General features: G+C 74.6%; 106 protein-coding genes and 2 pseudogenes (1 of these 108 running past the window's edge). 63 read left to right on the forward strand and 45 right to left on the reverse strand.

The genetic code is table 11. The annotated features are described in order from the left end of the window. The 3 genes and pseudogenes from AC2A1K_RS16290 to AC2A1K_RS16300 all read right to left on the reverse strand — a co-directional run. Positions 1-1,856 (reverse strand): annotated as a pseudogene (locus AC2A1K_RS16290) (hypothetical protein); the annotation flags it as partial. 107 nt (positions 1,857-1,963) lie between these two features. Continuing rightward, positions 1,964-2,690 (reverse strand): annotated as a pseudogene (locus AC2A1K_RS16295) (transposase family protein); the annotation flags it as partial. 103 nt (positions 2,691-2,793) lie between these two features. Then, the gene (locus tag AC2A1K_RS16300; RefSeq protein ID WP_483897352.1) at positions 2,794-3,411 is read right to left on the reverse strand and encodes a TetR/AcrR family transcriptional regulator; all 618 of its coding nucleotides are present in this window, start codon (positions 3,409-3,411) and stop codon (positions 2,794-2,796) included. Positions 3,412-3,456: 45 nt separating this feature from the next. Between AC2A1K_RS16300 and AC2A1K_RS16305 the strand changes: the two genes are divergently transcribed. Next, on the forward strand, positions 3,457-4,671 hold the full coding sequence (locus AC2A1K_RS16305) for an oxygenase MpaB family protein (RefSeq protein ID WP_483897353.1): 1,215 nt from the start codon (positions 3,457-3,459) through the stop codon (positions 4,669-4,671). Between the two features lie 85 nt (positions 4,672-4,756). After that, positions 4,757-5,632 (forward strand): alpha/beta fold hydrolase, encoded by an 876-nt coding sequence (locus tag AC2A1K_RS16310; RefSeq protein WP_483897354.1) that lies wholly within the window; start codon positions 4,757-4,759, stop codon positions 5,630-5,632. On the opposite strand, the gene AC2A1K_RS16315 is transcribed toward AC2A1K_RS16310, so the two are convergent. Then, a complete protein-coding gene (locus AC2A1K_RS16315; protein ID WP_483897355.1) occupies positions 5,629-6,075 on the reverse strand; it encodes a hypothetical protein in 447 nt (148 codons plus the stop codon). The genes AC2A1K_RS16310 and AC2A1K_RS16315 overlap by 4 nt on opposite strands. Before the next feature lie 127 nt (positions 6,076-6,202). On the opposite strand from AC2A1K_RS16315, the gene manB reads away from it, so the two are divergent. Continuing rightward, entirely contained in the window at positions 6,203-7,309 is a 1,107-nt protein-coding gene (manB, locus tag AC2A1K_RS16320) for a mannose-1-phosphate guanylyltransferase (protein ID WP_483897356.1), read from the forward strand. A gap of 67 nt (positions 7,310-7,376) precedes the next feature. After that, positions 7,377-8,261, forward strand: coding sequence for a DNA-3-methyladenine glycosylase family protein (locus AC2A1K_RS16325; protein WP_483897465.1), 885 nt, complete (start codon positions 7,377-7,379; stop codon positions 8,259-8,261). A 32-nt stretch (positions 8,262-8,293) separates the two neighbouring features. On the opposite strand, the gene AC2A1K_RS16330 is transcribed toward AC2A1K_RS16325, so the two are convergent. From AC2A1K_RS16330 to AC2A1K_RS16345, 4 genes are all read right to left on the reverse strand, one after another. Then, positions 8,294-8,857 (reverse strand): NUDIX hydrolase, encoded by a 564-nt coding sequence (locus AC2A1K_RS16330; RefSeq protein ID WP_483897357.1) that lies wholly within the window; start codon positions 8,855-8,857, stop codon positions 8,294-8,296. Then, positions 8,854-10,272, reverse strand: coding sequence for a coenzyme F420-0:L-glutamate ligase (locus tag AC2A1K_RS16335; protein ID WP_483897466.1), 1,419 nt, complete (start codon positions 10,270-10,272; stop codon positions 8,854-8,856). The genes AC2A1K_RS16330 and AC2A1K_RS16335 overlap by 4 nt, the downstream gene beginning before the upstream one ends. A gap of 1 nt (position 10,273) precedes the next feature. Continuing rightward, entirely contained in the window at positions 10,274-11,230 is a 957-nt protein-coding gene (gene cofD, locus AC2A1K_RS16340; RefSeq protein ID WP_483897358.1) for a 2-phospho-L-lactate transferase, read from the reverse strand. Between the two features lie 78 nt (positions 11,231-11,308). Then, a complete protein-coding gene (locus AC2A1K_RS16345; protein WP_483897359.1) occupies positions 11,309-12,073 on the reverse strand; it encodes a site-2 protease family protein in 765 nt (254 codons plus the stop codon). 377 nt (positions 12,074-12,450) lie between these two features. On the opposite strand from AC2A1K_RS16345, the gene AC2A1K_RS16350 reads away from it, so the two are divergent. The 3 genes from AC2A1K_RS16350 (at position 12,451) to AC2A1K_RS16360 (ending at position 16,807) form a co-directional block, all read left to right on the forward strand. Beyond that, positions 12,451-12,684: a WhiB family transcriptional regulator gene (locus AC2A1K_RS16350; RefSeq protein ID WP_274198973.1), complete on the forward strand. Its 234-nt coding sequence runs from the start codon at positions 12,451-12,453 to the stop codon at positions 12,682-12,684. Positions 12,685-12,782: 98 nt separating this feature from the next. Continuing rightward, the gene (locus AC2A1K_RS16355) at positions 12,783-16,364 is read left to right on the forward strand and encodes a glycosyltransferase (protein ID WP_483897360.1); all 3,582 of its coding nucleotides are present in this window, start codon (positions 12,783-12,785) and stop codon (positions 16,362-16,364) included. A gap of 56 nt (positions 16,365-16,420) precedes the next feature. Further along, the gene (locus tag AC2A1K_RS16360; RefSeq protein ID WP_483897361.1) at positions 16,421-16,807 is read left to right on the forward strand and encodes a VOC family protein; all 387 of its coding nucleotides are present in this window, start codon (positions 16,421-16,423) and stop codon (positions 16,805-16,807) included. A 29-nt stretch (positions 16,808-16,836) separates the two neighbouring features. Here AC2A1K_RS16360 and AC2A1K_RS16365 read toward each other — a convergent pair whose 3' ends face one another. Beyond that, the gene (locus tag AC2A1K_RS16365) at positions 16,837-17,241 is read right to left on the reverse strand and encodes a metallopeptidase family protein (protein ID WP_483897467.1); all 405 of its coding nucleotides are present in this window, start codon (positions 17,239-17,241) and stop codon (positions 16,837-16,839) included. A 183-nt stretch (positions 17,242-17,424) separates the two neighbouring features. On the opposite strand from AC2A1K_RS16365, the gene AC2A1K_RS16370 reads away from it, so the two are divergent. From AC2A1K_RS16370 to AC2A1K_RS16400, 7 genes are all read left to right on the forward strand, one after another. Further along, positions 17,425-17,868, forward strand: a complete 444-nt coding sequence (locus AC2A1K_RS16370; protein WP_483897362.1) for a DUF3499 domain-containing protein — start codon at positions 17,425-17,427, stop codon at positions 17,866-17,868. A gap of 178 nt (positions 17,869-18,046) precedes the next feature. Further along, positions 18,047-19,459 (forward strand): phosphomannomutase/phosphoglucomutase, encoded by a 1,413-nt coding sequence (locus AC2A1K_RS16375; RefSeq protein WP_483897468.1) that lies wholly within the window; start codon positions 18,047-18,049, stop codon positions 19,457-19,459. A gap of 24 nt (positions 19,460-19,483) precedes the next feature. Further along, positions 19,484-19,756 carry a Trm112 family protein gene (locus AC2A1K_RS16380; RefSeq protein WP_483897363.1) on the forward strand — a complete coding sequence of 91 codons (273 nt, stop codon included), beginning with the start codon at positions 19,484-19,486 and terminating at the stop codon, positions 19,754-19,756. Positions 19,757-19,762: 6 nt separating this feature from the next. After that, positions 19,763-20,887: a hypothetical protein gene (locus tag AC2A1K_RS16385; protein ID WP_483897364.1), complete on the forward strand. Its 1,125-nt coding sequence runs from the start codon at positions 19,763-19,765 to the stop codon at positions 20,885-20,887. 24 nt (positions 20,888-20,911) lie between these two features. Beyond that, the gene (gene manA, locus AC2A1K_RS16390; protein WP_483897365.1) at positions 20,912-22,168 is read left to right on the forward strand and encodes a mannose-6-phosphate isomerase, class I; all 1,257 of its coding nucleotides are present in this window, start codon (positions 20,912-20,914) and stop codon (positions 22,166-22,168) included. Positions 22,169-22,235: 67 nt separating this feature from the next. Continuing rightward, positions 22,236-23,186 (forward strand): cation diffusion facilitator family transporter, encoded by a 951-nt coding sequence (locus tag AC2A1K_RS16395; protein WP_483897366.1) that lies wholly within the window; start codon positions 22,236-22,238, stop codon positions 23,184-23,186. A 158-nt stretch (positions 23,187-23,344) separates the two neighbouring features. Next, the gene (locus tag AC2A1K_RS16400) at positions 23,345-24,898 is read left to right on the forward strand and encodes an amino acid permease (protein WP_483897367.1); all 1,554 of its coding nucleotides are present in this window, start codon (positions 23,345-23,347) and stop codon (positions 24,896-24,898) included. 76 nt (positions 24,899-24,974) lie between these two features. On the opposite strand, the gene AC2A1K_RS16405 is transcribed toward AC2A1K_RS16400, so the two are convergent. Further along, positions 24,975-26,612: a long-chain fatty acid--CoA ligase gene (locus AC2A1K_RS16405; protein WP_483897368.1), complete on the reverse strand. Its 1,638-nt coding sequence runs from the start codon at positions 26,610-26,612 to the stop codon at positions 24,975-24,977. Between the two features lie 565 nt (positions 26,613-27,177). Here AC2A1K_RS16405 and ahcY point away from each other — a divergent pair. The 8 genes from ahcY (at position 27,178) to secA (ending at position 39,028) form a co-directional block, all read left to right on the forward strand. Beyond that, positions 27,178-28,662: an adenosylhomocysteinase gene (gene ahcY / locus AC2A1K_RS16410; RefSeq protein ID WP_483897369.1), complete on the forward strand. Its 1,485-nt coding sequence runs from the start codon at positions 27,178-27,180 to the stop codon at positions 28,660-28,662. A 149-nt stretch (positions 28,663-28,811) separates the two neighbouring features. After that, positions 28,812-29,543 (forward strand): dTMP kinase, encoded by a 732-nt coding sequence (locus AC2A1K_RS16415; protein WP_483897370.1) that lies wholly within the window; start codon positions 28,812-28,814, stop codon positions 29,541-29,543. Further along, positions 29,540-30,217: an MtrAB system response regulator MtrA gene (mtrA, locus tag AC2A1K_RS16420; protein ID WP_483897371.1), complete on the forward strand. Its 678-nt coding sequence runs from the start codon at positions 29,540-29,542 to the stop codon at positions 30,215-30,217. The genes AC2A1K_RS16415 and mtrA overlap by 4 nt, the downstream gene beginning before the upstream one ends. Positions 30,218-30,233: 16 nt before the next feature. Next, positions 30,234-32,081, forward strand: a complete 1,848-nt coding sequence (gene mtrB / locus AC2A1K_RS16425) for an MtrAB system histidine kinase MtrB (protein WP_483897372.1) — start codon at positions 30,234-30,236, stop codon at positions 32,079-32,081. Further along, positions 32,078-33,946 carry an LpqB family beta-propeller domain-containing protein gene (locus tag AC2A1K_RS16430; RefSeq protein WP_483897373.1) on the forward strand — a complete coding sequence of 623 codons (1,869 nt, stop codon included), beginning with the start codon at positions 32,078-32,080 and terminating at the stop codon, positions 33,944-33,946. The genes mtrB and AC2A1K_RS16430 overlap by 4 nt, the downstream gene beginning before the upstream one ends. Positions 33,947-34,040: 94 nt before the next feature. Next, positions 34,041-34,862 (forward strand): ComF family protein, encoded by an 822-nt coding sequence (locus AC2A1K_RS16435; protein ID WP_483897374.1) that lies wholly within the window; start codon positions 34,041-34,043, stop codon positions 34,860-34,862. Positions 34,863-35,023: 161 nt separating this feature from the next. Then, entirely contained in the window at positions 35,024-35,713 is a 690-nt protein-coding gene (hpf, locus tag AC2A1K_RS16440) for a ribosome hibernation-promoting factor, HPF/YfiA family (RefSeq protein WP_483897375.1), read from the forward strand. Positions 35,714-35,848: 135 nt separating this feature from the next. Then, the gene (gene secA, locus AC2A1K_RS16445; protein WP_483897376.1) at positions 35,849-39,028 is read left to right on the forward strand and encodes a preprotein translocase subunit SecA; all 3,180 of its coding nucleotides are present in this window, start codon (positions 35,849-35,851) and stop codon (positions 39,026-39,028) included. Between the two features lie 16 nt (positions 39,029-39,044). Here secA and AC2A1K_RS16450 read toward each other — a convergent pair whose 3' ends face one another. After that, the gene (locus tag AC2A1K_RS16450) at positions 39,045-39,587 is read right to left on the reverse strand and encodes an Rv3235 family protein (RefSeq protein WP_483897377.1); all 543 of its coding nucleotides are present in this window, start codon (positions 39,585-39,587) and stop codon (positions 39,045-39,047) included. A 106-nt stretch (positions 39,588-39,693) separates the two neighbouring features. Next, entirely contained in the window at positions 39,694-40,506 is an 813-nt protein-coding gene (locus tag AC2A1K_RS16455; RefSeq protein ID WP_483897378.1) for a TrmH family RNA methyltransferase, read from the reverse strand. Between the two features lie 66 nt (positions 40,507-40,572). Between AC2A1K_RS16455 and AC2A1K_RS16460 the strand changes: the two genes are divergently transcribed. The 6 genes from AC2A1K_RS16460 to AC2A1K_RS16485 all read left to right on the forward strand — a co-directional run bounded on the left by AC2A1K_RS16460 (position 40,573) and on the right by AC2A1K_RS16485 (position 45,925). Further along, positions 40,573-42,012 (forward strand): WS/DGAT/MGAT family O-acyltransferase, encoded by a 1,440-nt coding sequence (locus AC2A1K_RS16460; RefSeq protein WP_483897379.1) that lies wholly within the window; start codon positions 40,573-40,575, stop codon positions 42,010-42,012. A gap of 49 nt (positions 42,013-42,061) precedes the next feature. Continuing rightward, positions 42,062-43,018: a patatin-like phospholipase family protein gene (locus AC2A1K_RS16465; RefSeq protein ID WP_483897380.1), complete on the forward strand. Its 957-nt coding sequence runs from the start codon at positions 42,062-42,064 to the stop codon at positions 43,016-43,018. Further along, positions 43,015-43,518 carry a DUF6912 family protein gene (locus tag AC2A1K_RS16470; RefSeq protein WP_483897381.1) on the forward strand — a complete coding sequence of 168 codons (504 nt, stop codon included), beginning with the start codon at positions 43,015-43,017 and terminating at the stop codon, positions 43,516-43,518. The genes AC2A1K_RS16465 and AC2A1K_RS16470 overlap by 4 nt, the downstream gene beginning before the upstream one ends. Positions 43,519-43,896: 378 nt before the next feature. Then, complete coding sequence (locus AC2A1K_RS16475) at positions 43,897-44,406, forward strand: hypothetical protein (RefSeq protein ID WP_483897382.1); 510 nt, start codon at positions 43,897-43,899, stop codon at positions 44,404-44,406. 232 nt (positions 44,407-44,638) lie between these two features. Beyond that, entirely contained in the window at positions 44,639-44,929 is a 291-nt protein-coding gene (locus AC2A1K_RS16480; protein ID WP_483897383.1) for a hypothetical protein, read from the forward strand. Positions 44,930-45,121: 192 nt separating this feature from the next. Continuing rightward, on the forward strand, positions 45,122-45,925 hold the full coding sequence (locus AC2A1K_RS16485; RefSeq protein ID WP_483897384.1) for an SDR family oxidoreductase: 804 nt from the start codon (positions 45,122-45,124) through the stop codon (positions 45,923-45,925). A 22-nt stretch (positions 45,926-45,947) separates the two neighbouring features. On the opposite strand, the gene AC2A1K_RS16490 is transcribed toward AC2A1K_RS16485, so the two are convergent. Further along, entirely contained in the window at positions 45,948-46,721 is a 774-nt protein-coding gene (locus AC2A1K_RS16490; RefSeq protein WP_483897385.1) for a DUF5710 domain-containing protein, read from the reverse strand. Positions 46,722-46,886: 165 nt separating this feature from the next. On the opposite strand from AC2A1K_RS16490, the gene AC2A1K_RS16495 reads away from it, so the two are divergent. Next, positions 46,887-47,501 carry a nucleoside/nucleotide kinase family protein gene (locus AC2A1K_RS16495; protein WP_483897386.1) on the forward strand — a complete coding sequence of 205 codons (615 nt, stop codon included), beginning with the start codon at positions 46,887-46,889 and terminating at the stop codon, positions 47,499-47,501. A 113-nt stretch (positions 47,502-47,614) separates the two neighbouring features. Here the strand turns inward: AC2A1K_RS16495 and rsgA are convergent, their stop codons facing one another. From rsgA to AC2A1K_RS16510, 3 genes are read right to left on the reverse strand one after another with little or no spacing between them, the layout of a single operon-like run. Continuing rightward, positions 47,615-48,691: a ribosome small subunit-dependent GTPase A gene (gene rsgA / locus AC2A1K_RS16500; RefSeq protein WP_483897387.1), complete on the reverse strand. Its 1,077-nt coding sequence runs from the start codon at positions 48,689-48,691 to the stop codon at positions 47,615-47,617. Beyond that, positions 48,688-50,016, reverse strand: coding sequence for a 3-phosphoshikimate 1-carboxyvinyltransferase (aroA, locus tag AC2A1K_RS16505; RefSeq protein ID WP_483897388.1), 1,329 nt, complete (start codon positions 50,014-50,016; stop codon positions 48,688-48,690). The genes rsgA and aroA overlap by 4 nt, the downstream gene beginning before the upstream one ends. A gap of 27 nt (positions 50,017-50,043) precedes the next feature. Next, on the reverse strand, positions 50,044-50,427 hold the full coding sequence (locus tag AC2A1K_RS16510; protein WP_483897389.1) for a MarR family winged helix-turn-helix transcriptional regulator: 384 nt from the start codon (positions 50,425-50,427) through the stop codon (positions 50,044-50,046). On the opposite strand from AC2A1K_RS16510, the gene AC2A1K_RS16515 reads away from it, so the two are divergent. From AC2A1K_RS16515 to rsrA, 5 genes are all read left to right on the forward strand, one after another. Beyond that, positions 50,420-50,641, forward strand: coding sequence for a hypothetical protein (locus AC2A1K_RS16515; RefSeq protein WP_483897390.1), 222 nt, complete (start codon positions 50,420-50,422; stop codon positions 50,639-50,641). The two genes, AC2A1K_RS16510 and AC2A1K_RS16515, sit on opposite strands and share 8 nt — an antisense overlap. Positions 50,642-50,679: 38 nt before the next feature. Beyond that, positions 50,680-51,462 carry an SOS response-associated peptidase gene (locus tag AC2A1K_RS16520; RefSeq protein WP_483897391.1) on the forward strand — a complete coding sequence of 261 codons (783 nt, stop codon included), beginning with the start codon at positions 50,680-50,682 and terminating at the stop codon, positions 51,460-51,462. 10 nt (positions 51,463-51,472) lie between these two features. After that, positions 51,473-52,129: an alpha/beta hydrolase family protein gene (locus tag AC2A1K_RS16525; RefSeq protein ID WP_483897392.1), complete on the forward strand. Its 657-nt coding sequence runs from the start codon at positions 51,473-51,475 to the stop codon at positions 52,127-52,129. Between the two features lie 145 nt (positions 52,130-52,274). Then, the gene (locus AC2A1K_RS16530) at positions 52,275-53,120 is read left to right on the forward strand and encodes a sigma-70 family RNA polymerase sigma factor (protein ID WP_483897469.1); all 846 of its coding nucleotides are present in this window, start codon (positions 52,275-52,277) and stop codon (positions 53,118-53,120) included. Continuing rightward, positions 53,117-53,455 (forward strand): mycothiol system anti-sigma-R factor, encoded by a 339-nt coding sequence (rsrA, locus tag AC2A1K_RS16535; protein WP_483897393.1) that lies wholly within the window; start codon positions 53,117-53,119, stop codon positions 53,453-53,455. Before AC2A1K_RS16530 ends, rsrA begins: the two co-directional genes overlap by 4 nt. Positions 53,456-53,529: 74 nt before the next feature. On the opposite strand, the gene AC2A1K_RS16540 is transcribed toward rsrA, so the two are convergent. Then, positions 53,530-53,604 carry a 50S ribosomal protein bL37 gene (locus tag AC2A1K_RS16540; protein ID WP_373696271.1) on the reverse strand — a complete coding sequence of 25 codons (75 nt, stop codon included), beginning with the start codon at positions 53,602-53,604 and terminating at the stop codon, positions 53,530-53,532. A gap of 113 nt (positions 53,605-53,717) precedes the next feature. Between AC2A1K_RS16540 and AC2A1K_RS16545 the strand changes: the two genes are divergently transcribed. Then, positions 53,718-55,205, forward strand: a complete 1,488-nt coding sequence (locus AC2A1K_RS16545) for a sensor histidine kinase (RefSeq protein WP_483897470.1) — start codon at positions 53,718-53,720, stop codon at positions 55,203-55,205. 205 nt (positions 55,206-55,410) lie between these two features. On the opposite strand, the gene AC2A1K_RS16550 is transcribed toward AC2A1K_RS16545, so the two are convergent. Together AC2A1K_RS16550 and AC2A1K_RS16555 are read right to left on the reverse strand one after the other, a co-directional pair. After that, a complete protein-coding gene (locus tag AC2A1K_RS16550; RefSeq protein ID WP_133824458.1) occupies positions 55,411-55,665 on the reverse strand; it encodes a WhiB family transcriptional regulator in 255 nt (84 codons plus the stop codon). Positions 55,666-56,144: 479 nt separating this feature from the next. Beyond that, positions 56,145-57,065, reverse strand: a complete 921-nt coding sequence (locus tag AC2A1K_RS16555) for a diacylglycerol/lipid kinase family protein (RefSeq protein ID WP_483897394.1) — start codon at positions 57,063-57,065, stop codon at positions 56,145-56,147. 112 nt (positions 57,066-57,177) lie between these two features. Between AC2A1K_RS16555 and AC2A1K_RS16560 the strand changes: the two genes are divergently transcribed. Together AC2A1K_RS16560 and AC2A1K_RS16565 are read left to right on the forward strand one after the other, a co-directional pair. Continuing rightward, entirely contained in the window at positions 57,178-57,528 is a 351-nt protein-coding gene (locus AC2A1K_RS16560) for a hypothetical protein (RefSeq protein ID WP_483897395.1), read from the forward strand. A gap of 22 nt (positions 57,529-57,550) precedes the next feature. Beyond that, positions 57,551-58,108 carry a class I SAM-dependent methyltransferase gene (locus AC2A1K_RS16565; protein ID WP_483897396.1) on the forward strand — a complete coding sequence of 186 codons (558 nt, stop codon included), beginning with the start codon at positions 57,551-57,553 and terminating at the stop codon, positions 58,106-58,108. 150 nt (positions 58,109-58,258) lie between these two features. On the opposite strand, the gene AC2A1K_RS16570 is transcribed toward AC2A1K_RS16565, so the two are convergent. Together AC2A1K_RS16570 and sodN are read right to left on the reverse strand one after the other, a co-directional pair. Continuing rightward, on the reverse strand, positions 58,259-58,921 hold the full coding sequence (locus tag AC2A1K_RS16570; RefSeq protein ID WP_483897397.1) for a histidine phosphatase family protein: 663 nt from the start codon (positions 58,919-58,921) through the stop codon (positions 58,259-58,261). 94 nt (positions 58,922-59,015) lie between these two features. Beyond that, on the reverse strand, positions 59,016-59,429 hold the full coding sequence (gene sodN / locus AC2A1K_RS16575) for a superoxide dismutase, Ni (protein WP_444876324.1): 414 nt from the start codon (positions 59,427-59,429) through the stop codon (positions 59,016-59,018). A gap of 92 nt (positions 59,430-59,521) precedes the next feature. Here sodN and AC2A1K_RS16580 point away from each other — a divergent pair, with 92 nt between their 5' ends. The 8 genes from AC2A1K_RS16580 (at position 59,522) to AC2A1K_RS16615 (ending at position 69,335) form a co-directional block, all read left to right on the forward strand. Beyond that, the gene (locus tag AC2A1K_RS16580) at positions 59,522-59,863 is read left to right on the forward strand and encodes a S24 family peptidase (RefSeq protein WP_483897398.1); all 342 of its coding nucleotides are present in this window, start codon (positions 59,522-59,524) and stop codon (positions 59,861-59,863) included. A 288-nt stretch (positions 59,864-60,151) separates the two neighbouring features. Further along, positions 60,152-61,348, forward strand: coding sequence for an NAD(P)-dependent malic enzyme (locus AC2A1K_RS16585; protein WP_483897471.1), 1,197 nt, complete (start codon positions 60,152-60,154; stop codon positions 61,346-61,348). 667 nt (positions 61,349-62,015) lie between these two features. Continuing rightward, the gene (locus AC2A1K_RS16590; protein WP_483897399.1) at positions 62,016-64,631 is read left to right on the forward strand and encodes a putative bifunctional diguanylate cyclase/phosphodiesterase; all 2,616 of its coding nucleotides are present in this window, start codon (positions 62,016-62,018) and stop codon (positions 64,629-64,631) included. Positions 64,632-64,814: 183 nt separating this feature from the next. Then, positions 64,815-65,900, forward strand: coding sequence for an ABC transporter ATP-binding protein (locus AC2A1K_RS16595; RefSeq protein ID WP_483897400.1), 1,086 nt, complete (start codon positions 64,815-64,817; stop codon positions 65,898-65,900). Continuing rightward, the gene (locus tag AC2A1K_RS16600) at positions 65,897-66,541 is read left to right on the forward strand and encodes an ABC transporter permease (RefSeq protein WP_483897401.1); all 645 of its coding nucleotides are present in this window, start codon (positions 65,897-65,899) and stop codon (positions 66,539-66,541) included. Before AC2A1K_RS16595 ends, AC2A1K_RS16600 begins: the two co-directional genes overlap by 4 nt. Positions 66,542-66,543: 2 nt before the next feature. Next, a complete protein-coding gene (locus AC2A1K_RS16605) occupies positions 66,544-67,290 on the forward strand; it encodes an ABC transporter permease (protein ID WP_483897402.1) in 747 nt (248 codons plus the stop codon). After that, a complete protein-coding gene (locus tag AC2A1K_RS16610) occupies positions 67,287-68,216 on the forward strand; it encodes an ABC transporter substrate-binding protein (protein WP_483897403.1) in 930 nt (309 codons plus the stop codon). Before AC2A1K_RS16605 ends, AC2A1K_RS16610 begins: the two co-directional genes overlap by 4 nt. A gap of 105 nt (positions 68,217-68,321) precedes the next feature. Continuing rightward, positions 68,322-69,335: a CobW family GTP-binding protein gene (locus tag AC2A1K_RS16615; protein WP_483897404.1), complete on the forward strand. Its 1,014-nt coding sequence runs from the start codon at positions 68,322-68,324 to the stop codon at positions 69,333-69,335. A gap of 13 nt (positions 69,336-69,348) precedes the next feature. Here the strand turns inward: AC2A1K_RS16615 and AC2A1K_RS16620 are convergent, their stop codons facing one another. Further along, the gene (locus AC2A1K_RS16620; protein WP_483897405.1) at positions 69,349-70,950 is read right to left on the reverse strand and encodes a flavin-containing monooxygenase; all 1,602 of its coding nucleotides are present in this window, start codon (positions 70,948-70,950) and stop codon (positions 69,349-69,351) included. Continuing rightward, entirely contained in the window at positions 70,947-71,717 is a 771-nt protein-coding gene (locus tag AC2A1K_RS16625) for an alpha/beta hydrolase (protein WP_483897406.1), read from the reverse strand. The genes AC2A1K_RS16620 and AC2A1K_RS16625 overlap by 4 nt, the downstream gene beginning before the upstream one ends. Positions 71,718-72,293: 576 nt before the next feature. On the opposite strand from AC2A1K_RS16625, the gene AC2A1K_RS16630 reads away from it, so the two are divergent. Beyond that, entirely contained in the window at positions 72,294-74,030 is a 1,737-nt protein-coding gene (locus tag AC2A1K_RS16630; protein WP_483897407.1) for a sigma-54-dependent Fis family transcriptional regulator, read from the forward strand. Positions 74,031-74,114: 84 nt separating this feature from the next. Here AC2A1K_RS16630 and AC2A1K_RS16635 read toward each other — a convergent pair whose 3' ends face one another. The 4 genes from AC2A1K_RS16635 to AC2A1K_RS16650 form a co-directional block, all read right to left on the reverse strand. Beyond that, positions 74,115-74,291 carry a DUF6104 family protein gene (locus AC2A1K_RS16635; RefSeq protein ID WP_274191560.1) on the reverse strand — a complete coding sequence of 59 codons (177 nt, stop codon included), beginning with the start codon at positions 74,289-74,291 and terminating at the stop codon, positions 74,115-74,117. 11 nt (positions 74,292-74,302) lie between these two features. Next, positions 74,303-78,148, reverse strand: coding sequence for a multifunctional oxoglutarate decarboxylase/oxoglutarate dehydrogenase thiamine pyrophosphate-binding subunit/dihydrolipoyllysine-residue succinyltransferase subunit (locus AC2A1K_RS16640; RefSeq protein ID WP_483897408.1), 3,846 nt, complete (start codon positions 78,146-78,148; stop codon positions 74,303-74,305). 171 nt (positions 78,149-78,319) lie between these two features. Further along, positions 78,320-79,015 carry a zf-HC2 domain-containing protein gene (locus AC2A1K_RS16645; RefSeq protein ID WP_483897409.1) on the reverse strand — a complete coding sequence of 232 codons (696 nt, stop codon included), beginning with the start codon at positions 79,013-79,015 and terminating at the stop codon, positions 78,320-78,322. Next, positions 79,012-79,584, reverse strand: coding sequence for a sigma-70 family RNA polymerase sigma factor (locus AC2A1K_RS16650; protein ID WP_483897410.1), 573 nt, complete (start codon positions 79,582-79,584; stop codon positions 79,012-79,014). Before AC2A1K_RS16650 ends, AC2A1K_RS16645 begins: the two co-directional genes overlap by 4 nt. Before the next feature lie 249 nt (positions 79,585-79,833). On the opposite strand from AC2A1K_RS16650, the gene AC2A1K_RS16655 reads away from it, so the two are divergent. Both AC2A1K_RS16655 and AC2A1K_RS16660 read left to right on the forward strand, forming a co-directional pair. After that, positions 79,834-80,577, forward strand: coding sequence for a CHRD domain-containing protein (locus AC2A1K_RS16655; RefSeq protein WP_483897411.1), 744 nt, complete (start codon positions 79,834-79,836; stop codon positions 80,575-80,577). 2 nt (positions 80,578-80,579) lie between these two features. Further along, on the forward strand, positions 80,580-81,191 hold the full coding sequence (locus AC2A1K_RS16660) for a class F sortase (RefSeq protein ID WP_483897412.1): 612 nt from the start codon (positions 80,580-80,582) through the stop codon (positions 81,189-81,191). Positions 81,192-81,231: 40 nt separating this feature from the next. Here AC2A1K_RS16660 and AC2A1K_RS16665 read toward each other — a convergent pair whose 3' ends face one another. Next, complete coding sequence (locus tag AC2A1K_RS16665; protein ID WP_483897413.1) at positions 81,232-81,498, reverse strand: hypothetical protein; 267 nt, start codon at positions 81,496-81,498, stop codon at positions 81,232-81,234. Positions 81,499-81,551: 53 nt separating this feature from the next. Next, positions 81,552-85,328 carry an ABC transporter ATP-binding protein gene (locus AC2A1K_RS16670; protein WP_483897414.1) on the reverse strand — a complete coding sequence of 1,259 codons (3,777 nt, stop codon included), beginning with the start codon at positions 85,326-85,328 and terminating at the stop codon, positions 81,552-81,554. A 453-nt stretch (positions 85,329-85,781) separates the two neighbouring features. Here AC2A1K_RS16670 and AC2A1K_RS16675 point away from each other — a divergent pair, with 453 nt between their 5' ends. The 7 genes from AC2A1K_RS16675 to AC2A1K_RS16705 all read left to right on the forward strand — a co-directional run bounded on the left by AC2A1K_RS16675 (position 85,782) and on the right by AC2A1K_RS16705 (position 91,893). After that, positions 85,782-86,390: a cysteine dioxygenase gene (locus AC2A1K_RS16675; RefSeq protein WP_483897415.1), complete on the forward strand. Its 609-nt coding sequence runs from the start codon at positions 85,782-85,784 to the stop codon at positions 86,388-86,390. 10 nt (positions 86,391-86,400) lie between these two features. Further along, complete coding sequence (locus AC2A1K_RS16680) at positions 86,401-86,850, forward strand: rhodanese-like domain-containing protein (RefSeq protein WP_483897416.1); 450 nt, start codon at positions 86,401-86,403, stop codon at positions 86,848-86,850. Next, positions 86,847-88,526 carry an acyl--CoA ligase family protein gene (locus AC2A1K_RS16685; protein ID WP_483897417.1) on the forward strand — a complete coding sequence of 560 codons (1,680 nt, stop codon included), beginning with the start codon at positions 86,847-86,849 and terminating at the stop codon, positions 88,524-88,526. The genes AC2A1K_RS16680 and AC2A1K_RS16685 overlap by 4 nt, the downstream gene beginning before the upstream one ends. Before the next feature lie 119 nt (positions 88,527-88,645). After that, positions 88,646-89,197 carry a hypothetical protein gene (locus tag AC2A1K_RS16690; RefSeq protein ID WP_483897418.1) on the forward strand — a complete coding sequence of 184 codons (552 nt, stop codon included), beginning with the start codon at positions 88,646-88,648 and terminating at the stop codon, positions 89,195-89,197. 5 nt (positions 89,198-89,202) lie between these two features. Beyond that, positions 89,203-89,763 (forward strand): hypothetical protein, encoded by a 561-nt coding sequence (locus AC2A1K_RS16695; protein ID WP_483897419.1) that lies wholly within the window; start codon positions 89,203-89,205, stop codon positions 89,761-89,763. An 80-nt stretch (positions 89,764-89,843) separates the two neighbouring features. Next, positions 89,844-91,199 (forward strand): MFS transporter, encoded by a 1,356-nt coding sequence (locus AC2A1K_RS16700; protein ID WP_483897420.1) that lies wholly within the window; start codon positions 89,844-89,846, stop codon positions 91,197-91,199. A gap of 67 nt (positions 91,200-91,266) precedes the next feature. After that, complete coding sequence (locus AC2A1K_RS16705) at positions 91,267-91,893, forward strand: nucleoside/nucleotide kinase family protein (protein ID WP_483897421.1); 627 nt, start codon at positions 91,267-91,269, stop codon at positions 91,891-91,893. Positions 91,894-92,299: 406 nt separating this feature from the next. Here the strand turns inward: AC2A1K_RS16705 and AC2A1K_RS16710 are convergent, their stop codons facing one another. Genes AC2A1K_RS16710 through AC2A1K_RS16720 form a run of 3 tightly spaced genes read right to left on the reverse strand, consistent with a single transcriptional unit; the run spans position 92,300 to position 96,292 of the window. After that, complete coding sequence (locus AC2A1K_RS16710) at positions 92,300-93,910, reverse strand: flavin-containing monooxygenase (protein WP_483897422.1); 1,611 nt, start codon at positions 93,908-93,910, stop codon at positions 92,300-92,302. Positions 93,911-93,912: 2 nt separating this feature from the next. After that, complete coding sequence (locus AC2A1K_RS16715) at positions 93,913-94,911, reverse strand: ERCC4 domain-containing protein (RefSeq protein WP_483897423.1); 999 nt, start codon at positions 94,909-94,911, stop codon at positions 93,913-93,915. Between the two features lie 10 nt (positions 94,912-94,921). Further along, entirely contained in the window at positions 94,922-96,292 is a 1,371-nt protein-coding gene (locus AC2A1K_RS16720) for an FAD-binding oxidoreductase (protein WP_483897424.1), read from the reverse strand. A 39-nt stretch (positions 96,293-96,331) separates the two neighbouring features. Here AC2A1K_RS16720 and AC2A1K_RS16725 point away from each other — a divergent pair, with 39 nt between their 5' ends. Together AC2A1K_RS16725 and AC2A1K_RS16730 are read left to right on the forward strand one after the other, a co-directional pair. Next, positions 96,332-96,598 (forward strand): hypothetical protein, encoded by a 267-nt coding sequence (locus AC2A1K_RS16725; protein WP_483897425.1) that lies wholly within the window; start codon positions 96,332-96,334, stop codon positions 96,596-96,598. Positions 96,599-96,608: 10 nt separating this feature from the next. Then, positions 96,609-97,409, forward strand: coding sequence for a siderophore-interacting protein (locus AC2A1K_RS16730; RefSeq protein ID WP_483897426.1), 801 nt, complete (start codon positions 96,609-96,611; stop codon positions 97,407-97,409). 46 nt (positions 97,410-97,455) lie between these two features. Here AC2A1K_RS16730 and AC2A1K_RS16735 read toward each other — a convergent pair whose 3' ends face one another. Beyond that, positions 97,456-97,902 carry a MarR family winged helix-turn-helix transcriptional regulator gene (locus AC2A1K_RS16735; protein ID WP_483897427.1) on the reverse strand — a complete coding sequence of 149 codons (447 nt, stop codon included), beginning with the start codon at positions 97,900-97,902 and terminating at the stop codon, positions 97,456-97,458. Positions 97,903-97,949: 47 nt separating this feature from the next. Between AC2A1K_RS16735 and AC2A1K_RS16740 the strand changes: the two genes are divergently transcribed. Next, on the forward strand, positions 97,950-98,720 hold the full coding sequence (locus AC2A1K_RS16740) for an alpha/beta fold hydrolase (RefSeq protein WP_483897428.1): 771 nt from the start codon (positions 97,950-97,952) through the stop codon (positions 98,718-98,720). A 13-nt stretch (positions 98,721-98,733) separates the two neighbouring features. On the opposite strand, the gene AC2A1K_RS16745 is transcribed toward AC2A1K_RS16740, so the two are convergent. From AC2A1K_RS16745 to AC2A1K_RS16755, 3 genes are read right to left on the reverse strand one after another with little or no spacing between them, the layout of a single operon-like run. Beyond that, positions 98,734-99,132, reverse strand: coding sequence for a hypothetical protein (locus AC2A1K_RS16745; protein WP_483897429.1), 399 nt, complete (start codon positions 99,130-99,132; stop codon positions 98,734-98,736). Next, a complete protein-coding gene (locus tag AC2A1K_RS16750) occupies positions 99,122-99,496 on the reverse strand; it encodes a hypothetical protein (protein ID WP_483897430.1) in 375 nt (124 codons plus the stop codon). Before AC2A1K_RS16750 ends, AC2A1K_RS16745 begins: the two co-directional genes overlap by 11 nt. 10 nt (positions 99,497-99,506) lie before the next feature. Continuing rightward, entirely contained in the window at positions 99,507-99,995 is a 489-nt protein-coding gene (locus AC2A1K_RS16755) for an Lrp/AsnC family transcriptional regulator (RefSeq protein ID WP_483897431.1), read from the reverse strand. Between the two features lie 115 nt (positions 99,996-100,110). Between AC2A1K_RS16755 and ald the strand changes: the two genes are divergently transcribed. Continuing rightward, a complete protein-coding gene (gene ald / locus AC2A1K_RS16760) occupies positions 100,111-101,208 on the forward strand; it encodes an alanine dehydrogenase (protein WP_483897432.1) in 1,098 nt (365 codons plus the stop codon). Here the strand turns inward: ald and AC2A1K_RS16765 are convergent. Genes AC2A1K_RS16765 through AC2A1K_RS16790 form a run of 6 tightly spaced genes read right to left on the reverse strand, consistent with a single transcriptional unit; the run spans position 101,205 to position 107,203 of the window. Further along, a complete protein-coding gene (locus AC2A1K_RS16765; protein WP_483897433.1) occupies positions 101,205-101,456 on the reverse strand; it encodes a hypothetical protein in 252 nt (83 codons plus the stop codon). The two genes, ald and AC2A1K_RS16765, sit on opposite strands and share 4 nt — an antisense overlap. Next, positions 101,453-101,710 carry an acyl carrier protein gene (locus AC2A1K_RS16770; protein WP_483897434.1) on the reverse strand — a complete coding sequence of 86 codons (258 nt, stop codon included), beginning with the start codon at positions 101,708-101,710 and terminating at the stop codon, positions 101,453-101,455. Before AC2A1K_RS16770 ends, AC2A1K_RS16765 begins: the two co-directional genes overlap by 4 nt. Positions 101,711-101,713: 3 nt before the next feature. Beyond that, positions 101,714-103,285: an amino acid adenylation domain-containing protein gene (locus AC2A1K_RS16775; protein WP_483897435.1), complete on the reverse strand. Its 1,572-nt coding sequence runs from the start codon at positions 103,283-103,285 to the stop codon at positions 101,714-101,716. Then, positions 103,282-104,334 carry an LLM class flavin-dependent oxidoreductase gene (locus tag AC2A1K_RS16780; RefSeq protein ID WP_483897436.1) on the reverse strand — a complete coding sequence of 351 codons (1,053 nt, stop codon included), beginning with the start codon at positions 104,332-104,334 and terminating at the stop codon, positions 103,282-103,284. The genes AC2A1K_RS16775 and AC2A1K_RS16780 overlap by 4 nt, the downstream gene beginning before the upstream one ends. Then, positions 104,331-105,440: a hypothetical protein gene (locus AC2A1K_RS16785; RefSeq protein WP_483897437.1), complete on the reverse strand. Its 1,110-nt coding sequence runs from the start codon at positions 105,438-105,440 to the stop codon at positions 104,331-104,333. Before AC2A1K_RS16785 ends, AC2A1K_RS16780 begins: the two co-directional genes overlap by 4 nt. Further along, positions 105,437-107,203: a carbamoyltransferase family protein gene (locus AC2A1K_RS16790; protein ID WP_483897438.1), complete on the reverse strand. Its 1,767-nt coding sequence runs from the start codon at positions 107,201-107,203 to the stop codon at positions 105,437-105,439. Before AC2A1K_RS16790 ends, AC2A1K_RS16785 begins: the two co-directional genes overlap by 4 nt. Before the next feature lie 231 nt (positions 107,204-107,434). On the opposite strand from AC2A1K_RS16790, the gene AC2A1K_RS16795 reads away from it, so the two are divergent. Continuing rightward, the gene (locus AC2A1K_RS16795; protein WP_483897439.1) at positions 107,435-109,099 is read left to right on the forward strand and encodes a P-loop domain-containing protein; all 1,665 of its coding nucleotides are present in this window, start codon (positions 107,435-107,437) and stop codon (positions 109,097-109,099) included. 41 nt (positions 109,100-109,140) lie between these two features. Here the strand turns inward: AC2A1K_RS16795 and AC2A1K_RS16800 are convergent, their stop codons facing one another. Beyond that, entirely contained in the window at positions 109,141-109,650 is a 510-nt protein-coding gene (locus AC2A1K_RS16800; RefSeq protein WP_483897440.1) for a L,D-transpeptidase, read from the reverse strand. Positions 109,651-110,065: 415 nt separating this feature from the next. Between AC2A1K_RS16800 and ligD the strand changes: the two genes are divergently transcribed. Next, positions 110,066-111,028, forward strand: a complete 963-nt coding sequence (ligD, locus tag AC2A1K_RS16805; protein WP_483897441.1) for a non-homologous end-joining DNA ligase — start codon at positions 110,066-110,068, stop codon at positions 111,026-111,028. An 84-nt stretch (positions 111,029-111,112) separates the two neighbouring features. Here the strand turns inward: ligD and AC2A1K_RS16810 are convergent, their stop codons facing one another. Together AC2A1K_RS16810 and AC2A1K_RS16815 are read right to left on the reverse strand one after the other, a co-directional pair. Then, positions 111,113-111,874, reverse strand: coding sequence for a putative protein N(5)-glutamine methyltransferase (locus AC2A1K_RS16810; RefSeq protein WP_483897442.1), 762 nt, complete (start codon positions 111,872-111,874; stop codon positions 111,113-111,115). Then, positions 111,867-112,763 carry a beta-keto acid cleavage family enzyme gene (locus AC2A1K_RS16815; protein ID WP_483897443.1) on the reverse strand — a complete coding sequence of 299 codons (897 nt, stop codon included), beginning with the start codon at positions 112,761-112,763 and terminating at the stop codon, positions 111,867-111,869. Before AC2A1K_RS16815 ends, AC2A1K_RS16810 begins: the two co-directional genes overlap by 8 nt. A gap of 52 nt (positions 112,764-112,815) precedes the next feature. Here AC2A1K_RS16815 and AC2A1K_RS16820 point away from each other — a divergent pair, with 52 nt between their 5' ends. Both AC2A1K_RS16820 and AC2A1K_RS16825 read left to right on the forward strand, forming a co-directional pair. After that, complete coding sequence (locus AC2A1K_RS16820; RefSeq protein WP_483897444.1) at positions 112,816-113,484, forward strand: RraA family protein; 669 nt, start codon at positions 112,816-112,818, stop codon at positions 113,482-113,484. Continuing rightward, positions 113,484-113,768: the beginning of an SDR family oxidoreductase gene (locus AC2A1K_RS16825; protein ID WP_483897445.1), read on the forward strand. The gene runs 459 nt beyond the window's last position; only the first 285 of its 744 coding nucleotides appear in the window; its start codon is at positions 113,484-113,486; the stop codon falls past the right edge of the window. The genes AC2A1K_RS16820 and AC2A1K_RS16825 overlap by 1 nt, the downstream gene beginning before the upstream one ends.

Genomic DNA, 113,768 nt, shown 5'->3' on the forward strand with positions numbered 1-113,768 from the left:
GTGGTGGCGCGGGGTGGTGGTCTGGTGGGTGGGGTGTCGGGGTAGGGGTCGTTGGTCCAGAGGGGTGTGTCGGTGGCGAGCTCTGCGGGGTTGGTGCCCGAGCGGTGGCGGTAGTGGCCGGGTGCGGGGATGTGGGGGGTGACCGGGCGGGGTGGGCGGGGGTAGGTGTGTCCGGTGGGGCTGGTCCACACGAAGGTGCCGGGGGTGGGTTGGTCGAGGTGCCAGCCGCCGTCGTGTTTGAGTCGGTGGTCGTGGCCGCAGATCGATCCGAGGTTGTGGGCGAGGGTCGGCCCGTGGTGGGTGACCGCGATGGTGTGGTCGATGTCGGTGACCAGCGAGGATGCTCGGCAGGGCGGGAACACGCAGGTGCGGTCGCGGGTGCGGGTCCAGCGGGCCAGCGCGGCGGAGGGGAATCGGCGGGGGGCCTGGGCGGGTGAGTCGGGTGTGCCGGTCCGGGTGTGCAGCTGGGCGCGCAGGTCGTCGAGGACCGGTGTCCACATCCGGGGTTCGCGCAGCTGCCGGGTCAGCTCGGTCTTGCTGATGTGCAGCTCGAGCACCGGTCGCGCGGCCGGCTGGGGTAGCTGGGCTGGTGCGGGGGTGGTGCGGTAGTCGTGGGGGCGTTGTCGGGTGACCAGCGCGGCGATCAGGTGGCCGTTCTCGTCGGTGACCGCGATCCGCCACTGGGCGTGGCAGAGTTGGCGGGCGAACCCGCGGGCGAAGGGGGCGTGGATGACGCCGTAGCCGGGCATGGTGCCGGGTTTCTCGTCGAATCCGAGCAGGGTGAGCAGCCCGATCCGCATCTCGATCCGCGCCCGCCGCGACGCCGTCACCCGCCGGCCCGCCACCGCCGGCCCAGGCTCCTCGGGCTCCTCGGGCTCCTCGGGCTCCTCGGGCTCCTCGGGCTCCTCGGGCTCCTCGGGCTCCTCGGGCTCCTCGGGCTCGTCGGGTGCGGGCTCGCGGTCCGCGGTGGTGGTGGTGTTGTCGCCGGGGCGGGGGCCGGGGGCGCCGACATACCGGGGGGTGCGGCGGCCGCGGGGGTCGGTGGGGTCGGCGTGGGCGACGACGTGGGCGACCAGGGTGTCGTCGTCCCACCCGGCCGGGCGGGGGCTGAGCAGGGCGAGGTACACATCGGCGCGCACGGTGTCGATCAGCCCCGGGTGGCCGGCGGCTTTGGCGCGCAGCGCCAGGGTTTCCACGTGCGCGACCGAGAGCGCCCCGGCATCCAGGGGCAGGTCGAGCCCGGAGAGGTTCACCGTCCCGGTCTCGGTGCGCCGGGCCCGCACCCGGCGCTGGCGGCGCGCGGTGTCGTAGAGCTTGGCCGCCCAGTCGGGGTCCAGCCCGGTCGCCACTTGCTGGAGGCGTTCGATCAGCCCCGACAGCGTCAGCCGCGGCGCGTCGGGCAGCACGGTGAGCACCACGGCGCGGGCGTGCTCGGTCGACAGCGAGGAGGTCCAGGTGACACACAGCCGCACCCGGTCGGTGTCGACCCGGCCGGCGTCCCACGCCGCCCACAGCTCGGGGATCGCCACGATCGCGGTCTCGGCCCGCCCCAACAGCGTGGCGACCCGGGTGCGGGACTCGGCCAGCAGCGCCCGCAGCTCGTCGGTGTGGAACTCGCCGTAGCCCTCGCGGCGCCCGCCCGGGCGCTCCGGGTCGGCCAGCGCGACCTCGCGGGCCGCCAGCGCGAACCGGGCCTCGTGGTGGGAGAGCTGGCGGCGCCACGCCCCGGCCAGGACCACCGCGTCGTGCGGGGACACCTGACGGGGGTCGACCTGCTCGAGCAGGGCGCCCAACGCCGCACCGGGCGGGGTGGTGGCGACACCCTCCGGCAACGATGCGAACACCTGTTCGAACACAACCCCAGACTAGCGCCACCCCCCGACAACGAGGCCCGCACCGACCGAGTGCTAGAGGATCGATTCCCAGGGGTTCAGTGGTCGTAGGTGGCAGATCGCGGCGGTCAGAGGGCCAGGACTCGTTGCACGACGCGGACCCAGACTCCGGCCGATACTCCGGCCGATACTCTGGCCGGGGCGCGCCCGCCGTGGCGTTCGAGGTCGGGCTGACCCTTGGTGTCGTTGATCGACTCGATGACCTGGCGTCACGGCTTGAAGAACGTGGCGCCGCACTCGCGGCCGTAGTGGTTCCTGTCCGCGATCACGACCTGCGGGCGAGGCCGACCGGTAGCCCGCGAGGGTGCACAGCAGGTGCAGCCGTCGTCCCCAGAAGTAGCGGGAGTGGCTGGCGCAGCAGCCGTACTCGGCCCACCCGGCCAGCGTCCGAGCGCAGCGCTGCTTCGCGGGAGAGCGGGCACACTCGACCGGCGTGGAATCGGCGACCCAGACGTCGTCGGTCCACAGCGTGGTGTCACGGGGTGGTGTCACGGGCCAGCACGGCGATCAGCCAGCCGATCGTGGTCCCGAGCCGGCGCAGCCGCTTGTTGTAGCCCGGCTGCTTGGGCAGGTAGCGGAACAGATGCCGCAGGTGGGAGCGGGTGTAGCGCAGCCAGCGGGCCTCACTGGTGTGCCCGAGCAGGGCCTGCATCACCGCCAACGTGATCAGCTCGGCGTCGCTGATCTTCGAGGCGATTCCCACCCGCGGGCGCCGAGGTGCCCGTTCGGGGTAGGACTTCAACAGATCGTCGGTGCGTACGTAGAGTGCGTGGCGAGGGTGTCCAGGTCAGCGTCCATGAGAGCCTCCTGCTCACGTTTGGGTAGCAACGCTGATCTTGGGCACCCTCCACTACTGCTGCGTGCACGCCGCGCCGAGCACCGACCCCTTGGAATCGATCGTCTACCCGGCGAGCGCCCGCCCGAGGTAGCCCAGCACCAGCGCGGTGACCTCGTCGGCGAACTCGTCGCGGCCGATCGGCGGTTCCTCGAGGACGTAGCCGACGGCGAGGCTCTCGACGGTGCGCACGAGCAGCCAGGCCACCGTCCCCGCCGGGTGGCGCAGCTCGCCGCCGTGCCGGGCGAGCAGGGTGCTCGTCAGCAGCGCGTCGATGCGCCGGGCGAAGGCGGCGCGCCGGTCGTCGCCCGCGCGCGGCAGCCGCTCGGCGACCGCCCGCAGCAGCGCCGGGTGCTCGGCGAGCGCGTCGACCAGCGCGAGCACGACGCGGCGCACCGCGAGCGCCGGGTCGCGCTCCGCGGCCGTGTCGACGAAGGCCCGGGTGACGCGCTCCTCGAGGTCGTCGGCGTAGCGGGCGACGACCTCGTCGACGATCGCGTCCTTGTCCGGGAAGTACTGGTAGAGCGAGCCCGGGCTGATGCCGGCCGCGGCGGCGACGTGGTTGGTGGTCAGGCCCTCGACACCGCGCTCGAGCAGCATCGTGCGGCCCGCGGCCACGATCCGCTCGACCATCTCCCGCGAGCGCTCCTGGCGCGGCTGGCGCCGCCGACGGGGCGCCGTCACAACGCGACTTGAACGCGAGCAGGAACTCGTCTCAGCATGGGGGCCATGGTGGCACGCGAGCAGGTGGAGACACCGCGCTATCCGGGACGCTTCCGCGCGGCGCCGGAGCGGTCGCGCCGCATCGCGCGACCGCTGGGCGTGGTCGCCCGGGTCCGCGGCGTCGACGAGGAGTTGCTCGACCGGATCGGTACCCGGATGTTGGCGCGCGACGAGGTCGGCGCCGACCTCGCCGCGGCGATGAGCAGGCCCCGCGGCGACGGCGAGCGCGTGACGATGGCGGCGTTCCACCGAGCCCTGGCCGACCCGTCGGCGGCCGTCGAGGCGCCCGGTCTGCGGCGTTTCCTCGCCGCGGTCGAGGCCACGCCGGCGTGGGTGGACTTCGAGGAGGTCGAACGGGGCGGACGCGCGCTGCGGAGAATGGGCCGCACGCTCGACGACGTGCTGCTCACGCTGTCGCTGATCGGCGGCTACCGCTTCGGAGGACCCGCCGACCTGCTGGTGGCCACGGGCGGGCTGACCGGGTCGACCGCGACGCGCCGGCTCGGGGAGACGACGGAGTGGGCGCGGGCGGTGATCTCCCCGGGCGGGATGCGCCGCGACGGCGAGGGCTGGCGGCTGACCGTGCACGTGCGGGCCATGCACGCGCTGGTGAACCGGCGCTTCGAGACCAACGGGCGCTGGGACGTCGGGCACTGGGGCCTGCCGGTCAACCAGTCGGACCAGGCGGCGACCCTCGGGTTGTTCAGCAGCACCGGCCTGCTCGGCGCGCGGTTGCTGGGCTGGGTGGTGACGCCCGCCGAGTCCCGCGCGGTGATGCACCTGTGGCGCTACGTCGGCTGGCTCATGGGCGTCGACGACGACTGGCTGTTCACCACCGAACGCGAGCAGAACCACTTCCTGCACCACGTCCTGCTCGTCCAGGACGACGTGACGCCCGCCGGTCCGGCGCTCGCGGGCGCGCTCGTCGACGGCCAGCGCACCCTCGCGGGCGGTGTGCGCGGGGAGCTGCGCCGCCGCCACGTGCTCGGCCTGCTGCGCTGGTTCCTCGGCCGCGAGGCGCTCCGCGACCTGGGACTGCCCGATGCGCTCCCGTGGACGGTGCCGCCCGCGGTGCTGCGCAACCTCGTCCTCTCCGGGCTCGTCGCGCGCACCCGCGCCGGCCGCCGGGCCCTCGAACGCCGAGGCGACGCCTGGACCCGCGACGAGCTCGACCGCCGCTTCGCCGGCGCCCGCCCGGAGGTCGCCGCGCTGCCGGGGTAGGCGCGCTGCGTCGGTAGCCGTTCGGCCGTCGGTGATGGACGGAAGACCGTGGCGCGACGAGCCCCGACCGCGGTCTCCTCGACCCGTGGGCACCACGACGGTCGGGACGTTCGTCGACGAGCACGCCCGCGCGCGGTACGCGATGGCGCTGCACGCGGCCATGGCGGTGCTGCCGCCGCACGTGTCGCGGACGGTCGACACGAGCTACGGCACTGTCCGCGTGCACCGGTTCGGGTCCGGCGGCGGCACTCCGGTCCTGCTGGTCCCCGGGCGCATCGGCACGACCGCCATGTGGGCGCCGAACCTGCCGGCCCTCGCGGCCCGGCGCACCGTGTGGGCCCTCGACCTGCTCGGCGAGCCCGGTGCCAGCGTGCAGACCGCGCCGATCGCGGGCGATGCCGACCAGGCGGCCTGGCTCGCGGAGGTGGTCGACGCCCTCGACGGTCCGGTCCACGTCGTCGGCGCCTCGCTGGGCGGGCGGTGGGGTACGGAGCTCGCCGTGCGGCACCCCGCGGCCGTGCGCTCGCTCGCGCTGCTCGACCCGGCGCACACGCTCGCGCGCCTGCGGCCCGGGTTCGTGCTCGCCTCACTGGCCTCCGTCGTCTCCCCGCACCACGGCCGCACGCTCCTTCTCCGCCACGCCGGCGGGGAGGCGCCGCCGACCGACGACCTGATCATCCCGGTCATGGAGCTCGGCGCGCAGACCTACCGGATGCGCCTAGGCCCGCCCGGCTACCCGTCCGACGCCGCGCTGCGCTCGCTCGCGATGCCGGTGCTGGCCCTGCTCGGCGGCCGGAGCGCCGTGCTGCGCGCCGGTCGGGCCGCCGCCCGGGCGCGGGCCCTGATCCCGGACGTCGAGGTCGAGGTGTGGGCGGACGCCACGCACGCCCTGCCGAGCTCGCACGCCGACGCCGTCGACGCGCGGCTGGAGGCGTTCCACGCGCGGGTCGAGCAGGCCTAACGGCCGAACAGCCGCTTCCACCACGGGCGCTCGGTCTCCGCGGTCGGTGTCTCGTCCCGATCGTCGGCCGGCGCCGGGCCGGGGCCGCCGGGGAACGGGTTGGCCGGGAAGGGCGAGGTGCCCGGGTGGGTGCTCGACCGCGTCTCGAAGCGCACGGTGGTCGCGTCACCGTCCTGGTGGTCGGCGGGGTCGGCCGGGTGCCGGGGGTCCGGCGCGCGGTGCTGCCCGTTCGCGTGACCGTTGGTGCGCAGACGCTGCGTGAGGTCCGGGTCCTGACCCGGTCCGCGCCGCGAGGCCATCGTGTGCGGCAGCACCGTGGTGCTCGACGCGTCGAACGGCGAGACGGCCGTGTCGGGCGTGACGATGTCCTCGTCACGTTCCGTGGCCCGTTGGGAGGCGTGCGCGATGGCGTCCTGGGCGCGCTCCCACGCATTCGAGGCCACCGCACCCCTCCTGCTCGTACCCCCACGGGCGGGACTCCGGCGGGGTCGTGCCGCCGGACGCCCCAGGGAGGGTCCACACTATCGCCCGCGGTCACGATTCGTCATCGACGAGGGGGGTCTACCGGTGATGCAGGCGGGGGAGACGGCGGTGATCGACCCGGCCCGGACCGCCGCGGTCGTGCTCGTCGGGGGGCAGGGCAGCCGGTTGCGCCCGCTCACCGTGACCACACCGAAGCCCATGCTGCCCACGGCGGGCGTGCCGTTCCTGGCGCACCTGCTCTCGCGGATCGCCGCCGCGGGCATCCGCAGGGTCGTGCTCGGCACCGCCTACCGGGCGGAGGTGTTCGAGGGCTTCCTGGGTGACGGGTCTGCGCTCGGCCTGGACCTGACCTGCCGCCCGGAGCCCGAGCCGCTGGGCACCGGCGGGGGCATTCGGTACGCGGCGGACGAGCTCGCCCCGGAGTTCGACGAGGTCGTCGTGTTCAACGGCGACATCCTCTCCGGCGTCGACGTCCGCGCGGTGGTCGGCGAGCACCGCACCGCCGGCGCCGACGCCACCCTGCACCTCGTGCGGGTCCCCGACCCGACGGCCTTCGGCTGCGTACCCACCGACGGCACCGGCCGCGTCACCGCGTTCCTGGAGAAGACGCTCACGCCGCCGACCGACCAGGTCAACGCCGGCTGCTACGTCTTCCGGCGCGACGTGCTCGACGCGATCCCCGCGGGCCGGCCCGTCTCGGTCGAGCGCGAGACGTTCCCCGGCCTGCTCACGGGCGGCTCGCGGCTGCAGGGCCACGTCGAGTCGTCGTACTGGCTCGACCTCGGCACGCCCGCCTCCTTCGTGCGCGGCAGCGCCGACCTCGTGCAGGGTGCCGCGCCCACCGCCGCCCTGCCCGGCCCCGTCGGCACGGCCCTGCTGCTGCCCGGCGCGAAGGTCGCGCCGTCGGCGTCGCTCACCGACGGGACGACCGTGGGTGCCGACGTGCAGATCGGCGAGGGCAGCCGCGTCTCCGGCTCGGTGCTGATGGACGGCGCGCGGATCGGCGACGGCGTGCTCGTCGAGCGGTCGGTGATCGGGCCGGCCGCGACGATCGGCGACGACACCGTGGTCACCGACGCCGTCGTCGGCGACGGCGCCTCGATCGGGTCGTCGTGCGAGCTTCTCGCCGGCGTGCGCATCTGGCCCGGTCTCGTGATCCCCGACGGCGGTCTGCGATTCTCGGGCGGTGCCTGAGGTCGTCCGCGAAGTCGAGGCCCCGCCGGACGCGGAGCGGACCTGGCGCCCCGACTTCGTCCTCGACATGCGGTCGCTCGTCGCCCCGCTGCGCCGCGGCAAGGGCGACCCGACCTTCCACACCGAGCTCGGGCGGGCCGGGGACGACACCGGCGGGCAGCTCTGGCGCGCCACGCCGACCCCCGAGGGCTCGGCGACGCTCGCCCTGACCCGCCGCGACGGCGTGGTCCGGGCGCGGGCCTGGGGGCCGGGTGCGGCGTGGGTCGTCGACGGGGTCCCGGCGCTGCTCGGCGCCGAGGACGACGACGCCGGCTTCGTCGGCCACCACCCGCTGGTCGCCGAGACGCGCCGGCGCATGCCGGGCCTGCGCCTCGGCGCCACGCGCACGGTCTGGGACCAGCTGCTGCCCGCGATCCTGGAGCAGAAGGTCACGGGCACCGAGGCGCGCCGGTCGTTCCGCGAGCTCTGCTGGCGCTTCGGCGAGGACGCCCCGGGCCCGACCCCGCGGCGCCTGAAGCTGCCGCCGACGCCGCGGCGCATCCGCGAGGTGCCGGACTGGGAGTGGCACCGCGCCGGCGTCGACCAGAGCCGCCGCCGCGCGATCCTCGCCTGCGCCACCGTCGCGCATCGGCTGGAGAAGGCCGCCGAGCTGCGCGGCGAGGCCGGCCGGGCGCTGCTGCAGAAGATCCCCGGCGTCGGGATCTGGACCGCCGCCGAGGTCGCGCAGCGCTCGTGGGGCGACCCGGACGCGGTGAGCGTCGGTGACTTCCACATCCCGTCGACCGTCGGCTGGGCGCTCGTCGGCCGCACGCTCGACGACGCCGGGATGCTCGAGGTGCTCGCCTGCTACGCACCGCAGCGCCAGCGGGCGGTGCGCTACATCGAGGCGTCGGGCTTCCGGCGCCCACGCTTCGGGCCCCGGTTCTCGGCGAAGGACTACCGTACGTACTGACCCGGCCATGATCGGATCCGCCGGCATCGGATCTACAGCGCGCGCCCGAACGCCACCTCGTCCGGAAGCTCCGCGAGCGGCCACCAGCGCAGGTCCAGCGACTCCTCGCTGATCGCCTCGACGGCCCCGGCCGGCGCGTGCGCGATGAAGCGGACGTCGAGGTGGCGGGTGGGCACGCCCAGCGAGCAGGTCAGCGCGTGGACCTCGGCGTGCACCGGCTCGGGGTCGAGCACGAGGCCCTCGATGCCGGACTCCTCGGTCGCCTCGCGCAGCGCCGCGCCGGCGAGGGTCGTGTCGTCGGGCTCGATGTGGCCGCCGAGCTGGATCCACGCGCCGATGCGGGGGTGCAGCGTCAGCAGCGCCCGCTCGCCGGCCGCGTCGAGCACGAGCGTCGAGGCGGTGAGGTGGCCCGGCGCGCACGAGCGCGAGCACGCGTCGGGTCGCGCGTCGAGGTAGGAGAGCAGCGCCTGGCGCACCGAGTCGACCTCGCGGGTGCCCGGGCGCCAGCGGTCGAGCACCGCGCGGGCGTCGGCGTGCGCGGCGGCCGTCGTGACGGCGGCGCGGGTGGTCGACGCGAGGGTCGGCTCGGAGCTCACGAGATCTCCACCCACCGGTCGTCGACGGTCAGCTCGCCGCGCGGGGGCGGCTCGGCGGCCGGGTGCCCGACGGCGACGGCCCCCAGCGGCTCCCAGCCGGCGGGCAGCGCGAGCTCGGCTCGCACGATGTCCGCCGCGAAGATCGTCGACGACACCCAGCACGATCCGAGCCCCTCGGCGGCCAGCGCCACGAGGAACCCCTGCACCGCGGCGCCGCCGGCGACCGTGAACATCGTGTGCTCGGCCCCGGCGCGCCGGTCGTCGGGGTAGGCGTGGGCACCGTCGAGCACGAGGAACGGCAGCACCACCTCGGGCGCGGCACGCAGCAGGTCGCCGCGGGCCACCCGGCGGGCGACCGCGTCCTCGGAGAAGCCGTCGCCGCGCAGGTCGGCGCGCCACGCCTCGGCCATCGCGTCGAGCAGGCGCTTGCGGACCTCCGGCGACGCGAGGCGCACGAAGCGCACCGGGCGGGTGTGGTGCGGGGCGGGCGCGGTGAGCCCGGCGGCCCCGGCGCGCCGCAGAGCCGCGGGATCGACGGGGTCCGCGGCGAACGACCGGACCGACCGGCGCGCGGGTACCGCCTCGCGGCGGCCGCGGGCGAGCGCCTCGTCGGTGCCCAGCCAGAACAGGTCCTCCTCGACGGGGCGCACGAGGTCGGCACCGCGCGCGGTCTCGGAGCGCAGCGCGGCGGGGAGGCCGCGCACGACGGCGACCGGCACCCCGCCGAGCTTGCCCTTGACGAGGTCGGCGGCCGCGGCGACCTCGTCGGCCACCGCGACCTCGGTGACCACCAGCTCGTTGCCCTGCGCGTCGACCGCGCCGCCGTAGGCGTGCACGACCTCGAGGCCCGCGGCCCCGATCGCGACGTCGGTCTGGCCGGTGCGCCAGGTGCGGCCCATGGTGTCGGTGACGACGACGGCGACGTCGACCCCGAGGCGCTCGCGCAGGGCGGCGCGCAGGGCGGCCGCCGAGGCGTCGGGGTCCTCGGGCAGCAGGGCGACCTCGTCGCCGGCGACGTTCGAGGCGTCGATGCCCGCCGCGGCCTGCACGACGCCCAGCGGGTTGGCGACGATCTTGGTGCGGCCCTTGGTGGCCAGCAGCCGGACCGTCTCGCGGTCGATGAGCGCGCGCCGGGCCGCGTCGCGCTCGTCGGGGTCGGGCGGCACGGTCACCAGCCGGCCCTCGACCTTGGAGAGCACCTTCGACGTCACCACCAGGACGTCCCCGTCGAGGAGGGAACCGTCGAGCGCGCCCGCGAGCGCGCCCGCGAGGTCGTCGCCGGGCCGGAACTCGGGCAGGCCGCTGACACCCCAGAGCGTCAGCCCGCCCGCCGCGTGGTCCGGGTGCCCGGGCGCGAGGGACGCCCCGGCTGCCTCCGACGCAGCGAGGGCGCCCCTCGCTGGGTCGGCGGGCACCTCAGACACCGGCGAGCTCGTACGCGGCGCGGACCATCGCGGCCGTCGTGTCCGTGTCGGTCATCATCAGCGGCACCTCGCGGACCTCGACACCGGGCACCGTGGCGCCGTCGCCCGGCGCGACGAGCCAGCCGTCGAGGAGCCCGCCGGTGGCCCGCGAGCCGTACCAGCGCCCGACGCCCTCGGCGCTGACCGGCACGTCCACCGCGGCGAGGCACGCCTCGGCCATGCCGCGCACGGCGTGCCCGTCGACGATCGGCGACACCCCGACCACCGTGCCGGGCGCCGCCGTCAGCGCCGGCCGCAGGCCGGGGACGTCGACGATGGTGTTCACGCTGACCACGGGGTTGGACGGCGCGACCAGCACCACGTCGGCCTCCGCGACGGCGCGCAGCGCGTCCGGGCAGGCGGTGGCCTGGTCGCGGCCGACCGACGCGAACGAGTGCGCGGTGAGTGCCGCGCGGTGGCGCACCCACCACTCCTGGAAGTGGATGGCCTGGCGTCGAGGGGGGTCGTCGGCCGTGTCCACCACGACGTGGGTCTCGATGCGGTCGTCGCTCGCCGGGATCAGCTCGACCCCGGGCTGCCACCGGGCGCACAGCGCCGCCGTGACCTGGGAGAGCGGGTAGCCCGCCCGCAGCATCCGCGTGCGCACGAGGTGGGTGGCGACGTCGCGGTCGCCCAGGCCGAACCACGTCGGGTCCGCGCCGTAGGCCTCGAGCTCCTCGCGCACCGACCACGTCTCCTTCGCGCGGCCCCAGCCCTTCTCGGTGTCGATGCCCGCGCCGAGCGTGTACATGCAGGTGTCGAGGTCGGGACACACGCGCAGCCCGTGCAGCCAGATGTCGTCGCCGACGTTGACGACGGCACGGATGGTGTCGCCGGGACCCGCGGCGGCCTTGACGCCCTGCAGGAAGCGGGCGCCCCCGACGCCCCCGACCAGAACGGTGACCTGCACCGGAGCTCCTCTCCCCGCTCGCTCGACCGCTTGCTCCCCCGATCGTCCTCCCTGACACCGACGGTGCGGCGCCGAGGGTCAGCGCAACAGCGAGACGAACTGGTCCTGCCCCACCGCGGCGAGGGACGAGTCGCCGCCGACGAGCGTGAACAGCGCGTCGGACACGGCGAACAGCACCGCCGAGGCGCCCGGGAGGAGGAAGAGCAGCAGGATGATCGCGAGTGGCGCGTACGGGGCGATCCGCGCGGCACCCTGCCGCGTGCGCCACGGCAGGTAGGGGTCGATGACGCCCCAGCCGTCGAGGCCCGGTACCGGCAGCAGGTTCAGCACGAACGTCAGGATCTGGATCAGTCCGAGGAACGCGAGCGCGGCCGCCAGCGGCAGCGGTGGCGCGGTGAGCGCCAGCGCGAGCGCGATCAGGGCGGCGAGCACGAGGTTGGCCACCGGCCCCGCGAGCGACACGGCGCTGATGGCCGGCCGGGAGCGCAGCGCCGCACGCTGGATCCACACGGCGCCGCCGGGCAGCGGGATGCCGCCGAGGATCAGGAACAGCAGGGGCAGCACCAGCGTCAGGCCGACGTTCGCGTAGCGGCGGATGTCGAGGGTGAGGTAGCCCAGCGCCCGCACCGAGTGGTCGCCGCAGCGGTCGGCGGTCAGTGCGTGCGAGAACTCGTGCAGGCACAACGACACGGCCCACCCGGCGAGCACCAGCAGGACGGTGCCGCCGATGATCGCGCCCTCGGAGGGCGCCAGCGTCAGCGCACCCCCCGCGGCGGTGAGCAGCACGAGGACCAGGAAGATGGGGCTGACCGGCGATCGCAACCGGGACACGCGGGAGGCCACGGGTCCCAGTGTCCCCGACCCGCCGGGGCCGGTTGGAGCAGCCGGGGAACGAAGTCGCTGTGCATTGCTACGGATAGCGCATGACGCTCACCGCACGTGACGACCGGTCGTCGCGACATGCGGCCACACGGGGCCCCCGGCTTGACCCGGATGGAACGACACCGGTGTAATTCCTACGCGATGACACGTCGGTGCGGGGCCGACGCCTCGTCCGCTCAGCGGGGGGCCGGGGGAGTCGAGGCGAGGGAGGCGTCGTGAACGGTGCGGAGAGCGGGTCGGTGGTGCTGGGTAGCGGAGGAAACGAAGCGCGAAGCGGGGCCATGGAGTCCGGCCACGGGCCCAAGGCCGGGCTGAGGGACGTCCTGTCCGAGCTCGCCATGGTGACCGAGGACGAGCAGGAGTGGCAGGAGCGCGCGCTCTGCGCGCAGACCGACCCGGAGGCGTTCTTCCCCGAGAAGGGCGGCAGCACCCGGGAGGCCAAGCAGATCTGCAACAGCTGCGAGGTCCGCAGCGAGTGCCTGGAGTACGCCCTCGGTCACGACGAGCGCTTCGGGATCTGGGGCGGGCTGTCGGAGCGCGAGCGCCGGCGCCTCAAGCGGCGCGCGGTCTAGACCCCCGCCGTCCGACCGCGCGGGTGGGTCCCTAGTCTCGGACGCCGACCGCAGCGTGGGCGCCCTCGGAGGTCCGCCCCGAGGGGAAGGACGGCGCCGTGGCTCGATCCTCCCCGGTGGGTGCGGCTGCTGTGGGTACGTCGGCGCCCGTGCTCGCCGTCCTCGTCTGCCACGACGGTGAGGCCTGGCTGCCGGGCACGCTCGACGCGCTCGCCCGCCTGACCCTTCGGCCGCGCTGGGTGATCGCGGTCGACACCGGCTCGGCGGACGGCACCGCCGGCATCCTCGCTGCGAGCAACCAGGTCGACGTGGTGCTGCGGATGCCCCGGGACACCGGCTTCGCCGAGGCCGTCCACACCGCCGTCGACGACGCCGACCGCCGCTGGGGACGCGCAGCGCAGCGGAGCCGGACCATCGAAGGGAGCCGGACCCCCCCGGTCGGTCCGGGAGGTTCGGGCGACTGGCTCTGGGTCCTGCACGACGACGCCGCGCCCGACCCGGGCTGCCTCGAGGTCCTGCTCTCGGTCGCCGCGACGTCCCCGTCCGCCGCGGTCCTGGGGCCGCTGTGCCTCGACTGGGACGACCCCCGGCTCGTCGTGGAGGCGGGCGTCTCGATCGACGCGTCCGGCTCGCGGCAGACCGGCATCGGGGCCGACGAGCTCGACCTCGGCCAGTTCGCCACCAACTCCGAGGTGCTCGCGGTCGGGTCGGCGGGGTCGCTGGTGCGCCGCCGCGAGTGGGATTCCCTCGGCGGCTACGACACCGCGCTCGGCCTGCTGCGCGAGGACGTCGACTACGGCTGGCGCGTCAACCGCGCCGGCGGCCTCGTCCTCTGCGCGCCCTCGGCCCGCCTGCGGCACGCCCGCGGGCTGACCACTCGCGCGCGGACGCTCGACACCGCGGGCGTCGACCCCCGCTACCGCGCCACCGACCGCGCCCACGGCGTGCGGACGTTCCTCGCGAACTGCTCGAGCCCGGCGTTCGTGCTGGGTCTCCTGCGCCTGCCGGTGCTCGCGGTGCTCCGGGCCCTGGGCTTCCTGCTGGTCCGCCGGGCCCGTGCGGCCGGGGCGGAGCTGGCGGGCCTGTCACGCGTGCTCGGCTCCGGGCCGGGGCTGGCGGACCTCGCCGACGCGCGCCGCCGGCGCAGCACCGGCGCGACGGCCCTGCCCCGCGAGCTGCGCGGCCTGCTCACCAGCCGCACCACCCGCCTGCGCAACGCCGTGCGCGGCGGGCTGACCTCGCTGGTGCGTGGCCGGCTGCGCGAGGAGCTCGACCTCGGACGCCTGCCCGAGTGGGCCGAGCGCGACGTGCGCCCCGAGCCGGGAGCGGCCGACGACGCCGGCCGCCGCCCGGCCGTCGGCCCCGACGCGCTGCCCGCCGGCGCGGGGCTGCGCCGCCGGCGCACCGCCGGGCTGCGGCGTCCCGGCGAGTCCCTCGCGGTCGCGCTGCCCGGTCCCCGGGCCCCGGTCGACGACGCCCCGCCGACCGAGGTGGTCGCGCCGATCCGGCCCGGGGACCCCTACCCGGACCCGCCCACGGAGCCCGGCGAGCGGGTCGTCTACGTCCCGATCACCCCGGGACGCGTGGCGCGCGAGCTGCTGCTCGCCCCGCCGCTGCTGCTGGTCGTCGGGCTGACGCTCGTGTCGCTGGCGACGCAGCGCGCCCGCCTCGGGCTCGGGCTCGCCGGCGGCCGGATCGCCGAGGTCCCGGGCCTGCGCGAACTCTGGTCGTCCTACCTCGCGGCGTGGCACCCGGTGGCGGGCGGCACGGGCGCGCCCGCCCCGGCCGCGCTCGCCGTGGTCGGGGCGCTCGGCGGGCCCGCGGCTCCGCTGGGCGGACCGTCGGCCGCGGTGTCGCTCCTGCTGCTCGCGGCGCTGCCGCTGACCGGCCTGTCCGCCTACCTCGCGACCCGCGAGCTGCGGGTGGGCCGCGTGCTGCGCGCGCTGGCCGCCGCGGTCTACGCGCTGCTCGGGATCACCGCGGGTGCGGTGGCCCAGGGTCGCCTCGACGGTGTCGTGGCCGCGATCCTGCTGCCGCTGGTGCTCGCCGGCGTCGTCGCCGTGCTGCGCGGGGCGCGGGTCGCGGGCCGGCGCGGGTCGTGGTGGAGCACGGCGGCGGGCACCGCGCTCGCGCTCGGCGTGGTCAGCGCCTTCGCCCCGCTGGTGCACGCGCTCGTGCTGGTCGTCGTGGTGATCGGCTTCGTGCTCGTGCCGGCGCCCCCGCGGGCGGCCGGTCGCCGGGCGATGTCGCTGGCCGTGATCGTCCTGCTCCCGGTGCTGCTGCTCCTGCCCTGGCCGACCGTGCTGCTCGCCGCGCCCGAGGTCCTGCTCCACGGCACCGGGTCGCCGGTGGCCGAGCGGTTCGTCTCCGCCCTCGACGTCCTCTCGCTGAACCCCGGCGGCGACGCGACCCTGCCCTGGGCGGGGCTGCTGCTCGTGGTGCTCGCGGTCGGCGCGGCGCTGGTCGCCCCGCGGCGCGCCGCCGTCCCGGGGCTCGCCCTGCTGCTGCTGGGGGTCGCCGCCGCGGGCGTCGTCGGCTCGTTCGCGCTGCCCCCGCTCGCCGGCGGCGACGCGCGGCCCGGCTGGACCGGTCCGGCGCTCGCCGTCGCCGCGTGCGGGGCGCTGTGGAGCCTGCTCGCGCAGGTCGCCGCGGCCCGGACCGAGCCGATCGGCCGGCTGCTGGGGCGCCGGGATCCGGTCGATCACGGCCCGGCCCGGCGTGGCGAGTCCGAGCTGGACCTCGGCGACGCCGGCTTCGGCGGGCGGGTCGCGGGCGCGATGGAGGGCCTGGCCGGCCGCCTGCGCCCGCGCAGGGCCGGCGCGGACCACCGTGCCCGCGCGCGCAGCGTCGCCGTGCCCGTGGTGGCGGTGGTGGTGGCCGGGCTCGCGGTGGTCACCGTGCTGCGCGGGGGAGCGGGCGCGCTCGCCGACTCCGAGGCCCCGGCCCTCGCGCCGCAGGCCGCCGGCGAGCTCGCGGCCGCCGGCGCCCGGGTCGTCGTGGTCACCCGCGACCCGGACACCACCCGGCGGGCCGGACCGGAGCTGCCGCGCTTCGGCGACGACGACCTCGCGCCGGTCGGTGCGGCCCCCGCCCGGCTGGTGCGCGACGTGCGCGCGCTGCTCTCCGGCGACCCGGCCACCGCCCAGGCGGGCGTCGCCGAGCTCGCCACCGGCGGCACCGGGCTGATCGTCCTGCCCGACGAGGAGACCGCGCGCTCGGTGCGCACGGCGGCCGGGCCGCTGCTCGCCGACGCCCCGCCGGTCTCCGACGGCCGCCCGACCGCGCGGGTCGCGCTGCCCGTGGCCGGCGCCGTGCTGCTCGAGCCGCCGATCTCCGACGACGCGACCGAGGCCCGCGCCGCCCCGCGACGGCCCGCGGGCGTGACGACGGTGCCGTCGGTCCTGCCGACCGTCGGCGTGCGCGTCTCCCCGGGCGCCGACCGCCGCCTGCTCGTGGTGGCCGCGGAGCTGGAGTCGGGCTGGACCGCGACCGTCGGTGGCGCGTCCGCCGAGGTCGTGCCGGCGTGGGGCCACCTCGTCGGCGTGTCCGTGCCGCCGGGTGGCGGGGCCGTCGTCGTGGACCGCGACGAGACCGGGCGGCTGCTGCTCCTGCTGCTCCAGCTCGCGCTGGTCCTGTTCACGGCGCTGTCGGCGCTGCCGTCGCGCAAGCGCCTGGACTAGCGCCTGGACCCGCGCCTGGACCAGCGCTGTCGGGGGTGCGTCCTACGCTCCGGCGCATGTTCGACCACGTCGGATTCCCCTGCGGTGACGTCGAGACCTCCGTCGCCTTCTACACCGCGGTGTTCGCGCCGATCGGCCTGGCCGTCGGCGTGCGCATCCCCACCGGTCCGCCCGGCGCGCCCGAGGTCGTCGGCCTCGGGGCCGGTGCGCACCCGGGGTTCTGGCTCGCCCCCGGACACGGCGTCGAGCAGGAGCTGCACGTCGCGTTCTCCGCGCCCGACCGGGCGGCGGTCGACGCGGTCCACGAGGCGGCCCTGGCCCACGGGGCGGAGGTGCTGCACGCCCCCCGGATCTTCACCGAGTACCACCCCGGCTACTACGCGGTGTTCCTCCGCGACCCCGACGGCCACAACGTCGAGGCCGTGCACCACAGCTTCGGCTGACGCCTCGCCGACGGGACCGGACCGGGCGCCTACTCCTCGCCGGCGATCGTGTCGGGCTCCACGCCCAGGTAGCCCGCCACCTGCTCGACGAGCACGTCGTGGAGCAGGTCCGCGAGGTCCTCGCCGTCGAGCGCGCGGGCCTCGAGCGGGCGGCGGTAGAGCACGATGCGCGCGCGGGTGACGGCGCCGCGCCGGTCCATGCCGGCGGGCACCAGGCGCGCCAGGGGCACCTCGCCGTCACCGAGCACGGCGTCGTCGTCCGCGGGCGAGCGCGTCCCGGCGGGCACCTCGGGCACGTCGTCGACGGCCACGTCGAGGTCGGCGAGCTCGGCGCTCCAGCGCTCCTCGATGGGCTCGAGGGCCTCGAGCACCAGGGCGTCGAAGCGTTCGGCGCGCGTGCGCGAGGCGGGGGAGCCCGACGGGTAGAGCGGCATGCGCAGGCCGCGCCCGCGCCGGTCGCGGCGCCGCCGACGCGGTCCGGGCGCCGGTGTGCTGCCCCGGCGGCTCGCGCTCCTGGTCACGCCCGCGGAGCCTACGCTCCGGACGCTGCGCGGCGACGCGACGCGCCCCGCGCGCCTGCACGATCACGGCCGTCCGGCGGACTACTGTGCTGCTTCGTGCGAGGAGTGCGGAAGTGCTCACGGACCGGGTGTGGTCACGCGGCCGTGGCCACCCTGACCTATGTCTACTCGGACTCGACCGCGGTGGTCGGTCCGCTGGCGACGAGCGCCGAGCCGCATTCCTACGACCTCTGTGAACGGCACGCCGTCCGCCTCACCGCCCCGCGCGGCTGGGAGGTCGTGCGCTACGAGGGGGACTTCCCGGCGGAGCCCTCCGCCGACGACCTCACCGCCCTGGCCGAGGCCGTGCGGGAGGCCGGTCGGGCCGACCGTCCGCTCGACGGCTCCGACGGGCGCCCGCGGGTCACCGCCGGGTCCGGTCTCGGTCAGGGCGCGCCCCCGCCCCCGAGCATGGCGACCGGTGTCGCCGGCGGCGTCGCGAGCACGCCGACCGGGCGGCGCGGCCACCTCCGGGTGCTGCCGGACCCCGCCTCGTCCTGACGACGCAGCGACCGTTCCCGGACCGTTCGGGCCGGTCGCGAACCACTGTTCACCCATCGGCGGACGTGCCCTCCCGGCGGGCGCGACGTGTCGGTCCCGCCGATAGGCTGACCACGTGGCCAGTGCGCAGCAGGGGACGCAGGAAGGGACACGTGAGGCGGCACCGGACCGGGCCGAGGTGATCGACCAGGTCGTCAAGGCCTACGACATCCGCGGTCTGGTGGGCACGCAGCTCGACGCGACCTTCGTCCGCGACGTGGGGGCGGCGTTCGCGCGCATCCTGCTCGACGAGGAGTCCGGTCTCGGCAGCGGCCGGGGCGTCGTCGTCGCCCACGACATGCGCGAGTCGTCGCCCGAGCTCTCCGAGGCGTTCGCCGAGGGCGTCACCTCGCTCGGGGTCGACGTCGTCGCGATCGGTCTGGCCAGCACCGACGAGCTCTACTACGCCTCGGGCTCGCTCGACATGCCCGGCGCGATGTTCACGGCCAGCCACAACCCGGCGGCCTACAACGGCATCAAGCTCTGTCGCGCGGGGGCCGCGCCCGTGGGCCAGGACTCCGGGCTCGACGAGATCGCCGCGCTGCTCGACCGCGGGCCGGGCGAGGTCACCGGTGACGGGGCCGAGCGCGGCACGATCACCCGCCGCGACCTCCTCGACGACTACGCGGCCTTCCTGCGCTCGCTGGTCGACCTGTCGGGCATCCGCCGGCTCTCGGTCGTCGTCGACGCCGGCAACGGGATGGCGGGCCACACCGTGCCGGCCGTGCTGTCGGGTGGGTCGGGTCCGGACGATCCGCCGATCGAGGTCGAGCCGCTGTACTTCGAGCTCGACGGATCCTTCCCCAACCACGAGGCCAACCCGCTCGACCCCGAGAACCTGCGCGACCTGCAGCGCAAGGTCATCACCATCGGGCGCGTCGACGCCGGCCTCGCCTTCGACGGCGACGCCGACCGCGTGTTCCTCGTCGACGAGAAGGGCGACGCCGTCAGCCCGAGCGCGATCACCGCGCTGGTCGCGAGCCGCGAGCTGGCCAAACACCCCGGCGCGACGGTGATCCACAACCTGATCACCTCGCGGGCCGTGCCCGAGATCGTCACCGAGGCGGGCGGCACGCCGGTGCGCTCGCGCGTCGGGCACTCGTTCATCAAGGGCACGATGGCCGAGACCGGCGCGGTGTTCGGCGGGGAGCACTCCGCGCACTACTACTTCCGCGACTTCTGGCGCGCCGACTCCGGCATGCTCGCGGCCCTGCACGTCCTCGCCGCCCTCGGCGAGCAGGACCGGCCGCTCTCGGAGCTCATGGCGCAGTACTCCCGCTACGCGGCGTCGGGCGAGATCAACTCGACGGTGGACGACCCGCGCGCTGTGATGGCGGAGGTGGAACAGACCTTCGGCGGGCGCGAGGGCGTCACCACCGACGACCTCGACGGGCTCACCGTCACCCTGCCCGCCACAGGAGATCGGGCCGGCTCCTGGTTCAACCTGCGCCCGTCCAACACGGAGCCGCTGCTGCGGCTCAACGTCGAGGCCGCCGACGACGACGCGGTGGCCGTGCTGCGCGACGAGGTCCTCGGCCTCGTCCGCCGCTGAACCGACCGAGGAGGAGACCCGGACATGCCGCTCGGTCTGGACCCCGACCTGCTGGAGATCCTGGCCTGCCCCGCGCCCGACCACGGTGCGCTGCGTCCGGGTACGCCCGACGACGCCGAGGCGGCTGAGATCACCGCACTGACCTGCACCGTCTGCGGCCGGCGCTACCCGGTCACCGACGGCATCCCGGTCCTCCTGCTGTCCGAGGCGACCGGGGGCCCCGAGCGGCCGAACGGGACGCGAACAGGACAGGGGAGCACGCCGACAGGGGAGCCGGACCCGACGGAGCAGGGGTGAGTCGCGGTGCTCGACGACGCCCTGCTCTCCGACGAGGCCCGCCTGCTCGCCGCCGACCACGACGGCATCCTGCGCGCGGTGGCGACCGCGGGCGCCCAGGTGCGGGCCACCGCGGAGGCCGCCCGCGAGGCCGGTGTCCAGCCTGAGCTCGCGGGCCTGCGGCCCCGCGCGCTGGTGCTGCTGACCCGGCCGGGCACCACCGAGTCCGCGTGCCGCCTGATGGCCGCGCTGCTCACGCCCACCGCGCCGCTCCCGGTGATCGTCAGCGGGGTGGCACCCCCGTGGCTCGGCCCCCTCGACGTCGTCGTCGCCACCCACCGGGGCCGCGAGGGCGACCCGGTCGAGGCCGACGTCGCCGAGTCGGTGCACCGGGCGGTGCGCCGCGGCGCGCACGTCGTGCTCACCGGCCCGGGCGAGGGCCCGGCGGCCGCGGCGGGCGCCGGGCGCGCCGTCGCCGTGACGCCCCGGATGACACTCGCGGTGCCCGGCGAGGACGCCGACGGCCTCGACACCGCCACCGTCCTCGCGACCGGGCTGGCCGTGGCCGGGGCGCTCGAGCTCCTCGACCTGAGCCTCGACGACCTCGCCGACCGCCTCGACGCCGAGGCCGAGCGCGACGGCCCGCGCGGGGAGGCGTTCGTCAACCCCGCCAAGAGTCTCGCGCTGCGCCTCGCCGAGCGGACCCCGCTGCTGTGGGGCGCCGACCCGGTGGCCGGCCTGCTCGCGGGCTACGGCGCCACCGTGCTGGCCACGCACGCGGGGGTCGTCGCGCAGGCGACCACCGCGGCCGCGGCCGGCGCCCAGCCGGCGCTGCGGGCCCGGCTGGTGGAGAGCTCGGGGGAGGCGTCGATCTTCGCCGACCCCTTCGACGACCCGGCCCCGGCGGCCCCGCCACCCCGGCTGGTGCTGCTGGCCGTGCGTGAGGACCTCACCACGCGCCGGCTCGTCACCGACGTCGGCGCCCGCCACCCGGGCGCGGACGTGCTGGAGATCGACGACGTCGAGCTGGCCGGGGAGGGCCCGTCGCCGGACGCGCTGCGCGCCGCCGTGCTGGCCACCCGCCTCGACTTCACCGCGGTCTACCTCGGCCTGGCCCTCGGGGCGCGGGCGGCCGGGGCCCGGACCGCCTGAACCCGACACGAGAGGCACGAACACGTGGAGGTCCTCAGGGGGAGCGTGCGCACGTACGCGTGGGGGTCGCGGACACATCTCGCCGAGCTGCTCGGTGGTGAGGTCCCGTCGCCGCACCCGCAGGCCGAGCTCTGGCTCGGCGCGCACCGCGACGAGCCCTCCCAGCTGACCGGCCGGGAGGGGAACGGCCGCTCGCTCTCCGACGTCGTGCGCGACGACCCGGCGGGCACGCTCGGGCCCTCGCGCCGGCAGCGCTGGTCGGACCGGCTGCCGTATCTGCTCAAGGTGCTCGCCGCCGAGGAGCCGCTGAGCCTGCAGGCGCACCCGTCGGCCGAGCAGGCCGCGGCGGGCTACGCGCGCGAGGAGGCGGCCGGCGTCCCGCGCACGGCGTCCGACCGGAACTACCCGGACCCGCTGCCGAAGCCCGAGCTGCTCTGCGCGCTCACCGAGTTCCACGCGCTCGCGGGGTTCCGCGACCCGGCGGAGACGGTCCGACTGCTGCGGGCCCTCGACGTGCGCGCGCTCGACCACCACACCGAGCTGCTCGCCGCCCAGCCCGACGCCGACGGCCTGCGGGCGCTGTTCACCACGTGGATCACGCTGCCGCAGCGTGCGGTCGACGACCTGGTGCCGGCCCTGCTCGACGGCTGCGTCGCCCACGCCCGGTCCCGGGGCGAGTTCACCACCGAGGCGCGCACGCTGCTCGACCTCGGCGAGCGCTACCCCGGTGACGCCGGCGTCCTCGCGGCGCTGCTGCTCAACCGCGTCGTCCTCCGGCCCGGCCAGTGCCTCTACGAGCCGGCCGGGTCGCCGCACTCGTACCTGGCAGGGGCCGGGGTGGAGCTCATGGCCAACTCCGACAACGTGCTGCGCTGCGGGCTCACCCCGAAGCACGTCGACGTGCCCGAGCTGCTGCGGGTGCTCGACTTCGTGCCGGGGCCGCCGACGCTGCTGCCCGGTGAGGGCGCGGGGCCGGTCACGCGGTTCACGCCGAGCGAGTACTTCAGCCTCGCCCGGTGCGCGTTCGACGGCACCGAGGAGAAGGACAGCGACCTCGGCATCGAGGGCCCCCGCATCGTCATCACGGTCGAGGGAACGGTGCGCCTGACGTCGTCGCGCGGTCAGTGCCAGGAGGTCCCGCGCGGCACGGCCGCCTGGGTGCCCGCGTGCGACGGGCCGGTGACGGTCGCCGCGGTGGGCGGCCCCGCCCTGGCGTTCGCCGCCGCGGACGGGCTGGACGGGCTGGACGGGGACGAGAACTCACCCCGTGTCGGGCGTTAGATTTCACCGAGCACTCACATCCCGCCCCCTTCTCATCCCGGCTCGGTCCATCCCCTGGAGGCACTCCGTGTCCGCATCCGGAGGCGGCAAGGCGATCATCGCCGCGCTGGCCGCCAACGCCGGCATCGCCGTGGCCAAGTTCGTCGGCTTCGCGATCACGGGTTCGTCGTCGATGCTCGCCGAGAGCGTCCACTCGGTCGCCGACACCGGCAACCAGGGCCTGCTCCTGCTCGGGCGCAAGCGCGCCAGGCGGGCCGCGACGCCCGAGCACCCGTTCGGCTTCGGCCGCGACCGGTTCTTCTACTCGTTCGTCGTCGCGCTCCTGCTGTTCAGCCTCGGCTCGGTCTTCGCGATCTACGAGGGCGTCCACAAGCTCTCGGCGCCCGAGGAGCTGACCTCCCCGCTCGTCGCGGTGATCATCCTCGTCGTGGCCATCGTGCTGGAGGGCTTCAGCTTCCGCACCGCGGTGCACGAGTCCCGCGAGCTCAAGGGCAAGGCCACCTGGTGGGGCTTCATCCGCCAGTCGGTCAACCCGGAGCTGCCGGTCGTGCTGCTCGAGGACACCGGCGCGCTGGTCGGGCTCATCCTCGCCCTGGGCGGGGTGGGGCTCACGACGCTGACCGGGGAACCGGTGTGGGACGCGGTCGGCACGATCTGCATCGGCGTGCTGCTGGGCGTCATCGCGATCATCCTGATCGTCGAGACGAAGAGCCTGCTCATCGGTGAGGGCGCGAGCCCGCCGCTGGTCCGCACGATCACGTCGTCGCTCGTCGGCGGTCCGGTCGAGCGCGTCATCCACCTCCGCACCCAGTACCTCGGGCCCGAGGAGCTGCTGGTCGCCGCCAAGATCGCGGTCTCCTCGTCGCTGCCGACCGAGGTCGTCGCCGAGGCGATCGACAACGCCGAGGCCCGCCTGCGCGCCGCCGTGCCCGAGGCCCGGCTGGTCTACCTCGAGCCCGACCTCGACCGGAGCGACGCCGGGCCCGTCGACGAGGCGCTGGACCCTTCGCCGCACTGAGGGAAGCCCGACCGGGCGAACGGCCGCGTCGTCACGGAGTACCGGTGTGAACACGCCGTCACGGATCCGGTCGTCTCCGTCCTGAACGGAGACATCCCCGGGCGTAGGGTGCCGCCCCGACCCTGCTCGCACGAGGTTGGACCACCGGAGGACCGCCCATGACGTCGACCCGGCCGCAAGGCGGTCTCTTCCGGACCAAGTCGGTCGAGCAGTCGATCGCCGACACCGACGAGCCCGGCAGCAAGCTCCGGCGCGAGCTCGGGGCCCTCGACCTCACGATCTTCGGTGTCGCGGTCCTCATCGGGGCCGGCGTCTTCACCATCACCGCGCGTGTGGCCGGCGACATCTCGGGTCCGGCCATCGCGATCTCGTTCGTCATCGCCGCGATCGCCTGCGGGTTCGCCGGCCTGTGCTATGCCGAGTTCGCCTCGACGGTGCCGGTGGCCGGCAGCGCCTACACGTTCTCCTACGCGACCTTCGGCGAGTTCATCGCCTGGATCATCGGCTGGGACCTCGTCCTCGAGTACGCCCTCGGGGCGGCCGTGGTCTCGAAGAGCTGGTCGCAGTACCTCGGGGAGCTGTTCGGCGGCAGCAGCACCGCGGCCTCCCTCGAGCTGGGTCCGGTGACGTTCGACTGGGGCGCCATCCTGGTCATCGGCGTGCTCACCGCCGTGCTCGTGCTCGGGATCAAGCTCTCGAGCCGGGTCAGCGCGATCATCACGGCGATCAAGGTGCTCGTCGTGCTGCTCGTCATCGCGGTCGGCCTGTTCTACGTCCGGGCGCAGAACTACACCCCGTTCATCCCGCCGCCCGGAGGCGAGCGCGAGAGCGGCGGCGGGCTCGACGCCTCGCTGCTGTCGTTGATCGCGGGCAGCGAGGGCTCGACCTTCGGCATCTACGGCCTGCTCGCCGGCGCCTCGCTGGTCTTCTTCGCGTTCATCGGCTTCGACGCGGTGTCCACCACCGCGGAGGAGACCCGCAACCCGCAGAAGGACCTCCCGCGCGGCATCCTCGGCTCGCTCGCCGTCGTGACGGTCCTCTACGTCGCCGTCTCGCTCGTGCTGGTCGGCATGGTCAACTACACCCAGCTCTCCACCCCGCCCGGCAGCGAGGAGAGCGCGACCCTGGCGACGGCGTTCTCGCTCGTCGGCGCGAACTGGGCCTCGACGGTGATCTCCATCGGCGCCCTCGCCGGTCTGACCACCGTCGTCATGGTGCTCATGCTCGGCCAGAGCCGGGTGTTCTACGCGATGAGCCGCGACGGCCTGCTCCCGCGCAACCTCGCCCAGACGGGCTCGCGCGGCACCCCGGTGGCGATCACGATCATCATCGGCGCGCTCTGCGCCGTGCTGGCGGGCTTCCTCCCGATCGACGAGCTCGAGTCGATGGTCAACATCGGGACGCTGTTCGCCTTCGTGCTCGTCGCGGTGGGCACCGTCTACCTGCGGCGTCGTCGTCCGGACCTCCCGCGCGGCTTCACCGTCAAGGCCCTGCCCCTCGTGGCCGCGCTCGCCGTGCTCAGCTGCCTGTGGCTGATGCTGAACCTGACCGTCGAGACGTGGATCCGGTTCATCGTCTGGATGGCGCTCGGCGTCGCGATCTACTTCCTCTACTCGCGCCGCAACTCCGTCCTGGGCAAGCGGGAGCGCGGCGAGGAATCCTCGGTGACCAACCCGGGCGGCCCGTCCGCCCCGCCCACCCAGCCGCAGTAGTCGCCGCAGTAGTCGCCGCGGTAGTGACGCGCAGGAGGGCCGACCCGTCCGCGACGGGCCGGCCCTCCCGCGGGTGTCAGGCCTGCGCCGGCGCCTGGTGTCCCGCGAACTTCTCGCGCAGCGTCTTCTTGGAGAACTTGCCCGTCGAGGTCTTGGGCACCTCGTCGATGAAGACGACGTCGTCGGGCACCTGCCACTTCGCGACGCGGGTGGCGATGTGCTCGAGCACGGCCTCCCGGGTCAGCTCCACGCCCCGCTTCGGGACGACGCAGGCCAGCGGGCGCTCCGACCACTTCTCGTCGGGGATCGCGATGACCGCGGCCTCGGCGACGCCCTCCATGGACATGATCTCGTTCTCGAGGTCGACCGACGAGATCCACTCGCCGCCGGACTTCACGAGGTCCTTGGTGCGGTCGACCAGCTTGACGTAGCCGTACCGGTCGATCACCGCCACGTCACCGGTCTTGAGCCAGCCGTCGGAGGTGAACTGCTTGCCGCCGTCCTCGTTGCGGTAGTACGAGGCCGCGATCCACGGCCCGGCGGCCTGGAGCTCGCCGGAGGTCCGGCCGTCCCAGGGCAGGATCTCGCCGGAGTCCGGGTCGCAGATCCGCAGGTCCACCAGCGGCGCCGGGGTGCCCGCCGTCGCGCGGACGTCGGCGAGCTCGTCGTCGCCGAGCCCGTCGTGGACGCTCTTGAGCACGCCGGTGGTGGCGATGGGGCTGGTCTCGGTCATGCCCCAGGCCTGGGTGATCGGCAGGCCGATCTTCTTGCGCCATGCCTCGGACAGCGACTTCGGCACCGCCGACCCGCCGCAGAGCAGCAGGCGCAGGTCGGGAAGGTCGCCCTCGGAGAGCTCGGGCAGCACGCCCATCCAGATCGTCGGGACGCCCGCGGTGACGGTGACCCCGTGGTCGCGCAGGATGCCCGCGATCGCCTTGGGGGTCATGTTCGGCCCCGGGAAGACGATCGAGGAGCCGGCGAACACCGCGGCGTACGGCGTGCCCCAGGCGTTCGCGTGGAACATCGGCACGACCGGCAGCAGCACGTCGCGCTCGACGAGCCCGGCGACGTCGGCCATGAGCACGGCGATGGAGTGCAGCACCGACGAGCGGTGTGAGTAGACGACGCCCTTGGGGTTGCCGGTGGTGCCCGACGTGTAGCACATCGCCGCGGCCTGGTTCTCGTCCGCGATGTGGAATCGTCCCTGCACCGGCTCCACCGAGGCGAGCAGCTCGTCGTAGTCGAGGACGCGCTCGTCGTCGGGCAGCGCCATCGCGTCCGGGCTCCCGCCGGCGCCGTCCTCGATGACGATCACCTTGCGGACCGTGGTCATCTCGTCGACGTGCGGCCAGAACTGCGGCAGCAGCGAGCGGTCGACGAAGACCACCTCGTCCTCGGCGTGGTTGGCGATGTAGATCAGCTGCTCGGTGAACAGCCGGATGTTCAGCGTGTGCAGCACGCGCCCGCTGCACGGCACGGCGAAGTACAGCTCGAGGTGCGCCGGGCTGTTCCAGCTGAACGTGCCCACCCGGCCCCCGGCCGAGACGCCGAGCTCGTCGAGCGCTGCCGCGGCCCGCCGGACGCGCTGCGCCCAGGTCGCGTAGTCGGTCCGGTGCACCGTGCCGTCCGCCCCGACCCCGACGATCGGTTTGTGGGCGAAGAGCTGCTCGGCGCGGTGGAACACGTGCGGCAGGGCGAGTGGGTAGTCCTGCATCTGTCCGAGCACGTCCGTGGCCTCCCAAGTCACCGGGGATCTCACCGGGGATCTCGCCGGGGGATCTCTCTGTGGTTCCGGTCACGCATCCTACGGTCCTGCGTCCGGAATCACCCCCTCGCCGGAACCGACGGGCAGACCGGGCACGCGCGGTGGCTCCCCCCGTGTCCCCCGTGTGCCCCCGGTGTGATCCGCCTGACGCACTCCGCGCTCACCCCGACCAGAGCTGCGCGGACGGGTCACCGGACGCGTGCGTGCGGCCCCGTACGCGGTGCGTTCCGGTTGACCGGCTATGGGGCCTGTGCTGGACTTCTCCTCACGGCATCGATCGCACACCTCGTGCGAACGGAAGCTGTCGAGTGGCGCTGCAACGGACGGTTCGTGATCGTCCGCCACGCTCGGCAGTGGTCCGCACCATCGCAAGGGCGCCTGTGGATGGTGGTGAACCGTGCTCCGAGTTCCGTGACGTCCCGGCGTGTCCCGTCCGCCGGTCGAGACACGCCCGATCACGAACCCGGGATCGCGACGGTCCGCCATCGGCCCCAACCCGAGAAGACGAGGAGTCATGACGAACGCAGTGGGCACCGTCAACGAGAAGTACGCCGAGAAGAACGGCATCGACTTCGCCGTGGCCGACCTCAACGAGGCCGACTTCGGGCGCCGGGAGATCCGGCTGGCCGAGCACGAGATGCCCGGCCTCATGGCGCTGCGCCGGGAGTACTCGGAGGCCAAGCCGCTGCACGGCGCGCGCATCTCCGGCTCGCTGCACATGACGGTGCAGACCGCCGTCCTCATCGAGACCCTGGTGGAGCTGGGCGCCGAGGTCCGGTGGGCCTCCTGCAACATCTTCTCCACCCAGGACCACGCGGCCGCCGCGGTCGTCGTCGGCCCGCACGGCACCCCGGAGCAGCCCAAGGGCATCTCCTGCTTCGCCTGGAAGGGCGAGACGCTGGAGGAGTACTGGTGGTGCGCCGAGCAGATGCTCGCGTGGAAGGACTCCGACACCCGCGGTCCGAACATGATCCTGGACGACGGTGGCGACGCCACCATGCTCGTCCACAAGGGCGTCGAGTTCGAGAAGGCCGGCGTCGTCCCGTCGACCTCGGCCGACGACCCCGCCGAGTACGGCGTCGTCCTCGAGACGCTGCGCCGTTCGCTGCAGGACGACCCGCAGCACTGGACCAAGGTCGCGTCCGGCATCAAGGGCGTCACCGAGGAGACCACGACCGGCGTCCACCGCCTGTACGAGTTCTTCGAGCAGGACAAGCTCCTGTTCCCGGCGATCAACGTCAACGACTCGGTCACCAAGTCGAAGTTCGACAACAAGTACGGCTGCCGGCACTCGCTGGTGGACGGCATCAACCGCGCCGTCGACGTGCTGATCTCCGGCAAGAAGGCCGTGATCTGCGGCTTCGGTGACGTCGGCAAGGGCTCGGCCGAGTCGCTGCGGGGCCAGGGCGCCCGCGTGACGGTCACCGAGTCCGACCCGATCTGCGCGCTCCAGGCGCTCATGGAGGGCTACGACGTCAACGTCCTCGAGAACGTCATCTCCGACGCCGACATCGTCATCACGACCACCGGCAACAAGGACATCGTCACCCTCGACCACATGAAGCGGATGAAGCACCAGGCGATCCTGGGCAACATCGGCCACTTCGACAACGAGATCCAGGTCGAGAAGCTGGAGAAGTCCGGCGCCCACCGGATCAACATCAAGCCGCAGGTCGACGAGTGGCGCTTCGAGGACGGCCACTCGATCATCCTGCTGAGCGAGGGCCGGCTGCTGAACCTCGGGAACGCCACCGGCCACCCGAGCTTCGTCATGTCGAACTCGTTCGCCAACCAGACGATCGCGCAGATCGAGATCTTCACCAAGCCCGGTGAGTACCCGATCGGCGTGTACCGCCTGCCCAAGCACCTGGACGAGAAGGTCGCGAAGGTCCACGTCGAGGCGCTCGGCGCGGAGCTGACCAAGCTCACCAAGGAGCAGGCCGAGTACATCGGCGTCGACGTCGAGGGCCCGTACAAGCCCGATCACTACCGCTACTAGTCGGTCGCGCCAAGGAGATGCGCGCTCCGGTGGTTGCCTGGGTGATCATCGGTAGCGGCTGAACCGACCGAAGGGCCCCTTCGCTCGATCTACTCGAGCGAAGGGGCCCTTCGCTTCGACCCCACGGACCCGCCGCATAGGGTTCCGGCGTGGGCGTGATGGTGGCCGTCGAGGGTCTCGACGGGGCGGGCAAGGCGACGCTGGTCGCGGCGCTCGCCGACGCCGCCGCCCGGCGCGGCGCCAGCGTCAGCACGCACGCGTTCCCCCGCTACGACGCCGACGTCCACGCCGGTCTCGCGGGCGAGGCGCTCCACGGCGCCCACGGGGACCTGCGCTCGTCGGTGCACGCGATGGCCGTGCTGTTCGCGCTCGACCGGGCCGGCGCCGCGGCGGAGCTGCGCGCGGCGAGGGATGCCCACGACCTCGTCCTCGTCGACCGCTACGTCGCCTCCAACGCCGCGTACGGGGCGGCGCGCGAGAAGCAGGCCGGCGGGAGTGAGGTCGCGGCGTGGGAGTTCGTCGCCTGGGTGCACGCGCTCGAGATCGCACGGCTCGGGGTGCCCGCGCCCGACGCCCAGGTGCTCGTCCGGGTGCCGGGGGAGGTCGCCGCGCGGCGGGTCCGCGAGCGCGCCGCGGCCGACCCGTCGCGGACACCCGACGGCTACGAGTCCGACGCGGCCCTGCAGGCCCGCTGCGCGCAGGTGTACGACGAGCTCGTCGCGCGGACATGGCTCGCGCCCTGGTCGGTGGTCGGGGCCGACGAGGGCCACGCCGCACTCACCCGAACGGCTGACTCAGTGGTCGCAGAACGACTCGGAACCGGATCGTCGGGCGATATCTCGTCCGGATCGTCGGTGAGAAGTGACACCATTGAGACATGAGCTCGCGGATCCTCGTGGTGGACGACGACGCCTCGCTGGCGGAGATGCTGACGATCGTCCTCGAGGGCGAGGGCTTCGAGACCACGGTGGTGAACGACGGCCCCGCGGCGCTGCCGGCCCTGCGCGAGAGCTCGCCCGATCTCGTCCTGCTCGACCTCATGCTCCCGGGGATGAACGGCATCGACGTGTGCCGGGCGATCCGCGCGGAGTCCGGGGTCCCCGTCGTGATGCTGACGGCCAAGACCGACACGGTGGACGTGGTGCTCGGGCTGGAGTCCGGCGCGGACGACTACGTGGTCAAGCCCTTCAAGCCCAAGGAGCTCGTCGCGCGCATCCGGGCGCGCCTGCGCCAGTTCCCGTCCGAGCCCGCGGAGCAGATGCAGATCGGCGACGTCACCATCGACGTCCCGGCCCACCAGGTGCGCCGCGACGGGCGCACCATCCCGCTGACGCCGCTGGAGTTCGACCTGCTGGTGGCGCTGGCCCGCAAGCCGCGGCAGGTGTTCACCCGCGAGGTGCTGCTCGAGCAGGTCTGGGGCTACCGGCACGCCGCCGACACCCGGTTGGTCAACGTCCACGTGCAGCGGCTGCGCTCGAAGGTCGAGGTCGACCCGGAGCACCCCGAGGTCGTGCTGACCGTGCGCGGGGTGGGGTACAAGGCCGGCCCGCCCTGATCGGGGTGGCCCTCCCGTGACGTCCCTGCTGACCGGCCTGCGCCGCCGTATCGACCGCTTCGTGGCCGAGCGCGTCGGGCAGGTCCGCGTGCTCTGGCGCCGCTCGATGCAGCTGCGCGTGGTGCTCTCGACGCTCGCCATGTCGATCGTCGTGGTGGCCGTGCTGGGCCTGGTGCTGCAGACCCAGATCGCCGACCGGCTGGTCCAGGGCAAGGAGCAGGCCGCGCTCATCCAGGCCGACATCTCGCGCCAGGCCCTCGAGCGCGACCTCGCCCGCATCGACCCCGACCGCGACGGCGCGCAGGCCGTGCTCGACGGCGTCCTCGACCGGCTGTCCACGAGCGGGCGGGACGCCGGCTCGAACGGCCTCACGCGCGGCAGCGACCCCACCAGCGACGCCGGCGCGTTCGACGCGGTGCTCATCGCGGGCTCGGACACCCTCGGGTCGGTGCCCGGCGCGCTGCCGACGGTGCCCGGCGGCACCACCGGAGAGATCAGCGCGGGCCCGGCCCAGGTGATCCCGCCGCAGCTGCGGGCGCCCGTGCTGCAGGGGTTCCTCGCCACGAAGTACCTCACGGTCGCCTCGGCGGGCCAGGCGGCGCCGGTGCCGACGCTGGTCGTCGGCCAGCCCGTGCGCACCGCCGGGCGCAACCTGCAGCTCTACCTGCTGTTCCCGCTCTCGGCGGAGCAGCGCACCCTCGCGCTCGTCCAGAGCACGCTCGTGCTCGCCGCCGGCGTGCTGCTCGTGCTGCTCGCGGGCATCTCGTCGGTGGTCACCCGGCAGGTCGTGCGGCCGGTCCGCCAGGCCGCCGACGTGGCCGAACGCTTCGCCGACGGCCACCTCGACGAACGCATGCCCGTGCACGGCGACGACGAGGTCGCCCGGCTCGCCGAGTCGTACAACGAGATGGCGGCGAGCATCCAGTCGCAGATCCGCCAGCTCGAGGAGTTCGGGGCTCTCCAGCGCCGGTTCACCTCCGACGTCAGCCACGAGCTGCGCACCCCGCTGACCACCGTGCGGATGGCCGCCGAGGTGCTGCACGCCCAGGTCGACCCCTCCGACGTCACCGCCGCGCGCTCGGCGCAGCTGCTCGTCGACGAGCTCGACCGCTTCGAGACCCTGCTGTCCGACCTGCTGGAGATCAGCCGCCTCGACGCCGGCATGGCCGAGCTGGGTCTCGAGGTCGTCGACGTCGCCGCGGTCGTGCGGCGGGCGGCCGAGACCGTGCGGCACCTCGTCGAGGACACCCACACGCCGCTGCTGCTCGACCTGGGTGACCAGGGCGACACCGGCGGGCCCGTGCTCGCCGAGGTCGACCCCCGGCGGGTCGAGCGCATCCTGCGCAACCTGCTCGCCAACGCCATCGACCACGGCGAGAGCCGCCCGATCGAGGTGCGGCTGGCCGCCGGGGAGGGCGCGCTGGCGGTCGTGGTGCGCGACCACGGGATCGGTCTCAAGCCCGGCGAGGCGGGGCTGGTGTTCAACCGGTTCTGGCGCGCGGACCCGTCGCGCCAGCGCCGCAGCGGCGGCACCGGGCTCGGGCTCGCGATCAGCCTCGAGGACGCCCGGCTGCACGGCGGCTGGCTGCAGGCCTGGGGCGAGGTCGACCGGGGCGCGGTGTTCCGGCTGACCCTGCCGCTGCGCCACGGCGAGCGCCTGCGGACGAGCCCGCTGCCGCTGCTGCCCGTCGCCGCCGCGCCGGCCGCCGCCGAGCCGGGCATCCACGACGCCGCGCCCACCGCGGGCACCGCGCTGCCCCCGATGGAGGAGGACGCCGCCGAGGACGTGGGGGACGACCTCGACGACGTGTCCTTCCCGGAGCCGTCCCCGCCGTCCGACCCCGGTACGTCGGTGGCGCGGTGAGACGCACCGTCCTCGTCCTGACCCTGCTGCTGGCCCTCGCCGCCGGCTGTGCGTCGGTCCCCGGGTCCTCGGACGTCACCGTCCTGCGCCGGGTGGGCGACGCGGCCGAGCCGACCACCCCGCCGGGCCCCGCCCGGGACGCCGGGCCCCTGGAGACCGTGCGGGGGTGGGTGCTCGCGTCGGGGGCGACGGCCGAGCGCCACCAGGCCGCGCGGGCCTTCCTCACGCCCGGCGCGGCGGGGACCTGGGACGACGGCGCGGCGCCGGTCGTCGTCAACGACCAGGTGGACACGGTGTTCGCCGACCGCCCGGCCCCCGTCGGCCAGACCTCCGTGCGCATCCGGGCCACGGCGCTCGGTGTCCTCACCCCGGAGGGCGTGTTCGTGGCGGGCGTGCGCCCGGTCGAGGTCGACGTGGGCCTCACCGAGCAGAACGGCCAGTGGCGCATCTCCTCGCTGCCGACGGGCACGATCGTGCGGCGCTCGGACCTGCGCGCCAACACCCGCCCGGTGCGCACCTGGTTCCTCGACCCCCAGCGCGCGAGCCCGGTCTCCGACCCCCGCTACCTCGCGACGAGCCCGGCCCGGTCGGTGCCGACGCGCACGCTGCAGTACCTGCTCGCCGGCCCGTCGGAGTCGCTGGCGGGCGCGGCGGTGAGCTCGCTGCCGGCCGGTACCACCCTGCGCTCGGACGTCACGCTCACGCCCGAGGGCACGGCCGTGGTCGACCTGTCGCGCACCGGACCGCTCGACGACCCGCGCCGGCGCGAGATCGCCCAGCAGGTGACGCTGACGCTCGCGGGGATCGGGGTCTCCCGCGTCCGCCTGCTGGTGGACGGCGAGCCGCTGCTCCCGGCCACGCCGGAGGTGGCGGTCGGCGACATCCTCGCCGGACTGCCGCCCGAGGTGGCCCGGCGTCCCGACCTGCCCGTGGACCCGGTGGTCGGCGGCCCCGGCGACGTCGAGGTCCCGGTGCTGGTCGCCGACAGCGGGCGGCTGCGCCTGCTCACCGGCGAGCCCGCGGGCGGCCCCGCCGGGCGCGGCGCCTACCGGGCGGTGTCGGCGTCGGCGAGCTACGAGGGCGACGTCGCGGTGGTCACGGCGGAGACGCCGGAGACGCCGGAGACGCCGGAGACGCCGGAGACGCCGGAGAGGGCGGAGCCCCCGGGCGCCGACCGGACGGCCACGCGGGCGCGTCTGCTCACCGGCGCGGGGGGCGCCGAGCTCGCCGCCAGCGGGGTCGAGGGCCGCTCGCTGACCCGGCCCACCTGGACCCCCGACGGCACCGAGGTCTGGTCGGTGCAGGACGGCACCACCGTCGTGCGGGCCGCGCGCACCGGTCCCGGCGGGGCGGTCCGGCCGGTCGCGGTCGACACCTCCGCCCTGGCCGGTGCCGGCGTCACCGCCGCGCCGGGCGCGATGGGGCCGGTGTCCGCGCTGCGCATCTCGCCGGACGGGTCGCGGATCGCGCTCGTGACCGGCGGGCACGTGCTGGTCGCGGCGATCGCGCGGGACGGCGCGGGTGGCGCCCGGCTCGGGTCGGTCACCGAGCTGCGGCCGGAGGCGCTCGACCAGGTCCTCGACGTGGGCTGGACGCGCACCGACCAACTCGTCGTCGTCGGCAACCGCGCCGACCGCCCGGTGACCCTCGCCTCGGTCGACGGCCTGGACGTCGAGTCCCTGTCGACGACGAACCTGACACCGCCCGTCACCGCCGTGGCCGCCCGGCCGGGCCGTCCGCTCGTCGTCGCCGACCAGAGCGGCACCTGGACCCTGCCCCTCGACGGCGGGAGCAGCACCGGCGGCGACGTCTGGCAGTCGGTGCCGGGCTTCGGTGCGGGGACGGTGCCGGCCTACCCGGGCTGACTGCTCCCTCCGCCGTCCCCATCGCCCGGTTGCGTCCCCAGGGTTCGGGGCCGGTGCTGGCCCCGGACACGGGCCCGGCCCGACGCTGGACGGTGTGCTGCACGACGCGTTCCTCGCGCTCGCCGACCTCGTGCTCCCCTCGCCGTGCGCCGGGTGCGGGCGCGACGGCGAGCGGTGGTGCGCGGTGTGCCGCGACCGCTGGCGGAGCCCGGCGCTGCTCGAGCTGCCGGGCCTGCCCCCGGTGCTCGCGCTCGCGCCGTACGCGGGCAGCGCGCGGGAGGTCCTGCTCGCCTACAAGGAGCGCGGCCGCCGCGAGCTGGCGCGACCCCTGGCCGGGATGGTCGCCGACGCGCTGCGGGCCGGGGAGGTCCCGCCGGCGGCGCTCGTCCCGGCCCCCTCGCGACCGGCCGCGGCGCGCGCCCGGGGCGGCGACCACGTGCTGCGCCTGGCCCGGGCGGTGGTCGGGCGGTGCGGGAGGGACGGCACGGTCCCCGTCGACGGGTCGAGCTCCGCTGCGCTACGGCTCCCGTGCGTGTCGCGCGCCCTGGCCCTGGGCCGGGGCGCCGCCGACGCCGTCGGGCTCGACGCCGCCGCCCGCGCGGACAACCTGGCGCGCCACCTGCGGCTGAGGCCGGGCGGCCTGCCGCCACCGGGCTGCGCGGTGGCGCTGCTCGACGACGTGCTCACCACCGGGGCGACCGCCCGGGCGGCGACGGGCCTGCTCGCGGCGGCGGGCCGGCCGGTCGACGTGGTCGTGGTGCTCACCGTGGCCGATGTCCGCGCCCGGCGGTCGTCCACCCGGGTGAGCGCCGATGGTGGCCCCGGGGTCACCCGTTCGGCCGTCCACACGCTGCGTGAACCACCCGGGCGGGTGCCGTCCGAGAAGCCCTCTTCCGGCGGATCGGACCTTCCATGAGCACAGGAGTTGTCACTACGGTGACGCCTCACATCCTGAGTCGGTGAACGACAGGAGGCGCGAACGCAGTTTCGACGCGGTCCCGTCCCGGCGAGGCATGCCGATCCGATCCCTCTCCGACGAGCGGGCCGCGCACCGTATCCCCAGACCGGGAGGTCGTCTTGGAGATCGTTGTCTGCGGACGGAACGTCGAGGTCCCTGCACACTTCCGCGAGCACACGGCAGACAAACTGGCCCGTCTCGAGCGCTACGACCACAAGATCGTCCGGATGGAGGTCCAGCTCTCCCACGAGCCGAACCCCCGTCGGTCCAAGAACTGCCAGCGCGTGGAGATCACCGGTCGCGGTCGCGGCCCCGTCGTCCGCGGCGAGGGGTGTTCCGCCGACTTCTACTGCGCGATGGACCAGGCCGTCGCGCGTCTCGAGGCCCGGATGCGCCGCGCGCACGACCGCCGCCGCGTGAGCCACGGGCGTCGTGTGCCGACGTCGGTCGCCCAGGCCACGGGCGGGCTGTCGCTCTCGGACATCGCGGGCGCCGCGTCCGCCGGGACGGCCACCGAGGTGCTGGAGCGCGAGACGTCCGTCGGGGAGCAGGAGCGGGAGGCCGACGTCCCGGCCGCGCGGGTGGCCGCCGACGACACCTCCGCTCTCGAGGACGTCGACCCCTACCTGCCCGGACAGGTGGTGCGCCACAAGGAGCACCACGCGATCCCCATGACGATCGACGACGCGCTCTCGCAGATGGAGCTCGTCGGGCACGACTTCTTCCTCTTCGCCGACAAGGACTCCGGCCGGCCGAGCGTGGTGTACCGACGCCACGGCTACGCGTACGGCGTCATCGCCCTCGTCTGACCTCTCTCCCACTCCGGGACCCGCACCGGCCGGGCCCGTTCCCCGAGCGCCTACGATGGGGAACGGGCCCGTGCCGCTGTGTGCGCCGGGTCCTTGGGAACCGTGGCGCCGACAAGGACGAGCGAGGTCACCACCGTGGTCCTGAACCGACTGCTGCGGGCGGGCGAAACGCGCACGGTCAAGCGCCTCGGCAAGATCGCAGACTACGTCGACACGTTCGCCGACGAGACCGCCGAGCTGACCGACGACGAGCTGCGGGCGAAGACCGACGAGTTCCGCGAGCGCTACGCGGACGGCGAGTCGCTCGACGACCTGCTGCCCGAGGCGTTCGCGGTGGTCCGCGAGGCCGCGTCCCGCACGCTCGGCCAGTTCCACTACCCCGTGCAGGTCATTGGCGGGGCGGCGCTGCACGAGGGCAACGTCGCGGAGATGCGCACCGGTGAGGGCAAGACGCTGGTCTCGACGCTCCCGGCGTACCTCAACGCCATCTCCGGCGAGCCCGTCCACGTCATCACCGTCAACGACTACCTGGCGCAGCGCGACTCGCAGTGGATGGGCCGCGTGCACCGCTTCCTCGGCCTCGAGGTCGGCGCCATCTACTCCGGCATGCCCGGCGACGAGCGCCGCCGTGCCTACCAGGCCGACATCACCTACGGCACGAACAACGAGTTCGGCTTCGACTTCCTGCGCGACAACATGGCCTGGTCGAAGGCCGAGTGCGTGCAGCGCGGACACGCGTTCGCGGTGGTGGACGAGGTCGACTCGATCCTCATCGACGAGGCCCGCACGCCGCTGATCATCTCGGGTCCGGCGGAGCAGAGCGCGCGGTGGTACACGGAGTTCGCCCGCCTGGCGCCGAAGATGACGCGCGACGTCCACTACGAGGTCGACGAGCGCAAGAAGACCATCGGTGTCACCGAGGAGGGCGTGTCCTTCATCGAGGACCAGCTCGGCATCGACAACCTCTACGAGGCCGCGAACACTCCGCTCGTCGGATACCTGAACAACGCGATCAAGGTCAAGGAGCTGTTCCTCCGCGACAAGGACTACATCGTCCGCGAGGGCGAGGTCCTGATCGTCGACGAGTTCACCGGCCGCGTGCTCGTGGGCCGCCGCTACAACGAGGGGCTCCACCAGGCGATCGAGGCGAAGGAAGGCGTCGAGATCAAGCCGGAGAACCAGACGCTGGCGACCATCACGCTGCAGAACTACTTCCGCCTCTACTCCAAGCTCAGCGGCATGACCGGTACCGCGCAGACCGAGGCGGCGGAGCTCTCCAAGACCTACAAGCTCGGCGTGGTCACCATCCCGACCAACCGCCCGCCGCAGCGCGTCGACCAGGCCGACCTGGTCTACAAGACCGAGCCGGCCAAGTTCGAGGCCGTCGCCGACGACGTGGCCGAGCACTACGAGCGCGGCCAGCCGGTGCTGATCGGCACCACGAGCGTCGAGCGCTCGGAGTACCTGGCGAAGCTGCTCAAGGAGCGCGGCGTGCCGCACTCGGTGCTCAACGCCAAGTTCCACGAGCAGGAGGCCCAGATCATCGCCGAGGCCGGGCGCAGCGGCGCGGTCACGGTGGCCACCAACATGGCCGGCCGCGGCACCGACATCGTGCTCGGCGGCAACCCCGACTTCATCGCCGACCAGCGCCTGCGCGCCCGGGGTCTCGACCCGGTCGACACGCGCGAGGAGTACGAGGCGGCCTGGGACGCCATGCTCGCCGAGGTCAAGGACGAGGTCGAGCGCGAGTCCGAGAGCGTGAAGGAGTCCGGCGGGCTCTACGTGCTGGGCACCGAGCGCCACGAGTCGCGGCGCATCGACAACCAGCTGCGCGGCCGTTCGGGCCGTCAGGGCGACCCGGGCGAGTCGCGGTTCTACCTGTCGCTGGGCGACGAGCTCATGCGGCGGTTCAACGGCGCCATGGTCGAGTCGATCATGACGCGGTTCAACCTGCCCGAGGACATGCCCATCGAGGCCAAGATGGTCTCGCGGGCGATCCGCAGCGCGCAGACGCAGGTCGAGCAGCAGAACTTCGAGGCCCGCAAGGACGTCCTCGAGTACGACGAGGTGATGAACCAGCAGCGCACGGTGATCTACGCCGAGCGCCACCGCGTCCTCGAGGGCGAGAACCTGTCCGACCAGGTCCAGAACATGATCGTCGACGTGGTCACCGCCTACGTCGACGGCGCGACGTCCGAGGGCTACAGCGAGGACTGGGACCTCGAGAAGCTCTGGACGGGGCTGGGACAGCTCTACCCGGTCGGGGTCTCGTGGGAGGACCTCATCGCCGAGCACGACGACATCGACCGCGACCTGCTGGTCGACGTGCTCACCGAGGACGCGCTCGAGGCCTACGCGCGCCGCGAGGCGGAGATCGACCAGGTCGCCCCCGAGGGCGGGATGCGCGAGCTGGAGCGCCAGGTCGTCCTGTCGGTGCTCGACCGCAAGTGGCGCGAGCACCTCTACGAGATGGACTACCTCAAGCAGGGCATCGGCCTGCGGGCCCTCGCGCAGCGCGATCCCAAGATCGAGTACAAGCGCGAGGGCTACGAGATGTTCACCTCCATGATGGAGGGCATCCGCGAGGAGTCCGTCGCGTTCCTGTTCAACCTGACCATCCAGGTCGAGGAGCAGGCGCCCGTCGACGCGGTGCCCGGGGCGAACCCGTCCACGGACACGAACGTCCAGCCGGCGATCACGCCCGACACACCCGACCCGCGCACCAGCCAGACCCCGACCACCTCGGGAGCGGCGCCGCTGCCGGTCGACCCGCGCGTCGCCGGGGCGCCGACCAGCGCGATCCCGGTGCCGAAGCGTGGCCCGGCGGGTCCGGTGCCGCCCGGCGCGATGCCGCCCGCGGGCGCGCCGTCGCAGGCCCCCGCGGCTCCCGCGGCCCAGGCACCCACCGGTCGGGGCGGGCGCAACCGGCCCGGCCGCGGTCCCGCGCCGGGCACGCAGCGCCCGGGCAACGGTCAGGGCGGTCGTCGTGCGCAGCAGCCCGCAGCCCAGGACGGCCCGGCGACGGCCGCGGGACCGGCGCTGTCGCAACTCGACCAGAGCTCGATGCCCGAGGCGTTCCGCGGCGCGGGTCTCGGCGGGCGCCGCCCGCAGGAGCTGAACTACAGCGGTCCCGACGAGGACGGCCAGGCCGCCCGGCACGCGGCGGGTGACGGCCACGGCGGCGGGCGCGCCGCCCGGTCCAACCCGCAGCAGGCCCGACGCGCCGACACCCCGTCGCGCAACTCGCCGTGCCCGTGCGGCTCGGGCCGCAAGTACAAGCAGTGCCACGGGGCGCCGCCCCGGACGCCGGGCTGAGTCCTCACCCCGGCGTTCACCCCGGCCACAGCGCCACCAGGTGCCACCGGCCGGGGTCCGCGGGGCCGTCGTCGGCGCGTTCGAGACGGGCCGCGAGGGCCCGCACGTGGTCCTGGCCGGCGATAACGGCCGCGACCTCGACGGCCCGCGGCCCGACCGCACACACCCGCAGGCCGCGCAGGGCGCCGCCGGCGGGGCCCGGACTCCTCGCTGCTGCCGACCCCGGAGCCGGCGCGGCACGGGCGAGCGTGGCCAGCGCGTCGGGCGTGAGCAGGGCGTCGAGGTGCCGTGGTGGTCGCCGCCCGGCCAGGACGTCGCCGACCGCGGAGAGCATCCGTGCCGCCAGCGGACGCAGGGCGGCGGCGAGGCGGTCGAGGTCGAGCTGGGCGCCCCGGGCGTCGCCCGGCGGTGGAGGCGCGGGGCTCGCGGTCGCCGGGGCGGCGAGCACCTCGTCGAGCGGGCGCACGCGCGGGGCCGGCACCGCGCCGACGCGGCGGGCGCGGGCAGGGACGGGGACGGGGACGGGGACGGGGACGGGGACGGGGACGGCGGGGAGCATGCGGATCCTCCCGGTGACCACGAGACAGGAACGGCGCCGGGGGAGGACCGGGGCACGCGCCAGCCTAGGCGGGCCGGAAGCGTGCGCGGGGGTCGGTCGGGGAAAGTCAGGCGCGCCGGCGGGCCAGCTCGAAGCAGGCGATCGAGGCCGCCACGGCGGCGTTGAGTGACTCGACGCCCGCGGCCAGCGGGATCGTCACGGTCCCGTGCAGCTCGGCGCGGACGTCGTCGGTGAGCCCGTCGGTCTCGCCGCCGACGACCAGGGCGACGCGGTCCGGGAGCTCGGCGTCGAAGAGCGACACCCAACGACCGGTCGAGCTCCGCTGCCCGTCTCCCGTGACGGGCCCGTCCAGCCCGAACAGCACGAACCCCGCCTCGGCGAGCGCGGCGAGGCCGTCCGCGGCGGTGCGGGCGCGCAGGACGGGCGCGTGGAAGGCGACGCCCGCCGAGGCCTTGATCACCAGCGGGTCGATGGACGGTGCCCCGCGCCGGGGCAGCAGCACGCCCTCGAGGCCGGCGCCGGTGGCCGAGCGCAGGATCATCCCGACGTTCGCCGGGTTGGTCAGGCCGTCGAGCACGAGGACGCGGGCGCTGCCCGTCAGGTCCTCGAGGAAGTGCTCGAGCGGACGCATCCGCGGGGCGACGACGTCGGCGAGTACCCCCTGGTCCTGGCGCCCGTTGCCCGCGAGCACCTTCACCCGCTGCGCCGAGGCCCGCTGGAGCACCAGGCCGCGGGCCCGGGCGGCCTCGGTGAAGGTGCGCACGGCGTCGCGGTCGGCGCCCTCGGCGAGCACGACCTTGTCGACCTCCAGCGCGGGGTCGCCGAGCGCCTCGAGCACCGGCTTGCGCCCGTACACCGTCACGAAGGCGTCCTTCGGCGACACCGGCCGATCCGATCGTGAGCTGGGTGAGGGCGACATCACGACCAGCCTGGCAGACCGCCCGACCCCCGGCCGCGACTCGGTCCCTGTGCGACGATCGCGCCCATGCCGGACCGCCTGTCGGCGCTGGACGCCTCCTTCCTCTACATGGATCAACCGACGACTCCGATGCACGTCGGGAGCGTGTCCGTCTTCCGCAAGCCGCGATCCGGGTTCGACTACGACGGCCTCGTCGAGCTGATCTCCAGCCGGATCGGGCTGGTCCCCCGCTACCGCCAGAAGATTCGCGAGGTCCCGGGCCGCATGGCGCGGCCGGTGTGGATCGACGACGTCGACTTCGACGTCACCTACCACGTGCGGCGCTCGGCACTGCCGCCTCCGGGCACCGAGCGGGCGCTGTGCGACCTGGTCGCCCGCCTCATGTCGCGCCCGCTGGACCACACCCGGCCGCTGTGGGAGATGTACCTGGTCGACGGGCTGTCGGGCGGGCGGGTGGCGCTGGTCACCAAGACCCATCAGGCGATGGTCGACGGGGTCGCGTCGATCGACATCGGCCAGGTCGTGCTCGACGACACCGCGGCGGGCCGCGCATCGACCTCCGCCACCGGCCGCCCGACCCCGGACGAGGAGTGGGTGGCACGTCGCGAGCCGACGCCGTGGCGGCTGATCTACGACGCCGTCAGCGAGAACGTCTCCCGGCCCGGCAACGCCGTCGAGGCCGCGCGGGACGCGGTGCGGGACGCCGCGGACACCGTCACCAAGGTCGCGGGCGTCGCCGGGGGACTGTTCTCGGCGGTACGCACCGCGGTGCGCCCCGCTCCGGTCAGCCCGCTGAACGTGCCGATCTCGACCCAGCGGCGGTTCGCGATGACCCGCACGGACCTCGAGGACTACCGCGCGGTCCGCCGCGCCCACGGCGGGACCATCAACGACGTCGTGCTGGCCGTGATCTCCGGGGCGCTGCGCAACTGGCTGCTCTCGCGGGGCGCGAACGTGTCGCCGACGACCACGATGCGGGCGATGGTGCCGCTGTCGGTGCGCGGGGACGCGGAGACCACGGGCTCGATCGCGGGGGCCGGGGTGCTCGGCAACCAGATCGCGTCGTTCCTGGTCGACCTGCCCGTCGGCGAGCCCAACGCCGTCCTGCGGATGCACCACGTCGCGCACGCGATGCGCGAGCACAAGGAGTCCGGCCAGTCGGTCGGGGCGAACGCGCTGGTGCGGGTGGGCGGGTTCGCGCCGCCGACGCTGCACGCGCTGGGAGCCCGGGCCGCCAACGGGTTCGCGCGCCGGCTGTTCAATCTCGTCGTCTCCAACGTCCCGGGCCCGCAGCACGCGCTGTACGCGGCGGGGGCGCGGATGCTCGAGATGTACCCGGTGGTGCCGCTGGCGAAGGGACAGTCGCTCGCCGTGGGGCTGACGTCCTACGACGGCGGGGTCTTCTACGGTTTCAACGCCGACCGCGACTCGATGGCCGACGTGGACGAGCTCGGCGAGCTGGTGACCGAGTCCCTCGCCGAGCTGCGGGCGACGGTGCCCCGGTGACACGGGGGTCGGAGCATCCGGACGAGCACGCCGACAGGGGAGCTCGACCATGACGTTCGCTCTCGTCCTCGGTACGGGCGGACAGCTCGGCTACGCGTGGACGGTCGCGGCGCTGACGACCTGGGAGGTGGAGACCGGGCGCGACGCCCGCGAGGCGGACGTGCTGGTCGGGACCTCGGCGGGATCGGTGATCGCCGCGGCGCTGGCCAGCGGGGTACCGGTGTCCGACATGCTGGCCGAGCTGCTCGACCCGCCGCCGGCGCCGTCGCGGCCGAAGGGCGCCCCACGGTCGACCGCGCGCCGGGGCCGGCCGCCGTTGCCGCGCGTCGGGCCCGGGTCGCTGCGGCTGCTGGGCGAGATCGCCCGGAGTCCCCGGCGCTTCCCGCCGCTGGCGTTCGGGGCGGCGTTGCTGCCGACCGGTCGGGGCGACACCACCGGCCTGCACCGCTGGGCCACGAAGTGGGCGCGCGAGCAGTGGCCGGAGCACCCGCAGGTGCGGATCGTCGCGATGGACTACGACAGCGGTGCGCGGGTGCCGTTCGGGCGGACCGGGGCGCCCCCGGCGTCGATGGCCGAGGCGGCGACGGCGTCGTGCGCGGTGCCGGGCTGGTTCTCGCCGGTGCGGATCGCGGGGCGCCGCTACGTCGACGGCGGGGTCTGCTCGGCGACGTCGGCCGACCTCCTGCTCGACCCCGACACCCCCCGCGTCGAGGAGGCCCTCGTGCTGGTTCCCCTGGCCCGGTCGGGGGACGGTCCGGCGGTGTGGTCGAATCCCGTCGGGGCCACCGACGGCTGGCTGCGCGGGCTGATCGGCGGGCGCTCCGACCACGAGATCGCGCGGCTGCGGGCCGCCGGGATCACCGTGACCGAGCACGCGCCCGACGCGGAGGACCGGGCCGTGACCGGCTGGAACGTCATGGACCCTCGCAAGCAGGCCGAGGTCGCGCAGGTCGCGCTGCGGACGACGGCGGCGCGCTGGGCGCGCGAGAGGACAGGGGAACGGTGAGGATCTACGTCCCGACCACGGTCGCCGGCCTGCGGCGGCTGCTCGACACCGAGCAGCTCCAGCCGCTGTCGGGCACGGCCTTCGCCCTGACCCCGCGACTGCGGGAGGCGTACGCGGCGGGGGACGACGAGGAGCTCGAGTACGTGGCCATGAGCGAGGCGGCCCGGGCGTCGCTGCGCCTGCTGGCCACCGAGCTGGCCGAGGACGACTCCGCGCCTGCCCGCCGCGCCGTCGTGAGTGCGGACGTCGACGACGTCACCCTGCGCCCCGACCTCGACGACGCCGTGGTGCGCGTGGCGGGCCCCATCCCGATGTCGCGGCTGGCGGCGGTGCACCTCGACCTCGAGGAGGCCGGCGGCGCCGTGCGGGCCGCGGCGGCCGTCGTGGACGCCGCCGACCTGGGCGACCCGGACGCCGAGTTCGTCCTCGGCGAGGCCGAGGACCACGAGCTCGCCTGGTACGGCGTCCAGGAGCTCCCGTTCGTGCTCGAGCTGCTCTGAGCCCGTCCCGTCCTTTCGGTTCTTTCGTCCTTTCGGCCTCCATCCTTCTGGCTGGGTCTCCTACCTCCGGAGGAGACGGATCCGGTCCCTCGGGTTGATTCGCGGTGTCGGGGTGCGCCCCTACCGTCCCGGGGTATGAGCCACACCGCCGCGACGCCGGTCCCCAGCGCTCCCGAGATCCCGCGATCTCGGGACGGGGGCCCGGCCGTCGGCGGCCCCGGCCCGGGGGACGGCGCCGCGGGGAGCGGCGTCGTGGGGCGTGGTGTGCCGGGGAGCGGCGCCGCGGCCCGGGGGACGGCGGGGAGCAGGCCGCTTGCGGGGCCGTCCGCGGGGTCAGCGGCCGGCGGGGTCGGCTTCTGGCGCACGGTCGGACGTCGCGTGGCCTATGGTCTCGGCCTGCTCCCGGCGTCCGCGGGGGTGATGGTGGCGGTCGCCGTCAGCGGTCCGGTCGGCGGCGTGGACGCCGCTCGGCGGCACCTCGACTGCGGCGGCTTCCGGACCTCGTCCCTGCGTGACGACCGGGTGCGGGGCGCCCGGGTGATGATCCACGGCCTGCTCGGCGTCGTGTTCGGGCTGCTCTTCTGGTGGCTGGCGTGGATGGCCCTGCTGGCCACCGCCCGCGGCCCGTTCTACGGCCTCGTGGTGCCCGGGCCGTACGACGACGCGTGGGGCGGTCCGAACCTCGTCGGGGCGTGGGCGGCGCACGGGTGGGCGTGGGTCGGGGTGCTGGTGGTGCTCGCGCTGGTCTGGTGGGGGCTGACCGCGCTGCACGTCCGCCTCACCGAGTCCGCGCTCGGGACCCGCCGGCGGCGGTGGGTCCCGGCCGTGACCGGGGTGGTCGTCCTCGGGGCGGTCCTCGTGGTCGTCGGCTGGGTGCAGCAGATCTGAGCGAAGGGCCTCGGGCTGTCGGGGGTGGCGGTAGGCTCGAACACGTGTTCGATAGCGGCTTCCAGGAGGTGCCGGCGGGGCTCGAGGAGTTCCCCGCCGGCGCCGGGCTGGCCGTCGTGCTCGAGCGGATCGATCCGCGGCGGGCGACGCCGCCCGGGCCGCGGAGGAGCGTGCGGCCGGTTCTCCGGTCGGAGGCCCCGAGGGGCGCTCACCCTTCGGCCAGCGCGACGGGATGGATGCCTCCGCGTGGGAGCGGGTGGCGGCGCGGCGGCGGCGGCGCGCCCGCGAGGCCCTGGCCCGGTTCCCGTCGGCGGCGTTGCGGCGCTGGATCACCATGCGCGACCGGGCGTGCGTCTTCCCCCCGTGCGGGGCGTCGGCCCTCGAGGTCGAGATCGACCACACACGGTCGGTGCTCGAGCAGCCCCGACCCGGCTGGTTCACCTGGACCAGCCCCACCGGGCACACCTACGACCGACCGCCGTGCCCGGTCGTCGACGACCCCGACTCGCCGCCGTTCTCATAGCCCTGGTGGGTGCAGGCCAGCAGGCCGGCTTCCATCCGGGACGGAGGCCTACCCCCGTTTCGGGGCCCGTGACCGACGGACGCCTCAGATGTCTGACGGTTCCCCACCCACGGCGGGCCCGGCCACGTCGACGGCGCCGGCATGTCCGCCGGGCCGCCGTGCGACGCTCGCCCGGTGAGTCCGACGAGCCCGGTGAGTCCGACGAGCCCGACGAGCCCGACGAGTGCGACGAGTGCGACGAGTGCGACGAGGGAGGCGCTGGCGGGCCGGACGGCGCTCGTCACGGGCGGGTCGCGCGGGATCGGGCGCGCCGTGGTGGAGCGGCTGGTGGCCGACGGAGCATCGGTGGTCTTCAGCTACGCGACCGACCGGCAGGCGGCGGACGCGGTGCTCGCCGCTGTCGAGGCGGCGAACGGCCGGGCCTGGGCGGAGCAGGCCGACTTCACCGATCGCGACGCGCCCCGCCGCCTCTACGACGCCGCCGAGGAGCGCCTCGAGGGGCTCGACATCCTGGTCAACAACGCCGGGGCGTCCACCCGCCCGGTGCCGATCCCGGAGACCGGCGACGACGACTACGACGCGCTCATGCGGGTCAACACCTGGTCGGTGTTCGCCCTCATGCGCGAGGCGCACACCCGCCTGCGCGACGACGGGCGGATCGTGAACGTCTCGACGCTGAACACCGTGGCGCCCATCGCGGCGGCCGCCGTGCACGCGGCCAGCAAGGCCGCGGTCGAGCAGTTCGCCGCCTGCGCCGCCCGGGACCTCGGCGCCCGCGGGATCACCGTCAACACCGTCCTGCCCGGCGCCACGGACACCGACCTGCTGCGCACCAACAACCCCGGCGTCGACCTCGAGACCGCCCTCGTGCCCCTGACCCCGCTGGGACGGCTCGGCCGCCCCGACGACATCGCCGCCGTCGTGGCCTTCCTCTGCGGACCGGACGGGCGCTGGATCACCGGTCAGTCGCTGCGCGCCACCGGCGGTCTGGCCTGAGGAACGGGACGACGACCAGGGCTCAGAGCTCGCGCGTCCACGTGCCCAGCCGCCGCGCCAGGGCGTAGAGCTCGTCGATCTCGTCGTCGGCCAGCACCGCCGGCAGGGCCGTGACCAGGCGCGGGAGCCCCGACGGTGTCGCCACGAGCACCCCGGGCGGTGACGTCGCGGTGGTCACCGACGCCGCGACCACGGCCAGCGCCGCCGTGGCGGGCGGCGCCGTCCCGGGGTCGTCGTGACGCGCGGCGGCGAGCAGCCGCCCGGCCCGCTCGGCCTCCGCGCGAGCGCGGGCCACGTGGTCGACGGGCTCCCGGTCGACGGTCATGCGGTCGCCGTCGACCCGCACCACCCGACCGTGCTGGTGCTCGGTGTTGACGGTGACCAGGCCCGGCGGCCCGAGCAGCACGTGGTCGATGTCGCCGCGGCCCGGGCCCATCGGCACCGCGTGCAGCACCCGCCACGGCGGACGGCGCTGGGCGAGCGGGCCCGCCTCGGTGAGCTCGCGCAGCGCCTCCGCGAGCCGGACCTCGCCCTCCGCGCCCGCCGACCAGGTCCGGCCGCCGCTGTCGCGTCGCGCCACCTCGGGACCCGGCACCCGCTCCGCGAGGTCGACCTCGGCGTCGTCCGGCGACGGAGGCGACGCGTCAGCCGGCACCGGCCGCCACCGGGCCAGCTCGGGCATCCCCGGCCGGGGCGCGTACCAGCGCCTGGCCCGCCAGTCCCACTGCGCGCCGGCGGCCTTGGCCTCGTCCTTCTCCCCGAACGGCACGTCGAGCCACGGCTGCTGCTCCCGCACCGGCCCAGCCTGGCACGTCGGCCCGACACCGGGCAGGAGCTCACCGGTCCGGCCGCGCCGGCATCCCCGGGGGGCCAGGCCGTGAACGACGGCATCCGCCCGCCCCGCGTACCCGGTGACGTCGAGCGCTCTGCCCGTGCCCGGTCGTGGGTCATCATGCGCGGCGTGACCCCGGAGTCGACCGCCGACATCTCCCACCTCCTCGACGCCGCCCGCGCCGACGGCCGCCGCCGCCTGCTCGGGATCGTCGGCGGCCCGGGCGCGGGCAAGTCCACGCTCGCGGCGTCGCTCGCGGCCCCCGAGACCGCGGTCGTGGGGATGGACGGCTGGCACCTGGCCAACTCCGTCCTCGACCGCCTGGGCCGCCGCGAACGCAAGGGCGCCCCCGACACCTTCGACGCCGCGGGCTACGTGGCCTTCCTCGACCGCGTCCGGTCGCGGACGGCGACGGTGTGGGGCCCGGAGTTCCGCCGCGAGATCGAGGAGCCGATCGCCGGCGCGCTCGCGGTCCCGCCGGACGCGCTCGTCGTGGTCACCGAGGGGAACTACCTGCTGCTCGACGACCCGCCCTGGGACGGCGTCCGCCCGCTGCTCGACGAGGCGTGGTTCCTCGCCCCCGACGAGGACCTGCGCCGTGACCGGCTCATCGCCCGGCACGAGCAGCACGGCCGCAGCCACGCCGAGGCCGTCGCCCGCGCCGACGGCAGCGACGGCGCGAACGCGCGCCTCGTCGCCGCGACGGCACATCGGGCGGATCGCGTCATCCGAGACGGGGTGTGACCCGGCGACACCCCACCGGCACCCCTGAGCTCAGCCCATGACCTCAGCGTTCGGCTCCGTGCGTCCCGGCGCGTCGTCGACGAGCACGCCGACCAGCACACCCGCGTTCTGGCTCACGCCTCCCACGCCGGCGTCCGCAGCGCCTCCAGGACCCGCCGCAGCGCCTCCAGGCGCGCGGCGGACAGGCGCGCGGCCTCGACCTCCGCGTCGAGCGCGCACTCCGGGTCCGCCGGGGGGCCGAGGTGCCCGCACCCCCGCGGGCACTCCTCGATCGCCGCGGCGAGGTCGCCGAACGCGGCGACGACGTCGTCCGGCGCGATGTGGGCGAGGCCGAACGACCGGATGCCCGGGGTGTCGATCACCCAGCCGGAGATGCCCGGGGGCGAGCTCCGCTCCGCCCCGTCTCCCTCGAGCTCCGGGAGCGCCAGCGCCACCGCCGACGTCGACGTGTGCCGCCCCTTCCCGACACCGGAGACCTCGCCGACGGCCCGGTCGGCGTCCGGCACCAGCACGTTGACCAGCGTCGACTTGCCCACCCCGGAGTGCCCGATCAGCGCCGAGACCCGGCCCGCGACGACCTCCCGGAGCGCCTCGGGGTCGTGATCGGCCCGGGTGACGACGACGGTGAGGTCGAGCGCCGCGTAGTTGGCGGCGAACTCCTCCGGGTCGGCGAGGTCGGCCTTCGTCAGGCACAGCACGGGTTCCAGGCCGCCCGCGTAGGCGGCGACGAGCGCGCGGTCGACGAACCCGGTGCGCGGGACCGGGTCGGCCAGCGCCGTGACGATCACCAGGTGCGAGGCGTTGGCGACGACCACGCGCTCGTAGGGGTCGGTGTCGTCGGCGGTGCGGCGCAGGACGCTCGAGCGCTCCTCGACCCGCACGATGCGCGCCAGCGCGTCCTCGCCTCCGGAGACGTCGCCGACGATCCCCACCCGGTCGCCGACGACGACGGGCGTGCGGCCCAGCTCGCGGGCCCGCATGGCGACGACGCGGCGGGTCGGGTCCTCGTCAGGGGCGCACGTCCACCGTCCGCGATCGACGCCCACGACCATCGCCTCGACGGCATCGGCGTGCTCGGGGCGGCGCTTGCTGCGTGGCCGCGTGCCCCGGCCGGGCCGCACCCGGACGTCGGACTCGTCCAGCCGGGACGTCGACCCCCGCCCGCCGCCCCGAGATCCGCTGGGCGTCACCGAGCCGGCCTGGAGACCCCGACCCCGGCGGCGACGAGCTCGGGCCAGTCGGTGGGGAAGTCGGGGAGGGTCTTCGCGGTGGCGGCGACGTCGTCGATCGTCACGCCGGGCACGACGAGCCCGACGAGCGCGCCCGCCGTCGCCATGCGGTGGTCGGCGTAGGCCCGCCACGGCCGTGTCGGCGCCCCGAGGGACGCGGGGGCGACCTCCAGCCCGTCCTCGGTCTCGGCCACCCGCGCGCCCACGGTGCCGAGCTCGGCGACGAGTGCGGCGAGCCGGTCGGTCTCGTGGCCGCGGATGTGCGCGACACCGCGCAGCCGCGACGACGCCCCGCCGCGCGCGGCCAGGGCGGCCAGGGCGGCGACGGTGGGGGTCAGCTCGCTGACCTCGTGCAGGTCGACGTCGACGCCGTCGAGGCGGTCGGGGCCGCGCACCGTGAGGCCGTCGGTGGACAGCGTGACCTGCGCGCCGAACGCCTCCAGCACCCGCCGGACCACGGTACCGGGCTGCAGGTCGGTGTCCGGCCAGCCCGCGACCGTCACCTCGCCCGCGGTCGCCACCGCGGCGGCCAGGTACACCGCGGCTCCGGAGAGGTCGGGCTCGACGTCGACGACCGTCGGCGCGGTGACCGGGCCCGGGACGACGTGCCAGCGCGCCGGTTCGTCGGTGACCGTCACGCCGGCGTGACGCAGCATCGCGACGGTCATCGTGACGTGCGGCAACGACGGGACCCCGCGCTCGCCGGCGTGGGCGACGGTGACGCCGCGCGCGTAGCGGGCGCCCGAGAGCAGCAGGCCCGAGACGAACTGGCTCGACGCCGACGCGTCGACGGTGACCTTGCCGCCCGCCGGGTGCGGGCCCCCGGCGACGGTGAGCGGCAGCGCCTCGCCGGTGACCTCGACGCCCAGCCCGCGCAGGCCCTCGACGATCCCGCTCATGGGCCGCTCGCGGGCCCGCGGGTCGCCGTCGAGCACCACGGGACCGTCGGCCAGCGCGGCCAGCGGCGGGACGAAGCGCATCACGGTGCCCGCGAGGCCGCAGTCGACCGTGGCGGCGTGGAAGGTCACCGGGGCGGTGATCGCCAGGTCGAGGGTGCCGGCGCGGCCGTCGCTGCTGGTCACGCCGGCCCCGAGCGCCTCCAGGGCCCCGGCCATCAGCGCGGTGTCGCGCGAGCGGGCGGCGCCCCGGACGTGGCGGGTGACGCCGTCGGTGCCGAGCGCGGCGAGCACCAGCGCCCGGTTGGTCACCGACTTCGACCCCGGCACCGACACCGTCCCCCGCACCGGTCCGTCGGCGGTCGGGGCGGCCCAGGGCTGATCGCTCATGGGCCCATCCTCTCGCGAGCGGCTCGCTCAGTCGTCGGTGCCGTCCGGGGCGTCGAGCGCCACGAGCAGCCGTTGCAGCGTCGCGCGCAGGGACTCCAGCTCGTCGGCGCCGACGAGGGACGCCCAGCGGGCCTCGACGCGCCCCCCGGCCGCGACGGCCGTCGCGCGGACGGCCTCGCCCCGCTCGGTGAGCACGACGCGCCGGGCACGACGGTCGTGCGGGTCGGGACGGCGCTCCACGTACCCGGCCCGCTCGAGCTGCTCGACGGCCTGCGCCATCGTCTGTTTGCGCACGTGGGCGCGGTGGGCGAGCTCGCTGACCGACGTCCCCTCGGGCGTCACGAAGGGGAAGACGTCGGCGTGCGGGGCCCGGATGCCGCCGAGCCCGGCGGCCTCGCCGGACGTGCCCAAGCCCCTGCTCACCTTCGACCCCCACCCGACGCTCATGCTCGGCCCCGAGCTGGTCGCCTGGTGCCAGGCGCACTGGAGCGCCCTCGAGACCACCCCCTGCGGCCCGGCTCGGCACGACGTCCCCGAGGACCGGCCGCTGGCCATCGCGCAGGCGATCGGGGAGTGGGCCGACCGGCACGGGCTGCGCCGCGCGGTGGTCGGGGCGAGCGGCTGACGGCCCGCCGGTCGGTGACGCGGTGCAGGATGGGCGGCATGTGCGGCCGCTACAGCCAGGCGAAGGACCCGGCCACCCTCGCCGAGGAGTTCGACGCCGTCGACGCCACCGACGGCGCGTGGCCCGGTCCCGACCACAACGTCGCGCCCACCACCACGGTGATCGGCGTGGTCGACCGGCATCCCCGCGACGCCGACGGCAAGGCCGATCCGCAGACGCTCGAGCGCAGCCTGCGGGCCATGCGCTGGGGGCTGGTGCCCGGCTGGGCCGACGACCCGAAGGTCGGCAACCGCATGATCAACGCGCGGTCCGACTCGCTGACCAGCAAGCCCGCGTTCCGCCGGGCGGTCAAGGGCCGCCGCTGCCTGCTCCCGGCCGACGGCTGGTTCGAGTGGCGGCGCGACGATCCCGGCGGGCGCAAGGTGCCGTACTTCATCACGCTGCCGAACGGGACGTCGCTCGCCTTGGCCGGCCTGTGGGAGACCTGGCGGCCCAAGGACGCGCCGAAGGGCACGTCGCCGCTGATCAGCACCACGGTCGTCACCGTCGACGCCGCCGGCCCGCTCACGGAGATACACCACCGGATGCCGCTGGTGCTGCCGGCCGAGCGCTGGAAGGCGTGGCTCGACCCCGACAACGACGACCCGACCGACCTCCTCGAGCCCCCGCCGCCCGAGCTCCTGACCTCGTTCGAGCTGCGCCAGGTGTCCACCAAGGTCAACAACGTGCAGAACCACGGGCCCGAGCTGGTCGAGGAGAGCCAGGAGGAGCCCGAGCAGCAGGGTCTGGAGCTGGACCTCGACGTGCCGGCGACCCAGTGATCGTCGCGTCATGAGCGTCACGGTCGACGAGTTCGAGGTCCCGACGCCGCACGGCCCGGCCCGGGTCGTGCTCAGGACGCCGGAGCTCGGCCACGGGCTCGTGGTGCTCGGCCACGGTGCCGGCGGGGGCGTCCAGGCGCCCGATCTCCTCGCCGCGGAGGAGGCGGCCGGGCTCTTCGCGGTGGCCCGCGTCTTGCAGCCCTATCGCGTGGCGAACCGGAAGGCGCCGCCGCCCGCCGCGCACCTCGACGAGGCCTGGGCGTCCGTGCTCGCGGCGCTCACCGAGCGGTTCCCGGACACGGCGCAGGTCCACGGCGGCCGGTCGTCCGGGGCGCGGGTCGCGTGCCGCGGCGCGGTCGTCGCCGACCCGGCTCCGGTCGGCGTGCTGACGCTGGCCTTCCCGCTCCTGGCGCCCGCGCGCAAGGACGGCACCCGCCCCGACCGCGGCCCGGAGATCGACGCCGTCGACGCCGCCGGGATTCCGGTGCTCGCCGTCTCGGGCGACCGCGACCGGTTCGGGGTCCCGGCACCGGCGGCGCACCGTCAGGTCGTGACCGTGCGGGGCGACCACTCCCTGAAGGCGAAGGGGCCGATCCGCGACGCCGTCGCGCCGTGGCTGGAGGAGCTGGTCGGGGAGCTCGAGCTGCTGCCGACGAGCTTCGACTGATCAGCCCGGCCGGAAGGCCCGCGTCGCGACGGCGTGCGGGGCGGCCCGGCTCCGCTGCGCTCCGCGTTCCTGCGCCACCAGGGGAGGGTAGGGGAATCCCGCACCCGGTCGTCGCGTTGAGCCGGACATGCCAGCACTGATGACGATGGCGGAGGCCCCCACGGCCACCGCGACGCCGTTCGACGGCGTGACGTCGTCCGCGGGACCGGGTGTCCTGCGCCCGACGCGGGTAGTCTCCCCGGGATTCATCGACGTCCCGACCGCGCCCGTGGCGCGGCCCGAAGGGAGCCCCGTGGCCGACGCGGCGAGGGCTGTGACTCCTGTGACTCCTGAGACTCCCGACGACACCGACGAGGGGTCCGGTGAGGTCGTCGACGTGGCGACCGAGACGCCCGAGGAGCGGGCGGCGCGCTTCGAGCGCGACGCGATGCCGATGGTCGACCAGCTGTACGGCGCGGCGCTGCGGATGACCCGCAACCCGGCCGACGCCGAGGACCTGGTCCAGGAGACGGTGCTGAAGGCGTACTCGTCGTTCGCCTCGTTCCGCCCCGGCACCAACCTCAAGGCGTGGCTGTACCGGATCCTCACCAACTCCTACATCAACACCTATCGCAAGCGGCAGCGCCAGCCCCAGCAGTCGCCCACGGAGGAGATCACCGACTGGCAGCTGGCCCAGGCCGGGGAGCACTCGAGCTCCGGGCTCCCGTCCGCGGAGGCCGAGGCGCTGGAGAACCTCCCCGACACCGACATCCGCGACGCGCTGCAGAACCTGCCGGACGACTTCCGGATGGCGGTCTACCTCGCCGACGTCGAGGGGTTCGCCTACAAGGAGATCGCCGAGATCATGGGCACCCCGATCGGCACCGTGATGTCGCGACTGCACCGGGGCCGGCGCCAGCTGCGCGAGGCGCTCACCGACACCGCCCGCGACCGCGGGTTCATCCGTGACGGCCAGACTCCTGCGACCACCGGAGAGGGGGCCCGGCGATGAGCTGCGGCAAGCCCCACGAGACCGACTGCGCGGAGGTCCTCGCCGAGGTGTGGCTCCTGCTCGACCACGAGTGCGACGACGCGCGGGACGCCCAGCTGCGTCGCCACCTCGACGAGTGCGGGCCGTGCCTGGCGCGCTACGGGCTCGAGGAGAAGGTGAAGACGCTGCTCACCCGCAGCTGCAGCGGCGAGCACGCCCCGGCCGGACTGCACCAGCGGCTGCGCGAGCAGATCCGCGCGACGGTGCTCGAGCAGGCCGAGGTCACCGTCGAGCGCGGCCCGGGCGGCACGGTCGTCGAGGTCAACCAGACCCGCGTGGAGTCCTGGCGGACCTGAGCGGGTCCACACATGACGAAGGCCCCGCCCGCGATCACCGCGGACGAGGCCTTCGTGCGTTCCGGGGCAAGTGCTCAGGCGTGGGGCCGCTTGCCGTGGTTGCTGCCCTTCTTCTTGCGGTCCCGCTTCTGGCGCGCGCGCTTCGACATGGGTCCATTCTCGCATGTCGGGGGCATCTGACCTCGTCGATGGGTCGGGCTCCGCAGGCTCCGTCCCCCGCCACGATGGTTGGATGATCGCCGTGGGGAACAGGGGCCGGCCGGTGTCGACGCTGTCGAACCTCCTGGCCGCGCACACCGCCCTGTCAGGGGCGGCGGCGGCGCACCTGCAGCGGGTGGTCGCCGAGTGGCAGCTGCTCGCGGACCTGTCGTTCGCCGACTTCCTGTTGTGGGTACGTACGACGGACGGTGACTTCCTGTGCGTCGCGCAGAGCCGCCCGACGACGACGGCGACCGCTCATCCCGAGGACATGGTGGGCGCGCGGGCCTCGGCGAGCCAGCACCCGCAGCTCGACCGCGCCTTCACCGACACCACGATGCGCCGCGAGGACCAGCCCCGCTGGCACCGCGGCCGGTCGGTCCGCCGCGAGGTGGTACCGGTCCGTGGCCCGGACTCGCCGGCCGTCGTCGCGGTCCTGGGCCGGGACACCAACCTCGCCGCACCGCGGGTGCCCAGCACCCTCGAGATCTCGTACCTGGCCGTCGCCGCGGACCTGTGCCAGATGGTCGCCGACGGCACGTTCCCGACCGCCGAGGGGCGCGACGAGGGCCGTTCGTCGCCCCGGGTGGGCGACGGGCTGGTGCGGAGCAGCTCGACGGGCCGCGTGCTCTACGCGAGCCCGAACGCCGCGTCCGCGTTCCACCGCCTCGGGTGGAGCGAGGAACTGGTCGGCGCCGACCTCGCCGCCGTGGTCAAGGAGGTCGCCGACGACGCCTTCGAGGGCGCGGAGGCGGCCGAGCACGTGCGCGGCGCGCTGGCCGGCGCCCCGTCGCAGCGCGCCGAGCTCGAGGGCCACGGCGCGACCGCCGTGCTGCGTGCGCTGCCGCTGCACCCGCGGGGAGTGCCGAGCGGGGCCCTGGTGCTGGTCCGGGACGTCACCGACGTGCGCAGGCGCGACCGGGCCCTGCTCAGCAAGGACGCGACGATCCGCGAGATCCACCACCGCGTGAAGAACAACCTCCAGACCGTCGCGGCGCTCCTGCGCCTCCAGGCCCGCCGCACGCAGCACGCGGAGGCCCAGGAGGCGCTCACGGAGTCGGTGCGCCGGGTCGCCTCGATCGCCCTGGTGCACGAGGCGCTGGCGGCGTCGGTGGACGAGAAGGTCGACATCGACGAAGTGCTCGACCGCGTGCTGCCGATGATGAACGACCTCGCCCGCCCCGGCGCCCGGGTCGCGATGCGCCGCGAGGGCGAGGTCGGCGTGCTGTCGGCGGCCATGGCGACACCGCTGGTCATGGTGCTCACCGAGCTGGTCGCCAACGCCCTCGAGCACGGGTTCGCCGAGGGGGCCTCGGGCACCGTGGTCATCGCGGCGTCGCGGACGGCCGCCCAGCTCGAGGTGGAGGTCCGCGACGACGGCCGTGGGCTGCCCGAGACCTTCTCGCTGGAGCGGGCCACGGGTCTCGGCCTGCAGATCGTGCGCACGCTCGTCGACTCCGAGCTCGCCGGCGCCCTGCGCATCGTCCCGGGCGAGCAGGCGGGCACCCGCGCCGTCCTGCGGGTGCCGCTGCAGCACCGGGGCGGCCGCTGAGCACACCCGGCGGAACACACGAAGGCCCCGGCACCGTCTTCGGGGGACGGCCCGGGGCCTGCGTGACGTGCTCGACGTCATCCTTCTCGGCTGGATCGGACGCGTGGGGAGCGAGCGTCCGACCCGATCCGGCGCGGGGTGGGGGAGCGTGCGCCGGGGGCCGTGTCCGGGGCGGACGCCGGGGAGCGGGCGTCCGCGGTCCGGATCAGAAGCCGGTGTGCACCTCGGGTCGCACGCCGTGGCGCTTGAGGGCGCGGCGCTCGTCCTCGCTGGCACCGCCCCAGACGCCGGCGTCCTGACCCGACTCGAGCGCCCACTTCAGGCACTCGGTCATGGCCGGGCAGCGCCGGCAGACGCTCTTGGCGCGCGCGATCTGCGAGAGTGCGGGGCCACTCGTGCCGACGGGGAAGAACAGTTCCGGGTCCTCGTCGCGGCAAGCAGCGTCGTTCCGCCAGTCCATCGTTCTGAGCTCCTCGGTGGGTGCGCCTCGGGGAGCGCACCGGTCGTGGTCGTCGTGTTCTCGACCTCGTCACGGCTCCGGTGTGGCGCCGTGACCAGCCAACGGAGATCAGGGACACTCACTGTCGCCCGATCTCCCGCCCGACGCTCGCTTTTCGAGCGACGGACCCGACCGGTCCGGATCGCTCGACCCGTGGTGGGTCGTGCGTCCTTCCCGGCATTTGCGGGGGATGCGATTCAATCTGCAGGACGTGACCTGCGAGATCGAGTGCCAAGCGGTTCGGCGGGCGAACTCGGTCGGTGAGTGGAATTGCGCAGACGGTCATGACCGTTCGGCTGCGACGAGCGACGACGACAGCACGACGAGCCGTCCACTCGTCCGGAGGTGCGCGACGAGCGGCGGCAGGTGGGCTCGATTCAGAAGGCGGCTGACCGCCCGTCGTCGCTTCACACGGGCTTCATACGGCCCGAAGGCGGGCGTCAGACCACCACGCGCAGCGCCTCCGGAACGGCCACGAACTCGACGTCGCTGCGCTGTCCGAGGTGGTCGCCGTCGACCTGGAGGTTGACCGGCTCGTCGCTGGTGATCCGCAGGGCGGGCACGTCGTCGCGGCGCACCACGGACTTCAGCCCGGTCGCCCCGTCGCGGCTGAGGATCTGCTGGATGAGGCGCAGCACCGTCGGCAGGCCGACCGACCTGAGCGCGAAGAGACCGAGGCCGGAGTCGAACGAGCAGCCGGGGTTCGTGCGCACCGGGCGGCACCCCAGGTAGGTCCACGGGTCGGTGTTCGACACGATCGCCAGCCGCACGCCGCCGACCGCCTCCTCGCCCGCGATCTCGACGGTGAGGTCGGGCGGGTCCACGCGGGTGCGCGTCCAGCGGCGGACCGAGGTGGCGACGTAGCGGGTCGGGGTGGCGTCGTGGCCGCGACCGCGGGCGCGCTCCATGGAGGCGATCACGTCGGCGTCCCACCCGAGCCCGGCGTTGAAGCTGAACCACCGCTCGTCGGCGCGACCGAGGCCCACCGTGCGCGAGCGTCCCTCGTGGAGCGCGCCGAGCAGCCTGTGGGTGGCCTCGAGCGGCTCCCGCGGGACCCCGAGGGCGCGCGCGAAGACGTTGGCCGACCCGCCGGGCACCACCCCGAGCGCCGGGACGTGCTCCCCGGGACCGTCGGCGAGCAGGCCGTTCAGCGCCTCGTTCACGGTGCCGTCGCCGCCGAGGACGATGACGAGGTCGACGGCCTCCGACCGGGCGCGGGCGGCGAGCTCGGCCGCGTGGCCCCGGTAGCGCGTGGCGACGACGTCCAGCTTGATCTCGCTGGCGAGCGCGTGCGCGATGACGTCCTGACCGGCCGCCGTCGTCGTGGTGGCCGAGGGATTGGCCACGAGCAGCGCACGCACGGCCCTCACCGTAGACGGGGCCCTCCGCCCGGTCGGGGGGTGCGGTCCCGGGATGTCGCCGATCTCTCGGCCACCCGGGGCACCCGAGGGTCCGCCACCTACCCTGATCGGTGTGTCCGCCCCGCCCCGTTCCGTGCGCCTCGCGGCCGTCGGGGTGCTCGCGGAGGCCGTCGTCGGAGTCGTGGTGGCGGTCCTGATGGCCACCGGCGGCGTGGCGTTCTCCGTGTGGGGGTTCGTCGTGCTGCTCGCCCTGGGGCTCGGTGTCGTCGCCGTGGCCCTGCTGCGGGGTCAGCGGGGCGCCCGCGGGCCGGCGCTCGTCGCCCAGCTCCTCACGATCGGGTGCGCCTTCTACGCCGCCGTGCCCTCGCAGCGCCCGGAGTGGGGCGTGCCGGTCGTCGTCGCGGCCGCGGCGGTGCTCTACGGGCTCCTGTGCGCGCCCGCGCGGGCATGGGCGGAGCGGTGAGGGGAACTCCGTCGTCGTGGCGATGAACGCGATGCACCGCCGGCTGTGCCGCTCCGACCGCTGGGCCGAGCGCATGCACGGCCAGGTGATGCCGTGGGCGCTCGAGGGCCTCGACCTCGGCGGCGACGTCCTCGAGATCGGACCGGGCTACGGCGTGACGACACGGTGGCTGGTCGAGCGCGCCGGCACCCTGACCGCCGTGGAGGTCGACCCGAAGCTGGCGACCGACCTGGACCGGGCCATGGAGGGCCGGGTCGACGTCCACACCGCCGACGGCGCGCGCCTGCCGTTCCGCGACGCGAGCTTCGACGTCGTCGTCTGCTTCACCGTGCTGCACCACGTGCCCTCGCCCGCCCGGCAGGACCGGGTGTTCGCCGAGGCGGCGCGCGTCCTGCGCCCCGGCGGGGTGTTCGCGGGGTCGGACAGCGTGCGCAGCGTGCGCTTCCGGCTGTTGCACGTGGGCGACACCATGGTGGTCGTCGACCCGGCGACCATGCCCGGTCGGCTGCGCGACGCGGGCTTCCTCGACGCCTCCGCGGAGGCCGGTGAGCGGTCGTTCCGGTTCCGGGCGGGGCGGTAGACGGTGAGTCCACCGACCCGGGTTCAGCGACCCCGCGACCAGCGGCTTCCGCACGTTCAGCGGCGTCTTGATCATGTTAGACGTGCCGGTCGCGGCGGGCGCCGCCGCCCGGGGCGGCCGGCACGGTGACGTGACGGCGGGACACGGTCGTCAGTGCCGGTCGGCCGGCGGGGGCGGCGGTTCCACGAGGCCGCCGGGGGCGTTGAGAAGGTCGATGCGCGGCACCCCGCGCTCGTGGCCCAGCACCGTCACCGACGCCGCGTCGAACGCGAACCCCACCCCGGCCGACGGCTCGAGGCCCAGATAGCGGGCGATGAGCACGCGCCCGGCGTGGCCGTGGCCCACGAGGACGACGTCGCGCGCCGCGAGCTCCTGCGCGGCGTCGGCGAGGACGTGGTCGAGCCGGGCGGCCACCTCCGCGCCGGTCTCCCCGCCGGGGCACGGGTGCGTCCACACCGTCCAGCCGGGCACCTCCTCGCGGATCTCCGGCGTCGTGCGGCCCTCGTAGGCGCCGTAGTCCCACTCGACGAGGTCCTCGCGGACCGCCGAGGGATCCAGGCCCGCCAACCGCGCGGTGTCGGTGGCGCGACGCCGGGGGCTGGTCCACACGGCCGGGGGCGGGACGTCGGCGCCGCGCAGCGTGACGAGCAGGCGCCCTGCGGTCCGGGCGGCCTCCTCGCCCTCGGCGGTCAGCGGGAGGTCGGTGCGGCTGGTGTGCCGTCCGTCGCGGGACCACGCGGTCTCGCCGTGACGCAGGACGTAGATGCGCCCGATCGGGGTCGCGCTCACGGCGGCGTTCACAGCGGCGTTCACGGCGGCGTTCCTACCCGGTCGCGGGGCCGAGCACCGCGACGCGCCCGCCCCCGGATGGCGGGGACGGGCGCGTCGGGAGCCGTGCGGAAGGGGATCAGCCCTTCTTGGTCTCCCAGAAGATGTCCGAGATCTCGGCGATGTAGTCGAGGACCTGCTGACCGGTCTGCGGGTCCATCGACGACTTGGCGCCGTCGGCGCCGCCGCCCGCGGCCTTGGTGGCCTTGTTGAACAGCTCGTGGAGCTGCGGGTACTTCTCGAAGTGCGGCGGCTTGAAGTAGTCCGTCCACAGCACCCAGAGGTGGTGCTTGACGAGGTCCGCGCGCTCCTCCTTGATCTGGATGGCGCGGGTCCGGAAGGCCGGGTCCTCGTTCGACTGGTACTTCTCCTGGATCGCCTTGACCGACTCGGCCTCGATCCGGGCCTGGGCCGGGTCGTAGACGCCGCAGGGGAGGTCGCAGTGTGCGGTGGCCTCCAGACGCGGGCGCAGGACGCTGGAGAGCAGTCCCATCTCGCCTCCCTCTTCCTGTTGAGGAATGGTGATCGTTCCGACGACAGTCAACGTACCCCTGTCACGGGGCCCCGACACGTGGAGCGCGGCCGGTGCGGACCACCCGTGAGCTGCTGATCACGCTGGTGGAGCGCCGTCCCCGGCGGGTCCTGGTGCGCGGCGCCTCGATGGCCCCGACGCTGCGTGACGGGGACGTCGTCGTGGCGTTGCCGGGGGCGGCGGTGCGGCCCGGCGAGCTCGCCCTCGTGCGGTGGGCCTCGCGCCCCGGACAGCTCTCGGTGAAGCGGGCGGCGCTCGCGTTCGACGACGGCTGGTTCGTGGTCGGCGACGCCCCGCAGGCCTCCACCGACTCCCGCACCCTCGGTCCGGCGGAAGTCCTCGGGCCCGTCCGCTGGCGTCTGTGGCCCCGCCCGGGACGCCTGCACGCCCGGTAGCGGCGCGCCGGGGTGACCCCGGACGCAGACACGACCCCCACCGACGCGGGAGGATTCGCCGCGACCGGGGCGACGGAGCGCGCCAGCGCCGCGTGGCCCGGGCCGCGCGCCCACCCGCGCCGACGGCCCGCCCGGCCCCCGCCGACCGCGGGAGCCGCCACCACCTCCCGCCCGGGTACCCCGACCTCGGCAGGCCTGCCTGCGCGACCCGACCGCCCGCTTGGAGCCCCCGTGAGCGACCCCGGCAACGACGCCACCACGAACCAGCCCGCCCTCGACGGCCGCGACATCACCGACGAGGAGGTCTTCGCCTCCCACGAGGGCGGCAAGCTCTCCATCGCGCCGACGGTCGGGCTCTCCGGCCGTCGCGACCTCTCGATCGCCTACACGCCCGGGGTGGCGAAGGTCTGCCGGGCGATCGCCGACGACAAGGCGCTCACCGCGCGTTACACCTGGACCCACCGCCTGGTGGCCGTGGTCTCCGACGGCACCGCCGTCCTCGGCCTGGGCGACATCGGCCCGCGCGCGTCCCTGCCCGTGATGGAGGGCAAGTCGGCGCTGTTCAAGGCGTTCGCCGACCTCGACTCGATCCCGCTGGTCCTCGAGACCACCGACGTCGACGAGATCGTCGACACGCTCGTGCACCTGCGTCCCAGCTTCGGCGCGGTCAACCTCGAGGACATCGCGGCGCCGCGCTGCTTCGAGATCGAGCGCCGGCTGATCGAGGCGCTCGACTGCCCGGTCATGCACGACGACCAGCACGGCACCGCGATCGTCGTCCTCGCGGCCCTGCGCAACGCCGCCCGCGTGCTCGGCCGTGACCTCGGCACGCTCCGGGTGGTCGTCAGCGGTGCCGGGGCGTCCGGCGTCGCCTGCGCGAAGACCCTGCTCTCGGCGGGGGCGAGCGACGTCGTCGTGCTCGACTCCCGCGGCGTCATCCATGCCGGCCGTGAGGGCATGAACGTCGAGAAGATCGCGCTGGCGGAGGAGACGAACCCGCGCGGCGTCCGGGGCGACCTCGCCGCCGCGGTGTCCGGGGCCGATGTCTTCCTCGGGCTGTCCGGCTCGACCATCCCCGAGTCGGTCATCGCCTCGATGTCCGAGGGTGGGATCGTGTTCGCGCTGTCCAACCCCGACCCGGAGATCGACCCCTCGGTCGCGCGCAAGCACGCGGCGGTCGTCGCCACCGGGCGCAGCGACTACCCGAACCAGATCAACAACGTGCTCGCCTTCCCCGGGGTGTTCGCCGGGGCCCTCGACGCCGCCGCCCGGCGGATCACCGAGGCCATGAAGCTCGCCGCCGCCGAGGCGATCGCGGACATCGCCGCGGGCGACGACGAGTTCGGCGTCGACCACATCGTCCCGAGCGCCCTCGACGACCGCGTCGCGCCGGCGGTCGCCGCCGCCGTGGCCCGCGCAGCCGCGGAGGAGGGCGTCGTGCGCCGGCACGTCGCCGAGGTCGCCGCCGAGGGGCACGGGCACTGAGTCGTCGGCGGGCCGCGGGCCGTTCGGTCGTCCACCGGAGGTGGCGGGCAGCCCGGTCGTCCACGACGGTGGGGTCGGCGGCGGACCGGGTTCGGGGCCGGTGTTGCGTGCGACGGGTGTGTCGCTGTCGCTCACCCGGCCGATCATCCGTCATCCTTCCGGAGGTTGCGGAGCGTTCGTGGCGAGATCCGGACCGCTCGTCACGGACCGAGAGCACCGACCGTAGGGCGGTGAGCCGCAGGTGGGTGACCTCGCGGTCCGTCGGGCGAGTGGTTCTGGTCCGTCTGCCGCTCGTCGTGGACTCCGTCCGCTTCGGCGCGACGACCGGTCGGTGGCCTCAAGGTCGACCGACCGTGTCGTGCAGCAGAACGCGTCGGAACACGCGGTCGCCGCGCGGCATCCCTCCACAGGGTGATCTACCCGGACCCGGACCGGGTCTTCTTCGTTGCCTGAGACAGACGCGGAGAGGCCGTTCCAACCGGAACGGCGGGGGGCCCGCGGCGAGGGGAGCGCAGACGTGGGGAGTGCCGTGCCGGTGCCGGGCTCGCGTGGCCTCACCGTCGCCTCTGCCGCCCCGGCGGCTCCCCGATCGCCCGGGTCGACCGCGAGACACCGGGCCGAGGCACTCGCGGTCCTGCCCCCCGCCGACGGCGGTCCCGAGGGCGGCGTGACGCTGCCGGCCGGCGCCGCGCTGCACCATGACGCCGGCGGGCGCGTCGTGGCCGTGCGCGAGCAGGTCGCGCAGCTCGTCGATCCGTCCGGCACCGTCACGCCGGGCCGCATGGTCGGGCGCCCGCTGCACGACCTGCTCGTCGACCTCGCGCCCGTCGACCCCTGCGCCGGCCCCGAGGGGCTGCTCGGCGCCCGGCTGCGGCGCGTGGCGGACACGCCGCTGCCGGTGCAGGTCGTCGTCTGGCCGGACGCGGCGGGCGGCGCGACGCTCGTCCTGGTGCCGCGGCCCGAGCCCGCCACGGAGCCGATGCCGCGCCAGACGCCCCAAGCACCCCAAGCACCCCAGGCGCCCCAAGCACCCCAGACGCCCCATGTGCTCCCCGCGGCCCCGGAGCCGGCGTCCGGGCCGTCGGCGGCCGACATCGAGCGGATCGCCGGCCTCGGCCACTGGGAGGTCGATCTCGCCTCCGGCTCGGCGTGGCTCTCGCCCGTGCTCGCGGAGCTGCTCGGCACGGACCCGCACCCGGTGCAGAGCGCGGAGGACCTCCTCAACGCGCTGCACCCGGCCGACCGGCGCGGGTTCGCACGCCGCTGGGCCGCGCTGGTGTCCGAGGGGACGCCGCTGGAGACCGAGGCGCGCCTCGGCGACGGCACCGGGCGCATCCTGCAGCTGCACGCCGCCCTGCGGTCCGACGGCACCGTGCTCGGCACCGCGTCCGACGTCACCGGCCGGCGCCAGGCCGAGGAGCGGCTGCGGGCGCTGACCCAGCGCTTCACCGACCTGCTCGCCGTCGCCCCGGTCGGGATCGCGCTGTTCGACGACGACGAGCGGCTGGTCAAGGCGAACCAGGCGCTGTGCCGGCTGCTCGGTCAGGGCCCCGAGGCGCTGCGCGGCCGCCGCGCCGACGAGCTGCTCGACCTCGGCGCCGAGACCGCCGGGACGCCGGGCCCGGTGACGCCGCTGCTGGCGCGCCCGGCGGGGTCGGCGGGGTCGGTGAGCTGGTCGTGCGCACCGCGGGCCCTGCGCACCCGCGAGCGCGGCGCGGGCGGCGCGGACGCCGACCCGGTGTGGTGCGAGCTGCACGTCTCGGTCTCGGTGCACGAGGACGGCGGCGTCACCCACCTCGTCGTGTTCACCGACGTCACCGACGCCCGGCGTGTCGAGGCGAGCCTGCGCCACCAGGCCATGCACGACGAGCTCACCGGCCTGCCCAACCGGCGCGCGCTCACCACCACCGTCTCGCGGCTGCTCGCCGGACCGACGGCGCGGCGCACCGGGGTGCTGTTCTGCGACCTCGACAACTTCAAGCGCGTCAACGACTCGCTGGGCCACGACGCGGGCGACGAGCTGCTCGTCGAGCTCGCGGCGCGGCTGCGCGAGCGCCTGCCCGCCGGCTGCGCGGCCTCGCGCAGCGCCGGCGACGAGTTCGTCGTGGTGTGCGCCGACGTCGACCGGCACGGCGGGCTCGACGCCCTGTCGGCCACGGTCGCCGGCATCCTGCGCACGGCGATCCCGGTGCACGGCCAGCTCGTGCGGATCTCGGCGACGGTCGGGGCGGCGGTCGGCGCGACGATCGGCGCCGACTCCCAGGCCGACCCGGCCCAGCCCGACATCGACCCGACCGCCGACCCGGTCGAGCAGGTGCTGCGCCGCGAGCGCGCCACCGAGCTCGCGGGCCTCGACCCGGCGCCGGCGCACCCGGGCACCGGCGACCTCATGCGCTTCGCCGACGCGGCGCTCTTCGAAGCCAAGAGCGGCGGCACGGGGCGCTTCGCGCTCGCCGACGAGGCGATCATGAAGGGCGCCGACGAGGCGCTGCGCATGGAGACCCAGCTGCGCGAGGCCATGATCAACGACGAGCTGGTGCTGCACTTCCAGCCGGTCGTCGGGCCCGACGGGCGGGTGCAGACCGCCGAAGCGCTGGTGCGCTGGCAGCACCCGGAGCAGGGCCTGATCTTCCCCGACAAGTTCCTGCCCGTGGCCGAGGCCGCCGACCTGCTGGGCGACCTCGACCGCTGGGTGCTGCGCACCGCCGTGCGCGAGGCCGCCGTGTGGCCGTCCTCGGGTCCGGACGGGGTCGTGCCCTCGGTCGCGGTCAACCTCGCGGGCCTGCTGCCCGGCGACCCCGACTTCCTCGACACCGTGCACGAGGCCGTCACCGCCGCGGGCCTGCCGTACGACCGCCTGGTGCTCGAGCTCGTCGAGACCTGCCTCGCGGACCTCCCGTCGACGACCCTGCGCGAGATGAACGAGCTCATCGCCGCCGGCGTGCGGTTCGCGGTGGACGACTTCGGCACCGGCTACTCGTCGCTGTCGCGGCTGACGGGGCTGCCGGCGCAGATCGTCAAGCTCGACCGCGGCTTCGTCCGGGGCGTCGCCACCGGGGAGTCCGACCGTGCCGTGGCCCGCGCCGTCGTCGACCTGACCGCCGCCATCGGGCAGATCTGTGTGGCCGAGGGCGTCGAGGACTCCGACCAGTTCGCGGTCCTGCGCGACCTCGGCGTGCACGCCTACCAGGGCTGGCTGTTCGCCCGCGCGATGCCGGGCGAGGCGTTCACGCAGCTGCTGCGCCGCGGGCCGCTGACGCCCCAGGACCGGCGAGCCGGCTGAACTCCGCCGGCTGAACTCCGGCTGAACTCCGCCGGCACTCCGCCGGCACTCCGCTGAGACCGGGGTCACAGCGACTGGTGTCGTCGGGCCGTGATCGGTCGCGGCTGTCGGGGCCCCCGATTACATTCACGCCTCGACTCGGTGGTCGTCCGTGGCCGCCGTCGGGATCCCGGGAGCAAGTACGTGATCGAGTTCCGGGACGTGGGCAAGCGCTTCGCCGACGGCACGGTGGGGCTGGACTCGCTGTCGCTGACGGCGCGCGAGGGCGAGATCACCGTGCTGGTCGGGCCCTCGGGCTGCGGCAAGACCACCTCGCTGCGCACCGTCAACCGCATGGTCGAGCCGACGTCGGGGTCGGTGCACCTCGACGGCCGTGACGTCGCCGCGGGCCACCCGGCGGAGCTGCGCCGCGGCATCGGCTACGTCATCCAGCAGGCGGGTCTGTTCCCCCACCGCCGGGTGATCGACAACGTGGCCACCGTCCCCGTGCTGCAGGGGCTGTCGCGGCGCGAGGCGCGCTCCCGGGCGGCCGAGGTGCTCGAGCGGGTCGGGCTCGACGGCGCGCTCGCGCAGCGCTGGCCGGCCCAGCTCTCCGGCGGCCAGCAGCAGCGCGTCGGCGTGGCCCGGGCGCTCGCGGGCGACGCCCCGGTGCTGCTCATGGACGAACCGTTCTCCGCGGTCGACCCCGTGGTGCGCGTCGAGCTGCAGGACGAGCTGTTGCGCCTGCAGGCCGACCTGGGCAAGACGATCCTGTTCGTCACCCACGACATCGACGAGGCGATCCGCCTGGGCGATCGGGTGGCCGTGCTGCGTGTCGGCGGGCGCCTGGCCCAGTTCGCGCCGCCGGACGAGCTGCTCGCCGCCCCGGTCGACGACTTCGTCTCGGGCTTCGTGGGCCGCGACCGCGGCTACCGGCGGCTGGGCTTCGTGCCGGCCACCGCCCTGCGGCTGGTCGACCTGCCGACCCGGGCCGACGCCAACGGCGAGTCCGTCGGCGTGCCGGGGGAGTGGACGGTGCTGCTCGACGGCCGCGAGCGGCCGTCGGCGTGGCTCGGCCCGGACGGCGCGCGCCACGACCTCGGCTCGCTGTACGTCACCGACGGCGGCGACGCGGCGGCCGACGCCGCCGGCACGCTGCGCGGGGCCCTCGACGCGGCGCTGAGCTCGCCCGCCGGGCGCGGGGTCGCCGTCGACGGTGCCGGGCGCTACCGCGGCGGGGTCGACACCGACGACGTGCTGGCCCTGCTGGATCGGAGCGCCACACGGTGAGGGCGTTCGGCTACGACCTCGACGACCTGGTCGTCGCCCACGTCCTGCTCGCGCTCGTCCCGGTCGCCCTGGGCCTGCTCGTCGCGCTGCCGCTGGGCTGGTGGGCGCATCGCTCGGCGGGGGCGCGCCGGGTGCTGGTGCCGTTGTCGGGGGCGCTCTACACCATCCCCTCGCTCGCCCTGATCGTCTTCATCCCGGTGCTGCTGGGGACGCCGATCCTCAGCCCGGTCAACGTCGGGCTCACGCTCACGATCTACACGGTCGCGCTGCTCGTGCGCAGCGTGGCCGAGGCCCTCGACGCCGTGCCGGAGAACGTCACCACGGCCGCGCTCGCCGTGGGGTACCGGCCGTCGGGGCTCTTCTTCGGCGTCCAGCTCCCGCTCGCCGTGCCGGTGCTCACCGCCGGGCTCCGGGTGGCGTCGGTGTCGGCGTTCTCGCTGGTCACGGTGGGTGCCCTGGTGGGTATCCAGTCGCTGGGCACGCTGATGACCGACGGATTCCAGCAGGACTACACCGCGATGGTGGCCACCGGCATCGTCGGCTCGGTCCTGCTCGCGTTCCTCTTCGACGCGCTGTGGCTCGCGCTCGGCCGGTCGCTGTCGCCGTGGCAGCGCGCGTCGCGCGCCGGAGCGGGGGTGTAGCGGTGCTCGGACGTCTCGTCGAGTGGTTCTCGGACCCGGCGCAGTGGAGCGGGTCGGCGGGCATCCCGGTCCGCGTGCTCGAGCACCTCGGCTACACGCTGCTCGCGGTCGTCATCGCGGCGGCCGTCGCGCTGCCGTTGGGTGCGCTCATCGGGCACACCCGCCGCGGCGGGCTCGCGGTCGTCGGCGTCGCCAACGGCCTGCGCGCGCTGCCCGAGCTCGGCGTGCTCGTGCTGTTCGTGCTGCTGCTGGGCCTCGGCCTGCTGCCGCCGACCCTCGCGCTGGTGCTGCTGGCGATCCCGCCGATGCTCGCCGGGGCCTACTCCGGCGTCGCCGGGGCCGATCCCGGCGCCGTCGACGCCGCGCGGGGGATGGGGATGCGCGAGCACCAGATCCTGCTGCAGGTCGAGGTGCCGGCCGCCGTGCCGCTCGTGCTCGGCGGGGTGCGTTTCGCGACGCTGCAGGTGGTGGCCACCGCGACCATCGCCGCCTACGTCGGGCTCGGCGGCCTCGGGCGCTACATCATCGACGGATTCTCGGTCCGCGACTTCCCGCAGATGCTCGGCGGCGCGGTGCTCGTCGCGGTGCTCTCGATCGTCGTCGAGCTCGTGCTCCAGCTCCTCGGGCGGTTCGTCACGCCCGGTCCCACCCGCCTCCGGCTCCGCCCCGACGGTGCCCCCACCGAGAACTCGGTGCCCGAGGCCCTGCCGTCCGCCACCCCGTCGTCCGCAGAGAGGCACGACCGATGATCCGCTCTCCCCGATTGCTGTTCCTCGCCGCGGTCGCCGCCGTCGGCGTCCTCCTCGCCGGGTGCGGGGGCGGTGGCTCCGACCCGCTGGCCACCCAACCCGCCGCGCCGTCGGCCCAGGGCACCGTGCGCATCGGCTCGGCCAACTTCACCGAGAACCGCCTGCTCGCCGAGATCTACGCGACCGCCCTGGAGACCAGGGGCGTCGCCGTCGAGCGCCGCTTCGGGATCGGCAGCCGCGAGACCTACTTCCCGGCGCTGCAGAACGGCGAGATCGACCTCGTCCCCGACTACACCGGCAACCTGCTGCAGTTCCTCGACCCGCAGGCCACGGCCACGGCGTCCGACCAGATCTACCAGCAGGTCTCCGGCGCGCTGCCGCCCCAGCTCCAGCTGCTGGCGCAGAGCGCCGCGGAGGACAAGGACGCCGTCGTCGTCACCCGTGCCTTCGCGACGCAGAACAACCTGCGCTCGATCGACGACCTCACCCCGCTGTGCCCGACCATCGCCTTCGGCGGCCCGCCGGAGTTCCAGCAGCGCTCCTACGGCGTCCCGGGCCTCCAGCGGCTCTACAACTGCTCGTTCCGCGAGTTCCGCGCCCTCGACGCCGGCGGTCCGCTGACCGTCGCCGCCCTGCGCGACGGCACCGTGCAGGCCGCCGACCTGTTCACCACCGACGCCTCGATCCCCGAGAACGACTTCGTCGTGCTCGAGGACCCGAGGTCGAACTTCGCCGCCCAGAACGTCGTGCCGCTGATCAACCGGTCGAAGTCGGCGGACCCGCGCGTCACCGACACGCTCAACCAGATCTCCGCGGCGATGGACACCACCCAGCTGACCCAGCTCAACCAGCGCCTCGCCGGCCCCGACCGCCCCGACCCGGCCACCGTCGCCCGCGACTGGCTGAACTCGGCGGGCATCCGGTAGCGCAGACCTTCCGGAGCGAACGGGTATCTCGCTGCTTCTATGCGTGCGAACTCCCCGTTCGCTCCAGGGCCCGGGGCGCGCCGGCCCTGTGTCAGGGTGGTCGGCGTGCCCCGTCGCGTCCCCGTGGTGCTGGTCGCCGGTCGCCTCGGCGCCGGCAAGTCGACGCTGGTCAACCACCTGCTGCGCCACGCCGACGGGGTCCGGATCGGCGTCGTCGTCAATGACTTCGGTGCGATCGGGATCGACGCGATGCTCGTGGCGGGGCAGGCGAGCGCGGTCACGTCCCTGGCGAACGGCTGCCTGTGCTGCACCACCGACGCCAACGGGCTCGCCGCCCTGCTCGCCGAGCTGACGGCACCGTCGGCGCGCCTCGACCTCGTGGTCGTGGAGGCCAGCGGTCTCGCCGAGCCCCGCGAGCTGGTGCGTCTCCTGCTCGACGCGATCGCGGGGGAGGCGCCGCACGCGGAGTACGGCGGGCTGGTGGTGGTGGTCGACGCGGTGGAGGACGGTGGGCCCGACGACACCGTGCGCCTCGCCGACCTCGTGGTGCTCAACCAGGTCGACCGGGTCGACGACCCCGCCCCGCTGCTCGCCGCCCTGCGCGCGACCGCCCCCGGCGCGGTGCTCCCGGTGGTCCGCGGGGCCCTCGACCCGGCGCTGCTGGTCGACCCGCCGGCCCGCCGTCGCGCGCCGCGATCGGGCCAGCTGTCGTTCGACGTGCTGCTGCGCGAGGACGCCGCCGACCACGCGCACACCGTCGCGGAGAGCGTCGCGGTGGACCGGGACGTCCCGCTGGACCCCGCGCGCTTCGCGGCGTTCCTCGAGGCGGGGCCGCCCGGCGTGTTCCGGTCCAAGGGCGTGGTGCGGTTCCCCGGTGCCGCCCCGTTCGTGGTGCAGACGGTCGGGACGGCGATCCGGGTGCGCCCCGCGCCCCGCTCCGTCGACGTCGCCGGCGCCCGGCTGGTGTTCCTCGGCGCCGGACTCGACGCGACGGGCCTGCAGGCGGCGATCGACGCCTGCGCCGCCGACCCCGCGGATCCTGCCGACCCCGCCCGCCCCGAGCCGTCGTTGTTGCCGATGCTGCGCTACGAGGAGTCCGACCGGGTCGACGCGCCCTGAGTCCGGGCAGGCGTCACGAGGGGGACATCACGAACCCCTCGTACTCCGCGTCCGCGACCTCGGCGAGCTGTTGGCGGTAGGCGGCGTGACCGGCCATGTAGAACATGACCGCGGTGCGCTTGCCGGGGATGTTCGCCCCGAAGATCCACGAGTCGGCCTGCGGGAAGAGCGTCATGTCGGCGATCTCGCGGCAGGTGCCGGTCCACCGGTCCTCGGCCTCCTGGGTGGGCTCCACCGCGCCGGCACCGGACTCCTCGGCCCGCCGGACGAGCTCGCCGATCCAGTCGACCTGCGCCTCGATGCTCGGCGGGAGATTGGTGAACGGCCCGTTCGGCCCGAGGATCATGAACATGTTCGGGAAGCCGGCGACCGACACGCCCAGGTAGCTGGTCGGCCCGTCGGCCCAGTGCTCGTCGATGTGCTGCCCGCCGCGTCCGCGCAGGTCCATCGCCCGGTAGTTGCCGTCGACGGCGTCGAAGCCGGTGGCGAGGACGAGGACGTCGAGCTCGTGCTCGACGCCGTCGGCGGTGCGCACGCCGTCCGGGGTGATCTTCTCGATCGGGTTCTCCCGGATCGAGACCAGCGTGACGTCGTCACGGTTGAAGGTCTCGTAGTAGCCCTCGTTGCACAGCGGGCGCTTCGCGTAGAGGTCGGTCGGGGTGAGCTTGCGGGCGGTCTCGGGGTCGTCGACGATCTCGGCGATCTTCGAGCGGATGAACGCGGCCGCGGCGGCGTTGGCGTCCGGGTCGGTCGCGATGTCGTTGAACGTCCCGAACATGAACCGGAAGCCGTTGCCCTTGTCCCAGTTCTCCTGGAACACCCGCTCGCGCTCCTCGGGGGTGACGCTCATCGCCGGCACGTCGCTCTCCTCGAAGCCGAACGCGACGACCGAGCCGCGCACCTGCTCCCAGATCGCGCCGAAGTCCTCCTTGGTGCGGGCCACGTCGTCCGGGTCGACGGGGCCGTTGCCCGACGGGACGGAGTACTGCGGCGAGCGCTGGAAGACGGTCAGGTGCTCGGCGAGCGGTGCGGCGGCGACGATGAACTGGGTCCCGGTCGAGCCGGTGCCGATCACCCCGACGCGCTGCCCGCGCAGGTCGAGGTCGTCGGGCCAGGCGTTCGTGTGCACCAGGCGTCCGGCGAAGTCGTCGAGCCCGGGGATGTCGGGGATGTTGGTCCGCGCGAGCAGGCCGAGCGCGGTCACCAGGTAGCGGCAGGAGAAGTGCTCACCCGCCGCGGTGGTGACGTCCCAGCGCGCGCGGTCCTCGTCGAAGACCGCCCGCGTGACCTCGGTGTCCAGCTGGATGTCGCGCGCGAGGTCGAAGCGCTCGACGACGTGCTCGAGGTAGGCGAGGACGTCGGGCTGGTCGAGGTAGCGGGTGCTCCAGTCCCACTCGGCGAGCAGTTTCTCGTCGAAGGAGTAGCGGTAGACGAAGCCCTCGGTGTCGGACTTGGCGCCCGGGTACCGGTTGAAGTACCAGGTGCCCCCGACCCCGCCGCCCTTCTCCAGGGCACGAGCGCGCAGGCCGAGCTGGTCGCGGAGCTTGTGCAGCATGTAGATGCCGCCGAACCCGGCTCCGACGACGATCGCGTCGAGGTCCGTGGCGGTGCTCATCGGGTGCTCCGCGCGTGGTACCAGGCGGCGATCCGGGCGATCTCGGCGTCGGCCTCGGGGGCGGTGCCGGCCAGGAACGGGAAGACGTGCTGCATGTCGTCGACGACCGAGAGCGTCACGTCGACGCCCGCGGTCTCCGCGAGGGCGGCGAGCCGCACGGCGTCGTCGCGCAGGGTCTCGGCGTCCCCGGCGTCGACGTAGAGCCGTGGGAGGCCGGTGAGGTCGGCGTGCAGCGGGTTCGCCAGCGGCGTCCGTGGGTGGATCCGGCCCTCGGCGAGGACCCCGGCGATCATGCTCTCGAGCAGCGGCACGGTGACCAGGGCGTCGGTGGCGGCGTTGGTCACCAGGCTCTCGCCGGTGTTCTCCATGTCCAGCCACGGCGAGAGGGCGATGACGCGGCCGGGGAGCGGACGGCCCTGCTCGCGGAGCGCCAGCGGGACGGCGACGGCGAGGTTGCCGCCGGCCGAGTCGCCGATCGTCGTGATGTCCTCGGGTCGGATGCCGCGCTCGGTGAGCTCGAGGAACGCGGCGACACCGTCCTCGACCTGCGCCGGGTGCGGGTGCTCGGGAGCCCGCCGGTAGTCGAGCACGAACGCGGTCACCCCGAGCGCCTTCGCGACGTGGCCGGCGAGCTTGCGGTGGCTGGCCGCCGAGCCGACGGCGAACCCGCCGCCGTGGTGGTAGAGCAGCACCTGCCCCCGGTCCGCGCCGATCGGCAGCGCCCAGATGCCCGGGACTGCGCCGACGGTGTCCTGCGCGTACGTCACGTCCTCGGGCTCGCGGGTCGGCTGGTGCCACTCGTCGAAGATGCTGCGGAAGAGCCGCGTCGTGAGATCGGGCGTCGCGGTGATGATGTCGGTCCAGTCGGCGTAGAGGGCGCGTAGCGCGTCGGACTCGGCCGAGGCCGCCGGGCTCCTCCGCCCCGTCCCTGTCCCCGTCCCTGTCCCCGTCCCTGTCCCCGTCCCTGTCCCCGTCCCTGTCCCCGTCCCTGTCCCCGTCCCTGTCCCCGTCCCCGTCCCCGTCCCCGTCTCCGTCCCCGTCTCCGTCCCCGTCTCCGTCCCCGTCTCCGTCCCCGTCTCCGTCCCCGTCTCCGTCCCCGTCTCCGTCCCCGTCTCCGTCCCCGTCTCCGTCCCCGTCTCCGTCTCCGTCACGGTCGTGCCTCCTCGCACCGTCGTGCCTCGTCGTCAGGGGGAGCGTCCCGGGGGCCGGGGCGCGCGCGGGTGTTCCGATGCGGAACAGCTCCGCGACGACGAACTCGGCGTGACGCTCTGGCGTACGCGTGTGATGTGGGGCACTGTGTCGGGGGGTTGCGCCTCGGGGGCCGACCGACGGGCGGGACGACGATGCGTCGAGACGAGAGCCGGCCGACGATGTCGTCGGCCCAGTTGCTGCGCACACGGCGCAGCCGAGAGACCCTGGTCGACGAAGGCGTCCTCGTCGTACCGCCCGGGCACGCCGGGGTGCCCTCGCTGATCGAGACGAGCTGGCGGCGCTGCGTGGGCGAGGGCGTGCCCGTCGACCCCGACCACATCCCCTACCGCGAGCCGGACGAGGTGTCGGACGCCCTGTCCCGGGCCGCCGCGCCGGTGCTCGACCGCATGCGCCAGAGCTTCGCCGACGTCCCCGTCGCGATGGTGCTCTCGGACGAGACCGGCCGGATCGTCGTGCGGCACGCCGAGGAGCGGCGCCAGCGCACGGTGATGGACCGCGCGAGCGCGGTGGAGGGTTCCGACTTCTCGGAGCACTCCGTCGGCACCAACGGCCTCGGCACGGTGCTCGTCGAGCGGCGCCCGGTGCTCGTCCGGGGCCCGGAGCACTACAACCCGCGCCTGGAGAACCTCACGTGTGCCGGCACCCCGATCGTCGAGCCCTGGACGGGACGGCTGCTCGGCTCGTTCTCCCTGGCCTGCGCGGTCCGCGACGTGCACCCGCTGATGACCGCCATGACCTCCGACATCGGCCGGCAGATCGAGGAGCGGCTGCTCGACGAGGCGGGGGAGCGACGGCGGCGCCTCGTGCGCTCCTTTCTCGCGGTCGACGGCACCGGCGACGCGGCGTTCGTCGTGGACGAGGACACCGTCCTGGCCAACCGTCAGGGCCTCGTCCACACCGGGCCGGACCTGCACCCGTTGTTGTGGCGCTTCCTCGCCGACCAGGGCCCGGACCGTCCCCGACGGATGGCGGTGCCCCTGCCCGACGCGTTCCGTGACGCCCTCGTCGAGCCGATCCGTGACGGCGGGTGCGTCGCCTTCAGCGTGCGCCTGCTTCCCGGGCGGCCGCGCCCGGCGCTCGAGTCGCCGAGGGCGCCCGAGCCGTCCCGCGGGACGCTGCACCACGTCCCCGCCGTCGACCGGGACCTCCGGGCGGCGCTGCGCCACGGCGAGCGCATCGCGGTGTCCGGCCCCGCGGGCAGCGGCAAGGAGCACCTGGGTCGGCGTGTGCTGCGCAGTCAGGGCGCGGACGATCCGGTCGTCGTCGATGCGGTCCGCGGACCGGTCCGCTGGGACGGTGCCCTCGCCGTCCCCGGGCGTGGCCTGCTCGTCCGGCACGTCGAGGCCCTGGCCGGCGACGACCTGCCGCGGTTGGCGGCGATCGCCGGCGCCGGCGGACCGCTCGTGCTCACACTCGACCCCGACCGGTGGGACGACGCCCTCCTGGGGACCGTCCGCCGCCTCGCCACGATCGTGCGGCTGCCGCGGCTGGCGAGCACCCGCGGACACCTGCCGGTCCTCGTGCGAGCGATCCTGGCCGGGCTCCCGGATCCGGAGCGCCGGACCAGCCTCGCGCCCCGGACCTGGGATCTCCTGGCGGCCTGGCACTGGCCCGGGGACGTCGCCGAGCTGCGGTCGACCGTCGTCGCCCTCGCGCGGCGCGCGGGCGGGGGCGTCGTCGAGCCCGCCGACCTGCCCGACGAGCTCCGTGGCCGGGGTCGGTCGCCGGGGCTTCTCGAGCGCGCGGAACGCGACGCCGTCTCCGGTGCCCTGCGCGCCGCCGGCGGCAACCGCAGCCGCGCCGCCCGGGAGCTCGGGATCGGGCGCACCACGCTCTACCGCAAGATGCGCGAGTTCGGGCTCGACTGACGCCGGCCCACCGGCCTGGCGACGGGCCGCCTCTCGTCCCTCGACCCGACCGACGGTGCTCTTCGCTCAGCCAGGGACGGCGCGCTACTCGTCGTCGCTGTCGTCGCGGGCCAGGAACGTCGCGAAGCGGTCGGCGGCGCCGGCGTGCTCGGGGTGGGCGTCGACGAAGGCGCGGAGGCGGTCGGCCAGCCACGCCAGGCTGACCTCCTCCTCGCCCCTCCGGTCCTCGAGCTCCTCGATCCCGCGGTCGGTGAAGTACATCTGATCCGTACCTAGTCGGACAGCGCCTCGGCGATGAGCGCCTTCTGCTCCACCTCGTGCACCTTCGCGACGCCGGCGGCCGGGGCGGCCATGCGGCGCCGGGAGACGCGGCGCAGGCGCGGCGCGTTGCCGTCCATCTTCTCGTCGAGCCACAGTCCGAGGAACGGCCACGCGCCCTGGTTGGCCGGCTCCTCCTGCACCCAGCGCACGTCCGACTGCGCGTTCGGGTAGCGCTCGAGCACCGCCGAGAGCTCGGCGGTGGCGACCGGGTAGAGCTGCTCCATGCGCACGATCGCGGTGTCGTGCGTGCGGCCCGCCTTCTCGCGCGCGGCGACCAGCTCATAGTAGATCTTGCCGGCGCAGAGCAGCAGCCGCGTGACGCCCTCGGTGCCCCCGGACGCGAAGGCCGGGTCGTCGAGGATCGGCCGGTAACCGCCGGTGGTGAAGTCCTCCACCGGGCTGACCGCCGCCTTGTTGCGCAGCATCGACTTCGGGGTGAAGACGACCAGCGGGCGGCGCACGCCGTCGGTGGCGTGGCGGCGCAGCAGGTGGAAGTAGTTCGCCGGGCTCGACGGCAGCGCGACCGTCATCGACCCCTCGGCGCACAGCTGTAGGAACCGCTCGATGCGCCCCGAGGTGTGGTCCGGGCCCTGGCCCTCGTGGCCGTGCGGCAGGAGCAGCACGACGTCGGAGGTCTGACCCCACTTGGCCTCGCCGGAGGAGATGAACTCGTCGATGATCGACTGGGCGCCGTTGACGAAGTCGCCGAACTGCGCCTCCCACAGCACCAGCGCCTCGTGGTTGGCCACCGAGTACCCGTACTCGAAGCCCACGGCCGCGAACTCCGAGAGCGCCGAGTCGTAGGGCATGAACCGGCCCTGGTCGGGGGTCAGGTTGCGCAGCGGCACGTACTCCGATCCGTCGTGACGGTCGATGACCACCGAGTGGCGCTGCACGAACGTCCCGCGCCGGGAGTCCTGGCCCGACAGGCGCACGAGCTTGCCGTCGATGAGCAGCGAGCCCCACGCCAGCAGCTCGGCGTACGCCCAGTCGATGCCCTCCTCGGAGCCGGTGGTCGAGGCCTTGGCGCGCCGCTCGAGGACGGGCTTGACGCGCGGGTGCACCGCGAAGCCCTCGGGCAGGTCGGTGTGCGCCCGGGCGATCAGCTGGATGACGTCGAGCGGTACCGCCGTCTGCAGCGAGTTCGGCACGGCCTGCTCGTACTCGACCGACGGGCTCGGCTCGGGGTCGGCCTTCTCGAGCTCGCGGACCTCGTTGAACACGTGCTCGAGCTGGCTGCCGTAGTCGCGCAGCGCGTGCTCGGCCTCGTCGAGCGAGATGTCGCCGCGGCCGATCAGCGACTCGGTGTAGGTCTTGCGCACCGAGCGCTTGGCGTCGATGACGTCGTACATCTCCGGCTGGGTCATCGAGGGGTCGTCGCCCTCGTTGTGACCGCGGCGGCGGTAGCAGATCATGTCGATCACGACGTCGGAGTTCCAGCGCTCGCGGAACTCCACCGCCAGCCGCGCCACCCAGACGCAGGCCTCCGGATCGTCGCCGTTCACGTGGAAGACCGGCGCGTCGATCATCTTCGCCACGTCGGTGCAGTAGTGCGTCGAGCGCGTGTGCTCGGGCGCGGTGGTGAAGCCGACCTGGTTGTTGACGATCACGTGCACGGTGCCGCCGGTGCGGTAGCCGCGCAGCAGCGCCAGGTTCAGCGTCTCGGCCACGACGCCCTGGCCGGCGAACGCCGCGTCGCCGTGCAGCGCGACCGGCAGGACCGTGAAGCCCTCGGGCCCCTTGTCGAGCATGTCCTGCTTGGCCCGCACGATGCCCTGCATCACGGGGTCGACGGCCTCGAGGTGCGAGGGGTTCGACGTCAGCGACACCGTCGTCTCGCCGTCGCCGAACATGCGGAAGAACTTGCCCTCGGCACCGAGGTGGTACTTCACGTCGCCGGAGCCGTGCGCCTGGCCCGGGTCGAGGTTGCCCTCGAACTCACGGAAGATCTGCGAGACGGGCTTGCCGACGATGTTCGCCAGCACGTTGAGCCGCCCGCGGTGGGGCATGCCGACGACGACCTCGTCCAACTCGTGCGCGGCGGCCGTGTCGAGCACGGCGTCGAGCAGCGGGATGACGGTCTCGGCGCCCTCGAGCGAGAAGCGCTTCTGCCCGACGTACTTGGTCTGCAGGAACGCCTCGAACGCCTCGGCCGCGTTGAGCTTCGAGAGGATGTACTTCTGCTCGGCGACCGGCACCTTCTCGTGCGGGCGCTCGATGCGCTCCTGCAGCCAGGCGCGCTTCTCGGGGTCGAGGATGTGCATGTACTCGATGCCGATGGTGCGGCAGTACGAGTCGCGCAGGACGCCGAGGACGTCGCGCAGCTTCATGCAGTCGCGGCCGGCGAAGCCGTCGACGGGGAACTCGCGGTCGAGGTCCCAGAGCGTCAGCCCGTGCGACGCGATGTCGAGGTCGGGGTGCTTGCGCTGCGGGTGCGACAGCGGGTCGGTGTCGGCCATGAGGTGGCCGCGCGTGCGGTACGCGTCGATCAGCTCGATGATCCGCGCGGTGCGGTCGATCTGCGACGACGGCAGGTCCTGGCGCCAGCGGATCGGCTCGTAGGGGATCCGCAGCGACGCGAAGATGTCGTCGTAGAACCCGTCCTCGCCGAGCACGAGGTGGTGGATGCGGCGCAGGAAGTCGCCGGACTCGGCACCCTGGATGATCCGGTGGTCGTACGTGGACGTCAGCGTGATGATCTTGCTGATGCCCATGTCGGCGAGCTTCTCCTCGCTCGCCCCCTGGAACTCGGCGGGGTACTCCATGGCGCCGACGCCGACGATCGTGCCCTGGCCGACGGTCAGCCGCGGCACCGAGTGGTTGGTGCCGATCGTGCCCGGGTTGGTCAGCGAGATCGTGACGCCGGAGAAGTCCTCCGTGGTGAGCGAACCCGTGCGGGCCTTGCGCACCATGTCCTCGTAGGCCGCCCAGAACTGGGCGAAGCTCATGTTCTCGGTGCCCTTGAGCGCCACCACGACCAGCGAGCGCGACCCGTCCTTGCCCGGCAGGTCCATCGCCAGGCCGAGGTTGACGTGACCGGGGTCGATGACGGCGGGCTTGCCCTTCTCGTCCTCGCCGAAGTGCCGGTTCATGTTCGGGAAGTCCGCGAGGGCGCGCACCATCGCGTACCCGAGCAGGTGGGTGAACGACACCTTCCCGCCACGCGTGCGCCGCAGGTGGTTGTTGATCACGATGCGGTTGTCGGCCAGTAGCTTCGCGGGCACGGCGCGCACGCTCGTCGCCGTCGGCAGCTGCAGCGACGCCGTCATGTTCTTGGCGATCGCGTTCTGCGCCCCGCGCAGCGGCTTCGTGGTCTCGACCGCACCGTTGGTGGCGCCGGGTTGCGCCGACTTGGCCGGGCTCGTGGTGCCCGCCGGGGGCTTGGCCGTGCCCTCGGTGCCGGAGGAGGTGCCGGAGGAGCTGCCCGAGGAGGTGCCGGTGGACTGGGTGGGCGCGCTCGTCACCGGGGCCTTCTCGCTGGGGGCCTGCTGCGTGCTCTCCTGCGTGCTCTCCGCGGCCGGGCGCGGCGCCGGGGCGGTGTCCTCGCGGGCCTCGCCGTTGGCGGACGCGCCGAGGGGCTCGGCCGTCTCGGCGGAGAGCGGGGCGGTGCCGTTGGCCGCGTTGCCGGCGCTCGCGTGCGCCCCGGCCTCGTCGGGCGCGGTGTCGGGGCTGTAGTCGGCGAAGAAGTCGTGCCACGCGGCGTCGACGGAGTTGGGGTCGGCCAGGTAGCGCTGGTACATCTCGTCGACCAGCCACTCGTTGGGTCCGAACTGGGCGGTCGGGCTACTACTCGACACGACTCGAAATCGCCTCAATCAGTCGTCGCGGTGGCGTCGCAAGCGTGTCCAGATTAGCGCTTGACACCTCACGGGGTCGGTGCCCTGTCGGCTACTGCACCGGTCCATGCGGTGGCTCGCCCCACGATCGGTGCCGCAGGGCCGCCGCACGGACACGCTGGGTGCGTCACGTCACGCGAAATGCGAGCGCAGGACCTCGTCACCGTCGGCGTCGGTGACGACGAACCCGCCCGCCTGCTCGCGCAGCACCGAGGAGTTCAGCCGGCAGACCATCTCCGCCGCGCCCGTGCCCCGGAAGGCGCCCGCGGGCACGGGCCGCCCGGCCCGGTCGAGGACCGTGACCTCGTACCGCTGCCCCTCGACGAACCCGGAGGCGGTGAGCACCACCTCGACCCCCCAGGTGTGGTCGATCGTGCCGGCGTCCGCGCGGATGCCCGGATCGAGCGCCTGGACGGCGGCCGGTTCGACCGGGGGCTCGCCCGCCGCGCTCGCGACGACGCCGATGCCGACGCCGGCGAGCCCGATGATCGCCGCCACGGCAGCGGCGCCGAGCAGCGGGACCCGCCGGCGTCCGCGCGTCGAGCTCGTGGGGAGCGGGGCCACCACGGCGTCCTCCTGCCGGAGACGGCCCCTCACGGCGGCGAAGTCCCCCGGTGGGGCCTGTGGGGCCGGGGTGGCGTCCGGGTCGAGGCGGGCGAGCGGACCGGCCAGCGGGGCGATCTCGGCGAGCTCGGCGCGACAGGACGCGCAGCCGGCCAGGTGCGCGTCCACCTCGGCGCGCTCGCCGTCCCCGAGCTGGCCCAGGGCATGGGCGCCCAGCTGCTCGCGCAGGATGTCGTGCGCAGGGCCGTCGGGAGTGGTGCTCACAGCGGTACTCCCATGTCGTCCATGATGTGCCGCAGGTTCTTCAGCCCGTAGAACACCCGGCTGCGCAGTGTGCCGACGGGCACGTCCTGCTCCGCGGCGACCTCGGCGTACGGCCGCCCGCGCACGTACGTCTCGACGATGGCGCGACGCTGGTCGTCGCTCAGCCGGGTGAGCGCCTCCTCGACGAACCAGGACGTCACGAGGTCGTCGCTGAAGTCGCCGGGGTCGTTGCGGGAGACGGCGGAGCGCTCGGACACCCGCGACAGGTCGCCCGGCGCGGTCGGTGTCCCCGGGCGGCTGCGGTGGTGGCGGACGTGGTCCACGACGACGTTCCTCGCGATCGTGAACAGCCAGACGCGCAGGCTCGCCACGGCGGCGTCGTAGTGCTCGGCGTGCCGCCAGGCGCGGACGAACACCTCCTGCACGACGTCGGCCGCCGCCCCGGGATCGCGCAGCTGGCGCAGGGCGAACCGTTCGAGCTCGCCGGCGTGATCGCGGTAGGCCGCCTCGAGGTCCTCGATGCGGCGCAGGTTCACGGCAGCGCGCGCCGTGCCTGCTGCGTCGGTCACCCGTTCCCCCCTGCGCGGTCTGCCGTTCGGAGCATCCTGATCGTCGGCGTGTGACCGCCCCGTGACGTGCCCGGGTGCCGGCACGACGGGGAGAGGGGCGCCGCGCGTCACGGCGGTGGATACGGCGGTGGTGCCGCGCCCGTTCACCGAACTTTCTCGTCGTCACGTTCTCGTCGTCGTGTGAACGCCGCGGGCGAGGGCTCCGTAGAGACGGGTGATCCGGACACTTCGCCCACCAGGAGGCCCCTCGTGCGCCGTGCACTCCCGAAGCTCGCCGCGCTCTCCGTCCTGACCGCCGGCGCGGTCCTGTTCGGCGGCGGCACCGCGCTGGCCGACACCCCGGTCGACGAGCCGGACACCTTCACCAGCATGTTCACCGTCATGGCCACCCCCGACACCGTCATCGGGAACAACGGCCAGCCGGCGCCCGGCCAGCCCGGGGCCACCGGCACCTTCAACTACCGGATCAACAGCGAGGAGGACGTCATCTGCTACGACCTCACGCTGAACGGCATCACTGGCGAGTACCAGAGCCCGGCGCGCACGGCGACGCACATCCACGAGGCCGCCGAGGGCGCCGCCGGTCCGCCGCGCATCGCGTTCCCGAACCCGGAGGGCGAGGGCGACACCCGCACCAGCTCGGGCTGTCTACAGGGGCCGTTCACCACCGGGGTGATGGCGAACGGCCAGGACACCGGGACGAGCTTCACGGTGCGGCAGATCGAGGAGAACCCCTCGGCGTTCTTCGGTGACACCCACACCGGCGAGTACTCCGCCGGCGCCGTGCGCGGTCAGCTGATGGCGGTGCCGATGGGCGGGGTCGAGACCGGGGCCGGGGTGAGCGGGGCCGGGGTGAGCGGGGCCGGGGTGAGCGGGGCCGGGGTGAGCGGGGCCGGGGTGAGCGGGGCCGCGCCTGCGGCTCTCGGCGCCGGTGCTCTCGTGGCCGCCGCCGTGGCAGCGTTCGCCCTGCGCCGCCGCGGCAGCCGTTCCTGACGATGCGTCTCGCGCTCGCGCTGGCCGGGATCGTCCTGCTGCTCGCCGGCTGTGCCGGCGCCGTTCCGGACGGTCCCGGCGGCGCGGACGCGTCCCGGGCCGCCACCACCGGGCGGGCCGCTCCCGACCCGATCGTGCCGGCGTCGGTCCGCGTCCCGGCCATCGGGGTCGACGAGCCGGAGGTGCTGTCGCTCGGCGTGGCTCCCGACGGCACCGCCGAGGTCCCGCAGGACCACGCGCGCGTCGGGTGGTTCGACCGGACCCTCGCCGCGCAGCGCCGCGGGGCCACGCCCGCGGACGTCCCGATCCCGGCCGGGCGCGGCCCGACCGTGCTCCTCGGGCACGTCGACTCGCGCAGCGGGCCCGCCGTGTTCTTCCGGCTCCGTGACCTGCGGCCCGGCGACGTCGTCGAGGTCGGCCGGTCGGACGGCTCGGTGGCGCGGTACGCGATCGAGCGCACCGAGCAGGTCGCCAAGGACGCGTTCCCGACGTTCGCGGTGTTCGGGGCGACGGCGACCGACGTCGTGCGACTGGTGACCTGCGCGGGCGAGTTCGACCGCGGCGAGCGCAGCTACACCGACAACCTCGTGGTGCACGCCGTCCGGGTCACGTGACGCGCCGGGCTCGATCATGGTGTGCTCCACGGAGACGTGGTCACTGGAGCGTCGAGCCGTCGAGGTCGACGAGCACGGCGGACTCGGCGAGGGTCTGACCGCCGGCGCTGACCTTGCCGTTGAGCGTCGCGGGGTTGCCCGGGTCGATGACGAAGTCGGTCAGCTCGACCTTCGTGTCACCCTTCGTCAGGCTCAGCCCGCTCCCGTCGTGCTCGATGCGGCCCTGGACGTCGGGGTTGGCGGCGCCCGGCCGGTCGACGGTGACGTTGCCGCCGGTGATCAGGAACCGGACGCTCCCGTCCTCCATCTGCCGATGTCCCGCGATCGAACCGCTGGGCCCGTGAGCCCCGAAAGCTGTGCTCAGCCGGCGCGGGCGAGGTCGCCGTCCGGGCCGACGAGCCCGCCCTCGCCGACCGCGTCGTCGACCGTCCCGGCCCCGGCGCGCCAGAGCCGCGCGTAGGCACCGTCCCTCGCGAGCAGCTCGTCGTGCGTGCCCTCCTCGAGGATCCGGCCGCCGTCGATGACGACGATGTGGTCGGCGCGCGCGGCGGTGGCGAGCCGGTGGGCGACGACGAACGTGGTGCGCGGCGCGGTCTCGACGGTGCCGGCTCCGCCCGCTCCGCGGCGCGACAGCCGCTCGCCGGCCGCCAGCACCGCGCCCTCGGTGGCGGGGTCCAGGGCCGCGGTGGCCTCGTCGAGCAGGAGCAGCCGCGGGTCGACGAGCTCGGCGCGGGCCAGCGCGACGAGCTGGCGCTGCCCGGCCGACAGACCGCCGCCGCGCTCGCCCACGGGCTGGCGGAAGCCGCCGGGCAGCGAGGCGATCATGTCCAGCGCCCCGACGTCGCGGGCGGCCTGCTCGATGCGCGCGGGCGTGGCATCGGGGTCGCCGTACGCGATGTTGGTGGCGACGTCGCCGACGAACAGGTGCGCCTCCTGTGGCACGACGCCGAGGCGCCGGTGCAGGGTCGGCAGGTCGTGGTCGCGGACGTCGACACCGTCGATCAGCACGGTGCCCGACGAGGCGTCGTAGAAGCGGGCGACGAGCTTGACCACCGTCGACTTGCCGGCCCCCGTCGCCCCGACCAGCGCGACCGTGCGCCCGGCCGGCACGTGCAGCGAGAAGTCGGCGAGCGCCGGGGTCCTCGCGCCGGCGTAGGAGAAGCCGACGTCACGCAGCTCGACCTCGCCGCGCAGGTCGTCGACCACCACCGGGTGCTCCGGCGCGGGCACCGACGTGGGGGTGCGCAGCAGCTCGGCGATGCGCGTCAGGCCGACGCGCGCCTGCTGGTAACCGTCGAACACCTGCGAGAGCTGCTGGACGGGCCCGAAGAACATCGCGAGGTAGAGCAGGAACGCGGCGAGCACGCCGGGGGACAGGCCGCCGGTGGCCACCCGGGCCGCGCCGACGCCGAGCACGACCGCCTGCGCGAGGTCCGACAGCATCGCCGCGAACGGGAAGTACGTCGCGATGAGACGCTGGGCGCGCAGCCGCGCCCGGCGGTAGGCGTCGCTGTTGTCGGCGAACGTGGCCGCCGAGCGGTCCTCGTGGGTGTGCGCCTGCGCGACGCGCAGGCCCGCGACGTTCTCCTGCAGGTCGGCGTTGACGACGCTGACCCGCTCGCGCGCCTCGGCGTACGCGACCGACGCCATCCGGCGGAAGATCACCGTGGCGATCACCAGCACCGGCATCACCGCGAGCGCGACCAGCGCCAGCTCGACGTCGGTGACCAGCAGCGCGACGGCCACCCCGAGGATGGTCAGCACGGCCACGAAGGCCTGGGCGAGCCCGGTCTGCAGGAATGTCGACAGCGCGTCGACGTCCGTCGTCATCCGCGTCATGATCCGGCCGCCGAGCTCGCGCTCGTAGAAGTCGAGGCCGAGCCGCTGCAGGTGCGCGAAGCTGCGGGTGCGCAGCAGGAAGAGCCTACCCTCGCCGATGCGCGCGGTGAGCACGGTCTGCGCGGCGACCACGAACCAGTCGACGGCGACCGCGACCACCCCCAGCCCCACCGCGAGCCAGAGGACGTCGAGGGAGCGGGCCTGGATGCCGCCGTCCACCGCGAGGCGGGCCAGCGACGGGAAGGCGACGGTGGCGGCCGCGTCGAGGCCGAGGAGCACGACGACGAGCAGCAGCGCCCAGCGCACCGGGCGCAGCAGCCGGCCGAGGCGGAACGCGGGGTCGGGTGCGGTCGGGTCCTCGCCGTACAGCGTCGGCTGCTCGGTGGCGGGCGGCAGGCGGTCGAGCTGCGTGCGGATCTCCGGCGACGCCCCGCCGTCGATGCCGCCCGCGAGCGCCTCCGACCCGGCCGCGACGGTCACCGGCTCCGGCGCCGGCAGGGGCCGGTCGGGGTCGGGGTCGTCGGGCCACAGCGAGCGGGTGAGACCCGGGGTGACCTCGGGCGACTCGTCCGGGACCCGCCCGGTCTCGTCGATCCGTTCGGCCGGGCCCGCGAGCAGCTCGCGGAACAGCCGGCACCGGCCCTCGAGCTCGGCGCGGGTGCCGACGTCGATCACGCGGCCGCCGTCGAGGACGGCGATGCGGTCGGCGAGCGCGAGCGTGGAGCGCCGGTGGGCGATGACGATGGTGGTGCGCTGCGCGGTGACCGCCCGCAGCGTCTCGCCGATCGCCGCCTCGGTGCTCGCGTCGACCGCCGAGGTGGCGTCGTCGAGGACGAGCACCCGGGGGTCGTAGAGCAGGGCGCGGGCCAGGGCGACGCGCTGGCGCTGGCCGCCGGAGAGCGTGAGCCCGCGCTCGCCGACGCGGGTGTCGTAGCCCTCGGGCAGCTCGCTGATGAACGCGTCGGCCTGCGCGGCCACGGCCGCCGCGCGGATCTGCTCCTCGGTCGCGTCCGGGCACCCGTAGGCGATGTTGGCGCGCACCGTGTCGGAGAAGAGGAACGCCTCCTCGAACACCACGCCCACCGCGTGGCGCAGGGAGTCCAGCCGCAGGTCGCGCACGTCGATCATCGATGGCCCGGCTCCCCTATCGGCGTGCTCCCCTTTCTGCTCCGCGTCCGCGAGGTCGTCGGGCGGGCCGATGCGCAGCGCGCCGCCCTGGACGTCGTAGAACCGGGGCGCGAGCAGGGCCACCGTCGACTTGCCCGAGCCCGCGGTGCCGACCAGCGCGACCGTCTCGCCCGGCGTGATGTCCAGCGTGAGCCCGTCGAGCACCGGCTCGCTGCGCGCGTAGCCGAAGCGCACGTCGTCGAGCTGCACCCCGAGCGGGCCGTCCGGCACGGTACGGGCGCCCGGCGCGTCGACGATCTCGGGCTGGGAGTCGATGAGCTCGTAGACGCGCTCGACCCCGGCGCGGGCGAGTTGGCCGGTGACGACGAGGCCCGCGACCAGGCGCGCCGGCCCGACCAGCGCGGCGATGTAGGAGGTGAACGCGATGAACACGCCGAGCGAGATGCTGCCGTTCACCGCCATGGCGCCGCCGAGGGCGAACACGACGAGCTGACCGACCGTGGGCAGCGCCGTGAGCGTCGGGGTCAGGCGGGCGTTGAGCCACGCCGCGCGCAGCCGCTCGGCGTAGAGGCGTCGCGCGGCCGCGCGCAGCCGACCGACCTCCCGCGCCTCCTGGCCGAAGCCCTTGACGACCCGGACGCCGGTGACGGTCTCCTCGACGTGCTGGGCGACCTCGGCCGCGCGCTGGCTCGCCGACCACGTCGCGGGGAAGAGCTTGCGGCGCATCCGGGCGGTGAACACCATGCCGACCGGCAGCACCACCAGCGAGACGGCCGTGAGCAGCGGCGACAGCCACAGCATGATCCCGACGGACACGACGAGCTGGCCGATCGTGCCCGCGACCAGCGGCACCATGCCGAGCAGGCCCTGGACCTGCTGGAGGTCGGAGTTCGCCCGCGAGACCACCTGGCCCGTGCGCAGGGCGTCCTGTTTCGGGCCGTCGAGGCGCGCGACCGAACCGAACACCCGCCGCCGCAGGTCGTGCTGCACCCCGAGCGAGAGCCGCCCGCCGAGGTAGCGGCGCAGGAAGGCCGCGCCGAAGCGGACCACCGCGATGGCGGCCATCGCGCCGACGAGCCACCCCAGCCCGTCGGTGGACCCGGCGACGGCGCGGTCGACCGCCGTGCCGATGAGCAGCGGACCGACGGCCTCGAGGCTGACGCCGAACACGGAGGCGGTGAGGGCGGCGACCGACAGCGCCCGGTGGCGCCAGCAGTCGCGGGCGAGACGCCGGACCCAGCCGCGCGTGCGGGTCTGCGGCGCAAGGGTGCGCTCCGTGGTGTCCTCCGGGCGTGGTGGTGGCCGAACCTCTCCAGATTAGGTCCGCCCACCGACACCCCGCCCGATGCGGTGGCGCGGATCGGGACCCGCACGTGACGAACACGCGGCCTCGTGGTCAAATGTGCGCGTGCAGCACTTCCTCCTCGGCCCCCTGTGGGAGAGCCGTCGTGCGCACGTGTTCGACCAGCGGTGTTGCCGGGCCTGACGAGTCGAAGTCGCGTGCCGTCCGGCCGCGACGTCCCCTCGCCCGCGCACCGCACCTCCCTCCGCGATCGGCCGTCCCGCCGGCGACGCCCGGGGGCGTGTGTGCGTGGACGCCCGCACTCCCGGAGGACGAGTTCCGTGACCGCCCTGGTCGACCACCCCGCCCACGACCGCTCCACCTTCACCCGCCCCCGCTCGCGCCGTCCCGACCTGCGCCGCTGGCAGGACGGCCCGACCCCTGCGAGCCTCGCCGACCTCCTCGCCCTCACCCGTGAGGTGGCCGCCGAGGTCGACGCGGGCCGCCACGCCGTCGAGGTCGACCCCGTGCACCGCTGGTCGCGGCGCCTGCACGCCGACGACCACCTCGACGTCTGGCTGATCTCCTGGGCCACCGACCAGGCCGCCGAGCTCCACGACCACGGCGGCTCGATCGGCGCGCTGACCGTCGTGCGCGGCTCGCTGACCGAGTGGCGCTGGACCGCGGGCTCCGACGACGACAGCAACTGCCCCGCCGAGGAGCTGCCCGCCCGCGGCCCCGGCCTGCGCCGCCGCGCGCTCGACCCCGGCCGCTCCGTCGCGTTCGGTCTCGGGCACGTACACGACGTCTCCAACCGCAACGTCGAGACCGCGGTCAGCGTCCACGCCTACTCGCCGCCGCTGTCCGCGATGTCGTACTACGGCGTCGAGGCAGGCGTGCTGCGCCGTACGCGCTCGGAGCTGATCGAGCCGGGACAGGCCCCCGAATGAAGGCCCCCGAGTGACCACGATCGCCGAGATCCTCGCCGACGCCCGGGCCCGCCTGCACCGCCTCGGCCCGTCCGAGGCCGCCGCGGCGGTGGAGGCCGGCGGGCGGCTCGTCGACATCCGTCCCGGCTGGCAGCGCCTCGACGAGGGCACGGTGCCGGGGGCGCTGGTCATCGAGCGCAACCACCTCGAGTGGCGCCTCGACCCCGCGTCCGACGCCCGCGTCGCCGCGGCCGTCGACCACGACCAGCAGTGGATCGTGCTGTGCTCCGAGGGCTACACGTCGTCGCTCGCGGCGGCGGCCCTGCAGGACCTCGGCCTGCACCGGGCGACCGACGTCGTCGGCGGCTTCCGTGCCTGGGCGGCCGAGGGACTGGAGACGGCGCCCGGCTCCGACGAGCGTCCCGACTACGCGCGACGTGACGCGGAGAGCCCTGGCCCGACACACGGCGAAGGGCGATGATCCGGGGCGTGACCGTGCCCGAGACCTGGATCACCCCGCTCACGCCGCTGGCGTTCCTGCGCCGCTCCGCCGACGTCTACCCCGACAAGACCGCGATCGTGCACGGGACGCAGCGCACGACGTACGCCCAGTTCGCCGAGCAGGCCCAGCGCCTGGCCCGCGCCCTGCGGGCGAGCGGTGTGCAGCCCGGCGACCGGGTGGCCTGCCTGCTGCCCAACGTGCCGCCGATGCTCGTCGCGCACTTCGGCGTGCCGCTGGCCGGTGCCGTGCTCGTCGCGGTGAACACGCGCCTGTCGAGCGAGGAGGTCCGCTACATCCTCGACCACTCGCAGGCGAGCGTGCTGATCGTCGACTCGGCGCTGCGGGGCACCGTCGAACCCGTCGCGGACTCGCTGGAGACCGTGCGCGAGGTCGTCACCCTCGTCGACCCGCAGGGTCCGGACGCGGGAGCGAGCGTCGAGGGGGCGACGTGGGACGAGCTGCTTCTCCGCGGTGACCAGGGCGAGGACCTGGCCTGGGAGATCGCCGACGAGCGCTCCACGATCAGCATCAACTACACCAGCGGCACCACGGGACGCCCCAAGGGCGTCCAGTACCACCACCGCGGCGCGTACCTGAACTCGTTCGGCGAGATCGTCCACTCGTACCACGACCCGTCGACGGTCTACCTGTGGACGCTGCCGATGTTCCACTGCAACGGCTGGTGCACGCCGTGGGCGATCACGGCGATCGGCGGCACCCACGTGTGCCTGCGCGAGGTGCGCGGCGACGCGATCTGGAACCTCATCGGCGAGCACCGGGTCACGCACCTCAACGGCGCCCCGACCGTCGTCACGACGATCATGAATGCCCCGCAGTCGCGGACGCTGGACTACGCGCTGGTCGTGACCACCGCCGGGGCGCCACCGAGCCCGACCACCATCCTCGAGATGGAGAAGATGGGCTTCCGGATCGTGCACGTCTACGGGCTCACCGAGACCTACGGCCCGTACTCCGTGTGCCAGTGGCAGGAGCAGTGGCGGGGGCTGGAGGAGCACGCGCGGGCGAAGCTGCAGGCGCGCCAGGGCGTCGGGATGCTCCAGACCGAGCCGCTGCGCGTGGTGGAGACGCTCGGCGAGACTGCTGCCGAAGGGGATGGCACGGACTGGGCGTCGGTCGAGCTCGTCGACGTGCCGCACGACGGCGAGACCTTGGGCGAGATCGTCATGCGCGGCAACAACGTCATGTCCGGCTACTTCCGTGACCCCGACGCGACGGCCAAGGCGTTCGCGGGCGGCTGGTACCACTCGGGCGACCTGGGGGTCATGCACCCGGACGGCTACGTCGAGCTGCGCGACCGCGCCAAGGACGTCGTCATCTCCGGCGGCGAGAACATCTCGACGGTCGAGGTGGAGCAGGCGGTGCTCTCGCACCCCGCGGTGCTCGAGGCGGCCGTCGTCGGCGTGCCCGACGACAGGTGGGGCGAGCGGCCGAAGGCGTTCGTCATCCTGCGCTCCGGGCAGTCGGCGGAGCCCGACGCCATCATCGAGCACGTCAAGGGCGCCATCGCGCGCTACAAGGCCCCCCGCGACGTCGAGATCGTCGACGAGCTGCCGAAGACGTCGACCGGGAAGATCCAGAAGTTCGAGCTCCGCGCGAAGGAGTGGGGCGGCAGCACCACGCGCATCCGTGGCTGAGCCGCTCGTCGCTCGCGTCCCTCACCCGTCGTGCCCCGCGCATGACGGGACCCGCTGACGGGAAACGCTGCGGGACGGCGGAGACTGTCCGCCGCTGTCGCGATGAGGAGCGAGGACGCGTGAGCGAGGAGCCCGTCGACCGGATCGAGGCCGAGGTGGAGAACGACATCACCGCCCTCGACGCCGAGCCGTCCGTCGTCCTGGACGAGGACCGCATGGAGGCCGACCCACTCGAGGACGGCATGGACGCCCCCGAGGGCTACAGCCGTGACGTGCGGCTCGGCGGCACCCAGGAGTGGGAGACCGAGTCCCCCAGCATCGACTACCGCCTGCCGCAGGAGGAGCCCGAGGCCGAGACCGAGCGGCCGCCGGACCGGCCGCTCGCGGACACGCCGATCGACGAGCTCGACGAGTCCGTCGACGACCCGGCGAACGCCGTCGACGGCGTCGGCGGCGCCGCGGTGCTGGACACGCAGGGCGGCGACGGCGCCACGGAGGCCGAACTGCTGGCCGACGAGGAGCGCGAGGTCGAGCTCGGGGTCTCGTCCGCGCACGGCAGCGCCGAGCCCACGGGCCTTCCCGCCGACGACGCGATCGGCGAGGTCGCCGGACTCGACCGCGAGCCGGGCACCGTCGAGGAGCAGGCGCTGCACGTGGAGCAGGAGAACTGAGCACCGTGAGGACGACGCGCCCGGCCGTACCGCGACGTGTGCTGCTCGCCGCCGGGACCGTGGGCGCCGTCCTCGTGGTGCTGCTGGTCGGCGCGCTGATGGCCGGCTGGCGCCCGTTCACCGCCGGACCCGAGGTGCTGACGTTCGGGCCCGGCGGCGATCTCGAGGAGTTCACGCTGTTCGAGGGCCAGTGCGCGCGCGGGCAGCTGACGAGCGGCGGCGGGTTCGGCGAGGCCGCCGACGCCCAGTGCGGCACGCCCCACGACGTCGAGGTCGTCGCGTCGACCGCGCCGATCGGCGAGGGCCGCGCGGTGTCGTACCCGGGCGAGGCCGCCCTGGCCGACTTCGGGCGCGCCTACTGTGCGATGTACGTCGACTCCGACCTGCTCGTGCCCAGCGCGAGCGGCGTCGACCGCGACGACCTGCGGATGACCGCCGTGGTGCCGAGCCAGGCGGCGTTCGCCGATCCGGGCTCGGCGGGGGCCACGCGCGGTGGCCGCGAGGTCAGCTGCGTCATCTCCCGGACCGACGGGGAGCCGCTGACCGACCGCTTCTCGGTGATCTGAGCGGCTGGTCCGAACGGCGTAGTCACGCGGAGCACCGGACCTATTGCCCTGTGTGAGTGTGATGGCAAGCATAGTCCGCCATGAGCACACTCCCCGCCGGAGCCGACCGTCGGGCGCTCAAGCGCCGGGCCGTCGTCGCCAGCACCGTCGGTACGACCATCGAGTGGTACGACTTCTTCCTCTACAACACGGCCGCCGCGCTCGTGTTCGGTCCGCTCTTCTTCGCGAACTCCGAGGCCGGCGGCGTCCTGCTGGCGTTCTCGACGCAGTTCGTCGGCTTCGCCGCGCGGCCGATCGGCGCCGCGATCTTCGGTCACTACGGCGACCGCATCGGTCGCAAGTACAGCCTCGTCGCGACGCTGCTGCTCATGGGCGGGGCGACGGTCGTCATCGGCCTGCTGCCCACCTACGAGACGATCGGTGTGCTCGCCCCGATCCTGCTGACGCTGCTGCGCGTGCTGCAGGGCATCGGCGTCGGCGGTGAATGGGGCGGTTCGGTGCTCATGGCCATGGAGTGGGGCCACCGGCGCCAGCGCGGTCTCATGGCGGCGTGGCCGCAGGCGGGCGTGCCGATCGGGCTCGCGCTCGGGACGTTCGTGGTCTGGCAGTTCTCCGGCCCCGAGTTCCTCGCCTGGGGCTGGCGGGTGCCGTTCATCGCCAGCGTGGTGCTCATCGGCATCGGGCTCTGGGTGCGTCTCACGGTGCTCGAGTCGCCCGCGTTCGCCCAGGTCAAGACGTCCGGCAAGGTCGCGAAGCTGCCGCTGGCCGAGACCCTGCGCACCCAGTGGCGCGACGTGCTCAAGGCGATGTTCGTGCGCACCGCCGAGCAGGCGCCGTTCTACCTGTTCACCTCGTTCGTGCTGGTCTACGGCACCCAGCAGCTCGACCTCGAGCGCAGCGACCTGCTGCTCTACCTGATCTTCGCCGCCTGCATCGGCATCGTCAGCGTGCCGTTCTTCGGCTGGCTCTCCGACCGGATCGGGCGGCGGCTGGTGTACGGCATCGGCGTGGTGCTCACCGGCCTCTACGCGTTCCCGTACTTCGCGCTGCTCGATACGCGGACCGGCGGGCTCGTCCTGCTCGGGATGATCCTCGGGCTGGTCTTCCACGACATGATGTACGGGCCGCAGGCGGCGCTGATCTCCGAGAGCTTCGGCACCGGCATCCGCTACACCGGCGCCGGTCTGGGCTATCAGCTCGCCTCGATCACCGCGGGCGGCCCGGCGCCGCTGATCGCCGCGGCGATCCTGGCCGCCACCGGATCGAGCTTCTGGATCTCGATCTACATCCTGATCTGCGCGGTGATCTCGCTGGGCGCCCTGCTGCTGATGCACCCGCGCCCGCCCGAGGCCGACGAGGCCGACTTCGCCTCCGAGGACCACGCCGGCCAGGAAGCGATCCGGGACGCGGCACGGTCGGAGCGCACGGCGACGTAGGCGTCCCGGGCGGCACGGGCGTCCCGGGCGGCACGGCGCGGCACGGAGCTGCCGCATCATGGGGTCGATGCCGATCCGCCCCCTGACCCCCGAGGCCCTCGCCGCCGAGCTCGTCGCAGCGATCGAGAGCGCCGGGCCGGGTCACGTCCGGGTCCTGGTCGACGGGGCGCCGCCGGCCCGCCCGGAGGTGCTCGCCGACGCACTGGTCGACCCGCTGCGGGTGCGCTCGCGGCCGGTGGTGCGGGTCTCGGCGTGGGACTTCCTGCGCCCGGCGTCGGTGCGCCTCGAGCGCGGGCGCACCGACCCGGACTCGTTCTACGACGACTGGCTCGACGCGGGCGCGCTCGTGCGCGAGGTGCTGGCCCCGCTCGGGCCCGGCGGCAGCGGGGAGGTCCTGCCCCGGCTGTGGGACGTGGAGGTCGAGCGGGCGGCGCGGGCGCCGCGTGTCCCGGTGCCCGCGTCGGGCGTGGTGGTCGTCGACGGCCCGCTGCTGCTCGGCCGCGGGCTGCCGGCGGAGCTCGCGGTGCACCTCGCCCTCTCCGAGACGGTGCTCCAGCGCCGCACCCCGGCCGACGAGGCCTGGACCCTGCCCGCCTACGCGCGCTACGCCGACGAGGTCGACCCGGTCAGCGTCGCGGATCTGGTCGTCCGCGCCGACCACCCCGACCGACCGGCCCTCCAGACCGCCTCCTGAGCCACGGGATGGGTCACAGGATGCCGCCACGATCTCCGGGGTGCGAGCGATGCGGCATGGCTGGCGTGTGACGCCAGGATCGCCACATGCTCGGCGGCGCGACACGCCGACGAGAGAGTCGGCGACGTGGGTGCCCCGCCGCGACCGCCGCGACCGGCGCGACCGCCGCGACCGCCGCGACCGGCGCGACCGGCGCGACCGGCGCGACCGGCGACCGCCGAGAGCGGCACGAGCGGCACGAGCGGCACGAGCGGCACGGTCGGCAGGCCGCGAGGCCCGATGATCACGCGGAGAGTGCCTCTCGCGACGGGCCGGGTCCGCGCCTCGCACGCGAGCGGCACGTTCGGCGGGCGGCAGCACCGCCGGCCATCATGCGCAGCGCGCCTCTGGACAGCACCCGGCGACGTCAGGCGCTCGCCCGCCGCCGCGCGCGCAGCGCGAAGCCCGGGTATCCCGCGTCCGCCTCCGCGTCGCACATCTCGCGGTACCGGGCGAACCCGCCGGCGTAGGGCAGGAACACGCGCGGTTTGCCCGGCACGTTCGCGCCCAGGTACCAGGAGCTCGCCGCCTGCGGCAGCAGCGTCGCGTCGGCCGCCTCGCGCACGTGCTCCGCCCACCGCGCCTGCGCGTCGGGAGTCGGTTCGGCGTCGAGGTCGTGGGCGCGCAGGTGCGCGACGAGGTCGGCGATCCAGTCGACGTGCTGCTCGATCGAGGTCGGCATGTTGGTGAGGACCGACGGGCTGCCGGGGCCCGTGATGGTGAACAGGTTCGGGAACCCGGCGACGCCGAGCCCGAGGTAGGTCGCCGCGCCCTCGGCCCACGTGTCGGCCAGGGTCACACCGTCGGCGCCCCGCAGGCCGAGACGCAGCAGCGGGCCGGAGAGGGCGTCGAAGCCGGTGGCGAACACCAGCACGTCGACCGGGTGCTCGGCTCCCGATGCCAGCCGCACCCCGCTCGGCGTGATCGACGCGATGGGGTCCGCGCGCACGTCCACCAGCGACACGTTCGCGCGGTTGTAGGTCTCGAAGTAGTCGGTGTCGATCGGCGGGCGCTTGGTGGCGAAGGGGTGGTCGCGCGGGACGAGCGTCTCGGCGACGACGGGATCGGAGACGGTCGAACGGATCTTCGCGCGGATGAAGTCCGAGGCCCTCTCGTTGACCGCCGGGTCGGCGAGCACGTCGCGCACCGCCGCGCGGAACCGCAGGCCGCCACGCTCCCAGGCACGCTCGAAGTGGGAGCGACGGTCCTCGTCGGTCAGCGCGAGCGTGTCGACGTCGCTGACGACGAACGGGTGGCCGTTGGTGGACGCCTGCTGGACCGCGCGGATCGTGGCGTAGTCGGCCTTGTACCCGGCCGCCTCGGATGCGGACAACGGGGCGTTGCGCGCCGGGATGCTGAAGTTCGCCGTGCGCTGGAAGACGGTCAGGTGCCCGGCCGACGCGGCGAGCACGGGGATCGCCTGGATGCCGGTGGACCCGGTGCCGACCACCCCGACCCGCCGGCCCGTGACGTCGACACCCTCGTGCGGCCACTGCCCGGTGTGGTGCCACTCGCCCGCGAACGTCTCGAGCCCCGGGATGTCGGGCACGTTCGCCGACGACAGGCAGCCCACCGCCGTCACGAGCCACCGGCAGGTCCACTGCGCGCCGTCCTCGGTGTCGATCACCCAGCGCGAACCGTCCCACGAGGCCGACACGACGCGCGTCGAGAACGAGAACGACCGTCGTAGGTCGAACCGGTCGGCCACGTGCTCGAGGTAGGAGAGGATCTCCGCCTGGCCCGGGTAGCGCTCCGACCAGTCCCACTCCTGCTCGAGCTCGTGGGAGAACGCGTAGCAGTAGTAGTAGCTCTCCGAGTCGCACCGCGCGCCCGGGTACCGGTTCCAGTACCAGGTGCCGCCGACGCCGTCGGCCGCCTCGAGCCCGTGCACCGAGACGCCCAGCCCGCGCAGGCGGTGGATCGCGTAGAGCCCGGCGAACCCGGCCCCGATGACGACGGCGTCGAGATCGTTGCCCACGCTCACGAGTGTCGGTCGTGATCCCCGTCGGGACAACCGTGAGCCGCCCGGTACCGCTCCCACACCTCGGGCCGGAGCCGTCCGCGATCGGGCACGTCGATGCCCTGGTCGCGGGCCCACGCCCGCACCTCCGCGGTCGACGGCTCGGGCGCCCCTTCGCCCGACAGCTCGGGCACCGCGCCCGGCAGCCGGGTGCCGACGGCGTGTTCGTCGCGCGCCCACACCAGCGCGGCGGCCAGGAAGCGGTAGGTCCACTCCTCGGCGAGCGGCCGCGTCTCGGCGAAGACGATCGGGATCGCCGGCCACCGGACCTGCAGCTCCGCGAGGGAGTCGGCGACCTGCGCGGGCCGGACGTGGCGCTGCGCGAACACCTGCGACCACCGGTCCTCGACGACCACCGCCGCGCGGGGGAGCGCGGCGAGGTCGCCGAGGGCGAAGCGCAGGCGCCCGCTGCTGACGCTAGAGACCAGGTCCGACAGCGACTTGCGCTCGACCGACGCCACCAGCGTCTCGCCGAGCACCACGCCGTAGTCGCCGGCCGGGAGCGTGCGCCGGGCGGTCCGCACCTGCTGGGACGGGAACGTGTACGGGTAGTGCTCGTGGGCGTCGACGACGATCTCGAACTCGTCCACACCGGGCGCCCGCGCCGTCGGCGTCCGGACCTGCGGTCGCGCCTGCTTCCGCGTCCGCGGCGACTGCCAGAACACCATGTCCCGGCCGCGCCCGCGGGTGTAGACGATCTGGGACCGGTTCTCGCGGGCTCGGTCGAGCACGACGTCGATCGCCGCGCCCCGCCGCGCGCACGAGCGCAGCGCGACGCGTTCGACGACGTCGGGGTCGGCGGGCCACTCCCCGGGCTCGGCGGGGTGGCAGTACAGCGCCTTGGTCCGCGGCCACGTGCCCGAGGTGCGGAACACCAGGCCGTCGCCGAGCGGCAGCCAGAGCAGGAAGCCCAGCGACGAGCCCGCGTCAGGGTTGCGGGCGATGACCAGCTCCGCCACGTCGACGACCCTAGCGTGGTCGGCGCAGCGAGCACCCGGGGTTCAGCGTGCCGTCGGGGTCGAGGGCGGACCTCAGGAGACGGACGACCTCGAGTGCCACCGGATCGCCGAACTCCGCGAGCTGACGGGCCTTCGCGCGCCCCACCCCGTGCTCGCCCGACACCGCCCCGCCGAGTGCGGTCCCGGCGGCGAAGACGTCGTACAGGGTCTTCCCCAGGAGCGCGGGGTCGGGCTGGAAGACCGCGAGGTGCACGTTGCCGTCGCCGGCGTGCCCGCACCCGAGCACCCGCGAGCCGTGCGCCTCGCCGGCCGCCCGGGCGCGGGACAGGAACGCCGCCATCGCCGACCGGGGCACGACCAGGTCGACGATCTCGTCGGCACCCGCGGCCTTGACCGCCCAGAACGCCTTCTCGCGCGCCTCCACGAGGCGGCGCGCCGAGCCTGCCGGCAGGTCGAAGACGTCGGCGGCGCCGGCGGAGGACAGCACGTCCGCGAGCTCCTCGGCGTCCTCGTCGACCCGCTCCTGACGCCGTCCCGCGAGCTCGACGAGCAGGTGGTGGGCGTCGACGAGGTCCTCGGGCAGGCCCAGCGACAGGTCGGCGGCGGTGCAGACCGCGCGCATGGTCGGCCCGTCGAGGTACTCACAGATCGCCGGGTCCAGCCCCGACGACACGACCGACCCGACCGCCGCGATCATCGCGTCCGCGGACGGGAACGGGGCCAGCACCGTGCGCCGCGCGGGCAGGCGCGGATGCAGCCGGACGATCACCTCGGTGACCAGCGCGAGCGTGCCCTCCGAGCCCACGAGCAGCTGGGTGAGGTCGTAGCCCGACGAGATCTTCGTGAGCTTCCCGCCCGTCCGCACCACCGAGCCGTCGGCGAGCACCGCCTCCAGTCCCAGCACGTGCGAGCGGGTGACGCCGTAGCGCACGGCCCGCATGCCGCCGGCGTTGGTCGCGACCGTGCCGCCCAGGGACGCCGACGTCTCGCCGGGGTGCACCGGGTAGGTCAGGCCGTGCTCGCCGGCGGCGTCGTCCAGGTCCGCGAGCGAGACCCCGGGCTGGACCACCGCGACGGCGTCGGCGGTGTCGATCTCGAGGATCCGGTCCATCCGCGCGAACGACACGAGCACGGCGCCGTCGTCGGGGGTCGCCGCGCCGGAGAGCCCGGTGCCGGCCCCGCGCGCGGTGAGCGGCACCCCGGCGACGCGGGCCGCGCGCACCACCGCGGCCACCTCGTCACGGTCGCCCGGCCACACCACGTACGCCGGCGTGCCGGCCGGGACACCGAGCGCCTCGTCGGCGCACAGCTCCGCGACGGACGGGTCGTCGCCCGGGAGCACGTGATCGGGCCCGACGGCGTCGGCGAGCAACGGGAGCATTCCCGAGTCGTAGCACGAACCGCTACGCTCGAACCAGTTGTGAAACGCAATCAGAAACGGCGCGCCATCGGCCGGCTGATCTACTCGATGCTGACGTCGCTCGACGGCTACACCGCGGACGCGCAGGGCGACTTCGGCTGGGGCATCAGCGAGGACGCCGAGCTGCACCGCGCCATGGAGGAGCTGGTCCGGGGTTCGCTGAACCGCTCCCGTCGCCGCGTCGTGGACACCGGCGAGCGCCTCGGGCCGACGGTCGTGCGCGACGCGTGGTTCACCGAGCAGTACCTGCGCCGACGGGCTCGTTAACGTAGGGCGCATGGTGGTCCGCGACGCCCCGATCGTCTCGCACGTCGAGCACACCCCGGAGGCGTTCCGTCCGCGGCGGGTGGAGGTCGTCGAGGCGTGGGACCTGACCCCGCGGATGCGGCGGGTCCGGCTCGCGGGCGACCTGCAGGATCTGCCGGTCGCGGGGCCGACCGACCACGCGAAGGTGTTCTTCCCGGCGGTCGCGGGCGAGGAGCCGCCGGAGCCCGCGCTCAACGCGCGCGGGCTCGTCGTGCCCCCGGCCGGCACTCCGCGGCCGTACCGGGAGTACACGCTGCGCCGTCATGACCCCGCGGCCGGCGTCGTCGAGATCGACCTGGTGCGCCACGGCGGTGGGCTCGCCGGGACGTGGGCCGAGGACCCGCGTGGCGCGCTGTGGCTGCACGGGCCGCGCTCGAGCCTCGCGGTGGAGCCGCGCGACTGGTACCTGATCGGCGGCGACGAGACCGCGCTGCCGGCGCTCGCCCGGTGGATCGACCAGCTGTCGACGGTGCCCGTGCACGTCGTGGCCGAGGTCGCCGACGCGGCCGAGGAGGGCTACCTCGGCGACGTCCCGCCGCACGTGACGGTCGACTGGCGCCACCGCGACGGCGCCGCGCCGGGCGCCACGACCCTGCTCGACGAGGGCGTCGCCGCGTTCACCCCGCCCACGGGCGACGGGTTCGCGTGGATGGGCGCCGAGGCGGGGGCGCTGCGTCCGGTGCGCCGGCGCCTGCGCGTGCTCCTGCCCACCGCGGCGGTCGACCTCGACGGCTACTGGCGTCGCGGCGTCTCGGGGACCGGGCTGGGCTGACCGGGCCCATGTGAGTACTTTCCGGGCCTCCAGGCCCGGAAAGTACTCACATGGGGTGGTCGGTGAGGCGGGTGCTCAGGGCGCGCAGGACGCGCAGGCAGGCGTCGAGGTCGCCGGGGTCGAGCTGGGCGTCGAGGTCCGCCTCGACGGCCCCGAGCTCCCGGCGCTCGCCGTCGCGGACGTCGGTGAGCACCTCCTCGCCCTCGGCGGTGAGCTCCACGAGCACCGAGCGGCGGTGCGCCGGGTTCTCGCGCGTGCGTACCCACCCGCGCCCGGCGGCGTCGTCGACCGAGCGCTGCACGAACTGCCGGGAGAGCGCGAGCGTACGCCCGAGCGCGGGCACCGTCGCCGCCCCGCAGCCGGCCAGCGCGTCGAGGACCGCGCGGACCCCGACGGGCATGCCGCCCTCCTGCTCCACGGCACGCACGCCCCGCCGGTAGAGCGGTCCGAGGACGTCGAACACCGCGGCCAGGCGGGTACCGGGCTCGCTCATGACACCCATGTTGTCATAGTGGTGGCAGGTATGACACCTTGGTTGTCATGCTGCACCACGTCGACCGCGGCGACGGCCCGCCCGTCGTCCTCCTGCACGGCGGCGCGCTGGACCACCGCCTCTGGGACCCCCAGATCGCCGAGCTCGCGCGCACCCACCGCGTCGTCGCCCCCGACCTCCGGGGCCACGGCGCGTCGCCGACCCCGACCGCCCCCTTCCGGCACGCCGACGACGTCGCCGCGCTCCTGCGCGCACTCGCCCTCGGGCCGGCGGCGCTCGTCGGCATCTCGCTGGGCGCCCGCACCGCCGTCGACGTCGCGCTCGAGGCCCCCGAGCTCGTCGAGCGCCTCGTCGTCAGCGGCGCCGGCGCGGGGGAGCCGGAGTGGCGCGACCCCGCCACCGTCGAGCTGCTCGCCCGCTGGCGGCAGGCCGAGCAGGACCGCGACCCGGAGACGTGGATGCAGATCTTCCTCGCACTGGGTTTCGGGATCGACCGGCCCCTCGACGACGTCGACCCGGCGGTGGTCGAGCACGTCCGGGCGATGACGGTCGCGACGCTGGAGAACCACGTGCCCGACGGCCCGCCGGTGCTGGCGACGCCGGTGGAGGACGCGGCGCGGCGCGCCCGCGCGCTGCGCATCCCCGTCCTCGCCGTCGTCGGTCTGCTCGACGCCCCCGACCACCAGCGGCCGGCCCGCGAGGTCGCGCACGACGTCGTCGAGATCGAGAAGGCCGCGCACTACCCCAACCTCGAGGCACCCGCCGCCTTCAACGCCGCCGTCCGCGCCTTCCTTCGTGAGCACTTTCCGGTGCTATAGCGCCGGAAAGTGCTCACGTTCGTGAGGCGCGGCGGATCCAGAGCAGGCCCAGGATCGGCAGGAGGACGGGGACGAAGCCGTAGCCGATGCCGAAGTCCGACCACACCGTCGGGTCGGGGAAGTCCTGCGGGCGCAGCAGCGACAGGGTCCCGATCCCGAGCACGCCGACCAGCTCGATGATCACCGCCACGAGCGCCACCCGCCGCGCCCCACGACCCAGCGCGACCGCGGCGACGAGGTAGACCGCCGCCGCGAACGCCGAGAGCAGGTAGGCCTCCGGCGCGCGCTCGAACTGCACGGCGATCTGGTACAGCGCGCGGGCGCCCGCGGAGATCGCGAACACGACGTAGACGACGAGCAGCACGCGCCCGGGGCCGCCGGACAGGGAGCGCCCTGACGATTCAGCGGGCACCCGTCACCGTCCACACCTGGCCCGTGCGCAGCGACAGCACCGCGAGCGTGACGCCGGCGACCGCCAGCACGATCGACCCGTACCGGGTGCGCTCGCCGTGGGCCAGCGCCGCCCCGATCGGCAGCACGATCAGCGTCGCGACGAGGTAGCCGACGATCTCGACGACGGCGCCCGTGGTGCGCCCGCCCTCGACGACCAGTCCGACGACGATCACCAGCGCGACGACCAGCGCCACGCCCTCGAGCACCAGCAGCCCGATGCGGTGGTGCACCGTCGGGGCCTGGCCGACGGCCGCGGACACTGCGCACCACAGCGCCCACGCCAGCGCGAGCACGAGGACCACGAAGGTCAGGCCGACGATCACGGGCGGCAGCCTACGAGCCGGGCTCCGGCACCGCCCGGAGGTGGTCGAAGATCAGGCTGGTGACCGTGCCCGCCACGTCGCGATGGCCGTTGAGCCGCGCCACGAGGTCGCGCAGCGCGCCGGTGCCGGCGGTCGCGACGTGTAGGAGGTAGTCGTCCTCGCCCGCGACGAAGTACACGTCGCGCACCTCCGGCAGCCGGCGCACCAGCCCCGTGAACTCGCCCAGGCGGTCGCGGGAGTCGCTCTGCAGCCGCACCGAGATCATCGCCTGGAGCGGCAGACCGACGGCCGCCGGATCGACGTCCGCGTGGTACCCGCGGATGACCCCGCGCTCGCGCAGCGACCGCACCCGGGCGAGGCAGGTCGACGGGGCGACGCCGACCGCTTCGGCCAGCGCCGCGTTGGTGACCCGGGCGTCGGCGACGAGCTGCGCCAGCAGCGCGCGATCGACCTCGTCGAGGCCCCGCACATCCTTCGGCGAAGGTGCTGTGGACGGCACGGCATCGTCCGATCCTTCACGCATACGGCAAATTTACAGAATCTTCTGCAGTCATATACCGATCACAGCGCAGGAACTTTCACGCTTGGGGGTAGTCGAGGGATGGAGACGCACGATGAAGGTCGCGGTGCCCGCCGAGGTGAAGGACAACGAGTTCCGGGTCGCCCTGACGCCCGGTGGCGTGCGCGAGCTCGTCGCGCACGGCCACACGGTGACCGTCGAGCAGGGCGCCGGACTGGGCTCCGCGTTCGGCGACGACGAGTACAAGCAGGCCGGCGCCCGCATTCTCACCGACGCCGACGACGTATGGGGCGACGCCGACATGGTCGTCAAGGTCAAGGAGCCGGTCGCGTCCGAGTACCACCGTCTGCGCGGGGACCTCACGCTCTTCGCCTACCTGCACCTCGCCGCCTCCCGCGAGTGCACCCAGGCCCTGCTCGACGCCGGCACCACCGCGATCGCCTACGAGACGGTGACCCGGAACGGCGCGCTGCCCCTGCTCGCCCCGATGAGCGAGGTCGCCGGACGCCTCGCCCCGCAGGTCGGGGCGTACCACCTCATGCGCTCCAACGCCGGGCGCGGCCTGCTGCTCGGGGGCGTCCCCGGCGCGCCCGCGGGCCACGTCGTCGTCATCGGTGGCGGCGTCTCCGGCGCCTCCGCGGTCCAGATGGCGGTCGGCATGCACGCGCGCGTCACCGTGCTCGACACCAATCTCGACACCTTGCGTGCCCTCGACGCGCGCTACGCGGGCCGTGTGCAGACGATGTACTCGAGCGTCGACAACCTCGAGCGCGCCGTGCTCGACGCCGACCTCGTCGTCGGCGCCGTCCTCGTGCCGGGCGCGAAGGCCCCGACGCTGGTGCCCGACGCGCTCGTGGCGCGGATGAAGCCGGGCGCGGTGCTCGTCGACATCGCCATCGACCAGGGCGGCTGCTTCGCCTCGTCGCACCCGACGACGCACTCCGACCCGACGTTCCCCGTCTTCGACACGCTGTTCTACTGCGTGGCGAACATGCCGGGCGCGGTGCCGAACACCTCCACCCACGCGCTCACGCACGCGACCCTGCCGTTCGCGCTGGCGCTCGCCGACCGCGGCTGGCGCGACGCGCTGGCCGCCGACGCCGGGTTGGCCGAGGGCCTCGCGACCCACGCCGGGGAGCTCTCCAGCGCGGCGGTCGGCGAGGCGCACGACCTGCCCGTCCGCGCGCTCTAGCCGACCTCCCGCCGCGCGTACGACACCGCGGCCATCGAGGCGCGGGCCGACGCGAGCACCGAGGACCAGTCGGCCTGCACACCCGAGTCGGCGCCGGCCCGCATCGCCAGCAGCGCACGGGCGCACAGGGCGGCCTCGTGCGCGGCCCACAGCAGCGGGTCGCGGTCGGCCGGCGGCGCGGAGAGGCGCTCGACCACGGCGGCGAGGTGCCCGTCGACGTCGTCCAAGCCCGTCGCCGGAGCGCTCATCCGGTCACCCCGACCTCGGTGAGGAAGGCGGCCATCGCCTCCACGCTGCGGAAGCGGTCGATGTCGAAGTCGTCGAGCGGCAGCTGGCAGCCGAAGGTGTCCTCCAGGCCGACGATCAGCGTCACCAGCGCGAGCGAGTCGAGCAGGCCCTCGGCGACGAGGTCGGTGTCGGGTGCGGGCACCTCGACGCCGAGACGGTCGCGGACCAGGTCGGCCAGTCGCTCGGTCAGGGGCCCGGTGGTGGCGTCGGGCATGGCTCAACGTCCTCCTGTCGTGGCGTCCGCGGGCGCGAAACGGTCCCGCAGCGCCGGGCGGTCGATCTTCCCGTTCACGTTGTGGGGCAGGTCGTCGAGCTCCGCCCACCGCGCCGGCACCATGTACTTCGGTACCAGCTCGGTCAGCCGCCGTCGCACGTCCGTGGCGGGCAGCACGTGGCCCTCGGCCACCGAGTACGCGCAGCAGATCGTCGTGCCCTCGAAGCCGCCGGTCTCGACGCCGACGACCGCGACCTCGCGGATCCCGGGCACCGTCGCGAGCGCGGCCTCGATCTCGCCGAGCTCGATGCGGTAGCCGCGGCTCTTGACCTGCGAGTCCGCCCGGCCCAGGAAGTGCACGATGCCGTCGTCATCGGCCCGGGCCAGGTCGCCGGTGCGGTAGAGCCGCTCGCCCGAGGGATCCGGCACGAACGCGGCGACCGTCTTCTCCGGGTCGCGCCAGTAGCCCGGCGACAGGCCCGCCCCGCCGATCCAGAGGTCGCCGACCTCGCCGGGCGGTACCGGGGCCATGGCGTCGTCGAGGACCCGCAGCTCCTCGCCGTCGCACGCGTACCCGATCGGTACCGGCACGGTCTCGTCGGCGGGCACCTCGGGCACGTCGAACCACGACGACGCGATCGTCGCCTCGGTCGGGCCGTAGAGGTTGGTGAACCGCACGTGCGGCAGCCGCTGCATCCAGTGCGCGAGGACCGGCGTCGGCAGGACCTCCCCGCACCACAGCAGCCGCTCGAGCGCCGGGAAGTCGTCCTGGGCGACGACGTCGAACCGCGCCAGGTAGGTCAGCACGCTCGGCACCGAGAACCACTGGGTCAGCGCCCGGTCGCGGATGAACGCCGCGGTCGCCCTCGGGTCGACGCCCAGCGAGGCCGGGACGAGGTGCAGCTCCGCGCCCGCGGCGAGCGTCGCGTAGATGTCGAAGGTCGACAGGTCGAAGTGCAGCGGCGGATGCCCGGAGACCCGGTCGCCGGGGCGCGTGCCGAAGTGGCGCAGCCCCCAGTCGACGAACGCGAGGACCGTGTCGTGGTTGATCATCACGCCCTTCGGCACCCCGGTGGAGCCGGAGGTGAAGAGCAGATGGGCGAGGTCGGTCGGCGTGACGGCGGGGTCGGTGGTCGCCGCGGTGAGGAGGCCGTCGCGGGTGAACGCGAGCCCCTCCTGGACGTCGATCGCCCCGACGACCGGCCGCTGCTCCGGCAGCTCGGCGAGCACCTCGTCGAGCAGCGCGCGCGACGCGGCGTCGACGAGCACGACCTCGGGTTCGGCAGCACCGACGATCCGCGCCACCCGCGACGCCGGCCCGGCCGGGTCGACCGGCACGTACGCGCCGCCCGCGCGCAGGGTGCCGATCAGCGCGGCGATCGTCCACGGGGCCTTCTCGGCGAGCACGCACACCCGCGCGCCGGGGGTGAGGCCGTGCTCGAGCAGCACGTGGGCGACCCGGTTGACCGCCCCGTCGAGCTCGGCGTAGGTCATCGTCTCGTCGGTGCCGACGAGCGCGGGGCGGTCGGCGTGGCGCTCCGCCGAGACGGCGAGCAGATCCTGCAGGTGCTTCACGCGCCCACCGCCGCGCCGGCCCGGGCGAACACCTCGCCGGCGTGGCCGAGGTCCTCGGCCGCGGGCGGGATGTCGAGCACGAAGACGTCGGTGCCGCGTTCGACGTAGCGGGCGACCTCCGCGGCGACCCGGTCGTGCGAACCGACCAGGTACGGGCAGAACGACTGGTAGTTCTCGAACGGCCCGAGCCAGTAGGGCTCCGGTTCCGCGTCCAGCGCGGCGGGAGGCGTCGAGACCTTCGCCGCCGCCGTGAGCTGGTGGTGCCAGTGCGAGTCCGACACCCGCATCGCCATCGCGTGCGCGACCTGGCCCGCGCGGTCGGCGGGGAAGCGCCCGTGGGCCACGCGCCACGCCTCGTCGGCGTCGTCGCGGGCGATGATGCCCATCCGCACCCCGCCCCCGGACGCGCAGCGAAGCGGAGCCGGACCATCGAGCCCGGCGGAGACGTCGGCGGCCGCATCGGAGCCCAGCGGCTCCGGGTAGCGGATCGGCGTCGCGCCGATCTCCTCCGCCGCGGCCCGCCCGGCGGGGGAGGAGCCGGAGATCAGGACCTCGGGCCTGAGCTCGGCGGGCAGCGCGGGCGCCAGGCGCAGGTTCTCGACCTGGTGCCAGCGTCCGTCGCGGGTGACGGTCTCGCCGCGCAGCAGGGCGGTGAGGATCTGGGTGTACTCGACGGTGCGCGCGTAGCGGTCGTCGTGCTCGGTCCGGTCGCCGAGCGCGACGAGGTCGTTCTTGAAGCCGCCGGCGAGCATGTTGAGGTGCACCGCGCGCCCGTGCAGGTAGGCCAGCGACGACACCATCGACGCGGCCGTGTACGGGTGCATGTACACCGGCTGGACGGCCACCAGCGGGGCGAGGCGCGTCGTCGCGGCGATCGCGGTCTGCGCCACCAGCCACGGGTCGGCGATCCCGTTGTCGGTGTAGACGAGCATCCCCGCGCAGCCGGCGTCCTCGCTCCACCGCGCGGTCGCGGCGACCGCGTCGAGGTAGTCCGAGGCCGCCACGTCCTTGGACTGTGGGCAGGTCGAGTAGACCGTCAGACCGGTCATGCGTGTACTCCCTGGGTCCAGAGCACGTGGTGGCCCATCCACCACTCACCGTCGAGTCGTGTCAGCAGGGTGTCGTCGGCGTCGAGGGCCGCGAGCACGCCGGGGTCCTTCGAGTCCACCAGCGCCCAGGCCGTCGGGCGCACGAGGCAGCGACGTTCGCGGACGGCCTCGGCGAGCGAGGGCTCGAGCCGCCCGGAGACGGCCGCCGCGCCGCGGGCGTCCGCGTCGGCGAGGAGGTGGTCGAGCACCGGGCCGGGGTCGCCCGTGGTGCTCGCGAGCTGCTGGACCTGCACGATCCCGCCCTCCGGCGCGAACGCGACGTACCAGCCGACCACCTTGCCCCCGCGGCCCCGCACGAGCGTGCGGACGACCTCCCCGCGCGCCGGCGCCACCGTGTCGAGCTCGGTGAACAGCGCCGTGAGGTAGGCGGCGTCGTAGTCGGGGTGCAGGCGCCAGTGCCGCGGGGCCTCGGCGGTCTGCTCGACGAGCGCCTCGACGGTCAGCGGCTCGGAGGCGAGCTCCGGGTCCGGCGCCGGCGCGGGCCGGGCCCCGATCCGCGGGAGCCGGCGCGCGAGCGCGTCGAGGCCGCCGCCGGCCGCGCGCAGCGGGCCCGGGACCGCACGCCCGCGGTCACCGAGGTGCGCGGCGACCGCCGAGGTGGGGCGCAGCACGCGGTACCAGGCGAACGACGGCGCGGTGCGCACGCGCCCGCGCAGCTGGCGCCACATGCGGCGCATGAGGTCGGTGGCGCCGTCGGTGATCGTGAGGTCCTGCGGCCCGCGCAGGTAGGCCCGGGTGAGCAGCGCCCCGATCCCCGGCGTCGACGGGTCCGCCACCAGGTGCCCCGAACAGCCCACCCGCAGCGCCCGCCCGTCGAGGCGCAGGCGGCGCGGGTAGGAGCCCAGGAAACCGATGACCTTGCCGTCGGAGCGCTCGGCCACCAGCGGCGGGATCTCCGGGTCGGCCCAGACGGCGTCGAGCGTCGTCCGGGCCAGGTAGCCGGCCAGGGGTGCCGGGGGTGTGTCCCTTCCGGAACGGACGAGCCGCTCGTAGAGGGCGGCGACGGCGGGCAGGTCCTCCCGCAGCAGGGGTCGGATTCCGGTCATGCGTCCTTCGTGCCCGTCCGGGACTCCACGACGTACCCCTCGATGTAGAGGCGGTCGAGAGCGATCCCGGCGAACGTGTCGAGCGCCGTGCCCGGCGCCATGATCAGTGGCTGGCCCTTGACGTTGAACGACGTGTTGACGACGACGCCCGATCCCGTGCGCGCCTTCACCTCGCGCAGCAGGCGGGCGAAGCCGGGAGCGAGGTCGTCGCTCACGGTCTGGATGCGCGCGGAGTCGTCGGCGTGGACGATCCCCTCGACGACCCCGCGGGCCTCGGGCCGGACCTGCGCGGTGCAGAGCATGTACCGGTCGGGCTCGAAGCCGCGGGTGACGAACAGCCGGTCGACGTCCTCGTCGAGCACCGCGGGGGCGAACGGGCGGAACGCCTCGCGGAACTTCACCGCGCCGTTGATCCGCTCCTTGATCCGGTCGCCGTCGGGGCGGGCGAGGATCGAGCGGTGGCCCAGCGCGCGCGGCCCGAACTCCATGCGCCCGTAGAACCAGGCGACGATCCGGTCGGCGGCGATGTCCTCGGCGGCGCGGGCGTAGTACTCGTCGGTCTCGCCGACCCACGTCCACGTCAGCTCGGGGCGCGCGTCGAGCTCGGCGCGCACGTCGTCGGCGGTGTAGGCCGGGCCGAGGTAGGGGTCGAACGGCCCGGTGACCGGCGCGAGGCCGCCACCCTCGGTGCGCGCGACGTGCCAGGCGGCACCCGGGGCGGAGCCGTCGTCACCCGAGGCGGGCTGGACGAACATCGCGTCGACACCCGGCAGGTCGGCGATCGACTGGTTGGACTTGCAGTTGAGGAACGTGCCGCCCGCGAGGGCGAGGTTCTGCTCGCCGGTGCGTTCGAGCCAGTGGCCCACGAGCTCGACGAGCACGGTGGTCAGGCGCTCCTGCAGCGCGGCGGCGAAGTCCGCCTCGTCGCGGTGGATGTCGCCGTCGGGGACCTGCGGGGTGAACGCCGCCTCCGCGAGGAACGCCCGGGCGTGCGGGTAGCCCTCGGCGGGCTCGGTGAGGCTGCCCGCGGGCCAGTCGACGACCACGGTGCCGCGCTCGAGGTCGGCACGGGCGAGCTTCTCGAACACCGGGCGGAACCGCTCGGGGTCGCCGTACGGGGCGAGCCCCATGACCTTGTACTCGTCGTTGTTGAACTGGAACCCGAGGAAGCGGGTCGCGATCGAGTACAGGATGCCGAGCGACGCCGCGATCGGGACGGTGTGCAGCAGCTCGAGCTCGTCACCCACGGCGTGGAACACCGACAGCGACTCCGCCTCGCCCATGCCGTCGCTGACCACGACCAGGGCGCGGTCGAACCCGCTCGGGGCCAGCGCGGACTCGGCGTGCGCGACGTGGTGGCGCACGGGGCGGAAGCGCTCGGCGACGCGCGTCCAGCCCAGCTCGGTGAGCCCGTCGATCACGGTGGCGCTCGCGTACACCTCGTCGAACGGGGCGCCGGCGAGCTCGAAGGCGCGGCGGTGGCGCTCGTAGTCGAAGCCGTGGGCGACGAGGTCGACGTCGTCGGGGGTCAGGCCGGCCTCCGCGAGGCAGGACGCGATGGCCTGCGCGGGCAGCGCCCCGGTGCCCTTCTCGCCGGTGAACCGCTCCTCGGCCGCGGCCGCGACGAGGCGGCCGTCGACGACCAGCGCGGCGGCGCTGTCGAGGCCCTGACAGATCCGCGCGTCGAGCGGGGCGATGTCGGGGTGGGTGCGTCGCAGGTGCTCCTGCGAGTGCGGCAGACCGGACAGGCCGAGGACGATCACGGCGCTCCTCTGTGGATAGGACACGACGTTGTGAGCGGTTCCACTATCGCCTGAGCGATGTTTCCCCTGTGCGTGGGGGGTCCTCCCGTGAAATGGTCGTCTGTTCTGCTCCGGGGACGGGGTGGCAGGAACCGGACGATTCTGTCCGGTCATCTGTGACAGAAGACGCGCGGGGGGCGCCCGGAGTTCCCCCGGGCGTGAAGGCCGCGCCCGATGGGCACCATCCCGACCATGGCTAAGCGCTCCGATCTGGGCGGGTCCGGTCTGGCCGCCTCCCTGCGCTCGCTCGACGGCGCGAGCTACGGGCGCTACAAGTCGCTGTCGGGCGCCTGGGACGTCGCCGGCCTCCGGTTCGAGGTGCTGCGTGTGCAGGCCGACCCGTTCGCACCGCCGAGTCGGGTCCGGCTGACCGTGACCGACGCCGGCCTGCCCGCCGACCTGTACACGACGGCCGACCGCCGCCGCGCGCTCGCCGCGTTCCTGCTGCGCGGGCTGCGTCGTTCCTTGCGGGGCACGCCGGTGCACGTCGACGCGGGCGGGCCCGAGGTACTCGACCGCAGCGCCGGCACGGTGGATTCCGACGGCGTCGTGACGGTCGAGGTCGGCGTCCCCTTCCCGGGGCCGAAGCGGCGCATCCTGGGGCGCGAGGCGGCCACGCTGCTGGGGGAGACCCTGCCGGGCGCCGCCCGCGACGCGATCTGCTCGGCCGACGTGGACGCGGCCCGGACCTTCGTCGAGACCGTCGAGGACGCCGTGGCGCTGCGTGCGGCGCTCGCCGGGCGCGGGCTGGTCGCGTTCGTCGCCGGCGGCGCGGTGCTGCCGCGGCGCAGCGGCGTCGACGACCGACCGCTGGACGGGGCGACGCCGTTCGGGGGCCCGTCCTCGTTGCAGGTGACGCTGACGGCCCCGAACGCCGGGGAGGTGAGCGGCCTCGGCGTGCCCGAGGGCGTCACGCTGATCGTCGGCGGCGGGTACCACGGCAAGTCGACACTGCTGCGCGCGCTGGAGGCCGGGGTCTACGACCACGTGCCCGGCGACGGGCGCGAGCAGGTGGTCACGCGGTCCGACGCGGTCAAGCTTCGCGCCGAGGACGGGCGCGCGGTGATCCACGACGACGTGTCGGCGTTCGTCGCGCACCTGCCCTCCGGCGAGCCGACCGACGACTTCTCGACCACCAACGCCTCGGGCTCGACCAGCCAGGCGGCGTCGACGGTCGAGGCGGTCGAGGCGGGCGCGGACGTCCTGCTGATCGACGAGGACACGTCGGCGACCAACATGATGATCCGCGACGCGCGGATGCAGCAGCTGATCGCGACCGAGCCGCTGGTGCCGTTCGTGGAGCGCGTCCGCCCGCTGCACGCCGAGCACAGGGTGTCGACGGTGCTGGTGATGGGCGGGTCGGGCGACTACCTCGGCGTCGCCGACACCGTGATCATGATGGACGCGTACCGCGCGTCGGACGTGACGGCGCGCGCCCACGAGATCGCGGCCGCGGGGCCCGCGCGGACCGTCGAGCACACCGGCTTCCCGGAGGTCACGCCGCGCGTCGTCGACCCGGGCTCGCTGGATCCGACGGCGAAGGGCAAGCGCCGGGTGACGGCCCGGGGCCGCGACACACTGACGTTCGGCGAGAACGACATCGACCTCTCCGCGGTGGAGCAGATCACCGACCGCTCGCAGGTCGCGGGCATCGGGCGCGCGCTGGCGCTGCTCTCCGACGGCGTCCTCGACGGCACGATCACGCTCGCCGAGGGCCTGGACCTGCTCGACGCCGAGCTCGACCGGCAGGGTCTCGGGGCGCTGCTCGACGGGCGCTCCGAGGACATCGCCCGCCCCCGCCGTCACGAGGTCGCCGCCGCCCTCAACCGTCTGCGGTCCCTGCGCCTCCGTACGTGAGCACTTTCCGGGCCCATACGCCCGGAAAGTGCGCACATGGGTCACTCGACGATCTGGACCCGGTCGTAGACCTCGAGGCCGTTGAAGAAGGCCTGGGCGTCGGGGTCGGCCATGCGCACGCAGCCCGCCGACTGGCGGGCCGGGTCGCCGCCGTGGAACGCGCGGCCGTTGTCGTCGAAGAACACCGACCAGGGCATGCGTGCGTTGTCGTACTCCTTGGAGAGGTGGACCTCTTCCTTGCGCTGCACCGAGAAGAAGCCCACCGGGGTCTCGTTGCCGGGCGAGCCGTGGTTCATCCGCACCGGGCCACGGATGATGTTGCCCTGGCCGTCGGAGAGCCACGCCTCGTTCGTCGACAGTCGGGCACACGCCTTGACGTTGTCCTCGCAGGGCATGGCGGCCTTCGGCACGGCCATCGCGACCGCGCCGACGCTGCCGAGGCCGGCCAGCGCGATGAGCCCGAGGACGAGCGCGGCGACGCGGCCGCCGATCCGGCGACGAGCGCCCTCCTTGGCCTCGGCCCCGATCTCCATCCAGGTGTGCCGACCCACCGTGCTCCTCTCGACGGTTCGCGCCGTCCCTACGACGCCTCCCTCTCAACGGCAGCGTGGGCGCCACGGACGAGTGGTCTCTCCGGGTGGTTCCGGAGAGTGAAGATCCGACCGCGTTCCGTGGCACGCGAGGCTGCCGGGCGAGGACTCTCTCATCCCCGCGGCCCGCCGCCTCGACCCCCCGCCCCCTGCTCCGGCGCGAGGCGGGACGTACCGGACGAGGCGGCGGAAGAGGTCCTCGATCAGGTGATCGGGAGCTACCGGTGATCGTCGCCGTGATCGCACCGCTGCGGTCGCGGTCCGCCGCGTGGAGATCAGGGGCACCTCATCGAGCAGACCGGCCGGCGCGGGGTGCACGACGCGCTCCTGATCGACGGACCTTGCCGTCGGGGCGGGCGCCCGGGAAGGTCGGCGTGTGGCGAAGGCGAGCGCGGGCGAGGAGCGTCACGGCGTCGCGCTGACCAACCTCGACCAGGAGCTGTTCTCGGGCGCCGGGGTGACCAAGCGCGAGCTCGTCGACTACCTCGAGACGATGGCGCCGCGGATGCTGCCTGCGCTGGCCGGGCGCCCACTGTCGGTGGTGCGGGCGCTGCGCGGGCAGAAGCCGTTCATGCAGAAGAACGTCCCCAAGTACGCGCCGGACTTCGTGCGCACGGTGTCGTTCTGGGCCGAGACGTCGCAGCGCGAGGTCGCCTACGCGCTGTGCGACGACCTGCCGACGCTGCTGTGGTTCGCCAACCAGCGGGCCATCGAGTACCACCCGACGCTCGTGCGCGCCGCGTCGATGGAGGTCGCCGAGCACCTCGTGCTCGACCTCGACCCGCCGGAGGACGCCGGCTTCGACGCCGTCGTGGCCGCCGCGCACCTGGTGCGCCGCGCGCTCGACGACGCGGGCCTGCGGGGCGTGGTGAAGTCGACCGGCGCGAAGGGCGTGCACATCCTCGTCCCGCTCCGCCCCGGCCCGTCCCATGAGGACGTCGCCGGCGCCACCCGCGCGCTGGCCGCGCACACCGAGCGTCTCGACCCCGGGATCGCGACCACCGCGTTCATCCGCGCCGACCGCGGCGGCAAGGTGTTCGTCGACCCCACGCGCGCCGGCGGGTCGACGATCGCCGCGGTCTACAGCCCGCGCGTGCGCCCCGGCCTGCCGGTCTCGTTCCCGCTCTCGTGGGACGAGCTGGACACCGTGGTGCCCGCCGAGATCACCGTCGCGACCGCCCCCGCCCGCCCGGACCCGTGGAGCGACCCCGACGCCCTCCCGGCCCCGCAGGCCCTGCCCGAGGGGCTCGTCGCCGAGGGCCGCACGATCCCCGTCGCCCGCGTCCAGGCGATGCACGAGGGCAGGCGACGCAAGCGCGCCGCCGAACGCGCCGAGTGACCGCCTTTGCCCCGGCCCCGTGTCAGCGACGTGGCGTCGCTGACGGCCAGCGTCCGTAACGCCACGCGCTCGCGATGATCACGGTCACGCGGGGTGATCGAGCACGCCCGCGACGACGGTCGCGTCGTGCTCGTCGTCGCGGGCGATCGTCGCGGCGAACCCGACGCCTTCGAGCGCGTCGCGCGCCGAGAGCCTCTGGTGCCCCGCGCACTCGACGAGCAGGCGCCCGCCCGCGCGCAACCACGCCGGCGCCTGGGCGGCGAGCCTGCGCACGACGTCGATCCCGTCCCCGCCGCCGTCGAGGGTCACGAGCGGCTCGTGCTCGCGCGCCTCGGGCGGCATGGCGGCGACGGCCGCGCTCGGCACGTACGGGGTGCTCGCGACGACCACGTCGACGGTGCCGGCCAGCTCCGGTGGCAGGGCGTCGAGCAGGTCGCCGGTGTGCACGCCGGCGGCGGAAGGCACGTTGGCACGGGCACACGCCACCGCCACCGGGTCCACGTCGGCGGCGTGCAGGACGATCCCCGGCGACGAGGCCAGCAGCGCCGCCCCGATCGCCCCGGTGCCGCAGCACACGTCGACGACGGTGCCGCCCGGAGGGAGTTCGAGCACGGCGCGCGCCACCAGGAACTCGCTGCGCCGCCGCGGCACGAACACGCCCGGCGTGACCGCCACCCGCAGCCCCGCGAACTCCGCCCACCCCAGGATCTGCTCCAGCGGCTCGCCGGTGATACGCCGGGCGGCGAGGGTCTGCAGGTCACCGGGAGCCGCGCGCAGCAGCGCCGCCTCCTCCTCGGCGAACACGCAGCCGGCGGCGCGCAGGCGGTCGGCGAGATGGTCATCCACGAGGACGTAGCCCCAGGATCGCCCGGGTCTCGGCGATCGTGGCCGGACGCCGCCCCAGGTCCGCGAGCAGCGCCACGACCTCGTCGACCAGCGCGGTGTTCGTCGGCGTCGACGGTCCCGCGTAGTCCTCGAGCCCGACCCGCAGGTGCCCGCCCCGCCGCACGGCGGTCTCGGCGAGCCCGCTGGCGACGACGTCGCCACCCAGCACCGCCACCGACCACGGCAGCCCGCTCGGCTCCAGGAGCTCCAGGTAGGCCTCCAGCGCGGTCGGCGTCGGCGGCAGCCCGAACTCCAGCTCGCCGCCGAAGTAGAGCTTGACGATCGCGCCGGGCGGCACCCGCTCGTGGCGGTGCAGGGTGAGCGCGACCCGCAGGAAGCTCGGGTCGAAGATCGAGATGGACGGGCCGGTGCCGAGCGCGGCGCAGCGGGCGAACATGTGCTCGGTGTCGGCCAGGCTGTTCTGGTACGGACCCGCGGCGGCGGCCGCGGCGACCGCTCCGTCGCTGGTCAGCCCGAGGTTCACCGACCCGGGATCGACGAGCGAGAGCCCGCCGAGCCCACGGCGGGCGAGCTCCTCGTGGTGCGCCCAGCGCGTCTCGATCGGGATGCCGCGGGCGCCGGCGGCCATCGTCGCGTAGAGCAGCAGGTCCGGGTACTGCGCGAGCACCGGCGACCAGGCCTCGACGTAGGGCTCCACGGGGTGCACGCCGTCGGGGACGAACATCGCCTCGTGGTGGTCGTGCGCGATGCTCGCGCCGCGCGCGACGCAGGCGAGCATCTCGTCGGCCACCTCGGCGGGGGTCAGCGGCACGTGCGGGTTGACCGAGCGCGGTGTGGCCCCGTTGACGGCGACCTCGAGGATGACGGCCGGGGGCGAGGGCAGTGGCACGAGCCGGAAGGATCGTCGCCCCGCGGCCCGGAGTCGAGCATCATGACCGTCCGTGGACCCCCTGACCCCTCACGAGCTCGGCCGGGTGCGCTCGCTCGCGACGTCCTCGCTGTGCGACGCCGACAAGACCTTCGCCCTGCCCGACCCCGCGATCCGGGCGATGCTGCCCGACGTGCGGATGGCCGGGCCCGCGGTCACCGTCGTCGCCCCCGACGACCATCTCCCGGTGCTGCTCGCCGCGGGCGAGGCCGCGCCGGGATCGGTGCTCGTCGTCGTCAACCCGCGGGGCGCGCGGGCCGTCGCCGGCGAGCTGGTGGCCGCCGAGGCGCAGCGCAACGGGCTCGCCGGGGTCGTCATCGACGGGTACTGCCGCGATGTCGCGGGCCTGCGCCGCCTCGGGCTGCCGGTGTTCGCGCGAGGATCGACGCCCGCGTCGGGCAGCGCGCGCGACCCGCGGGGCCTGAACGAGGGCGCCGTCGCGTTCGGCGGGGTGCCGGTGCGGCCCGGCGATCTGGTGCTGGGTGACGACGACGGGCTCGCCGTCGCCACGCCCGACCAGGTCCGCGGCGCCCTGGCCGGGGCCGAGGAGGTCGAGCGCGCCGAGGCCGCGGTGCTCGCGAGCATGGGCGGCGGGCGCGGGCTCGCCGACCACACGAACCTCGGCGACCACCGCGCCGCACGCGCCGCGGGCCGGGACTCGGCGCTGCGGTTCCTCGTCTGATGGGAGCCGTCCTCCTCGTGACCGGCGGGAGCCGGGGCATCGGCGCGGCGGTCGTCGTCCGGGCCGCGGCCGCAGGCTGGGACGTCTGCGTCACCTACCGCAGCGACGCCGACGCCGCCGAGCAGGTGGTCGCCGGCGCCCGCGAGCAGGGCGTCCAGGCGCGGACGGTCCGTGCCGACGTGGCCGTCGAAGCCGACGTCGAGGCCGCGTTCGCGGCGGCCGACGCGATGGGCCCGCTCGGCGGGGTCGTGGTCAACGCCGGGGTCGTGGTGCCGAGGTCGCGG

The sequence above is a fragment of the Actinomycetospora sp. 2LY8.5 genome (assembly GCF_057180585.1).

What these genes read in the sequence shown, in the direction of transcription:
- AC2A1K_RS16305 (WP_483897353.1), top strand. Translation starts at nt 3,457, where the DNA reads ATGGTGGCACGCGAGCAGGTGGAGACACCGCGCTATCCGGGACGCTTC.
- manB (WP_483897356.1), top strand. Translation starts at nt 6,203, where the DNA reads ATGCAGGCGGGGGAGACGGCGGTGATCGACCCGGCCCGGACCGCCGCG.
- AC2A1K_RS16325 (WP_483897465.1), top strand. Translation starts at nt 7,377, where the DNA reads ATGCGGTCGCTCGTCGCCCCGCTGCGCCGCGGCAAGGGCGACCCGACC.
- AC2A1K_RS16350 (WP_274198973.1), top strand. Translation starts at nt 12,451, where the DNA reads ATGGTGACCGAGGACGAGCAGGAGTGGCAGGAGCGCGCGCTCTGCGCG.
- AC2A1K_RS16360 (WP_483897361.1), top strand. Translation starts at nt 16,421, where the DNA reads ATGTTCGACCACGTCGGATTCCCCTGCGGTGACGTCGAGACCTCCGTC.
- AC2A1K_RS16365 (WP_483897467.1), bottom strand. Translation starts at nt 17,241, where the DNA reads ATGCCGCTCTACCCGTCGGGCTCCCCCGCCTCGCGCACGCGCGCCGAA.
- AC2A1K_RS16380 (WP_483897363.1), top strand. Translation starts at nt 19,484, where the DNA reads ATGCCGCTCGGTCTGGACCCCGACCTGCTGGAGATCCTGGCCTGCCCC.
- AC2A1K_RS16400 (WP_483897367.1), top strand. Translation starts at nt 23,345, where the DNA reads ATGACGTCGACCCGGCCGCAAGGCGGTCTCTTCCGGACCAAGTCGGTC.
- AC2A1K_RS16405 (WP_483897368.1), bottom strand. Translation starts at nt 26,612, where the DNA reads ATGCAGGACTACCCACTCGCCCTGCCGCACGTGTTCCACCGCGCCGAG.
- ahcY (WP_483897369.1), top strand. Translation starts at nt 27,178, where the DNA reads ATGACGAACGCAGTGGGCACCGTCAACGAGAAGTACGCCGAGAAGAAC.
- mtrA (WP_483897371.1), top strand. Translation starts at nt 29,540, where the DNA reads ATGAGCTCGCGGATCCTCGTGGTGGACGACGACGCCTCGCTGGCGGAG.
- AC2A1K_RS16450 (WP_483897377.1), bottom strand. Translation starts at nt 39,587, where the DNA reads ATGCTCCCCGCCGTCCCCGTCCCCGTCCCCGTCCCCGTCCCCGTCCCC.
- AC2A1K_RS16455 (WP_483897378.1), bottom strand. Translation starts at nt 40,506, where the DNA reads ATGTCGCCCTCACCCAGCTCACGATCGGATCGGCCGGTGTCGCCGAAG.
- AC2A1K_RS16460 (WP_483897379.1), top strand. Translation starts at nt 40,573, where the DNA reads ATGCCGGACCGCCTGTCGGCGCTGGACGCCTCCTTCCTCTACATGGAT.
- AC2A1K_RS16465 (WP_483897380.1), top strand. Translation starts at nt 42,062, where the DNA reads ATGACGTTCGCTCTCGTCCTCGGTACGGGCGGACAGCTCGGCTACGCG.
- AC2A1K_RS16480 (WP_483897383.1), top strand. Translation starts at nt 44,639, where the DNA reads ATGGATGCCTCCGCGTGGGAGCGGGTGGCGGCGCGGCGGCGGCGGCGC.
- aroA (WP_483897388.1), bottom strand. Translation starts at nt 50,016, where the DNA reads ATGAGCGATCAGCCCTGGGCCGCCCCGACCGCCGACGGACCGGTGCGG.
- AC2A1K_RS16520 (WP_483897391.1), top strand. Translation starts at nt 50,680, where the DNA reads ATGTGCGGCCGCTACAGCCAGGCGAAGGACCCGGCCACCCTCGCCGAG.
- AC2A1K_RS16525 (WP_483897392.1), top strand. Translation starts at nt 51,473, where the DNA reads ATGAGCGTCACGGTCGACGAGTTCGAGGTCCCGACGCCGCACGGCCCG.
- AC2A1K_RS16530 (WP_483897469.1), top strand. Translation starts at nt 52,275, where the DNA reads ATGGCGGAGGCCCCCACGGCCACCGCGACGCCGTTCGACGGCGTGACG.
- rsrA (WP_483897393.1), top strand. Translation starts at nt 53,117, where the DNA reads ATGAGCTGCGGCAAGCCCCACGAGACCGACTGCGCGGAGGTCCTCGCC.
- AC2A1K_RS16550 (WP_133824458.1), bottom strand. Translation starts at nt 55,665, where the DNA reads ATGGACTGGCGGAACGACGCTGCTTGCCGCGACGAGGACCCGGAACTG.
- AC2A1K_RS16565 (WP_483897396.1), top strand. Translation starts at nt 57,551, where the DNA reads ATGAACGCGATGCACCGCCGGCTGTGCCGCTCCGACCGCTGGGCCGAG.
- sodN (WP_444876324.1), bottom strand. Translation starts at nt 59,429, where the DNA reads ATGGGACTGCTCTCCAGCGTCCTGCGCCCGCGTCTGGAGGCCACCGCA.
- AC2A1K_RS16610 (WP_483897403.1), top strand. Translation starts at nt 67,287, where the DNA reads ATGATCCGCTCTCCCCGATTGCTGTTCCTCGCCGCGGTCGCCGCCGTC.
- AC2A1K_RS16620 (WP_483897405.1), bottom strand. Translation starts at nt 70,950, where the DNA reads ATGAGCACCGCCACGGACCTCGACGCGATCGTCGTCGGAGCCGGGTTC.
- AC2A1K_RS16630 (WP_483897407.1), top strand. Translation starts at nt 72,294, where the DNA reads ATGCGTCGAGACGAGAGCCGGCCGACGATGTCGTCGGCCCAGTTGCTG.
- AC2A1K_RS16635 (WP_274191560.1), bottom strand. Translation starts at nt 74,291, where the DNA reads ATGTACTTCACCGACCGCGGGATCGAGGAGCTCGAGGACCGGAGGGGC.
- AC2A1K_RS16660 (WP_483897412.1), top strand. Translation starts at nt 80,580, where the DNA reads ATGCGTCTCGCGCTCGCGCTGGCCGGGATCGTCCTGCTGCTCGCCGGC.
- AC2A1K_RS16665 (WP_483897413.1), bottom strand. Translation starts at nt 81,498, where the DNA reads ATGGAGGACGGGAGCGTCCGGTTCCTGATCACCGGCGGCAACGTCACC.
- AC2A1K_RS16685 (WP_483897417.1), top strand. Translation starts at nt 86,847, where the DNA reads ATGATCCGGGGCGTGACCGTGCCCGAGACCTGGATCACCCCGCTCACG.
- AC2A1K_RS16700 (WP_483897420.1), top strand. Translation starts at nt 89,844, where the DNA reads ATGAGCACACTCCCCGCCGGAGCCGACCGTCGGGCGCTCAAGCGCCGG.
- AC2A1K_RS16705 (WP_483897421.1), top strand. Translation starts at nt 91,267, where the DNA reads ATGCCGATCCGCCCCCTGACCCCCGAGGCCCTCGCCGCCGAGCTCGTC.
- AC2A1K_RS16720 (WP_483897424.1), bottom strand. Translation starts at nt 96,292, where the DNA reads ATGCTCCCGTTGCTCGCCGACGCCGTCGGGCCCGATCACGTGCTCCCG.
- AC2A1K_RS16730 (WP_483897426.1), top strand. Translation starts at nt 96,609, where the DNA reads ATGGTGGTCCGCGACGCCCCGATCGTCTCGCACGTCGAGCACACCCCG.
- AC2A1K_RS16735 (WP_483897427.1), bottom strand. Translation starts at nt 97,902, where the DNA reads ATGAGCGAGCCCGGTACCCGCCTGGCCGCGGTGTTCGACGTCCTCGGA.
- AC2A1K_RS16740 (WP_483897428.1), top strand. Translation starts at nt 97,950, where the DNA reads ATGCTGCACCACGTCGACCGCGGCGACGGCCCGCCCGTCGTCCTCCTG.
- ald (WP_483897432.1), top strand. Translation starts at nt 100,111, where the DNA reads ATGAAGGTCGCGGTGCCCGCCGAGGTGAAGGACAACGAGTTCCGGGTC.
- AC2A1K_RS16765 (WP_483897433.1), bottom strand. Translation starts at nt 101,456, where the DNA reads ATGAGCGCTCCGGCGACGGGCTTGGACGACGTCGACGGGCACCTCGCC.
- AC2A1K_RS16770 (WP_483897434.1), bottom strand. Translation starts at nt 101,710, where the DNA reads ATGCCCGACGCCACCACCGGGCCCCTGACCGAGCGACTGGCCGACCTG.
- AC2A1K_RS16780 (WP_483897436.1), bottom strand. Translation starts at nt 104,334, where the DNA reads ATGACCGGTCTGACGGTCTACTCGACCTGCCCACAGTCCAAGGACGTG.
- AC2A1K_RS16785 (WP_483897437.1), bottom strand. Translation starts at nt 105,440, where the DNA reads ATGACCGGAATCCGACCCCTGCTGCGGGAGGACCTGCCCGCCGTCGCC.
- AC2A1K_RS16795 (WP_483897439.1), top strand. Translation starts at nt 107,435, where the DNA reads ATGGCTAAGCGCTCCGATCTGGGCGGGTCCGGTCTGGCCGCCTCCCTG.